94 protein-coding genes (2 of these 94 only partly in view) are annotated in these 115343 nt (G+C 71.9%); 39 read left to right on the forward strand and 55 right to left on the reverse strand.

Translation table 11 applies throughout. The features are described from left to right. Nucleotides 1-195, forward strand: the end of a protein-coding gene (locus BJ982_RS14680) for an acetate--CoA ligase family protein (protein ID WP_184880456.1). The gene continues 1908 nt to the left of window position 1, outside the view; the window shows 195 of its 2103 coding nt (coding positions 1909-2103); its start codon lies beyond the left edge, outside the window; the stop codon is at nt 193-195. Next, nucleotides 176-1873, forward strand: a complete 1698-nt coding sequence (locus tag BJ982_RS14685; RefSeq protein WP_184880457.1) for a (2,3-dihydroxybenzoyl)adenylate synthase — start codon at nt 176-178, stop codon at nt 1871-1873. Before BJ982_RS14680 ends, BJ982_RS14685 begins: the two co-directional genes overlap by 20 nt. Nucleotides 1874-2039: 166 nt before the next feature. Here the strand turns inward: BJ982_RS14685 and BJ982_RS14690 are convergent, their stop codons facing one another. From BJ982_RS14690 to BJ982_RS14750, 13 genes are all read right to left on the reverse strand, one after another. Next, the gene (locus BJ982_RS14690; RefSeq protein WP_184880458.1) at nt 2040-3017 is read right to left on the reverse strand and encodes a flavin reductase; all 978 of its coding nucleotides are present in this window, start codon (nt 3015-3017) and stop codon (nt 2040-2042) included. Beyond that, complete coding sequence (locus tag BJ982_RS14695) at nt 3014-3625, reverse strand: 4-carboxy-4-hydroxy-2-oxoadipate aldolase/oxaloacetate decarboxylase (RefSeq protein WP_184880459.1); 612 nt, start codon at nt 3623-3625, stop codon at nt 3014-3016. Before BJ982_RS14695 ends, BJ982_RS14690 begins: the two co-directional genes overlap by 4 nt. Further along, nucleotides 3622-4272, reverse strand: a complete 651-nt coding sequence (locus BJ982_RS14700) for an RraA family protein (protein ID WP_184880460.1) — start codon at nt 4270-4272, stop codon at nt 3622-3624. The genes BJ982_RS14695 and BJ982_RS14700 overlap by 4 nt, the downstream gene beginning before the upstream one ends. Then, nucleotides 4269-4931, reverse strand: a complete 663-nt coding sequence (locus tag BJ982_RS14705) for an RraA family protein (protein WP_184880461.1) — start codon at nt 4929-4931, stop codon at nt 4269-4271. Before BJ982_RS14705 ends, BJ982_RS14700 begins: the two co-directional genes overlap by 4 nt. Then, nucleotides 4928-5944, reverse strand: a complete 1017-nt coding sequence (locus BJ982_RS14710) for a DODA-type extradiol aromatic ring-opening family dioxygenase (RefSeq protein WP_184880462.1) — start codon at nt 5942-5944, stop codon at nt 4928-4930. The genes BJ982_RS14705 and BJ982_RS14710 overlap by 4 nt, the downstream gene beginning before the upstream one ends. A 13-nt stretch (nt 5945-5957) precedes the next feature. Then, nucleotides 5958-6962 carry an amidohydrolase family protein gene (locus tag BJ982_RS14715; protein ID WP_184880463.1) on the reverse strand — a complete coding sequence of 335 codons (1005 nt, stop codon included), beginning with the start codon at nt 6960-6962 and terminating at the stop codon, nt 5958-5960. A 14-nt stretch (nt 6963-6976) separates the two neighbouring features. Beyond that, nucleotides 6977-8434, reverse strand: coding sequence for a 4-hydroxyphenylacetate 3-hydroxylase family protein (locus tag BJ982_RS14720; protein WP_184880464.1), 1458 nt, complete (start codon nt 8432-8434; stop codon nt 6977-6979). A 30-nt stretch (nt 8435-8464) separates the two neighbouring features. Then, a complete protein-coding gene (locus tag BJ982_RS14725; protein WP_184880465.1) occupies nt 8465-9697 on the reverse strand; it encodes a flavin-dependent oxidoreductase in 1233 nt (410 codons plus the stop codon). Between the two features lie 109 nt (nt 9698-9806). Next, nucleotides 9807-10850 carry an alcohol dehydrogenase catalytic domain-containing protein gene (locus BJ982_RS14730; protein ID WP_184880466.1) on the reverse strand — a complete coding sequence of 348 codons (1044 nt, stop codon included), beginning with the start codon at nt 10848-10850 and terminating at the stop codon, nt 9807-9809. Between the two features lie 13 nt (nt 10851-10863). After that, on the reverse strand, nt 10864-12045 hold the full coding sequence (locus BJ982_RS14735; RefSeq protein WP_184880467.1) for a cytochrome P450: 1182 nt from the start codon (nt 12043-12045) through the stop codon (nt 10864-10866). Next, the gene (locus tag BJ982_RS14740) at nt 12042-13196 is read right to left on the reverse strand and encodes an NAD(P)/FAD-dependent oxidoreductase (RefSeq protein WP_184888847.1); all 1155 of its coding nucleotides are present in this window, start codon (nt 13194-13196) and stop codon (nt 12042-12044) included. Before BJ982_RS14740 ends, BJ982_RS14735 begins: the two co-directional genes overlap by 4 nt. After that, on the reverse strand, nt 13196-13387 hold the full coding sequence (locus tag BJ982_RS14745; RefSeq protein WP_184880468.1) for a ferredoxin: 192 nt from the start codon (nt 13385-13387) through the stop codon (nt 13196-13198). Before BJ982_RS14745 ends, BJ982_RS14740 begins: the two co-directional genes overlap by 1 nt. Before the next feature lie 34 nt (nt 13388-13421). Beyond that, nucleotides 13422-14900 (reverse strand): aldehyde dehydrogenase family protein, encoded by a 1479-nt coding sequence (locus BJ982_RS14750; RefSeq protein ID WP_184880469.1) that lies wholly within the window; start codon nt 14898-14900, stop codon nt 13422-13424. Nucleotides 14901-15165: 265 nt separating this feature from the next. Here BJ982_RS14750 and BJ982_RS14755 point away from each other — a divergent pair, with 265 nt between their 5' ends. The 5 genes from BJ982_RS14755 to BJ982_RS14775 all read left to right on the forward strand — a co-directional run bounded on the left by BJ982_RS14755 (nt 15166) and on the right by BJ982_RS14775 (nt 20975). Further along, nucleotides 15166-16434 carry a PucR family transcriptional regulator gene (locus BJ982_RS14755; RefSeq protein ID WP_184880470.1) on the forward strand — a complete coding sequence of 423 codons (1269 nt, stop codon included), beginning with the start codon at nt 15166-15168 and terminating at the stop codon, nt 16432-16434. A 429-nt stretch (nt 16435-16863) separates the two neighbouring features. Further along, on the forward strand, nt 16864-17862 hold the full coding sequence (locus tag BJ982_RS14760; protein WP_184880471.1) for an ABC transporter substrate-binding protein: 999 nt from the start codon (nt 16864-16866) through the stop codon (nt 17860-17862). Between the two features lie 8 nt (nt 17863-17870). Continuing rightward, the gene (locus tag BJ982_RS14765) at nt 17871-18683 is read left to right on the forward strand and encodes an ABC transporter ATP-binding protein (protein WP_184888849.1); all 813 of its coding nucleotides are present in this window, start codon (nt 17871-17873) and stop codon (nt 18681-18683) included. Then, nucleotides 18676-19611 carry an ABC transporter permease gene (locus BJ982_RS14770; protein ID WP_239123045.1) on the forward strand — a complete coding sequence of 312 codons (936 nt, stop codon included), beginning with the start codon at nt 18676-18678 and terminating at the stop codon, nt 19609-19611. Before BJ982_RS14765 ends, BJ982_RS14770 begins: the two co-directional genes overlap by 8 nt. Next, nucleotides 19611-20975, forward strand: a complete 1365-nt coding sequence (locus BJ982_RS14775) for an LLM class flavin-dependent oxidoreductase (protein WP_184880472.1) — start codon at nt 19611-19613, stop codon at nt 20973-20975. The genes BJ982_RS14770 and BJ982_RS14775 overlap by 1 nt, the downstream gene beginning before the upstream one ends. A 50-nt stretch (nt 20976-21025) precedes the next feature. Here the strand turns inward: BJ982_RS14775 and BJ982_RS14780 are convergent, their stop codons facing one another. Next, on the reverse strand, nt 21026-23308 hold the full coding sequence (locus BJ982_RS14780; RefSeq protein WP_184880474.1) for an arylsulfatase: 2283 nt from the start codon (nt 23306-23308) through the stop codon (nt 21026-21028). Between the two features lie 63 nt (nt 23309-23371). Next, nucleotides 23372-24283, reverse strand: coding sequence for a TauD/TfdA dioxygenase family protein (locus tag BJ982_RS14785; protein WP_184880477.1), 912 nt, complete (start codon nt 24281-24283; stop codon nt 23372-23374). A gap of 1162 nt (nt 24284-25445) precedes the next feature. Here BJ982_RS14785 and BJ982_RS14790 point away from each other — a divergent pair. Then, nucleotides 25446-33680: a LamG-like jellyroll fold domain-containing protein gene (locus BJ982_RS14790; RefSeq protein ID WP_184880479.1), complete on the forward strand. Its 8235-nt coding sequence runs from the start codon at nt 25446-25448 to the stop codon at nt 33678-33680. 7 nt (nt 33681-33687) lie between these two features. Continuing rightward, complete coding sequence (locus tag BJ982_RS14795) at nt 33688-34200, forward strand: hypothetical protein (RefSeq protein ID WP_184880481.1); 513 nt, start codon at nt 33688-33690, stop codon at nt 34198-34200. 357 nt (nt 34201-34557) lie between these two features. On the opposite strand, the gene BJ982_RS14800 is transcribed toward BJ982_RS14795, so the two are convergent. Continuing rightward, nucleotides 34558-35472 (reverse strand): 1,4-dihydroxy-2-naphthoyl-CoA synthase, encoded by a 915-nt coding sequence (locus tag BJ982_RS14800; protein WP_445009397.1) that lies wholly within the window; start codon nt 35470-35472, stop codon nt 34558-34560. A gap of 233 nt (nt 35473-35705) precedes the next feature. On the opposite strand from BJ982_RS14800, the gene BJ982_RS14805 reads away from it, so the two are divergent. The 4 genes from BJ982_RS14805 (at nt 35706) to BJ982_RS14820 (ending at nt 44447) form a co-directional block, all read left to right on the forward strand. Beyond that, complete coding sequence (locus BJ982_RS14805; RefSeq protein ID WP_239123046.1) at nt 35706-37196, forward strand: TIGR02677 family protein; 1491 nt, start codon at nt 35706-35708, stop codon at nt 37194-37196. After that, the gene (locus BJ982_RS14810) at nt 37193-38593 is read left to right on the forward strand and encodes a DUF2398 family protein (protein WP_184880488.1); all 1401 of its coding nucleotides are present in this window, start codon (nt 37193-37195) and stop codon (nt 38591-38593) included. The genes BJ982_RS14805 and BJ982_RS14810 overlap by 4 nt, the downstream gene beginning before the upstream one ends. Beyond that, a complete protein-coding gene (locus BJ982_RS14815; RefSeq protein ID WP_184880490.1) occupies nt 38590-43077 on the forward strand; it encodes an SbcC/MukB-like Walker B domain-containing protein in 4488 nt (1495 codons plus the stop codon). The genes BJ982_RS14810 and BJ982_RS14815 overlap by 4 nt, the downstream gene beginning before the upstream one ends. Nucleotides 43078-43169: 92 nt before the next feature. Then, complete coding sequence (locus tag BJ982_RS14820; RefSeq protein WP_184880492.1) at nt 43170-44447, forward strand: TIGR02679 family protein; 1278 nt, start codon at nt 43170-43172, stop codon at nt 44445-44447. 34 nt (nt 44448-44481) lie between these two features. Here the strand turns inward: BJ982_RS14820 and BJ982_RS14825 are convergent, their stop codons facing one another. Beyond that, nucleotides 44482-45246 (reverse strand): ABC transporter permease, encoded by a 765-nt coding sequence (locus BJ982_RS14825; RefSeq protein ID WP_184880494.1) that lies wholly within the window; start codon nt 45244-45246, stop codon nt 44482-44484. Next, complete coding sequence (locus BJ982_RS14830; RefSeq protein WP_184880496.1) at nt 45236-46144, reverse strand: ABC transporter ATP-binding protein; 909 nt, start codon at nt 46142-46144, stop codon at nt 45236-45238. The genes BJ982_RS14825 and BJ982_RS14830 overlap by 11 nt, the downstream gene beginning before the upstream one ends. A gap of 183 nt (nt 46145-46327) precedes the next feature. Here BJ982_RS14830 and BJ982_RS14835 point away from each other — a divergent pair, with 183 nt between their 5' ends. Next, the gene (locus BJ982_RS14835) at nt 46328-46645 is read left to right on the forward strand and encodes a hypothetical protein (RefSeq protein ID WP_203959137.1); all 318 of its coding nucleotides are present in this window, start codon (nt 46328-46330) and stop codon (nt 46643-46645) included. Between the two features lie 58 nt (nt 46646-46703). Here the strand turns inward: BJ982_RS14835 and BJ982_RS14840 are convergent, their stop codons facing one another. Continuing rightward, entirely contained in the window at nt 46704-47243 is a 540-nt protein-coding gene (locus BJ982_RS14840; protein ID WP_184880498.1) for a TetR/AcrR family transcriptional regulator, read from the reverse strand. Between the two features lie 73 nt (nt 47244-47316). On the opposite strand from BJ982_RS14840, the gene BJ982_RS14845 reads away from it, so the two are divergent. After that, nucleotides 47317-48549: an FAD-dependent monooxygenase gene (locus BJ982_RS14845; RefSeq protein ID WP_184880500.1), complete on the forward strand. Its 1233-nt coding sequence runs from the start codon at nt 47317-47319 to the stop codon at nt 48547-48549. 490 nt (nt 48550-49039) lie between these two features. Here the strand turns inward: BJ982_RS14845 and BJ982_RS14850 are convergent, their stop codons facing one another. After that, entirely contained in the window at nt 49040-49783 is a 744-nt protein-coding gene (locus BJ982_RS14850; RefSeq protein WP_184880502.1) for a sulfotransferase-like domain-containing protein, read from the reverse strand. Between the two features lie 1777 nt (nt 49784-51560). Between BJ982_RS14850 and BJ982_RS14855 the strand changes: the two genes are divergently transcribed. Both BJ982_RS14855 and BJ982_RS14860 read left to right on the forward strand, forming a co-directional pair. Beyond that, the gene (locus BJ982_RS14855; RefSeq protein WP_184880504.1) at nt 51561-51920 is read left to right on the forward strand and encodes a VOC family protein; all 360 of its coding nucleotides are present in this window, start codon (nt 51561-51563) and stop codon (nt 51918-51920) included. Between the two features lie 396 nt (nt 51921-52316). Then, nucleotides 52317-53015 (forward strand): response regulator, encoded by a 699-nt coding sequence (locus BJ982_RS14860; protein ID WP_184880506.1) that lies wholly within the window; start codon nt 52317-52319, stop codon nt 53013-53015. A gap of 64 nt (nt 53016-53079) precedes the next feature. On the opposite strand, the gene BJ982_RS14865 is transcribed toward BJ982_RS14860, so the two are convergent. From BJ982_RS14865 to BJ982_RS14925, 13 genes are all read right to left on the reverse strand, one after another. Then, nucleotides 53080-53967: a thioesterase domain-containing protein gene (locus tag BJ982_RS14865; protein WP_184880508.1), complete on the reverse strand. Its 888-nt coding sequence runs from the start codon at nt 53965-53967 to the stop codon at nt 53080-53082. Continuing rightward, nucleotides 53964-57272 (reverse strand): non-ribosomal peptide synthetase, encoded by a 3309-nt coding sequence (locus BJ982_RS14870; RefSeq protein ID WP_184880510.1) that lies wholly within the window; start codon nt 57270-57272, stop codon nt 53964-53966. The genes BJ982_RS14865 and BJ982_RS14870 overlap by 4 nt, the downstream gene beginning before the upstream one ends. Next, the gene (locus BJ982_RS14875; protein ID WP_184880512.1) at nt 57269-58417 is read right to left on the reverse strand and encodes a M20/M25/M40 family metallo-hydrolase; all 1149 of its coding nucleotides are present in this window, start codon (nt 58415-58417) and stop codon (nt 57269-57271) included. Before BJ982_RS14875 ends, BJ982_RS14870 begins: the two co-directional genes overlap by 4 nt. Further along, nucleotides 58417-59268, reverse strand: a complete 852-nt coding sequence (locus BJ982_RS14880) for a [LysW]-aminoadipate kinase (RefSeq protein WP_184880514.1) — start codon at nt 59266-59268, stop codon at nt 58417-58419. Before BJ982_RS14880 ends, BJ982_RS14875 begins: the two co-directional genes overlap by 1 nt. A gap of 15 nt (nt 59269-59283) precedes the next feature. Beyond that, nucleotides 59284-60309 (reverse strand): N-acetyl-gamma-glutamyl-phosphate reductase, encoded by a 1026-nt coding sequence (gene argC, locus BJ982_RS14885; protein ID WP_184880516.1) that lies wholly within the window; start codon nt 60307-60309, stop codon nt 59284-59286. Further along, nucleotides 60297-61166, reverse strand: a complete 870-nt coding sequence (gene lysX / locus BJ982_RS14890; RefSeq protein WP_184880518.1) for a lysine biosynthesis protein LysX — start codon at nt 61164-61166, stop codon at nt 60297-60299. Before lysX ends, argC begins: the two co-directional genes overlap by 13 nt. Beyond that, nucleotides 61163-61327, reverse strand: coding sequence for a lysine biosynthesis protein LysW (gene lysW / locus BJ982_RS14895; RefSeq protein ID WP_184880520.1), 165 nt, complete (start codon nt 61325-61327; stop codon nt 61163-61165). The genes lysX and lysW overlap by 4 nt, the downstream gene beginning before the upstream one ends. Before the next feature lie 28 nt (nt 61328-61355). Beyond that, complete coding sequence (locus BJ982_RS40410; protein ID WP_203959138.1) at nt 61356-62300, reverse strand: transketolase family protein; 945 nt, start codon at nt 62298-62300, stop codon at nt 61356-61358. Continuing rightward, nucleotides 62297-63127, reverse strand: a complete 831-nt coding sequence (locus tag BJ982_RS14905) for a transketolase (protein WP_239123047.1) — start codon at nt 63125-63127, stop codon at nt 62297-62299. The genes BJ982_RS40410 and BJ982_RS14905 overlap by 4 nt, the downstream gene beginning before the upstream one ends. Continuing rightward, nucleotides 63124-64455: a DegT/DnrJ/EryC1/StrS family aminotransferase gene (locus tag BJ982_RS14910; RefSeq protein ID WP_203959139.1), complete on the reverse strand. Its 1332-nt coding sequence runs from the start codon at nt 64453-64455 to the stop codon at nt 63124-63126. The genes BJ982_RS14905 and BJ982_RS14910 overlap by 4 nt, the downstream gene beginning before the upstream one ends. Nucleotides 64456-64477: 22 nt before the next feature. Beyond that, nucleotides 64478-65497 carry a BtrH N-terminal domain-containing protein gene (locus BJ982_RS14915; RefSeq protein WP_184880522.1) on the reverse strand — a complete coding sequence of 340 codons (1020 nt, stop codon included), beginning with the start codon at nt 65495-65497 and terminating at the stop codon, nt 64478-64480. Further along, complete coding sequence (locus BJ982_RS14920; protein ID WP_203959140.1) at nt 65494-66078, reverse strand: beta-sandwich domain-containing protein; 585 nt, start codon at nt 66076-66078, stop codon at nt 65494-65496. Before BJ982_RS14920 ends, BJ982_RS14915 begins: the two co-directional genes overlap by 4 nt. Nucleotides 66079-66331: 253 nt before the next feature. Continuing rightward, nucleotides 66332-68662: a non-ribosomal peptide synthetase gene (locus BJ982_RS14925; RefSeq protein ID WP_184880524.1), complete on the reverse strand. Its 2331-nt coding sequence runs from the start codon at nt 68660-68662 to the stop codon at nt 66332-66334. Between the two features lie 300 nt (nt 68663-68962). On the opposite strand from BJ982_RS14925, the gene BJ982_RS14930 reads away from it, so the two are divergent. The 5 genes from BJ982_RS14930 (at nt 68963) to BJ982_RS14950 (ending at nt 76316) form a co-directional block, all read left to right on the forward strand. After that, complete coding sequence (locus BJ982_RS14930; RefSeq protein WP_184880526.1) at nt 68963-72298, forward strand: non-ribosomal peptide synthetase; 3336 nt, start codon at nt 68963-68965, stop codon at nt 72296-72298. Continuing rightward, nucleotides 72295-73476 (forward strand): acyl-CoA dehydrogenase family protein, encoded by a 1182-nt coding sequence (locus BJ982_RS14935; RefSeq protein ID WP_184880528.1) that lies wholly within the window; start codon nt 72295-72297, stop codon nt 73474-73476. Before BJ982_RS14930 ends, BJ982_RS14935 begins: the two co-directional genes overlap by 4 nt. Continuing rightward, nucleotides 73460-74566, forward strand: coding sequence for an acyl-CoA dehydrogenase family protein (locus BJ982_RS14940; protein WP_184880530.1), 1107 nt, complete (start codon nt 73460-73462; stop codon nt 74564-74566). Before BJ982_RS14935 ends, BJ982_RS14940 begins: the two co-directional genes overlap by 17 nt. Continuing rightward, on the forward strand, nt 74567-75808 hold the full coding sequence (locus BJ982_RS14945; protein WP_184880532.1) for a cytochrome P450: 1242 nt from the start codon (nt 74567-74569) through the stop codon (nt 75806-75808). Between the two features lie 124 nt (nt 75809-75932). Further along, on the forward strand, nt 75933-76316 hold the full coding sequence (locus tag BJ982_RS14950; protein WP_184612570.1) for a RidA family protein: 384 nt from the start codon (nt 75933-75935) through the stop codon (nt 76314-76316). A gap of 64 nt (nt 76317-76380) precedes the next feature. On the opposite strand, the gene BJ982_RS14955 is transcribed toward BJ982_RS14950, so the two are convergent. The 4 genes from BJ982_RS14955 to BJ982_RS14970 all read right to left on the reverse strand — a co-directional run bounded on the left by BJ982_RS14955 (nt 76381) and on the right by BJ982_RS14970 (nt 80846). Continuing rightward, the gene (locus BJ982_RS14955) at nt 76381-77301 is read right to left on the reverse strand and encodes a methionyl-tRNA formyltransferase (protein ID WP_184880534.1); all 921 of its coding nucleotides are present in this window, start codon (nt 77299-77301) and stop codon (nt 76381-76383) included. Beyond that, on the reverse strand, nt 77298-78527 hold the full coding sequence (locus tag BJ982_RS14960) for an argininosuccinate synthase (protein ID WP_184880536.1): 1230 nt from the start codon (nt 78525-78527) through the stop codon (nt 77298-77300). The genes BJ982_RS14955 and BJ982_RS14960 overlap by 4 nt, the downstream gene beginning before the upstream one ends. After that, nucleotides 78524-79288 carry a HalD/BesD family halogenase gene (locus BJ982_RS14965; RefSeq protein WP_184880538.1) on the reverse strand — a complete coding sequence of 255 codons (765 nt, stop codon included), beginning with the start codon at nt 79286-79288 and terminating at the stop codon, nt 78524-78526. Before BJ982_RS14965 ends, BJ982_RS14960 begins: the two co-directional genes overlap by 4 nt. A 235-nt stretch (nt 79289-79523) precedes the next feature. Next, a complete protein-coding gene (locus tag BJ982_RS14970) occupies nt 79524-80846 on the reverse strand; it encodes an MFS transporter (RefSeq protein ID WP_203959142.1) in 1323 nt (440 codons plus the stop codon). Between the two features lie 787 nt (nt 80847-81633). Between BJ982_RS14970 and BJ982_RS14975 the strand changes: the two genes are divergently transcribed. Both BJ982_RS14975 and BJ982_RS14980 read left to right on the forward strand, forming a co-directional pair. Then, entirely contained in the window at nt 81634-81777 is a 144-nt protein-coding gene (locus tag BJ982_RS14975; RefSeq protein ID WP_184612575.1) for a hypothetical protein, read from the forward strand. 170 nt (nt 81778-81947) lie between these two features. Continuing rightward, nucleotides 81948-83018 (forward strand): alkaline phosphatase family protein, encoded by a 1071-nt coding sequence (locus BJ982_RS14980; RefSeq protein WP_184880540.1) that lies wholly within the window; start codon nt 81948-81950, stop codon nt 83016-83018. Between the two features lie 9 nt (nt 83019-83027). On the opposite strand, the gene BJ982_RS14985 is transcribed toward BJ982_RS14980, so the two are convergent. Genes BJ982_RS14985 through BJ982_RS15000 form a run of 4 tightly spaced genes read right to left on the reverse strand, consistent with a single transcriptional unit; the run spans nt 83028 to nt 89086 of the window. After that, nucleotides 83028-84281: an MFS transporter gene (locus tag BJ982_RS14985; protein WP_184880542.1), complete on the reverse strand. Its 1254-nt coding sequence runs from the start codon at nt 84279-84281 to the stop codon at nt 83028-83030. Beyond that, nucleotides 84262-86145, reverse strand: coding sequence for a DUF4910 domain-containing protein (locus tag BJ982_RS14990; RefSeq protein WP_184880544.1), 1884 nt, complete (start codon nt 86143-86145; stop codon nt 84262-84264). The genes BJ982_RS14985 and BJ982_RS14990 overlap by 20 nt, the downstream gene beginning before the upstream one ends. After that, on the reverse strand, nt 86142-87998 hold the full coding sequence (locus BJ982_RS14995) for an aminotransferase class I/II-fold pyridoxal phosphate-dependent enzyme (RefSeq protein WP_184880546.1): 1857 nt from the start codon (nt 87996-87998) through the stop codon (nt 86142-86144). Before BJ982_RS14995 ends, BJ982_RS14990 begins: the two co-directional genes overlap by 4 nt. Then, nucleotides 87995-89086: a tRNA lysidine(34) synthetase gene (locus tag BJ982_RS15000; protein ID WP_184880548.1), complete on the reverse strand. Its 1092-nt coding sequence runs from the start codon at nt 89084-89086 to the stop codon at nt 87995-87997. The genes BJ982_RS14995 and BJ982_RS15000 overlap by 4 nt, the downstream gene beginning before the upstream one ends. Nucleotides 89087-89397: 311 nt before the next feature. On the opposite strand from BJ982_RS15000, the gene BJ982_RS15005 reads away from it, so the two are divergent. Both BJ982_RS15005 and BJ982_RS15010 read left to right on the forward strand, forming a co-directional pair. Next, complete coding sequence (locus BJ982_RS15005) at nt 89398-90309, forward strand: GNAT family N-acetyltransferase (RefSeq protein ID WP_184880550.1); 912 nt, start codon at nt 89398-89400, stop codon at nt 90307-90309. Beyond that, on the forward strand, nt 90309-91424 hold the full coding sequence (locus BJ982_RS15010) for a GNAT family N-acetyltransferase (RefSeq protein ID WP_184880552.1): 1116 nt from the start codon (nt 90309-90311) through the stop codon (nt 91422-91424). Before BJ982_RS15005 ends, BJ982_RS15010 begins: the two co-directional genes overlap by 1 nt. A 3-nt stretch (nt 91425-91427) precedes the next feature. On the opposite strand, the gene BJ982_RS15015 is transcribed toward BJ982_RS15010, so the two are convergent. The 3 genes from BJ982_RS15015 to BJ982_RS15025 all read right to left on the reverse strand — a co-directional run bounded on the left by BJ982_RS15015 (nt 91428) and on the right by BJ982_RS15025 (nt 95212). Beyond that, nucleotides 91428-92288: a nucleoside-diphosphate kinase gene (locus tag BJ982_RS15015; RefSeq protein ID WP_184880555.1), complete on the reverse strand. Its 861-nt coding sequence runs from the start codon at nt 92286-92288 to the stop codon at nt 91428-91430. Nucleotides 92289-92777: 489 nt separating this feature from the next. Then, complete coding sequence (locus tag BJ982_RS15020; RefSeq protein ID WP_184880556.1) at nt 92778-94001, reverse strand: M16 family metallopeptidase; 1224 nt, start codon at nt 93999-94001, stop codon at nt 92778-92780. Then, nucleotides 93998-95212 (reverse strand): nucleotidyltransferase family protein, encoded by a 1215-nt coding sequence (locus BJ982_RS15025; protein WP_184880558.1) that lies wholly within the window; start codon nt 95210-95212, stop codon nt 93998-94000. The genes BJ982_RS15020 and BJ982_RS15025 overlap by 4 nt, the downstream gene beginning before the upstream one ends. A 368-nt stretch (nt 95213-95580) precedes the next feature. On the opposite strand from BJ982_RS15025, the gene BJ982_RS15030 reads away from it, so the two are divergent. From BJ982_RS15030 to BJ982_RS15045, 4 genes are all read left to right on the forward strand, one after another. Beyond that, nucleotides 95581-96315: a lytic polysaccharide monooxygenase gene (locus BJ982_RS15030; protein ID WP_184880560.1), complete on the forward strand. Its 735-nt coding sequence runs from the start codon at nt 95581-95583 to the stop codon at nt 96313-96315. 174 nt (nt 96316-96489) lie between these two features. Continuing rightward, complete coding sequence (locus BJ982_RS15035) at nt 96490-97098, forward strand: DUF305 domain-containing protein (RefSeq protein ID WP_184880562.1); 609 nt, start codon at nt 96490-96492, stop codon at nt 97096-97098. 32 nt (nt 97099-97130) lie between these two features. After that, nucleotides 97131-98177, forward strand: a complete 1047-nt coding sequence (locus BJ982_RS15040) for a TRM11 family SAM-dependent methyltransferase (RefSeq protein WP_203959143.1) — start codon at nt 97131-97133, stop codon at nt 98175-98177. 98 nt (nt 98178-98275) lie between these two features. Continuing rightward, nucleotides 98276-99316 carry an alpha/beta hydrolase gene (locus BJ982_RS15045; RefSeq protein ID WP_184880564.1) on the forward strand — a complete coding sequence of 347 codons (1041 nt, stop codon included), beginning with the start codon at nt 98276-98278 and terminating at the stop codon, nt 99314-99316. Here the strand turns inward: BJ982_RS15045 and BJ982_RS15050 are convergent. From BJ982_RS15050 to BJ982_RS15065, 4 genes are all read right to left on the reverse strand, one after another. Then, on the reverse strand, nt 99294-99632 hold the full coding sequence (locus tag BJ982_RS15050) for a hypothetical protein (protein WP_184880566.1): 339 nt from the start codon (nt 99630-99632) through the stop codon (nt 99294-99296). The two genes, BJ982_RS15045 and BJ982_RS15050, sit on opposite strands and share 23 nt — an antisense overlap. Nucleotides 99633-99690: 58 nt before the next feature. Continuing rightward, nucleotides 99691-100032: a putative quinol monooxygenase gene (locus BJ982_RS15055; protein WP_184880568.1), complete on the reverse strand. Its 342-nt coding sequence runs from the start codon at nt 100030-100032 to the stop codon at nt 99691-99693. 82 nt (nt 100033-100114) lie between these two features. Then, nucleotides 100115-100837, reverse strand: coding sequence for a 4'-phosphopantetheinyl transferase family protein (locus BJ982_RS15060; protein WP_184880570.1), 723 nt, complete (start codon nt 100835-100837; stop codon nt 100115-100117). Next, the gene (locus BJ982_RS15065; protein ID WP_373869649.1) at nt 100834-101688 is read right to left on the reverse strand and encodes a metallophosphoesterase family protein; all 855 of its coding nucleotides are present in this window, start codon (nt 101686-101688) and stop codon (nt 100834-100836) included. The genes BJ982_RS15060 and BJ982_RS15065 overlap by 4 nt, the downstream gene beginning before the upstream one ends. A gap of 74 nt (nt 101689-101762) precedes the next feature. On the opposite strand from BJ982_RS15065, the gene BJ982_RS15070 reads away from it, so the two are divergent. The 4 genes from BJ982_RS15070 (at nt 101763) to BJ982_RS15085 (ending at nt 105580) form a co-directional block, all read left to right on the forward strand. Continuing rightward, nucleotides 101763-103412 (forward strand): ABC-F family ATP-binding cassette domain-containing protein, encoded by a 1650-nt coding sequence (locus BJ982_RS15070; protein WP_184880572.1) that lies wholly within the window; start codon nt 101763-101765, stop codon nt 103410-103412. 195 nt (nt 103413-103607) lie between these two features. Then, entirely contained in the window at nt 103608-104039 is a 432-nt protein-coding gene (locus tag BJ982_RS15075) for an ester cyclase (RefSeq protein WP_184880574.1), read from the forward strand. A 9-nt stretch (nt 104040-104048) separates the two neighbouring features. Beyond that, nucleotides 104049-105323: a PP2C family protein-serine/threonine phosphatase gene (locus BJ982_RS15080; RefSeq protein WP_239123048.1), complete on the forward strand. Its 1275-nt coding sequence runs from the start codon at nt 104049-104051 to the stop codon at nt 105321-105323. A 44-nt stretch (nt 105324-105367) separates the two neighbouring features. Continuing rightward, entirely contained in the window at nt 105368-105580 is a 213-nt protein-coding gene (locus tag BJ982_RS15085; protein ID WP_184880576.1) for a hypothetical protein, read from the forward strand. A gap of 3 nt (nt 105581-105583) precedes the next feature. On the opposite strand, the gene BJ982_RS15090 is transcribed toward BJ982_RS15085, so the two are convergent. Further along, entirely contained in the window at nt 105584-106030 is a 447-nt protein-coding gene (locus BJ982_RS15090) for a hypothetical protein (protein ID WP_184880578.1), read from the reverse strand. Nucleotides 106031-106333: 303 nt separating this feature from the next. On the opposite strand from BJ982_RS15090, the gene BJ982_RS15095 reads away from it, so the two are divergent. Then, complete coding sequence (locus BJ982_RS15095) at nt 106334-106624, forward strand: YiaA/YiaB family inner membrane protein (protein WP_184612596.1); 291 nt, start codon at nt 106334-106336, stop codon at nt 106622-106624. A 6-nt stretch (nt 106625-106630) separates the two neighbouring features. Here BJ982_RS15095 and BJ982_RS15100 read toward each other — a convergent pair whose 3' ends face one another. The 6 genes from BJ982_RS15100 to BJ982_RS15125 all read right to left on the reverse strand — a co-directional run bounded on the left by BJ982_RS15100 (nt 106631) and on the right by BJ982_RS15125 (nt 111453). Then, entirely contained in the window at nt 106631-107263 is a 633-nt protein-coding gene (locus BJ982_RS15100; protein ID WP_184888870.1) for a response regulator, read from the reverse strand. Between the two features lie 73 nt (nt 107264-107336). Next, nucleotides 107337-108464, reverse strand: a complete 1128-nt coding sequence (gene macS, locus BJ982_RS15105) for a MacS family sensor histidine kinase (protein ID WP_184880580.1) — start codon at nt 108462-108464, stop codon at nt 107337-107339. Between the two features lie 44 nt (nt 108465-108508). Continuing rightward, complete coding sequence (locus BJ982_RS15110) at nt 108509-108814, reverse strand: branched-chain amino acid transport AzlD family protein (RefSeq protein WP_184880582.1); 306 nt, start codon at nt 108812-108814, stop codon at nt 108509-108511. Next, nucleotides 108811-109482: an AzlC family ABC transporter permease gene (locus tag BJ982_RS15115; protein WP_239123064.1), complete on the reverse strand. Its 672-nt coding sequence runs from the start codon at nt 109480-109482 to the stop codon at nt 108811-108813. The genes BJ982_RS15110 and BJ982_RS15115 overlap by 4 nt, the downstream gene beginning before the upstream one ends. Before the next feature lie 267 nt (nt 109483-109749). Further along, nucleotides 109750-110313, reverse strand: a complete 564-nt coding sequence (locus tag BJ982_RS15120; RefSeq protein ID WP_184880584.1) for a GNAT family N-acetyltransferase — start codon at nt 110311-110313, stop codon at nt 109750-109752. Between the two features lie 69 nt (nt 110314-110382). Then, nucleotides 110383-111453, reverse strand: coding sequence for a T6SS phospholipase effector Tle1-like catalytic domain-containing protein (locus BJ982_RS15125; protein WP_184880586.1), 1071 nt, complete (start codon nt 111451-111453; stop codon nt 110383-110385). Nucleotides 111454-112670: 1217 nt separating this feature from the next. On the opposite strand from BJ982_RS15125, the gene BJ982_RS15130 reads away from it, so the two are divergent. The 4 genes from BJ982_RS15130 to BJ982_RS15145 form a co-directional block, all read left to right on the forward strand. Then, nucleotides 112671-113183 (forward strand): RICIN domain-containing protein, encoded by a 513-nt coding sequence (locus tag BJ982_RS15130; RefSeq protein WP_184880588.1) that lies wholly within the window; start codon nt 112671-112673, stop codon nt 113181-113183. Nucleotides 113184-113614: 431 nt separating this feature from the next. Next, a complete protein-coding gene (locus BJ982_RS15135) occupies nt 113615-114436 on the forward strand; it encodes a hypothetical protein (RefSeq protein WP_184880590.1) in 822 nt (273 codons plus the stop codon). Nucleotides 114437-114603: 167 nt separating this feature from the next. Further along, a complete protein-coding gene (locus BJ982_RS15140) occupies nt 114604-114894 on the forward strand; it encodes a DUF6458 family protein (RefSeq protein ID WP_184880592.1) in 291 nt (96 codons plus the stop codon). Nucleotides 114895-115097: 203 nt separating this feature from the next. After that, nucleotides 115098-115343, forward strand: partial view of a ChaB family protein gene (locus BJ982_RS15145; RefSeq protein WP_184880594.1) — the 5' portion only. 147 nt of this gene lie beyond the right edge of the window; the window shows 246 of its 393 coding nt (coding positions 1-246); the start codon lies at nt 115098-115100; the stop codon falls past the right edge of the window.

The raw sequence follows: 115343 nt of genomic DNA on the forward strand, positions 1-115343 counted from the left end.
GGATGGCGCGGCGGCCCGGTCCTGGCGCCCCGCGCGCTCGGCGAGATCGTGGCCTCCCTCGGCGGCCTGCTCGCCGCCAACCCGCTCATCGACGAGATCGAGATCAACCCCTTGCGGCTGACGCACTCGGGTCTGATCGCGCTCGACGCCGTCATCCTCACGAGAAAGGCCGGCGATGCCCACCCCGATCGCTGAGCACACCGTCCCGTGGCCCGACGCGGAGGTGGCACGATTCGCCGCGGCGGGATATTGGGCGGGCATCCCGCTCGGCACGCTGCTGCGCGCCGCCGCCGACCGCGCCCCGCACGCCCCGGCCCTGATCGACCCGCTCGCCTGTCAGGGGACGGGCCTGCGACTCACTCACGCCGAACTCGCCGACCGGGCCGACGTCGCCGCCGCGCGCCTGCTGGACCTCGGGTTCGCCCCCGGGGACCGGATCGTCGTGCAACTGGGCAACTCCTGGGAGTTCGTGCTCCTCACGCTGGCGTTGCTGCGCGCGGGCATCGTGCCGGTGATGGCGCTGCCCGCGCACCGCCGGGCCGAGCTCACCTACCTGGCCGTGCACGCCGAAGCGGTGGCGATCGCCGTACCGGACCGCATCGGGGACTTCGACCACCAGACCCTCGCCCACGACCTGGCCGCCGACGTGCGGGCCGCGACCGGTGCGGCGTGGCACGTCCTGGTGGCCGGGGACCACGTCGCCCCCGGCGGCATCGACCTGCGTGCCCTGTTCGCCCCGTCCGGCGACGCGGCGGCCGCCCGGTCCCGCCTCGACACGATCGCCCCCTCGCCACGGGACACGGCCGTGTTCCTCCTGTCCGGCGGCACCACCGGCCTGCCCAAGCTGATCGCCCGCACCCACGACGACTACGCCTACAACGCGCGCGCCAGCGCGGAGGTCGCCGGGGTGACATCCGGCTCGGTCTACCTGGTGAGCCTCCCGGCCGGGCACAACTTCCCCCTGGCCTGCCCCGGCATCCTGGGCGCGCTCCTCGCCGGCGCCCGGGTCGTCATGCTGCCCTCGCCGGAGCCCGTACGGGCGTTCGCCACGATCGCGGCCGAGGGCGTCACCCACACGGCGGTGGTCCCCGCCGTGGCGAACCGCTGGCTGCACCATGCCACCGACCACGGCGCGGACGCGCTGCGCAGCCTCCGGGTGATCCAGGTGGGCGGCGCCCGGCTGGCCGACGAGTTGGCGTACCGCGTGGAGCCCGTCCTCGGGGCGCGGCTGCAACAGGTGTTCGGCATGGCCGAGGGACTGTTGAACTTCACCCGGCTGGACGACCCCCAGGACGTCATCTGCACCACCCAGGGCCGCCCGCTGTCCGCCGCCGACGAGGTGCGCCTCGTCGACGAGAACGACGACGACGTACCGGAAGGCGAGCAGGGAAGCCTCCTGACGAGAGGCCCCTACACGCCCCGCGGCTATTACCGGGCCGCCGAACAGAACACCCGCGCCTTCACCTTCGACGGCTGGTACCGCTCGGGCGACATCTGCCGCCGGACCCCCGAGGGCAACCTGGTGGTGGAGGGCCGCGACAAGGACATGATCAACCGGGGCGGCGAGAAGATCTCCGCCGAAGAAGTGGAGAACCTCGCCTACCAGTCCGCCGCCGTCCGGCAGGTGGCGGCCGTGGCCATGCCCGACCCTGTTCTCGGCGAACGCGTCTGCCTCTACGTGGTCCCTCACTCCGCCGCGACGGTCACCCTGGAAGAGATCCGGACCATGATGGAGTCGGCCGGGGTGGCCCGCTTCAAGCTTCCCGAACACCTGGTGGTCGTCGCGGAACTCCCCGCCACGAAAGTCGGCAAGATCGACAAGAAGGCCCTCCGCGCCGACATCGCGGCGCGCCTGGCCACAGCCCCCCACTGACCCGGGCCGCTCGCCCGGCACGGGGTCGCGGCACCGCCCGCGAGCGGGAGCTCGCGGGCACCAGGTCGCCGATATCGGTCCACCGCGACTACGAGGAGCTGCTCCTCGTAGTCGCGGTGGAGCGCGGCCGGCTCGGGCCCGGCCTACGTGGCGTCGACGCGCACGCTCATCCGGGCCCTTCGCCGGGTTCCTCGCAGCACAGCCGGCTGCCCACGACGGCCAGGTGCGCGGCCATCGCCTCGCGCGCCCGCACCGCCTCGCCCGCGGCGATGGCGTCGTAGATCTCCTGGTGGGCGGCGAGGGTGCGGCGGGTGGCGGTGGGGTTGGTCCCCGTCGCGTAGTGCTCGTGCCGGGACCGGGCCAGGGCCTGGAGCGAGGCGGCGATGGCCGGGTTGCCGCTGGCGGTGCCGAGCGCGGCGTGGAAGCGCACCGACCTCTCGGTGAAGCGCTCGGCGGAGGCGACCGCTTCGCGTGAGGCGTCGAGCGCCTCCTTCAGCGCGCCGAGCCCCTCCGGCGAACGGCGGAACGCGGCCAGCTCGGCCGCGGCGGGCTCCAGCGCGTGCTGGGCCTCGATGAGCTGGTGCGGGGTCAGCCCGTCGGCGTGCAGGCGGGCCGACAGGGCGTCGGCGAAGGTCTCGACCCGGGCGGGGGTGCCCTCGTCGGCCGGGTCCAGCCGCCGGTAGCCGCCGGACCAGTACAGCAGCGGCGTGGCCGTCCCGGAACCGGCCGCCACCACCTCGCCGATGAGGATCTGGTGGTCGCCGCCGGGCAGGATCGCGTGCAGGCGGGTGTCGAACCAGCTCAGGCAGTCGGCGACGATCGGCGCCCCGGTGGTCTCGGTGACCGTGGCCACTCCGGGGAAGGCGCCCGCGGCCCGGCCCCGGCCGCGGGTGGAGAAGTACTGGGACACCTCGCGCTGGTCGCCGGCGAGCACGCTGACGGCGAAGCACCCGGTCGCGGCCACCTCGTTGAGGAAGGGGCTGTAGCCGTTGATCGAGACGGTGACCAGCAGCGGGTTCAGCGACAGGGAGACGAACGAGGTCGCCGTGATGCCGTACAGGTGCTCGCCGTCGCTGGTGGTCACCACGGTGACGCCCGAGGCGAAGCTCCCCGCGGCGCGGCGGAAGGCGTCGGGGAGGCTCATGGCAGGTCCGGCAGGTCGCGCATGCCGTACAGGTCGAGGGTGAGCTCACCCTCGCGCAGCCGGGCCATGAACGCCTCCTCCTTGGCCACCCGCTCGCGCGCGGCGGCCAGCACACCGGGGACGACGGCCTGCGGCAGCACGACGATGCCGTCCTCGTCGGCCACCACCAGGTCGCCGGTGCGCACCGGGAGGCCGCGCATCACGACGGGCGCGCCGACGGTGCCCCGCCAGCGCTTGCCGGTGCCGCGGATGGCGATGTGGGTGCTGAAGGTGGGGAAGCCCAGCTCGCGCAGCCGCGCGGTGTCGCGGACGCCGCCGTCGATGACCAGCCCGGCCACGCCGCGCGCCTGGGCGGCGACGGCGAGCACCTCGCCCCAGTACCCGAACCGCGCGCCGCCGGCGTCCACGACCAGCACGTCGCCCGGCTCGGCCTCCTCAAGCGCCCAGTGCAGCGGCAGGTTGTCGCCCTCGGCGGCCTGCACGGTCAGGGCCCGGCCCGCCACGCGGGCGCCGGGCCAGACGGGCCGGAGGCTCGGGTCGAGGTCGCAGGGGAGGCCGGAGGCCTCGAACAGGGTGGCCGTCCCCAGCTCCAGCAGCTCGGCGGTCATGACGTCTCCTTGCGCTGGAGGTTGTGGTAGCCGTGCGCCGCGCGGGCCTCGGCGATGGTCGCGCCGTCCAGGGCCATGCGCAGGATGGCGTCCTCGCGGGCGGCGATCTGCTCCGCGATCTCCAGTACCCGCTCCTCGCAGTCGCGCGGCACGGCGAGCACACCGTCCTGGTCACCGAGGATCAGGTCGCCCGGCCGCACCTGCACGCCGCCGATCGTGACCGGCCCCTGCACCTCGGCGACCTCGACGCGGTCCTTGCCGGTGCGCATGAACCGGCCCCGGCTGTAGACGGGATAGCCCAGGCCGAGCGCCCGGTGCACATCGCGGCAGACGCCGTCGATGACGGTCCCCGCCACGCCGCGCGCGTGCGCGACGGCGGTGAGGATGTCGCCCCAGACCGTGCAGTCGGTGCGGCCGGAGTTGTCGAGCACGACGACCCCGCCGGGGGGCACGTCGTCGAGGTAGTCGCCGACCGTGCCCGGCGGGTCGCCCGCCGGGACGTAGCGCACGGTGTAGGCGCGGCCGGCCAGCGACTGGCCGGGGCCGAGCGGGGCGATGCCCAGCAGGCTGCCCGGCCGTCCCAGCTTGTCCAGCGCGTCGGAGACGGTCGCGGTGGACAGCGCGGCGAAGCGCTCCTCCAGGGTCATGAGGTCACCTCCGGGGTGATCGTGGGGAACTGGGAGTCGTGCATGACCTCGACGACGCCGCGGCCGGAGCGCACGGCCTCGGCCATGGCGGCCTCGCGCGCGGCGATCCGCCCGGCCAGGTCCAGCACGCGCCCGAGGTCGGCCGCGGGCACGAAGACGACGCCGTTGCGGTCGGCGATCACGTAGTCGCCGCCGCACACCCGCACTCCGCCGATCTGCACGGGGACGTCCATGTCCTCCTGCACGATGCGGCCCCTGGCGCTGACGGTCACCGCCGCGCGGGCGAACAGCGGCAGGTCCAGGGCCTCGCAGTCCTGGACGTCGCGGCAGGCGCCGTCGACGATCACCCCGGCCACGCCGCGCTGCCCGGCGGCCTCGGCCAGCAGGCCGCCCCAGCAGGAGACGTCCGTGCGGCCGTGGTTGTCGATGACGACCACGTCGCCGGGCTCGGCGATCGCGACCAAGGGAGTGGCGATGTGTGTGGCGGGACCGGCGCCGGACTTGGGCGCGGCCTTGACGGTGCGCACCCGGCCGGCCATGACGCGGCCGGCCGGCCACATCGGGGCCAGGCCGGTGACCGCGCCGGGCAGGCCGAGGGTGTCCAGGGCGTCGGAGACGGCGCACGCGTCGAGGGCGCGCAGCCGGTCGAGGTCGCTCATCGGGTGCTCTCCCAGGTCACGAAGCCCATGGCGTTGCCGGTGCCGGCCTCGGTGCGGTAGCAGGGCTGGTAGTCGACGCCGGAGACGCGCAGGCCGGTCTCGGCGGCGATCCCGGCCACGACGATCCAGTTGCGCAGCTCCGAGGTGCCCGAGCGCATCTGGTCGGCGGGCAGCCCGGCGAGGAACGCCTCGTCGCCGTTCTCCAGGGCCTTGAGGAACGCCTGGTCGAGCTCCTCGTCGATCACGAAGTGAGACAGTCCGCCGGAGGCGACGACGCCGACGCGCAGGTCGCCGGGGAAGGTGACCAGGGCGCGGCCGAGCGCCTTGCCGAACTGAAGGCAGCGCCGGGCGGACGGCGGGTTCGGCTCGTAGAAGGTGTTGACGAACACCGGCACCATCGGCACGGCCGAGGACTCGCCGAGGACGCGCTGGTAGATGAAGCCGTAGCCGTGCGGGACGCCGTGGTTGCCGTAGCGTCCCGCGGGCAGCGCGCGCGAGGCGGCCACGTCGAAGCCGTCGTCCACGGCGCGCTCGATCAGGTGCCGGGCCAGCGCGGGGTGGCAGGGCCGGGTGATCGTCCGGTCCGGCACGTCGCCGAGCGCCGCCTCGGCCAGGCCCGGCTGCATGGCGTCGAGCTGCTCGGCGGTGAAGGGCACGTGCGCGACGTCGTCTCCCCAGTAGACGGCGAAGCCGGGCAGCAGCGCGTCGTCGTAGATCTCTTTGTGGTCGCTGCTGACGATCACGACCACGTCGGCCTCGGCGGCGGCGACGTGCGCGCCGAGCCGGTCCATCGCCGCCTGGCTCGCGGCCCAGCGCCGTTCCTGGGCCTCGGGCGCGCACTCGGCGGCGAAGTCGGGCCGCGCGGCGCGCAGCTCGTCGAAGGTGTAGCGGCGGCCCCGGAACTCCAGGGCGGAGCTGCGGCGGTCGGCGACCCCGCGCTCGGCCCAGCGCGCGGGCGGCGTCTTGAGCTGGGGGCCGTGCGAGCTGCCGATCGCGGTGACAACGGTTGCCATGAGCGTGCCCCTCTCAGAGCCGGAACAGCGCGGCGGCGTTCTTGTGGAAGATCGCCTCCCGGTCGTCCTCGGTGAACCAGTCGATGTCGCGGACCAGCAGGTGGATGTCGTCGAACCAGCGGCCGTTCTCCTGGTTGCGCTGCGACCCGGTGCCGGGCTTCTCGGTGCCGAACAGGCAGCGTTCCACTCCGACGACCTTGACCAGCAGCTCGATGGCCTCCTGGGTGTAGAGGCAGGTGTCGAACCACAGGCGGCGCAGCTTGTCGAGGTACGGCGTGCCGCCCGCGCGCACCCCGGAGGGCAGGAAGCGGCCCACCTGGTAGGGGACGGCCCCGCCGCCGTGCGAGACGACGATCTTCAGGTCGGGGAAGTCCTTGAGCACGTCGGAGGACAGCAGGCTCCAGATCGCGACCGTCTCCTCCTGGATGAAGTGCAGGCTGTACGGCTCGCGCGCGGGCGGGCGGCAGCCGGCCGCGTGGATGAGGGCCGGCACGTCCAGCTCGCACAGCGCCTCGTAGACCGGATACCAGTACCGGTCGCCCAGGGCGGGCGGCACGGCCGCGCCCTCGTGCGGGTCGGGGTTGAGCAGCGCGCCCACGAACCCCAGCTCGGTGACGGTGCGGCGGAGCTCGCCCACCCACTCCTCCGGCTTGAGGTCCGGCGACTGCGGCAGGCCGGCGACGCCGCGGAAGCGGCCGTCGAACAGCTCGCCGGTGCGGTGGATGATGTTGTTGGTCTCCTCGGTGAACCAGCGCACGATCTTGGCGGGCTGCTCGCTGTGCATCATCTGGTACGGGCGCGGGGAGATGAGCTGCACGTCCACCCCGGCGCCGTCGATGTGGTCGAGGTGCGAGACGTTGCCGAAGCTCGGGTGCGGCTCGTGGTGGACCTCGCGGATGCGGTCGTCGCTGATGGCCGGCGCCTTGCCGCCGTGCGCGCCGCGGTGCGAGAGAAGGTTGGCCTTCCAGGCGTACAGCTCGTTGGGCGCGGTCACGTGACCGTGCACGTCGATGATCATGATGTCCTCTCGGGTCAGGCGTGCAGCGGGGCGGAGATCAGCTCGGTCAGGCGGGCGTCCACCTCGGAGCGGTCATAGGTGCGCAGCAGGCGGGTGCGGCCCGCGCCCGGGTCGCCCCGGTGCAGGTACTCGTAGAGCTCCTGGCGGCTGCCGAAGCCGTCGCCGACCAGCTCCCACGCCACCCGGAACAGCCGGGCCTTGCGGTCCACGTCGATGTCGTGGCCGCGCATGTACTTCTCCAGGAACGGCCGCAGCTCGGGGGAGGCCAGGTCGGCCTCGGTGGGCTGCATGATGAGCCCCGACGCGCCGATGCGGCGCACCAGCTCCACCACCCGGGCCGAGACGTCGGCCGACCAGAAGCCCAGGCCGTAGCTCGGCGCCGGGGCCAGCAGCCCGCCCGGGGTGGTCACGGCCGACGCCTCGGCGCCGGCGATGCCGAGCCGCAGCGTCTCGGCGTAGGAGATCAGCTCGCCGACGTTCTCCTGGATGCCGCGGAAGGCGTTGACGCCGATGCTCTCGGCCAGCATGGCGGCCACGGAGACGAACAGCTTGAGCCGCTCGTGGAAGCGGATGTGCGTGCTCTGCATGCTCCAGGCGTTGAGGCGGCTCAGCCCCTTGACGGCCAGCAGGTTGTTCTCCAGCAGGAACAGCCGCTCCCAGGGGATCTCCACGTCGTCGAAGAACAGCATGGCGTCCTGCTCGTCGTAGCGGAGGCCGAGCGGGTGGCTGTGCCCGTTGCCGCGCTCGCCCAGCGGCTCGCGGCAGAGGATCTTCAGGCCCTTGGCGTTCATCGGCAGCGCGAACCACAGCACGAACTCCTCCGCGCCGCGCATCGCGGTGACCGCGTTGAGGTAGACGAGCACCTCGTGCGAGAACGGGGCCAGGGTGGCGAGCTGCTTGGCGCCGCGGATCACCACGCCGCGCTCGTTCTTCTCCACCACGCGCAGCGCCAGGTCCGGGTCGTCGAGGGGGCTGGCGCTCCGGTCGATCTGGGGGTCGCCGAGCGCGTGGGTGAGCACCAGGTCGTGCTCCATGGCGTAGCGGTGGTAGTTGACGGCGTTGGCGCCGAACCCCTCGCGCTCCCGCTCCAGTTCCTCGTGGTAGTCGTACAGGCCGACCACGACGTTGGCCATGAAGTCGGGGGAGCGGCCCAGCTGGCCGAAGCTCTCCCGCATCCACCACTCCGAGGCGGCGAACTTGGCCCGCAGCTCCTCGCGGGTGCGCGGCAGCGCGTAGGAGCGGCTGACGAGGTTGCCGGTCTCCGGCGAGACGAAGGTGTTGGTCTCGCGGTTGGCCTCCCCTTCGACGCGCAGGTCGAAGAGGCGGGCGAACTCGTCCACCACGCCGCGGAAGGCGGGGTGCTCGGCGACGTTCGCCACCCGCTCCCCGGCCAGCCAGACCTCGCGCCCGTCGTTCAGGCTCGCGCGGTAGCGGTCGCCGGTCATCACGCCGAGCGCGTTGCTGATGTCCATGTGGTCCCCCTTGTGGAACGGTGTCGTCGGTCAGGTAAGTGCGGTGCGGGAGTATCCGGCGACGGCCTGGTAGCCCTCGCCGATGCGCCTGATCTCCTCCGGCGTGATCACGTCCTCGATCCGCGCGAACGGACGGTCGCCGGTGCGCTCGTAGACCTCGCGCAGCAGCGCGTCGGGCGGGTTGGCCCGGTTGGTCAGCACGACCTGGGAGGTGGCGGGCACCCGCTCGGCCTCGTAGGCGCGCAGCGCGCGGCACGGGTCCCCCGCGGCCAGGCGCTCGGCCAGCACCCGGGCGTCGAGGATGGCCTGGGCGGCGCCGTTGGAGCCGCGCGGCACCATCGGGTGTGCCGCGTCGCCGAGCAGCGTGACCCGGCCCTCGCCCCAGTGCGGCAGCGGGTCCTGGTCCACCATCGGGTACTCCAGCACCTCGTCGGCCGCCCGGATCATGGCGGGCACGTCGAGCCAGTCGAAGCGCCAGTCCTCGAACGGCGCGATGAAGTCCTCGACCAGGCCGGGACGGTTCCAGTCGCGGACGTCGCGGATCGGGCCCTCGACCTCGGCCACCCAGTTGACGAGCTGGTCGCCGCGCGCGTTCACCCGGTCGCGGATCGGGTAGATCACCATCTTCCCGGTGGCCAGCCAGCCGGCCCGCACCATGCTGGCCCCGGTGAGGAAACGCGGCCACACGGTGGTGCCACGCCACATCATGTAGCCCGTGTAGCGCGGGGCGGCGCCGGAGTGGAACTGCGCGCGCACGACCGAGTGGACGCCGTCCGCGCCCACGACCACGTCGCCGCGCACCGTGGAGGACGAGCCGTCGGGGTGCCGGACGTGCGCGGTGGCCGAGCGGTCGTCCTGGGTGACGTGGGTGGCCCGGTGGCCGAGCAGCACCGCGTCCGGGCCGAGCCGCTCGTGGACGGCGGCCAGCAGCACCTGCTGCAGGTCGCCGCGGTGGATGGAGAACTGCGGCCAGTCGTAGCCGGCGTGGCGGCCGGCGGGCTCGCGGGCGATGAGCTGGCCGAAGCGGTTGAAGAAGGCCGACTCGCGCGTGGTGACGGCGACCTCGGCCAGCGCCGGTTCCAGGCCGAGCCTGGCCAGGTTGCGCGTGGCGTGCGGCAGCAGGTTGATGCCCACGCCGAGCGCGGCCAGGCTCGGCGCGGCCTCCAGGACGACGCACTCGATCCCGGCCCGGTGCAGTTCGAGCGCCAGGGTCAGCCCTCCGATGCCTGCGCCGAGCACCACGGCCCTGGTCTTGGTCGCCATCTGCGGCTCCTTCCTGTCTGGTGGCCATGCGGCGGGAATCGCCCTGTTTCCGGGCAGCACCGCATGGCCCGGCGGCGCGGGGTGCCCGCGGGAAGTGGTGGTGGGATGCTCAGGCGGTCCTGAGCACCGCCTTGAGCGCGGTGCCGCCGTCCATCGCGGCGTAGCCGTCGGCCACGTCGTCCAGGTCGAGCACCAGGTCGACGAGCGGCGACGGGTCCAGGCGGCCCGCCGCGACGTCGTCGATGAAGCCGGGCAGGTAGTGCCGGGCCGGGGCGACGCCACCGGCCAGGCGGAGCTGCTTGCCGAACAGCCGCATCGGGGCGATCTCCCGCACGCCGTGCGGCACGCCGACGAAGCCGACAGATGCGGCCGGCCCGGCGATGGCGAGCGCGGTGTCGAAGGCGGCCTGCATGCCGACGCACTCCACCACGCGCTGCGGAGCCCGGCCGCCGAGGGCGTCGCGCACCCGCTCGGCCACGTCGTCCTCGTCCCGCGAGACGTGCAGCGTGGCGGCGCCGGCCGCCTCGGCCACCTTGAGCCGCTTCGGCTGCTCGCCGATGAGCAGCACCTCGGCGGCTCCGGCGCGGCGGGCCGCCATCGCCGCGGAGATGCCCACCGCGCCGTCGCCGATCACCGCCACCAGGTCGCCGGGCTCGACCCCGGCCAGCGTGACACCGTGCGTGCCGGTCGCGAACACGTCGCACAGCGGGATCAGCCGCCGCGCCAGCTCGTCGTCCAGCTCCCCGGCTCCGTACGGCAGGGGGACGAGGGTGGCGTCCGCGTAGGGCACGCGGATGCTCTGCGCCTGGGCGCCCGCCCAGTCCTTGCCCCAGATGCCGGCCCGCTCGCACAGCGGTTGCAGGCCGCGCCGGCACTCGGCGCACTCGCCTTCGGCGAAGAGGAAGGGCGCGATGACGGCGTCCCCGGCCCGCAGGCCGGTGACCCCGTCGCCGGCCTCCCGCACCACGCCCAGGAACTCGTGCCCGATGCCGCCCTCGGCGTGGGGCACGAGCCCCCGGAAGCTCCACAGGTCGGAGCCGCAGATCCCGGCGTAGACGATGTCCACGATCGCGTCACCCGGGCCGGCCAGGCCGGGCTCGTCCACCTCCCGGACGCCCATGCCGCCCGGTCCGCTCAACCATGCTGTCCGCATGCCCGCCGTCCTCTCAGCCCGCGTGCACGGTGGTCGGCAGCGCGTCGAGGCCGCGGATGAGCTGGTTCAGGCGCCGCTGCGGCGCGCCGACCTCGAAGCGGGCCACCCGCCGGGCGAGGGCGCCGAGGATGGAGTGCCCTTCCAGGCGGGCGAGGCCCTGGCCCGCGCAGCCGTGCATGCCGTACCCGAAGGTGAGGTGGTCCACGGGGTTGCGCCGGACGTCGAAGCGCTCGGGGTCTTCCCATTTGCGCTCGTCGTGGTTGGCCGAGGCGTAGAGCATCATGACCCGGGAGCCCTCGGCCAGCGTCTGGCCGTCCAGCTCGACGTCGCGGGTGGCGACGCGGCAGAAGAACTGCACCGGGGCCTCGATGCGCAGCACCTCGTTGAAGGCGGCCGGGATCAGCGACGGGTCCTGGCGCACCATGTCCCACTGGTCGGGGTGCTGGGCGAAGTACCAGACCGAGTTGCTGATCGCGTTGATCGTGGTGTCGAGGCCGGCGGTGACGTAGGCCGACATCAGCGGCACGCACGACTCCGGCTTGATCAGCCCGTCCGCGGCGGCGTCGTAGATGGCGCGGCCCATGCTGCCGGGGGTCAGCTGGTCCGGCTCGATGCCCGACAGGTAGGCGAGCTGGTCCTGGAGCAGCGGGAAGGCGGCGTCGGTGCGGGGTCCGGGCGGGCCGCTGGCGGAGAAGGCGGCGTCCGCCCAGCCGAGCACCTTGTCACGACCGTCCTGCGGCAGGCCGATCAGGTCGAGCACGATCGAGATCGGGAAGGCGCGGGCCAGGTCGGTCACGGCGTCGAAGGAGCCGCGCTCGACCAGCGGCGCGACCAGCTCGTCCGCGCGGCGCTCGATGTCGGCCCTGAGGTCCCTGATGGCCTTGGGCGACAGCCGCGCGGCCAGCACGTTGCGCAGCTTGTCGTGCTCGGGCGGGTCGGTGGCGATGATCATGCCCTGGGTGGCGGCGTTGGCCAGGTCGTTCAGGCCGATGCCCCGGGCGGAGCTGAAGGACTCCCAGTCGCCGAGCGCGCCGCGCACGTCGGCGTAGCGGCCCATCGCCCAGGCACCGTAACGGGGGAGGTAGACGGCGGGCGCGGTGTCGCGGATCTGCTTGTAGAGGGGGAACGGGTCGGTGAGCGCGGCGTCGCTGAACAGGTCGAGGTCGAGGGCGGGGCCCTCCGCGAGGCTGGTCATCCTGTGGTCCTTTCGGGGACGGGGGCGGCCGCGAGCTTGCGCAGCTTGACCACGGGCATGCGGTGGTTGACGGTGGCGGCGGCGACGGTGGCGCCGTCGCGGGTCCACTGGAGCAGGGCGCTGCCCTCCTCCATCGAGCCGGTGACGACGTGGGTCTCGCAGCCGGGGAGGATCCGGCCGCAGATCTTGATGTCGAGGCCCCACTGCTCGGTCCAGTAGTAGGGCGAGGGACGGTACTCGGGGGCCTCGTCCCCCTTGAGCAGGGCCTGCGCGGCGGCCCTCGCCTGGTCGATGGCGCTGCCCCAGTGCGGCGAGCGGCGCGGCAGGCCGGTGTGGTCGGCGACACGGGCGACGACGTCGCCGGCGGCGACGACGCCCGGGGCCACGCGGCAGCGCTCGTCGACCAGCAGACCGCCGGGGTCGCCGACGCCGGAGCCGGCCAGCCACTCCACGTTCGGCAGGTCGCCGGCCGCCGTGACGATCACGTCCGCCTCCAGCGGGGCGCCCTCGCCCGTGAGGACGGCGGTGGCGGGCGTACCCGCGAGCCGCACGCCCTCGGGGGCGCGGACCAGCCGCACGCCGGCGGCGAGCGCCGCCCGCGTCATGTGCCCGGCCAGGAAGGCGCCGAACTGGCGGACCAGGGGAGGGTCACGGTCCACGACCGTGACGTCCAGGCCGAGGCCCCGGGCGGTGGAGGCGATCTCCATGCCGAGGAAGCCGCCGCCGACGATCACGACGGAGCGCGCGGTGGCGAAGATCTCGCGCAGGCGCAGCGCGTCGTCCAGGTCGCGCACCACCAGCTCGCCCGCCTCGGGCGGGCCCAGGCGGCGGGCGCGGGCGCCGGAGGCCACCACCAGGCCGTCGTAGGGCAGCTCCTCGCCGCCCTCCAGCAGCACCCGGCGGCGGCCGAGGTCCAGGCCGCGCGCCCGCGTCTTCGGGCGGAAGTCCAGGTCGGCGCGCAGCGGCGCCATGAACACCGAGTCGACGCTCTCGGTGCCCTTGAGCATCCCCTTGGACAGGGGCGGGCGGACGTACGGGGCGTGCCGCTCGTCGCTCACGATGGTGATCGGGCCGTCGTGGCCCTGCTGCCGCAGCGCGTCGGCGGCGGTGACGGCGGCGATGGAGCCGCCGACGATGACGACCTCGCGCATCACGGCGCCAGTTTGAGCGCGGCCACCGGGCACACCCGCACGGCGGCCTCGGCGTTGGCGCGCTCGTCCTCGGGGACCTGCTCCGCCAGGACCGTCAGCTCGCCCTCGTCGTCCAGCTCCAGCAGGTGGGGGGCGGCCTCGGCGCAGAACCCGTAACCTTCGCAGCGGGCCTCGTCGACGATGATCCTCATGTCAGCACCTCTCTTCGGCGTTGGCGTTCGACGGTCAGACGGGGTAGGCGGGCGGCGTGGACCGCGTGGTCACCCACTGCCAGTAGGTGAACTCGTCCAGGTTCCAGTGGCCGCCGTAGCGGCCCCCGTTGCCCGAGGCCCCCATGCCGCCCATGGGGACGTGCGCGGCGTCGTTGATGGTCTGGCCGTTGACGTGCACCATCCCGGTGCGCAGCCGGTCGGCCAGCGCGAGCCCGCGCGCCAGGTCCCGGGTGTGGACGGCCGCGGACAGCCCGTAGGAGGTGCGGTTCGCCAGCTCGGCGGCCTCCTCGTCGGAGCCGAACCGGGTCACCGGGATGACCGGGCCGAAGATCTCCTCGGTGAAGGCGGGCGAGCCGGGGTCGACCCGGTCCAGCACGGTGGGCCGGTAGAACGGCCCCTCCTGCGTGCCGCCCGCGCCCACCACGGCGCCCGCCTCGACGGCGGCGGTGACGATCGCGTGCACGCGCCCGGCCTGGCGGGCGTCGATCAGCGGGCCCACCCGCACCTCGGGCCGCTTCGGGTCGCCCATGACCAGCGAGCGGGCGTGCTCGGTCAGGCGCGCGACGTACTCGTCGGCGATCCGCTCGTGCACGAGGTGGCGGCCGGTCGCCATGCAGATCTGGCCCTGGTGCAGCAGCGACCCCCAGGCCGCGTTGTTCACCGCGGCGTCCAGGTCGGCGTCGTCGAGCACGATGAACGCGTTGTTGCCGCCGAGCTCTAGCACCACCCGCTTGAGCAGGCCGCCCGCGAGTTCGCCGACCCGCCGGCCGGTCGCGGACGAGCCGGTGAAGGAGATCACCGAGGTGTGCGGGGAGCGCACGACGGCCTCGCCGGTCGCGGGGCCGCCCGGCAGGACGTGCAGCAGGCCGTCGGGGAGCCCGGCCGCCTCGAAGACGCGGGCCAGCGCGACGCCGCCGCTCAGCGCGGTCTTCACGTCCGGCTTCAGCAGGACGGCGTTGCCCAGCACCAGCGCGGGGGCGACCGAGCGGATGGCCAGCATCAGCGGCGCGTTCCACGGCGCGATCACGCCCACCACGCCGACCGGCACGCGCCTGGCCATGCTCAGCACGGCCGGGTCGTCGTGCGGGAGCAACTGGCCGTAGGGCTGGTCGGCCAGCTCGGCGGCGGCGCGCAGCTCGTCCTGGGCCTTGGTGATCTCCTGCTCGGCCTTGGCGCGGATGCAGCCGGTCTCGCGGATCATCATCGCGACGATGTCCGCCCGCATGCCCTCCAGGGCCTGACCGGCCCGCGCCATGACGGCCGAGCGCTCCCGGAAGGAGGCGCGGGCCCACGCCCGCTGGGCCTCGGCCGCGGCCGCGCCGGCCCGTTCGACGTCGGCCTCGTCGGCCAGCGCGATCTCACCGATGCGCTCGCCGGTCGCGACCTCCAGCACGGGGGCGGTTCCGCCGCCGCCGGGACGCCATCCGCCGGAGTAGAGCAGGCCGGAGGCGGACGCGAAATCGCAGCCGCTCGCAGGGACGCCTTGGCTCACAGAAACGCTCCAATCACGCGGATCTTCCCACGTCAAAACCGGATTAACGATGCGTTTCCCGGAGGTTAAGCGGTGGCTCGTCACCACCGCATCGCTACAGGTGGACTAATCTCCAGGACAGGTTTCAGACACCGTGTCGGAAAGGGGTCAACCGTGCCCATCGACCACCTCCCTCCACCACCCGGTCCCCGGCCCGCCACGTCCGGCCTCGGGCGCCGGGTGTGAGCGCGGATATCGGCCTCCGCCGAGCGTGCCGGAGGCGGACATGAGCATCGACGACCTGGTCCAGACGCTGGCGGAGCAGCTCGGCGGCCCGGTGGTGCTCTACGACGACGATCTCGGCCTGGTCGCCTTCAGCGTGCACGGCGACGAGGTGGACGCCGCCCGGCGCTCGGTGATCCTCTCCCGCCGGGCCAGCGCCCGCGCCCGCGAGATGATCGCCGCCCACGAGGTGCGGCGGGCGCACGCCCCGGTACGGCTCCCTCCGCACGACGGCACGCCCGCCCGGGTGGTCTACCCGATCCGGCTCGGACGCCACGTGGTGGGATACGCGTCCTACATCGACCACCACCCGGACGGAGAGCTGCCCGCCCACCACGCCGGCGCGCTGCGCGAGGCCGAGCCCGAGCTCGCCGCCCTGCTGGAGCTGCGCGGCCTGGAGCGCCGCCGGGACTCCGACGAGTCGCGGCGGCTGCTGGCCGAGCTGCTCTCGACCGACGCGGCGGCGCGCGAGCGGGCCGGCGACGAGCTGATCGCCCACGGCCTGCTCAGCTCCGCGGCCCGCTACGCCGTGATGGTCTTCCGCTCGGTGCCGTCCGCCCGTCCGGCCGCGGGTGCCGCCGGGAACGCGCGCGCCGGGAGCGGTGTGCCGGCCGGGCGTCTGGCCGGGGTGCCGGTTCCCGCGCAGGACGCGGCGCGGCCGGGCGGGGGGACACGGCTGGCGATCGAGCAGGCCATGGCGGTGATCGTGCGCTCGACCTCGCTCAAGGGCTGCGGCGCCGTCCTCGGCGAGGAGGGGGTGCTCGTCATCCCCCGCCCGGTCAACAGGGAGCGGCTGGCGAGCCTGCTCGCCCATCCCGGGCTGGAGGCCGTGCGCGGCGGCGGGGGCGGTCCCCGTGACGAGCCGGCACAGGTGCACGAGTCGTACCGGGAGGCGGTCATGGCCTGCCGTGTCGCGATGGCCGACCCCGCGCGCCACGGCACCTCGGCCCACTGGGACGATCTGGGCCTGGACCGGCTGCTGATCCAGCTTCCGCTGGCCGGCCTGACGCCGGGCGACCTGCCGCCGACGGTGCGCCGGCTGCTGGAGGCGCCCTCGGGCGGCAAGCTGGCCGACACCCTGGAGGCGTACCTCGACAGCGGCGCCGACGCCCAGGCGACCGCCCGCGCCCTGCTCATCCACCGCAGCACGCTGTACTACCGTCTCGGCCGCATCCACGACCTCACGCGGGCGGACCTGTCCGACGGCCGGGTGCGCACCGAACTCCACACCGCCCTCCGCGTGGCGACCCTGTCCGGCCTCCGCCCGTCCTGAGACCCCTGCCGCGAGGGGCCCGGCGGCGGAGAAGGCTCCGCCGGGACGGGGCGGCGGGCGAGTGCCAGGGGTGTCCCGTAATTTCAGGTAAATCTAGTAGGGAATGTTGACTTTATGGGCGAGGGCGTCTTAGGTTTTGGGTTATGAGCCAGGGCCTTTGCCTGACGCGGCGTCAGCATGTGGACTGCTGCCACGTCGCCAGCGCGCAGTGTCGTTGACCGTGGACCGTTAGCTCCCTCTTCCCGCGCCCGGGAGGGCCCGCGAGCCGTCGCGTTCCGTCCCCTCCCTTCATCATCGCGTGCCGGTGGCCACCACGCCCCGCGCATCCGCCGCCCACGCCCCTGTGAACAAGCCCTCCTCCGGCATGCCCGCGCCACGACATGGCGTCGCGCCGGCATGCCCGTTCTCACCGTGAGGACCGATCCCGTGATGAGAATCAGACACATCGTGCTGTCCGTCCTGCTGGCGGGCTCCCTGGCCGCCTGCGGCCGGGCCTCCGGCTCCTCGGGAGCCGACGAGGCCGTCGAGCTGCGCTACCAGGGCAGCGTCGGCGCCGTCACGCCCGCCGAGCTGGCCGCCGACCTCGGCTATCTCGGCCCGCTCAAGCTCACATGGGTGGGCAACACCATCAGCGGCCCCCAGGACATCCAGTCGGTCGCCACCGACCAGACCGACTTCGGCGGCGCGTTCAACGGCGCGGTGTCCAAGCTCGTCGCAAGCGGCGCGCCGATCAAGGCGGTGATCAGCTATTACGGCTCCGACGAGCACACCGCGCAGAACTACTACGTGCTGGACGGCAGCCCGATCAAGGGGCCGCGCGACCTGATCGGCAAGAAGGTGGGCGTCAACACGCTCGGCGCGCACATGGAGGCCGTGCTCAAGGAGTACCTCAAGCGGGGCGGGCTCACCCCCGCGGAGATCAAACAGGTCGAGCTGCTCGTGGTGCCGCCCGTCAACGCCGAGCAGTCGCTGCGGGCCCGGCAGATCGACGTGGCCGTGCTCGCCACCATCCTGCGCGACAAGGCGCTGGAGCGCGGCGGCATCCACCCGCTGTTCAAGGACATCGACCTGTTCGGCGAGTTCAACGCCGGCTCCTACGTGTTCCGCGAGCGGTTCGTCGCCGAGCACCCCGCCGCCGTGCGGACCTTCGTACAGGGCGTCGGCAAGGCGATCGACTGGTCGCGTGACACCCCGCGCGCGCAGGTGGTGGCGCGGCTCAAGGCGATCATCGCCAAGCGGGGCCGCAACGAGGACAACAACACGATCGGCTACTGGAAGAGCTACGGCGTCTCCTCCAAGGGAGGGCGGATCGCCGAACGGGAGTTCCAGACCTGGATCGACTGGCTGGTGGCGGAGGGCGAGCTCAAGGCCGGCCAGGTGAAACCCGGGGACGCCTACACCAACGAGTACAACGGGAGCGCCTCGTGACCGCCGCCGTGGAGACGGGGACCCGCGCCAAGATCGGGCTCCGGGACGTGGGCAAGGTCTTCCGGGTGCGGGGAGCCGACCGGCCGTTCACCGCGATCTCCGGTGTGGACCTGGACATCCGTGAAGGAGAGTTCCTCACCCTGGTCGGCCCGAGCGGGTGCGGCAAGTCGACGCTGCTCGACCTCATCGGCGGCCTCACCTCGCCCACCTCGGGACAGGTCCTCCTGGACGGCGCCCCGGTCGGCGGGCCGGGGCTGGACCGGGGCATCGTCTTCCAGCAGTACGCGCTGTTCCCGTGGCGCACCGCGCTCGCCAACATCGCGTTCGGGCTGGAGGCCAAGGGAGTGCCGCGCCGGGAACGCGCGGACCGGGCGCGGCACTACCTGGACCTGGTGGGCCTGGACGGCTTCGGGGACCGCTACCCGCACGAGCTGTCGGGCGGGATGCGCCAGCGGGTCGCCATCGCGCGCAGCCTCGCGTTCGACCCCGACGTGCTGCTGATGGACGAGCCGTTCGCCGCGCTGGACGCCCAGACCCGCGAGTCCCTCCAGGAAGAGCTGCTGCACATCTGGGAGAAGACCCGCAAGACGGTCGTCTTCATCACGCACGGCATCGACGAGGCCGTCTACCTGGGCCAGCGCGTGGCCGTCATGACCGCGCGGCCCGGGCGCATCAAGCAGATCATCGACATCGAGTTCGACTCGCGGGCGGGCGACCTGCGCGCCGACCCGCGGTTCGGCGAGTACCGGCACCGGATCTGGACGCTGCTGCGCGACGAGGTCGCCGCCGCCCAGCGCGAGGAGAGGAACTCCGTTGACTGACCTCGACTCCGTGGCCGCGAGCCTCGGCACCCGGCCCCCCGCGGCCCGCAGGAACGCCAAGGGAATGGACGTCCCCACGCCCGCCACCGCCGCGCCGCCGGAGCCCGGCGCCCGGGAGGCGTCCGAGGCCCGGAGAACGGCGCGGGCCGCCGCGTCACGGTGGGCCGGGACGCGTGCTCGCCTCGGGTCCGCGGCCAAGCGGTCTGCGGCGCTCGTCGTCCTGGTGGCGCTGTGGGAGTTCCTGCCCCGCAGCGGCCTGGTGGACCGGGTGTTCGTGCCGCCGCTGTCGGAAGACCTGGCCGCCGGGTACGAACTGCTGCGCAACGGGCAGCTCGCCGAGCACCTGCGGGCGTCCCTGATCCGCTCGCTGGCGGGCTTCGGCCTGGCGATCGCGCTAGCGATCCCCCTGGGCCTGGCCATCGGCTGGTACCGCCCGGTCGCCGAGCTGCTCAACCCGGTGCTGGAACTGTTCCGCAACACCTCGCCGGTCGCGCTGCTGCCGGTGTTCGCGCTGATCCTCGGCATCGGCGAGACCAACAAGATCGTGTTCGTGCTGTACGCCTGCTCGTGGCCGATCCTGCTCAACACCATCGGCGGGGTCAGGACGGTCGAGCCGCTGCTGATCAAGTCCGCCCGGTCGATGGGCCTCGGACCGCTGCGCCTGTTCCAGAAGGTGATCCTGCCGGCCGCCGTGCCGACCATCTTCACGGGCGTGCGGCTCGCCGGGGCGTACTCGATCCTCGTGCTGCTGTTCGCCGAGATGGTGGGGGCCAAGGCGGGCCTCGGCTACCTCATCCAGGCGTCGCAGTCCAACTTCCGCATCACCGACATGTACGCAGGCATCATCACCATCTCCGCGCTCGGCCTGGCGTTCAACCAGGTTCTCGTCGTGGTCGAGCGCCGTTTCTCCACCTGGAGGACCACCTGATGTCCACGCTGTCCCCGCTGCCTTCGCGCAGACTGCACCTGAACGCGTTCCTCATGGGCGTCGGCCATCACGAGGCCGCCTGGCGGCACCCGCGCGCCGACCCGTCCCGTATCACGGACGTCCGGCACTACCAGAACCTCGCGCGGATCGCCGAGCGCGGCAGGCTGGACTCGGTGTTCTTCGCCGACGGCCTGGCCCTGTGGGGGAACGTCCGCTACAACGCCCTGGGCACTCCCGAGCCGCTGACGCTGCTGGCGGCGATCGCCGCCGTCACCGAGCACATCGGCCTGATCGCGACGGTGTCCACCACCTACAACGAGCCGTTCCACGTGGCGCGCAAGTTCGCCTCCCTGGACCACATCAGCAGGGGCCGCGCGGGCTGGAACATCGTCACCTCCGCCGGGGAGGCCGAGGCGCGCAACTTCGGCGTCGAGCGGCCCGCGCACGCCGACCGCTACGCCAGGGCCACCGAGTTCCTCGACGTGGTGACCAAGCTGTGGGACAGCTGGGAGGACGACGCGATCCTCGCCGACCGCGGCACGGGCGCCTACGCCGACACCGCGAAGATCCATCCCGTCGAGCACGCGGGGGAGCACTTCCTGGTGCGCGGCCCGCTGAACGTCTCCCGCCCGCCGCAGGGCCGCCCCCTGCTGGTACAGGCCGGGTCCTCCGAGGACGGCAAGGAGTTCGCCGCGCGCCACGCCGAGGCCGTGTTCACCGCGCAGCAGACCCTGCGCGAGGGCCAGGAGTTCTACGCCGACCTCAAGGGCCGCCTCGCCCGGTACGGCAGGGCCCCCGGCGACCTGCTGATCCTGCCCGGGATCTCGCCGATCATCGGCGCCACCGAGCGGGAGGCGCTGGCGCTGGAGAAGGAACTGGAGGACCTGACCAACCCCGAGTACGGCCTCGCGCAGCTCTCCAACATCCTCGGCGTGGACCTGTCCGGCCATCCGCTGGACGGCCCGCTGCCCGAGATCCCCGAGACCACCGAGGGCCAGCAGAGCCGCCAGCGGCTGGTGCTCGACCTGGCCCGCCGCGAGGGCCTCACGATCCGGCAGGTGCTCGGACGCCTGGCCGGCGGGCGCGGCCACCGCGTCGTCGCCGGGACGCCCGAGCAGATCGCCGGCCAGATCGAGGAGTGGTTCCGCGACGGCGCCGCGGACGGCTTCAACATCATGCCGCCGATCCTGCCGGGCGGCCTGGAGGACTTCGTCGACCACGTCGTGCCGATCCTGCGGGCCAGGGGCCTGTTCCGCACCGAGTACGAGGGCCGTACCCTCCGCGAGAACTACGGGCTGGCCAGGCCCGCCTCGCGCTACGCCGCGGGCCGGGCCGAGACCCTCGACGCGGCCGTGGCCTCCTGAGAACCGGACGGTGATCGTGGCCGCGCGCCGCGGCCACGATCACCCCGCGTTCAGTCGTAGGACTCGGCCGCGGCGCGCAGGGCGGCCAGCACCTCTCTGGGGTCGTAACCGGCCGGCGCGCCCGGCGTGTAGGTCACCGAGATCAGGTCGCCGCCGTAGGGGAAGGCCCCGTGGCGCTCGTACAGCGGCCAGGAGACCGGGGAGCGGCGGTCGATGCCGACGTCGATGCCCTCCACGGGCGCCAGGCCGAGGAGCATCCGCACCGCGCCGAGCCGCCCGGCCGGGGCGCCGTCCAGCTCCAGGGCCAGGTCCCAGCGGTATCCGGGCAGCGCGGCGGCCAGCAGCGACACCGTGTGCGCGCCGGGCGGCAGGGCGTGCCCGGCGAGCGTGCTCAGCTCGCCGTACTCGTTGTAGGCCAGGTGGAGGTGGCCGTCCTCGACGTAGAGCACGTAGCCGCCGCCCTGGTCGCCGTGCGCGACCAGCACGCCCTGGTCACCGGGCCCCTGGGTGAGCCGCACGTCCACCCGGAAGTCCCGGAAGGTGATGAGCTGGGCGGCGCGGTACCGCTCCAGGGTCGGGGTGCCGGCCAGCAGCGTGACCGGTTCCTGGAAGGAGCGCTCCGACGGCGGCCGGGCGGTCCACAGGTAGCCGGTGCCGTCGTCGAGCGGGAACACCTTGTTCTCCAGCGCGGCCCGCTCCCACGCGTGGGCCAGCTCGGCGACCAGCTCGGGCTTGCCGGCGGCGAGGTCGTAAGTCTCGGTCGGGTCGGTGCGCAGGTCGTACAGCTCCCAAGGGTCCTCCTCGTGCGGGCGGCCGTGGCGGTGCAGGGTGACCAGCTTCCAGCCGTCGCGGTAGAAGGCGCGGTTCCCGGTCATCTCCGCGTACTGCTCCGGGTGCGTGCTGGGCGCGGCGGGGTCGTCCAGCGCGTCGGCGAACGAGGCGCCGTCCAGCGCGGCGGCGGGCGCGCCCCGCACGGTCTCGGGCCGGGCGACCCCGGCCAGGTCCAGCAGCGTCGGCAGCAGGTCGGTCACGTACTGGTAGCGGTCCCGCACCCCGGCGGCGGCGATCCGCGCCGGCCAGGACAGCAGGAACGGCACGCGCACGCCGCCGGCGTGGGTGCTGCCCTTGTAGAGCCGGAACGGGGTGTTGGAGGCCATGCCCCAGCCGCGGGGGTAGTGGACCATCGTCCGGGGGCCGCCGATCAGGTCCAGGTCGCGCGGCACGTCGGGGCCCCAGTCGCCGGGCAGGTCCACGTTGTGCACGAACTGCTTGAAGTAGGAGCGGGTGCCGCGCACGCCGCCCTCGCCGCTGCCGCCGTTGTCGGAGGTGAAGATCACGATGGTGTCGTCGAGCTCGCCGTACTGCTCGATCACGGCGAGCAGGCGGCCCAGGTTCTGGTCCACGCTGTCCACCATGGCGGCGTAGACCTCCTGGTAGCGGGCGAAGAGCAGCCGCTCGTCCTCCGGCAGCGCGTCCCAGGCGGTGACGTCGAGGAACTGCTCGGAGTTGCGCGGGGGCAGCGCGGTCCCCTCGGGGAACAGCCCGGCCGCCACCTGGCGGGCGAAGCGCTCCTCGCGCAAGGCGTCCCACCCCTTGGCGTACTTTCCGCGATATTTCGCGATATCGGCGGGTTTCGCCATCAGCGGCCCGTGGACGGCGAGATGGGCCAGGTAGAGGAAGTACGGCTTGCGCGCGTCGTGCGCGCGCAGCGACTTGATCATCGAGATGGCCTGGTCGGTCAGGTCGTCCGTCAGGTAGTAGCCCTCGGGATAGGCGTCCACGTCGACGACCGAGTTGTCGCGGATCAGGCGGTGCGGGTGGTGCAGGCTGGTCAGGCCCTCCAGGATGCCGTAGAACCGGTCGAACCCCTTCTGCGTGGGCCACGACGACCGCGCCGCGCCGTCGTTCATCGTCGCGTCCTTGGTCAGATGCCACTTGCCCACCGCGAAGGTGGCGTAGCCCGCGCCGCGCAGGGTCTCCGGCAGGGTGGGCACGTCGTCGGCGATCTCGAAGGTGTAGCCGGGGAACCCGGGGTCGGCGTTGGCGACGAAGGCGTACCCGGCCCGGTGGTGGTTCAGGCCGGTCAGCAGGGACGCGCGGGACGGTGAGCACAGCGGCGTCGTGTGGTAGTTCGTGAACCGCAGGCCGCGGGCGGCCAGGCGGTCCAGCGTGGGCGTCTCGATCTCCGAGCCGAACGGCCCGATGTCGGCGAAGCCCATGTCGTCCAGGAGCACGACCACGATGTTCGGCGCGCCCCCCGGCGGCCGGACCGGCGTGGGCCACCACGGGGTGGAGTCGGCGACCGTACGGCCGATATATCCAGAAACGCTCACATATGTCTCCTCTCACGCGAACCGCCCCGGCCGCGTGACGGCCGGGGCGGTGTGGTGCGGTCGTCAGGCGGCGAGGCGCGAGTAGGACGAGGCGTCGCCGGTCAGGACGGCGCTCGGCCGGCTGTCCACCCCGACGGGGACGTCCCCGGCGATCGTCACCCGGTGCAGGCGGCGGGGCAAGTCGCCGAAGTCGTGCACCACGCGGTGCTGGGTGGCCCGGTTGTCCCAGATCGCCACGTCACCCGGGGCCCAGTGCCAGCGCACCGTGTTCTCGACCTGGGTGACGTGGTCCTGGATGAGCCGGATGATCGCCGCCGAGGTCTCGCCCGACAGGCCCACCACCCTCTTGGCGAAGTCGCCGAGCAGGATCGAGCGCTCCCCGGTCTCCGGGTGCACCCGCACCACGGGATGCTCGGTCTCGAAGGCGACGGCGGAGAACACCTCCGCGTACTTCTTCGCCACATCCGGATTGTCGGACGTGGCGACGCGCGCGTAGTCGAACTGGTTGGTGTGGATCGCGCGCAGCCGGTCGACGAGGTCGCGCAGTTCGACCGGCAGGTGCTCGTAGGCGGCCACCGTGTTGGCCCACAGCGTGTCCCCGCCCGCGGGCGGCACCACGACGGCCCGCAGCACCGAGGCCAGCGGCGGGCGGTCGACGAAGGTCACGTCGGTGTGCCAGCGGTCGACCTTCTGGCCGTGGCTGTAGTCCAGGTCGAGGATGTGGGGGTTCCGGTCGAGGGAGGGAACGGTCGGGTGCGCGGTGGTCGGCTCCCCGAGCAGCCGCGCGAAGGCGACCTGGCTCTCCTCGTCCAGGTGGTCCTGGCCGCGCAGGAAGACGACCTTGTGGCGGAGCAGCGCCGCGCGGACCTCCGCGACGACGTCCGGCTCCAGGTCACCGCCGAGGCGGACACCGGAGATCTCGGCGCCTATCCGGCCCGCGACCGGGGTGATGGTGATGGATGACCCAAATGACATGGTTCGGCTCCTTCCGAAAGGGATGTGGTCGAAGGTCGGAAGGAACGACAGAGCGCACTGGCCACGCGGCAGAAATCCACGTGACCCCGGATGATCAGAACCGTGGCCGTCACGTACTCCAAGGTAGGAGAGCCGAGCCCAATTATCAATACAACCGGTAGGGAATTAGGGTTTTTCTTGCTCGGCCGCCGTGCGGGGCGCTGCGCGGTGTCCCACAAGGTGCCCGGCAGGCCTGGACGGAGGGCGCTGCGCCCCTGCGCCCCTGCGAAGCGCTGTGGGAGGCCATGTCTGAGTCCACCGGTTCGACTGTCCGGCGGCATGCGGACTCCGCGCGGCCCTCACCGGGGCGAGGGGGGCATCGGCAGGACCGGCGTCCAACCTGCCCGCGTGGCATGGCGGCGGGGACGGCGGCGTCACCTACGGTTCGCTCGGTCGCGTGGAAATCCCGGAGCATGGCGAGAAGTCCACCCGCAGGCTTGGGCATTCCGCCGTTGCGACTGTCAATGTCGACAAGACGCGATACCGCCTATTGATCGATGGACCCGACGCCTCGAATCCGAGTCGGCCGGGAGGGGTGTTCTAAGACGCCGCCGGATCTCGTTGGAATAACGATATTCGTCCCCTCTGGAGCTTTGCGGCTCTGTGAGTTACTGACAATGACTCCACGCTTGCGGCAGAGGTGGCCTGGATTCTGTCGCCTGTCAGGTCGATATTCACTGGAAAAGTTCCCTCGGATGCTCTTGTAGTGGACCCCTTGACGGTGTACGGAGACCTTCCGTGCCGGCGTGAACTCACGCTTGTACCGCTCGGGGTGGGCGGAGACGTCTGACTGCTTGTGACGGCCGCATATCCATATGTGATGTGACCGAGGTCACCATTGAATTGACTGTGCGCGTTGCATACGTTCCATGGGGCCTCTGAAATTCATCAACATTGAGCTGAGTGATGGCCGTTGTCGGGGCGAAGCGGCTCTGATCTGGTCCGCGAATCGAGCGAGGAGCCGTGAATGCGTCGTTCGTTGTCACGCCGACGACTGTGTGTGTTGAGTAGTTATTTAACTGTTCTGACGGTATTGGTTTCGGGGGTCGGCGTGCCGGAAGGGCTGATGCCGCGCGCCTGGTCCAGTTCCGGCCAAACTTCGAATGTTGAATCGGCCGCCGATGTGGACACGCCCGTCCAGCAGACGGGTTCGGCGGCGGGACGGCCGCACCTGGTGCCGGCCGAGGCGACGCGGGCCGAGGTCAAGGGTGCCAAGTCCGGTAAGGGCACCGGGTCGGTGAAGCCGCCGAAGGGTGCTTTGCCGTTGGAGGTGCGGCACAAGGCGTCGAAGGAGCCGGCCAAGGGGGGGAACAAACCCTCCGCGTCGCCGCGGAGCCTCCGCACCATGGTCGCGGGTGACTGCTACTACCCCCGGTGGGCGCCAGGCGTCAACTACTCGTCCGGGACGACCGTCTCGTACTTCAACACCACGCAGGGGATGACGGAGGCGCACGATTTCTGGGCGCAGTCAGCCCCGGGCGGTCTGCCGCCGCTGACCACCAGCGCCTGGGTGGATCTTGGACCGTGCTACGTGCCGCCGGCGCCAGAGCCGCCGTCTTTCATGGAGTTCTGGCCTGACGACGACGCTCAGGTGGGGACGCTGAAGCCGACGCTGGGCGCATGGGCGGCCGCGCAGACCGGTTCGGTCAATTACTGGTTCCAACTGTGCTCCGGGAACGGTCCCTCCAGCGCCTGGGACTGGTGCGTCAACAGCTCCTGGAACACCACCGGGACCTGGGATGTGAACTCTTCCCAGGTGAAGTGGGGTAAGAAGTACTGGTGGTCGGTGATCGCCGAGGACTCGGTGAACGGGCTGCAGGAAACCTCGCCATGGATGACGCTGACCGCCGAACCCGAGCAGCCCTCCAGCAACTCGCTGCTGGGCGCCGGGTCGGATGGACATGAGTTCGACCCGGCGGCGGGCAACTACACCCAGGCATCGGTGGACGCCTCGGTGGCCACGGTGGGGCCGCCGCTGACCACCACGCGTACCTACAACAGCCTGGACCCCCGTACCGACGGCATGTTCGGCGCCGGGTGGAGCACCCGGTGGGACATGCGCCTGGTCGAGGAGCCGCAGACCCAGACCGTACTGGTCACCTACCCCGATGGGCGGCAGTCGCGGTTCGGGTCATCGGGCAACGGTACCTACGTACCGCCGCAGGGCAGCTTCGCCACCCTGGCCACTGTCAGCGGTGGCGGCTGGCGGTTGATGGACAAATCAGCCACTTCCTACCTGTTCGACGCCCAGGGCCGGGTGACCAAGGTCACCGACAACCGCGGGCGCGCGCAGGATCTGACGTACGGCACCGACGGCAAGCTGACCACCGTGACGGCCACCGGCGGCCGGTCGCTGCACTTCACCTGGACCGGCGCCCACGCCACCTCGGTATCCACCGATCCGATCAATGGGACAGCGCAAAGCTGGAACTACACCTACGACGGGGACAAGCTGGTCAAGGTGTGCAGTCCGGGGTCGGCCACCGCGTGCACCACCTACAACTACGGTGACGCCTCCCGGTACAGCACCGGCATCGTGAACTCGATGCCGACCGGCTACTGGCGGCTCAACGAGGCCACCGGTTCGGCCGGCTCCACGGTCGCCGACGCGGTGGGCTGGAACCTGGGTGGCGAGGACGCCGAGTTCAGCGGCGGCACCTACAACGCCACCGTCGGCGTGGCCGGAGCACTGGGCGGGACCACCGACACCGCGATCAGGTTCAGCGGCACCTCGGCGAACAGTTCCTACGTGCAGCTCCCGCAGTCGGCGATCAGCGGCCGGGGCTCGCACCTGACGGTGGAGGCGTGGTTCAAGACGACCAACTCCGGTGTGGTGATCGGGCAGAGCGACACCGACACCGGCACACCGTCCGACTTCACCCCGGTGGTGTACGTGGGCACCGACGGCAAGTTGCGCGGCCGGTACTGGGCCGCCGGCGCGGCTGGACCGATCACCACCTCCGGCACGGTGAACGACGGCCAGTGGCACCATGTGGCGTTGTCGGGCGACGGCAGCACCCAGACGCTGTACCTGGACGGGCAGGCGGTCGGCACCCGCAGCGGCGCCATCGACCACCGCGACCAGGCGTACACGCGTGTCGGCTCGGGCTACACCTCCTCCAGCTGGCCGTCCTCCACCGGCTCCACCCAGGTGTTCCCGTTCAAGGGTGACATCGACGAGGTGGCCGTGTTCGGCCGGTCACTGCCTGCGGCCGAGATCAAGGCGCACTACCAGGCGGGCGTGGCCGGCGCGCAGATGACCAAGGCCACCCTGGCCTCGGGCCGGGTCTGGGCGGAGAACACCTACAACGCCAACGGCGGGCGCCTGCTGACCAACACCGACTCCGACGGCGGCCTGTGGAAGATCGGCGCCGTCCAGTACAGCGGGACCGGCGAGGGCGATTCGCTGGCCACGGTGACCGTGACCGACCCGCACAACGGCCTCGTGAGGTCGGTGTACGAGCCCATGCGAGGCATGCGGATCGTCAGCTACGCCGACCAGGTGTCCACGGCCCAGCCCCCCAACCAGGCCAAGAAGACGACCTACGAGTACGACACCGGCGGCTTCCCCTCCAAGATCACCGACCCGAACGGCAACACCACCCAGGTCACCCACGATGAGCGTGGCAACGATCTGAGCGTGACCACGTGCAGGTCCGCGGGAAACTGCCAGACCTCCTACACGTCCTACCACCTCAACACCTCCGACCCGTTCGACCCGCGCAACGACCAGGTGACCGCTTCCCGGGACGCGCGGTCGACCAGCTCCACGAGCAACACCTACGCCACCAAGTTCGAGTACACGGCGTTCGGTGAGAAGTCCAAGGAGACCACCCCGGCCACCACGGACTTCCCGAACGGCCGGTCGACCACCTACGCCTACACCGACGGCACTGAGCCGGCGGTCGGCGGCGGGACCACACCGGCCGGTCTCCTGAAGAGCGAGACCGATCCCAAGGGCAACGTGCGCGAGTTCGCCTACACCCTCGCTGGTGATCTGGCGAAGGTGACCGAGCCGACCGGGCTGGTCACCGAGCACACCTACGACGCCATCGGCCGCAGGACCTCCACCAGCCAGATCTCCGGAGGTGAGGAAGACCCGCCGGCGGCGTCCACGCTGTCGGACGACGGGCTGGTGGCGTCCTACGGGTTCAACGCCGGCAGTGGCACGGCGATCGCCGACGACTCCGGGCACTCCCAGGCCGGCACAGCCACCGACACCACCTGGTCCAATTCCGGCAAGTTCGGCAAGGCGCTGTCGTTCAACGGCACCTCCTCCTGGGTCACCGTGCCCGACTCCCCGTCGCTGCGGCTGTCGGACGGCATGACCGTGATGGCGTGGGTCAACCCGACCGTGCTGGACAACTGGCGCCAGGTGCTGATGAAGGAGTTCAACGGCGGCCTGTCGTATGCGTTGTACGCCTCCAACGGGTCCCAGCCCAACGGGTGGGCGGTCAACACCGGTGGCACCGAGGGCAGCGTCGACTCCAGCCAGAACATCCCCACGGGGACATGGTCGCACCTGGCGCTGACCTACGACGGCTCCAAGCTGGCGTTCTACCTCAACGGCACCAAGACCGGCGAGGCCAACCTCACCGGAGCGCTGCGTGCCGACGGCGGGCCGCTGCGGATCGGCGGCAACAGCGCCTGGGGCGAGTACTTCTCCGGCCTGATCGACGAGGTGCGCGTCTACAACCGGGCCCTGTCGGCGTCGGAGATCCAGAACGACAAGGACACCGCCGTCACCGCACCGGACCCGGACCCCGATCCCGACCCGACCGACCCGCCACCCCCGACCGGCGCCACCACCAACACCACGACCTTCGCCTACGACGCCTACAGCCGCGTGTCCAAGCAGACCGGCACCGGGGTGAAGAACGAGGTCAGCGGCGTCACACACACCGCCGAGGCCCGGTTCACCTACGACGACGACGGCAACAAGCTCACCGAGTCCGTGGTCGACCTGACCGGCGGCGACCCGACCCGCACCACCAGCTATGAGTACGACGGCTACGGCCGCATCGAGAAGGTCATCGACCCGGAGGGCGGGACGAAGCTGGCGGCCTTCGACCACAAGGGCCAGGTCGTCAGCACCACCGACGCCGCGGGGGCGACCCTCAACTACGCCTACACGCCGCGTGGTCAGGCCGCCTCGGTCACGCTGAAGAACTGGACCGGCAGCCCGACCGCCCCCCAGCCGGCCCAGGACGTGGTCATGCGGTCGTACGCCTACGACGACGCCGGGCGGCTGGCCTCCGAGACCGACGCTGTCGGGCGCACGATCCGCCACACCTACTTCGACGACGACACCGAGGCCGAGGTGATAGGCAGCCAGGTCAAGCTGAACGCCTCCACCACCCCGGTGGACGTGGTGCTGAGCTCTTCGACCTATGACGCCGCCAGGAACCTGACCCGGAGGGTCACCGGCGGGGGCAAGACTCGCGTCGACTATGTCTTCGACGCTGCTCGGCGGCTCACCTCCTCCACGTTGGACCCGGCGGGGTTGGCCAGGAAGACCACCTACTCCTACGACGCCAACACCAATGTCACCCAGAGGAGCCAGACGGCGGCCGGCACTACGCGCACGGAGGTCACCTCCCTCGGGTACGACGCGGGTGACCAGGTGATCGAGCAGGTCGTGGAGAACGGCGCCACGGACCTGAAGACGTCCTGGACGGTGGACGACCGCGGCCTGATCACCGAGATCACCACTCCGCGGGGCAACGCCTCCGGCGCGACCCGGATGGACCACACCACGCTCATCGGTTACGACCTTCTCGGCAGGCCTGACAAGGTCGAGGCGCCTGCGGTCGGTGTCGAGCGCGGCGGTGCTGCGGCGGTCACCGAGCGGCCCGTCTCGCGGATCGGGTACAACGTCGCGGGTGAGCGGACGCATCAGACCCGGCCGGAGAGCCGGGTCACCTTGACGGCCTATGACAGGGCCGGACGTATCACCTCCGTCACCGGCACACCGTACACGCCGCCCGGCGGGACCCCTGTCACGCCGCAGACGACCTACGGCCACGACGCCGCCGGCCGGGTCACCTCGGTGACCGACCCGCGTGGCAACGTCTCAAACATGACCTATGACGTGCTGGGACGGGTCGTCCGCGTCACCAACCCGGCCGCCGCGTCAGGGGCGCCGCGCGGTACCACCGACAACACCTACACCCTCACCGGGGAACTGTTGTCCTCGACGGGCCCGACCGGGGCGCGGATCGAGGCCACCTACGACGGCCTGGGACGCCAGGTCACCGCGACGCAGATCGAACGCGTGCCCACCGCGGCCGCGTACACCACGGCGGCCGAGTACGACACCGCAGGAAACCTGATCGCGGCCAAGAAGCCCGGTGGGGAGCGTAGCCAGCGGACGCTCAACGCCGCCGGAGAGGCCGTCACGGAGACCGACCCGCTCGGCCATGCCGAGACGATGGAGTACGACCTGACCGGCCGGGTTACCAAGGTCACCAACGCGCTCGGCAACAGCACGACGGCCGAGTACGACCTGGCAGGCCGCAAGATCGTCGCCAAGTCGCTCAACTCCACCGGGACCGTGCTGCGCACCTACGGCTTCGCCTACGACGCCGACGGCAACCCCACCGGTCAGACCAGCCCGGAGGGTCATGTCACCAGCCGGGCCTTCGACGCGGGCGGCCGGCTGACCCAGCTGGTGGAGACGGTGTCGGCGGCCAAGAGCATCACCACGACCTTCGGCTACAACGCCGCCGGTGAGCGCACCCGTACGACCGATGGGCGCGGCAACTCCACTATCGCCACCTTCAACACCCTGGGCCTGGTGGAGTCCCGTATCGAGCCGGCCACCCAGGCCCACCCCAACCTGGCCGACCGCACCTGGACGACGAGCTACGACGTGGCCGGCAATCCGGTCAGCGTGTCACAGCCGGGCAACGTCCGCGCCACGAGCAGCTACGACAACCTCAACCGGCTGATCAACGAGCAGGGCACAGGGGCCGAAGCCGCCACCCAGACCAACACCTTCGCCTACGACCTGAGCGGTCGGCTCACCGGCGCCGGGGACCTGTCCTTCGCCTACAACGACCGTGACCTGCTGGTCAGCACGGCCAAGACGGGTACGCCGGGCAACCTGTCGTCCTTCGGCTACGACGGTAACAACCGCCTGACCCAGCGGACCGACGCCGCTGGCACCACCTCCTTCACCTGGGACACGGCCGACCGGCTCAAGACCCTCACCGACCCGGTCACCTCGGCCACGCTCACTTACGGCTACGACAACGCCGACCGGCTCACCGGCGTCGACTACGGCGCTGGCGGCCCGAAACGGACCTATGCCTACGACCCGATGGACCGCCTGACCGGCGACACGCTGAAGACCCCCGCCGGTGCGGGCATCGCCTCCATCACCTACGGCTATGACCTCGACGACAACATGACCACGAAGACCACCACCGGAACCGCCGGGGCCGGGACCAACACCTACACCTACGACTGGAGCAACCGGCTGACCTCCTGGACTGCCCCGGGCGGAGCGGTCACCGCCTACGAGTGGGACGACTCGGGCAACCGCACCAAGGCCGGAGCGCAGACCTTCGCCTACGATGAGCGCAACCGGCTGATCTCCGGCGGAGGATCGACGTACACCTACACCGCGCGCGGCACCATCGCCAGCCAAACCACCGGCAGCGTCACCAAGATGCTCCAGTTCGACGCCTTCGACCGCATGATCACCGACGGGGACGCCGTCTACACCTACGACGCCCTGAACCGCGTGACCAGCCGTACCCAGGGCATCGGCGTCAGCAAATACCTCTACGACGCCCTGTCCAACGACATCATCGCGACCACCGACGGGTCTGGCACCAGGCTCGCCACCTACAGCCGCGGCATCGACGGTGGGGTGATCGGCGCCTCCGACGGCACCGGACCGCGCTTCGCTCTCACCGACCAGCGAGGCGACCTGGTAGGCACCTTCGCCGCCACCGCCACCGCCCTGAACGACTCGGTCGCCTACACCCCCTTCGGCGAAGAGATCACAAGGAACGGTGCCCGGCATGACCTCGGATACCAGAGTGGACTGACCGACCCGGCCACCGGCAAGGTCAACATGCTCTCCCGCTGGTACCAGCCTGGCACCGGCACCTTCGCCAGCCGCGACACCGCCACCCTCGATCCCGGAAGCTCCTCCATCCGGGCCAACCGTTACACCTACGCCGACGCCGCGCCCCTCACCAACATCGACCCCAGCGGCCACTCCAGCATGGCGATCTACTGCAGCAACTGCCCCGCCGCCCCCGTCGCGAACATGCCCGGGTACATGTGCACCAACGGCATCTGTGTCCGGCCGGACGTCACGGAGAGATGGTGGAACGACCTCCTCAACTCGCCGGGATACGAGTACTACAACAACCCCCGGCTCTCCGAGGAGGAGATCAAGAGGCTGGGATACAAGTACATGCCCAACGGCCGGCCCGTCGACCAGCCGAACTTCTGGTTCGCCGACGAAGACGTGCAGAACGCCTACATGGAAATGTGGTCTCCCCAGTTGAGCGCCAGAGAGCTGGCCTTCAACTGGATGGCAGTCGGTGGATTCGACAGCATGGACGAGTTCTTCGACGCGGTCGAGAAGAGCAGAGGAGGGCGCGGAGGTGGAAAACAGGACATCAGCTCCAAGTCGAAGCGAAGCTCTAATCCCAAGATTCCTTCCTGTGTGCAAAGATATTATACTCAACAGAGCTGCCCCGACTTCCCGTCCCTCTATGCATACAAAAACCTGCTCAAGTATTATAAGGACATCCAGAAGTCTGCTGCGAAGTGGCACGTCGATGTGAGAGCGCTCACGGCCCTTATTATCTATGAGAACCTGGGGGCGGAGACGGCGCTGGGCAAGCCGTACGCGTGGTCGAACTACTGGGGGCAGAAGGCCATCGGGCAAGGCGAGAAGGCCAGTCTCGGCATCAGTCAACTGGAGGTCTACAAGGCGCGTAAAATGCTGGAGTTGAGGGGTGAGAAGGGGCTGAGCGATGACGATATCGCCAAGATTCTCATCGACGACCCAGTAAAATCCATCGATCTTGCCGCGCAGTACCTGAGCTATCTCAAGGAGAATATAAAAATCCGCGGCCGGTCTGGTGGTGGTAATATCACTGACTGGGAGGCGGTTCTCGCTTACTGTGGATGCTCAGGTGTGGGCTGGGATCCCAAGACTGGTAAATTAAGGTCCACGAAGTTCAGGGCCTGGCTCGAAGGCATTGGCGATATGCCCCCTGGGCTGCGGAAGCGGGTGGATGCGCTGGGGGGTCCGGTGCGTAAGTACGTAGAGGACTACTGGAAGTGCGTCAAAGCGCATTGCTATTGGCTAAAGAGAGACGGAGTGTATTAGTCGCGTCATGACTGCCTCTTACGAACCGGACGGTCGAAGGAACCGGGCGACCGCGGTCATCGGCTGGACGGCCGCCCTCACCGCCATGCTCCTTATCTCAGGTTGCGATCCCGCCCTGTTTCAGCGCGAGTCCCGGGTGGATTCCATCGCCGTCAGCGACGTGAGCAGCATTGGGAAGGTGTTGGCGCGGACCACGACCGAGGACTACGGGGATGGCCTCACCACCATCAACGAAGTCCTGGTGCTCGATGTCGGGAGCTCGAATGCCGCAGAGGCTCTCGACGCGGCGAGCGTGAGCTTACGGAAGCTGGGATGGAGGGTCGCCATCCCACGTCCGCCCGAGTCGGTGTACCTGGAGTCGAGTAGGTGGAAGGGCGTCCGGCTGTTTCTTTATGGCCTGGACTTCTACGAGTCATGGGCGGAGCCCGGGCCGCAGGAGGAGAAGGCGATAAGCGAGGCTCGCGCCCTGACCAAATCCCCTGCGCCATTAGTGGTGGAGATGTACAAAGACGAAAGCTGAACCAGACTACTTACTCTTGAAGTGGTCGGCGCTTGATCATGGCTCGATCTGTTGACGGGATCGAGCCATGGAGGGCCTCCTCTTTAGCCGTCCTGCCGAGCGTTGCGGACGTGCCGCGCATGTGGTCGCGCGGGGCCGACCTCACCCCCGCCCCTCCACAACGTCAGCCGGCTCGCCCGCACGGTGAAGAACCGCTCGGCGTAAAGCGCCGCCAGGTGATCGGCACTGTAGAGGCCCGGCCGGCGGCCTGGACGTGCTCGGCCAGGCTCACGGCAGTGTCCTTGGGGAGCGACCGCAGAAGGAAACTACCCCAGCGCCTCAACACCCAACGACGCGCAGCCCTAACAAGCACTACTACTAGTAGTAGTACGGGAACGGCTCCCAGTTCGGGGGGCGCTTCTCCAGGAAAGCGTCGCGGCCCTCTACGGCCTCGTCGGTCATGTACGCCAGGCGGGTGGCCTCGCCGGCGAAGACCTGTTGGCCGACCAGGCCGTCGTCGACCAGGTTGAAGGCGAACTTCAGCATGCGCTGGGCCTGGGGGGACTTGCCGATGATCTTCCAGGCCCATTCCAGGGCGGTCGGCTCCAGGTCGGCGTGCGGGACGACGCGGTTGACGGCGCCCATCGCGTGCATCTCGGCCGCCGTGTAGTCCTCGCCGAGGAAGAAGATCTCGCGGGCGAACTTCTGGCCGGTCATGCGGGCCAGGTACGCCGAGCCGTACCCGGCGTCGAAGGAGCCCACGTCGGCGTCGGTCTGCTTGAACCGGGCGTGCTCCGCCGAGGCCAGCGTCAGATCGCACACCACGTGCAGCGAATGCCCGCCGCCCGCCGCCCACCCGGGCACGACCGCGATGACCACCTTCGGCATCATGCGGATCAGCCGCTGCACCTCCAGGATGTGCAGGCGGCCCGCCCGCGCCGGGTCGATGGTGTCGGAGGTCTCCCCGCTCGCGTACTGGTAGCCCGACCGCCCGCGGATCCGCTGGTCGCCGCCGGAGCAGAACGCCCAGCCGCCGTCCTTGGGCGAGGGCCCGTTGCCGGTGAGCAGCACACACCCGACGTCGGAGCTCATGCGCGCGTGGTCCAGCGCCCGGTACAACTCGTCCACCGTGTGCGGCCGGAAGGCGTTGCGCACCTCCGGCCTGTCGAACGCCACCCGCACGACACGCTTCCCCGAGCGCGCCTCCGCCGACCGGTGGTAGGTGATGTCGGTGAAGCCGAACCCCTCGACCTCGCGCCACGCGGACGGGTCGAACAACTCGGACACGTTGATGTCAGCCACGTCCGCAGGGTAGCGGGTCCCCTCCACCTCTGCCCGAGCCCGGCGGTCCTCGGCGGCCTCCGCCACCAGGGACAATCAATGGGGCGTCTGCGACTGTCGGTGCCGTCGAATACCGTCTTGGGCGGTGGGCGTCGCGGCCGTGGTGCGGTCGCCTTCGGGTTCGACGGATCGGCGGGGGGAGCCGGGTGGCCGGGTATCGGGCGTTCAGCCTTGATTCGCTTGTGGTGAGCGACAGGTTGAGGCTCTTCAACTTCACCCGTCGGGACGATCATGTCGCGTACCTGTGGGTGTTGCGGGCCATGGATCGGCTGCGCGAGGTCCACCAGGTGCAGGTCGACAGCGAGCAGGTCGGGGCGGCGCTGGCCGAGCTGGCCCGGCTGCACGAGGAGCTTCCGTTCCCGGCGGACGTCCGCCTGCGGGACCGGCTCGACGCCCTCCACGAGGACGGCGTGGTGCACCGCTTCGACGACGCCTCCCGCGCCGGCACCCTGGTGCGCTACCGCAACCGCCAGTCGGTGTACCAGTTCAGCGAGCTCGGGTACTGGGCGTACACCGCGGTCGAGGGCCTGCTGGCCACGCGCATCCAGGACGCCAACCTGTCCCGCCTGGTGTTCTCCGACATCCTCGAAGACCTGCGCGAGCTGGCGGTCGCCAACCGGACGGGGGAGCCCGAGCAGGTCTACCGCAGGCTGTCCCGCCTGGACTCGGTCATGGAGGACATGGGGCGTCGCTCCGCGCACTTCCACGTCACGCTGGGCGAGATCATGCGGTCCACCGACACCTCACCGGACACCTTCCTGCGGCACAAGAACGCGCTGCTCGCCCACATGTCCGACTTCATGTCCGAGCTGGACCGCTACCTGCCGCGCCTGGACCGCGCCGTGCGCGAGGTCGAGGCCACCGGGCTCATGACGCTGCTGTCGCGCGCCGCCGACGCCGACGAGCGCCCGTTCATGACCTTCCCCGACCGTCTGGAGGACTGGCGGCGGCGCTGGACGGCGCTGCGGGCGTGGTTCACCGCGGACGGCGGCGAGACCTCGCGCGCGGGCGAGCTGCGGCACGCCACGCGCACGGCCGTCTCCGGAGTGATCGCGCTGCTGCGGCAGATCACCGAGGCGCAGCGCGGCGGCGTCAACCGGGCCACCCAGCTCAGGCACCTGGCCGAATGGGTGCACAACGTGTCCGACGAGGGCGCCGCGCACGCGCTGATGGGCGCCGCCTTCAACATGCGCTCGGCACGCCACGCCGGAGGCGCCCATGACGACGACGAGCAGATCTCACCCCGCGCCACCTGGTGGGACGCGCCCGGCGTCGAGATCTCGGTGACGCTGTTCCGCACCGGCAGGGCGCCCACTCCGGGAGTGCCGCAGCCGGTCCGCGCCAACAGGGGAGCACGCGCCGCCCTGCGCCACGGCCAGGCCGCCGCACGCGCCGCCGAACGCGAGGCCGCCTCCGGGCTGGCGCGCCTCGGTGCCTACGGGCGCGTCCTGGACGAGACCGAGACCCGCGTCCTGCTCAAGCTGCTGACCCGCGCCCTCGAAAGCAGGACCGTGGTGAAGGGGCTGGTGCGGGGCGCCTCGGGCTCGGGCGACGCCATGGCGATCCACCTGGTCCCCTCCGACACCGGGAGCACGATCGCCACCTCCCAAGGTCTGCTGCACATCCCCGGCTTCCGCGTCGAACTCGCGGGCCGCTTCCGAGGAGGCGGGCGATGACGCCGGCGCGGGCGGCACGGGATGTCCAGCCCGCCGACCTCGGGTCCTACCAGCAGGCGGTGCGGCGGGTCATGACCTGTGACCTGATAACCGCCGCGCGCCCGCGCGCCGGCGTGCTCGACAACGTGCTGCGCTGGGCCGACGAGATGGCCCGCGACTTCCGCGAGCTGTTCGGCTACACGCTGATCGCCACGACCCACCAGGTACGGCTCGTGCGCAGGCTGGACACGCTCGACCCCACCCAGCGGTCCGTCTTCGCCAGGAAGGGCAGGCCGTTCGACCGCCGCAGGCTGGCCTACCTGTGCCTGGTGCTCGCCTCCTTCCAGCGCTCCCGCATCGAGATCAGCCTGGCCGATCTCGTCCGGGCCTTCACCCCCTCCGCCAACGCCATCGACGGTCTCGGGTTCGACCCCACGGTCGGCGCGCACAAAGCCGCCGTCGTGGACGTCCTGGACTGGCTGGTCGACCGCGGCGCGCTTCGTCTGTCCGACGGCTCCCTGGAGTCCTGGGTACGCGACACCGAGAACGGCGACGCGCTCTACGACATCGACCACGAGGTGTGCGGGGTGCTGTTCCGTCCGGCGCGGCCGCCGCAACACCTCACCAGCGTGGCCGGCCTGCTCACCGAGCCGCCCGCGCCGGACATGTCCCGGACGGCGGCCGCGCGCCGCGCCCGGCGGCTGCTGCTGGAACACCCCGTCGTCTACTACGCCGACCTCACCCCCGAGGTCGCCGCCGCGCTGCGCGAGCCGGGCCTCGCCGAGGACGTCGCGCGCTTCACCGGGCTGGTCGTCGAGCGGCGCGCGGAGGGCGTCATGCTGGCGGACACCGCCGGGGTCTTCACCGACCGCCCGTTCCCCGGACGGGGCGGCGCCGTGAACCGCACCGCGGGACTGTTGCTCGCGAAGATCGCCGACCTGCTCGAAGACCCCGCGCACACCCCGGTACTCCTCCCGGTCCCGTCGCCCGCCGACGAGCACGCCGCGCTCCTGGGGCGGGTGGACGCCGGGCTTCCCCGGCACGGCGTCGTCGCCGAGCTGGCCTGGGCCCCCGACCCCGGCCCCGCACGTGACGAGGGCCCGGCCGCCGAGGCGCCGCTGGTGGAGCTCAGCGTGCTCGACGTGATGATGGACGAGCTGTTCGACGAGTTCGGGGCCGCCTCGTTCAGCGGCGTCTGGCAGCACGACCCCCGCGGCCTGCTGTCGGCCGCCCTGGCCTTCCTCGCCGACCTGTCGCTGGTCCGCCCGGTCCCCGGCGGCGTCCTGGTGCTGCCGGCCGCGTACCGGTACCGCAACATCAGGGCGGCCCTGCCGGAGCGGCCGCAGGACGACCGGCTTCCGCTGGAACTGCCCGGCATGACCGACACATCCGTGAGCGACGAGGAGCCCCGGCCATGACCGACCGGTTCAAGCCCACCCGCGCCGGGGTGATCAACGTCTGGGACTACGTGGACGAGGAGTTCGTCTTCGCCGACGGCCGCCTCGTGCTGCGCGGGCACAACGGCTCCGGCAAGACCAAGGCGCTGGAGGTGCTGTTCCCCTTCATCCTGGACGGCGTCGCCGACGCCCGGCGCCTCGACCCGTTCAGCGGCGAGAACCGCACGATGAAGTCCAACCTGCTGTACCGCGGTCAGGAAGCCGAGTACGGCTACGTCTGGATGGAGTTCGCCCGCGTCCCGGGCGAGACCCGCCGGCCCGCCGAGAGCACCGGGACCGGGGGGAACGCCGGGTCTTCCGGCACCGCGGAAACCGTCACGCTGATCATCGGGCTGCGCGCGCACCGCAACCGCGACGGCGTGCGCAGCTCGTTCTTCGTCACCGGCCAACGGCTCGGCGTCGACTTCGGCCTGCTGGCGCCGGACGGCCGGCCGCTCACGGAGAACCAGCTCAAGGCGATCCTCGAACCGGGCGCGTTCTCCGCCACCGCCACCGAATACCGCGCCGCCGTGGACTCGCGGCTGTTCGGGCTCGGCCGCGAGCGCTACGGCCAGCTCCTGGACCTGCTGCTGGCCCTGCGCCGCCCGCTGCTGGCCAAGGATCTCGACCCCGGCAAGGTCTCCGACACGCTCACCTCCGGGCTGAGCCCCGTGGACGACATCCTCGTCGACCAGGCGGCCCGCGACTTCGAGAACCTCGCCGCCGTGCAGAGGCAGTTCGACGACTTCGCCATCGCCGACACGGCCGTGCGCGCCTTCCTCGCCGACTACACCGAATACCTGCGCACCCACGCCACCTACCGGCTCGGGCGCATCACCGCGGCGAGCGGCGTCGCCGTCGAGCACGCCCGCGCCGTTGCCCTGGCCGCCGCCGAGCTGCGCCGCGCGGGCGACGCCCACGAGCGGGCCGCCCGCGCCCGCGAGCTGGCCGAGACCGAACGGCAGGGACTGGAGGCCCGGGAGGCCGCGCTGCGCGCGCACGACGCCTACCGGGCGCAGAGCCGGCTGGAACTCCAGCGCCGGCAGATCGCCAGAGGCCGCGACGAGATCGCCGCCGAACGCCGCCGCCTCTCCGGAGCCGCCGGCGACCTGGAGGAGCTGGCGCGCGAGGCCGGCGAGATCGCCGACCGGCTCGAACGCGCCACCGTCACCACGGCCCGACTGTCCACCGAGCTGACCGAGGCGGCCGAACGCGCGGGCATCGCCTTCGACGGTGACGGCACCGCGGACACCGGCGACGATCTCCCGGTCACGGCCAAGGCACGCGCCGCGGCCCGCCGCGACGACGTCGGAGAGGCGCGCCACCGGCTCCGCCTCGCCGAGGAGGCCGACCTGCGGCGCCGCCGCGCCGACGAGGAACTGGCCGACGCCGCGACGGCGGTCACGGACGGCGAAGTCCAGTGCGCGGAGGCCGAGACCCGCCTCGGCGAGGCCCGCGCCGCCACTCGCGAGGCGCTGCGGCGCTGGGCCGGCCAGTGGCCCGACGGCCGGACGGCCGAACCTCCGGCGGCGACGGCGGCCGTCGACGCCGGGACCATCGCGGCGGCGCTGGAGGACGGCTTCGGTACCGCCGTGTCGCGGGACGGTGTCGCGGTTTCCACGGTGGCCGGTCCCGGGGATGTGGAGGCGTTGAGTGAGGCCGTCGAGCGGCTCGGCGAGCCGGGCGCGCCGACGTTGCTGGAGGTTTTCGCGGCGCGGACGGACGGGCGGCGGTTGGAGTGCGCCGCTCACGTCGAACGGCTCCGGGCTCAGATCATCAGCCTGGACGCCGAGCTGGAGCGTCTGAGCGGGGAGCGCGCCGAGATCGAGGCCGAGCGCGACGACGCCCCGCCCTCCGGCGACCTGCGCACCGCGGCGCGCGAGGGCCGGCCCGGTGCGCCCCTGTGGCGGCTGGCGAGGTTCGCGGAGTCGGTCGAGGCCCGCCGGGCGGCGGGCGTCGAGGGCGCTTTGTACGGGGCGGGCATGCTGACGGCCTGGGTGCACCCCGATCCCGAGCTCACCACCGCCGCGGTAATGGCCGCGGAGTCCGACGGCTATCTCGTGCCGCTACCACCGGAGCACCGCCCGGACGGTCCCACCCTCGCCGACGTCCTCGTGCCGGACGATCAGGACCTGGTACCCGCCGAGGTGATCACGGCAGTGCTGCGTTCGGTCGCCCTGACCGACGAACTGACCGGGCTTCCCGCGGGCGTCGCGTCTGTGGTCACGGCGGGGGCGCAGTTCGGCCACGGCGTGCTCGTCGGGGCGCGGCCCAAGGAGGCCCCCGAGTACATCGGCGCGACCAATCGGGCCAACCGGAGGCGTGAACGCCTCGCCGAGTACGACGCGCTCATCGCCGGTCACAGGAAGGAGCGCGAGGTCACGGCGGGAGAGCTGGCGCGGGCGGGCGCGGCGCTGGAGGACTTTCGCCGCGCCCGGGACACACTGCCCGCCATCGAGCCGATCAGCCGGGCCGTGCGCGGGCTCGCGCACCAGTCCACCTTGCTGGCCGCCGCGCGTACGACGTGGGAGCGGCGCCGTAAGGCTCTGGACTCGGCGGTCGCCGAGGTGGACGCCCAGCGCCGCCGCCTGCGCCAGGTGGCCGCCGAGCGTGGCACCCCGACTGAGGCGGACGCCATCGACGCGGTCGCGCGGGCGGTAGACGACTTCGAGCGCGTCGCGCACGCCCTGCACGCCGAACGCCGGCAGGCGGTGACCGTCGAGCGGGACCTCGCCGCGCGCCAGGCGTCGGTCGCGCGGCAGCGGGAACGGCATGCCACCGAGACCGCGGCGCTTCAGGTCAAGGAGAACGAGCACAACGTGGCCGTGGAGGAGCTCGCGGCGTACGAGGAGGCGCTCGACGCCCCGCTCAAAGAGGTGATCGCCCAGCTCGACGAGGTGGAGCGGCTGCTGAAGGAGGTCCGGGCGCGGGAGTCCGAGGCCGTGGCGGAGGTGTCCCGCGAGCACGACGCGGTGATCAGGGCCGAGAACGACCTCAAGCACGGGAGTACGTCTCTCGCCGAGTCCTTTGACCACCTGTTCGAGCACACGACGTCGTTCGCCCCGTACGCCCATGACGGCCTGCGCCTGATGCTGGGCGTCTCCGCCACCACCCCCTGGCCCGCCGACGCCGACCGCTTCGACCCGATCAGAGCCGCCGAGTCCGTCGTCACCACCCTCGCCCGCACTCCTGCCGCGGCCCCGCCGCCCTCCGGCGATTCGCCCGATACCGGGGCGGGCCGGGTGGATGAGGTGGTGTGGGCGGCGCTGCCGGGTGGGGTGGCTGGGTTGCTGGACGAATTCCGGGGGGCGCTCGGCGGAGGGCGGGCCGTTTCCGAGGGCGCGCTGAAGCAGGCGTCCAGCCGGATGTCGGCCGCGTTGCGGGTGTTCCAGGAGGCGCTCGACTCGTGCGGTGAGGACTACCGGCTCGACCACGACCCGGGCGCGGCCGGGGTCGTCATGGTGTACGTGAACGACGAGGGCGGGCGCAACCCCGTCGCCGCCTTCGCGCGGCGCATCGCCGACCGCGTCGGGGAGCAGGGGGTGCTGCTGGAGGAGCGCGAGCGCACCGTCCTGGAGAACGAGCTGCTCGCCGGCCTCGCCCAGCAGATCCATGACCGCGTCCTGGCCGCCAGGGACCTCGTCGTCGGCATGAACGACGACCTGCGGTCCCGCCGGATGTCCTCGGGGACGGGCATCGGCATCCGCTGGAGCCGCTCTGACAAGATCACCGACCGGCAGCGCGCCGCCGCGCGGCTCCTGGAACGCGACGCGCAGGGGCTCGGCCCGACGGGGCTGGCCGAGCTGCGCGCCCTGCTGCGCGAGATGATCCGCGAATACCGCGCCGCCCATCCCCGCGCCACCTACCGGCAGGCGCTGGCGGAGGTCCTGGACTACCGCGCCTGGTACACCTTCGAGCTGCGGCTCGTGGTGCCCGGCGAGGAGGAGGTGCGGCTGACCAAGGCCAAACACGAGCAGATGTCCGGCGGCGAGAAGTCGGCGGCCATCCATCTCCCGCTGTTCGCGGCGGCGAACGCCCTGTACTCCTCGGCCAAGCCGACCTGCCCGCGGACGATCGCGCTGGACGAGGCGTTCGCCGGCATCGACGACCGCTACAAGCCCGAGCTTCTCGGCCTGACCGTCACATTCGGCCTCGACCTCTTCATGACCGGCCACGACCTCTGGGTGCACTTCGACACCGTGCCCATGGCCGCCCACTACGACATGCACCACGACAAGGGCGCCCACACGGTCTCGGCCATGCTGATGGTCTGGGACGGCACGCACACGATCGACGCCGACGCCGCCTTCTCCGGCAACGACGACCTGGCCACGACCCTCCTCGGCATCCGCCCGAGCCGCCTCACCCCCACCTCCGCGGCCAACCCCTTGCTCGCCGCACTGGAGTCATTGAGCGTCCCTGACTCCCCCGGCGATGAGGACCACGTCCGCGGCGGTGATGTATGAGATCTTTCCGGTGGTCAGCGCGGTGTCGTGTAGCGAGAACGGCGATCCTGTGATTCTTGAGGTCGCGAGGCCAAGGGTGAGGAGAGCACCGGATGAGCGTGGGATACGGAATCGAGGGGTTGGCCGGGGATGCCTACAAGCGGCTCTTCGGCAACGCGCGCAAGGCGCTCGAACGAAACGGCGGAGACCTCGGCGGCACGACCAGCGTGCCCGATCCGACCGATGAGGAGCGCAACAAGATCCATGGTCTGCTGGGCGGTCCCCATCCTCGCCCGGGAGCGCGGCGTATCGTCATCCCGCTCGCCAAGCTCGATACCGCCGTTCGGGTCTCGACCGGACTCGGTTTGATCGATTTCCTGGAGCATGCGGGGGATGGCCTGCGTGACCGTCCGGCGGAGATCGCGGCGTCGGCGGCCGCCCGCGCCGCGGCTCTGCGCGAGGCCCGGAGCAGCTCGCTGTATGAGTCCCGCGCGTGGTACGCCGCCTGGCTGGAGGCGCTTGCACGAGATGGCACACTGACCCGGCTGCTGCGGGGTTCCGGCGCGGCTCCCGTTCTCATCCAGGCCATCCGCGTCCTGGAACGCCTGGAGGACCGCCAAGGCGTGGACACGCCGATCACGCCCAGCGATCTCGCCGCCGAGGTCACCCGGGACCCCCACGCGCTCGACCACGGCGGGACGCTGCCTACGCTGGTCCTGTGCGCGCTCGCCCTGCGCGAGGACGTTCAGAAGCCTCGTACGGCCGAGGAGCGGCGCGAACTGTGGGAAGCCGCCGGCGTCGTTCTGGACGATCTCGCGAGTCGGGTCCTGGTGCTCAATCTTCCCGCTCGAGGTGAGGGACTCGGCGAGTGGCTGACCGGCGCGGCCCAGTACGGCACGCCGTTCCAGGTCACCCTGCACCAGCTCACCACCCTGCCGATCACGGTGTCCGTACCGGTTGTCCATGTATGCGAGAACCCGGCCGTGCTGCGGCGCGCCGCCGCCGAGCTGGGCGACGGCGCGTCCCCGCTGATCTGCACCGAGGGTCGTCCTTCGACGGCCTTCCACCGCCTCGCCAGGGCCGTCGTCGCCGGGGGAGGAGTCCTGCGATATCACGGCGATTTCGACTGGCCCGGCGTCGCCATCGCCGCGTCCGTGATGGAACGCCACGGGGCGCGCCCCTGGCGCATGTCCGCGGCGGATTATCTCGCCGGTCTCCGGCACGAGGGGGACGAGGTGCCGCTGACCGGCCGTCGCCGCGACACGCCATGGGATCCGGCGCTGGCCGAGGCGATGGAGCGCCACGGCCGCGCCGTCTACGAGGAATCGGTGGCCGAGAATCTGATCGCCGATCTGGCACGGAGACCGCCGGGCGCCGCATCCACTGTCTGACGGAAGCCGCGCCGATTCCCGTCCGAACCCGGCACTACCTTTCCTGCCAGCTCACCCTGCGGGTGACCAGCCACAGGCTGAGCAGGGTGAGCGTGGTGAGTACCGCGACGTCCAGCATGAGCCGCCCGGATACGGGGCCGAAGGTGACCTGGCGGATCGCGGAGGCGGCGTAGCCGGTGGGGCTGACGTGGCTGAGGGTCAGCAGCCAGCCTGGGAGGGTGGCGGGGGGCAGGATCACCGGGCCCATGAAGAGCAGAACGATCGTCACCAGGAGGCTGGCGGAGCCTGCCTCCTCGGGGGTGCGGGTGAGGATGCCGATGAGCGCGCCGATGCCGGCCATCGGCAGCACGCACAGCGGGACGACGAGGAGGGCCAGCGGGCTGACGTGCAGCGGCACGCCGAGGAACAGGGCCCCGAAGACGACCGTCACGAGCAGCGAGGGGATGGAGAGGAGGAAGAACGCCAGCACGGTCGCGACGACGACGAGGGCGCGGTACACGGGCAGGGTCGCGAAGAAGTCCAGCGTGCCCATGGCCTTCATGAAGGCGAAGTTTCCGGCCACGTTGTTCTGGTTCTGGAACATCAGGGACAGCACGACGCTGCCGGTCAGCACGTAGACGAGATTCTCCGGCGCGCCCTGCCGGGCGAGCAGTCCCAGTCCGATGGTGCTCATCATCGGCGCGAAGACGCCGGTGACGATCATTCCGCGCCACGACCACCGGTAGTTCGAGAGCTGGACGAGCAGCAGGTCGAGAAGCTGGACGTGCGGGGGCTGGGGCTTTCTGAGGTCAGGAGGCATAGTGGAGGTACAGGTCCTCTAGGGTGGCCGAGTGCAGGCGGATGTCCGTGACCTTGGCGAAGTCGAGTCCCGCCAGCAGTTCCGGCGTGTCGGCGTGGTCCACCATCAGTGACAGGAAGTCGGTTCCCTCACGCCAGGGCACCATTCCGGCGGGCAGGCCGGGTGGGTCCCCGGGCTCGAACGACAGCTCCACGCGCACCTGGAGCGCGATGGCCTTCTTCAGCTCGCGCGGCGTGCCGAGCGCGGTGAACCGGCCCCGCTGCACGATGCCCACCCGCTGGATGACCTTCTCGGCCTCCATGGCGTCGTGCGTGATCAGCACGATCGTGGTGCCGTGCTCGGCGTTCCACCGCCGCAGCACGTCCCAGACGTGCTTCCTGTTGACCGGATCGAGGTCGTTGGTGGGCTCGTCCAGGATCAGCACCGGCGGGTGCCCGGCCATCGCGACGCCGAGCTGCAGCAGCCGGCGCTGGCCGCCGGACAGCCGCGCGCTGGACTTGTGGCGGATGGGCCCGATGCGCAGCTCCTCCAGCAGCAGGTCGCGCTCGCGCGCGGCCGCCCTCCTGGCGAGCCCGCGCAGGTGGCCGGTGACGTACATCGCCTCGCCGACGGTGAGCCTGTTGAGCGCGGCGCTGCTCTGCGGCATGTAGCCGACCAGGGCCGGCACATGGCGCGGGTCCTCGCGGATGTCGCGGCCGAAGAGCGCGATGCTGCCCGAAGTCGGGCGCAGGAGGTTCACCATCTGGCGGACCAGCGTGGTCTTCCCCGCGCCGTTGTCGCCGAGCAGCCCGAATATCTCGCCCTCGTCTATCCGGAAGGTGACGTCGTCGACGGCGGGGCCGGGCTGTTTCGGGTAGACCTTCACCAGGTTGCGCACGTCGTAGGCGATGTCGGCCATCGGCCCCTCTCGTCGCGGTACGCGGCCCGCTGTCCGCGGCTTGTGTCCGATTTGTTATCTGGTCCACCGAACACTACAGGCGGCGCCGGGCCGGGATCCGGAGGTTCGCGGATCCGCCGCCGGGCGGTGGGCGGCGATCCCGGCGCGGGGTGAACCGTACGCGCCGGCGCGGCGTCGAATCGGGTGACGGAGGCGACGCGCGAGGGGGCTCGGGTGGACGTGGACGGCCGGTGGGCGGTGCTCATCGAGGAGCAGGGCGGCAGCGGCGAGGGGCGTGACTGGCGGCTGACCGAGGTGCGCGACGTAGGGCACGACCGGGACGGCGCGGTACGGCTGGCCGAGACGCTGGCCCGGGAGTACGCCCCGAAACATCCCTGGTCTCCCCGTAGCCGCGCCGTGTACCGCGCGGGGGAGGGGGTCTGGCTGGTCGTGGTGGAGGGCGCGACCCGGAACTTCCACTTCCGGGTGACGGTCGCCGAGCACGTCGCGACCATCGGCTAAGCCCTTCTGGCCGGGTCCAGGGCCGGTTGTTTCCCGCCGGCAGCGCGCCGTGCGGGAGTCAGGGGCGGAGGCCGAGGGCCGCGCAGGCGGCGTCCACCGAGGCGCGTCGTAACTCGTCGGCGGGCGCGTCGGGGAACTGGATCGTGCAGTCCTGCAGGCCGCCGAGCGCCACGACCGCACGGGTGGCCTCGGCCAGGGTGGGCTCGGGTCCTTGGAGCAGGATGATGATCCGCTCGCGCCACTTCAGCACCATGTCGAACAGCCCCAGGTCGGCGAGTGTGGTGGCCTCGGCGAAGATGAGCACGATGACGTCGCGGTGCCGCAGGTTGAAGTCGAAGTAATCCTCCAGCAGCGCGCGTGGTTCGATCGCGCCGAGGGCCTCCTGCCGGGTGAGGAACGCCTCGCCGTCGTCGACGAGGGGCTGCACGATGCTGCGCACCAGTTCCTCACGTGAGGAGAAGTGGTAGTACAGCGCGGGCTTGGTGATGCCCAGCCGGTTCGCGATCTCTTGCAGGCTCGTCTTCTGCACGCCTTGGCGGGCGAACAGCTCACGGGCGGCGGCCTGGATGCGCCGTTTTGTGTCGGTGGGCTTGGGCACACGCCCAGAATATCTGACTTAACGATAGGTAAGTGCGCTACCATGCTTACCTATCGTTAAGTAAGGAGACTTCATGCGCGTGTTAGTGTCCGGCGCCAGCGTCGCCGGTCCCGTCCTCGCCTACTGGCTCACCCGGTACGGCTTCGACGTCACCGTGGTCGAGCGGGCTCCCACGCTGCGCAAGACGGGCGGCCACGCGGTCGACCTGTTCCGCCCCGCCCTGGCCATCACCGAGAGGATGGGCGTGCTGCCCCGCGTCCAGGAGCTGGCCACCGGCACCACCCGGATGACGGTCCTGCGCGAGGGCGCGCGCCGCCCGGTCGGCATCGACCTCACCAAGATCTTCAGCGCCGCCTCCGACCGGCACGTCGAGATCATGCGCGACGACCTGAGCGAGATCTATTACGACGCGACCCGTGAGGACGTCGAGTACCTCTTCGGCGACTCCATCGCCGCCATCGGCCCGGAGGGCGAGGTGGAGTTCGACGGCGGGCCGCCGCGCCGCTTCGACCTGGTGGTCGGCGCGGACGGGCTCCATTCCAACGTCCGCCGGCTGGTCTTCGGCCCCGAGTCCCGCTACAGCGCGTTCATCGGCGCCTACCTCGCCGTCCTCACGATGCCGGGGGACGCCGCCGACGGGCCGGCACGCGGCGAGTACGCCAGCCACCTCGGCGCCGGCCGCACGGCCGGGGTCTACCGGGCCCGCAGCACCGGCGACGCGCGGGCGGTGTTCCTGTTCAGGAGCGAACGCGAGCTGGAGTACCACTACCGGGACGTGCCCCGGCAGAAGGAACTGCTGCGCGAGGCGTTCCAGGGCATGCACCCCGACGTGGACGGCTGGCTCGGCGAGCTGGACCGTACCCCGGCGTTCTACTTCGACTCCATCACCCAGCTCCGCATGGACACCTGGTCGTCCGGCCGCGTGACGCTCGTGGGCGACGCGGCCTACTGCCCGGGCCCCGCCGTCGGCGGCAGCACCAGCCTGGCCGTGCTCGGCGCCTACGTCTTGGCCGGCGAGCTGGCCGAGGCCGGCGGCGACCACACGCGGGCCTTCGCCGCCTACGAGCGCGAGATGGCGGAGCCGGTGCGGGGCAGCCGCGCGTTCGCGCTGGGCGCGGCGCGCACCCTCATCCCGCGTTCCCGCCTCGGGGTCACGGGCCTTCTCGCCGGAGGACGTCTCGTCTCCGTGCTCCCGGCCGCCGCCGGCCGGGCCCTCGGGCTGCTCAACTCCTCAGGCATTCGCCTTCACGACTCGATGACCGTCAAGCATTACGCCGGCCCGGTGTACGGAAAACACGGCGGGTGACGAGAGGGGAGCGCCGCGGGAAGACCTGGAAGGTCCGGGGAATACGGCGGCGCGGCGCTCATATCGGCTCCGCGGAAAGCCCGCCACGTGCGGTCCGGGACGCGCGGCGGGGCCGCCGGATATGCCACGACGTGGACACGCTGGTGTTTCCGCAGGACGAAGGTCTACAAGGAGGTCCACCGCCGGTCATCGCGGGAGTCATGGCCGGGGTCGTGGCGCTGACTTTTCGGTCCGGCGCGGCGCGGGCCGGTGGCCGGGCGGACGACGGGCGATCAGGCGGAAAAGCGAATGCGAGGGATGTACGGGAGATTCGGTCCAGGCAATGGACGAGGGTGCGGAAACAGAAGCGGATTCGGTCATTGATCGCCATACCGCGTGCCGGAACGTGTCCCGGGAGCGGGGAGGGATATTTCGGAACGCTCCCGGGACCGGTGGCGCTTCCTCCGGCCCGGCGTCCCGGGAAGTCACGCCCGTTGTGATCTTTCCGCGGTCACGCCGCCGGCACGCGCATCCGGGCGGCGTGCAGCCGTTCGTAGTGCGGCAGGTGGTAGTCGAGGTACTCGGCCAGCCTGGCGTCGTTCCTGACGAAGCCGGTGTCGGAGCCCGAGGTGCGCACGAACCCGTCGGTCCTGCTCGTCGACTCGTGCCAGCGCTGGGTCTTGCGCCAGTCGTCGCGCACCCCGGGTTCCCAGGTCAGCGCCTCGGGGATGAACGGGATCGACACCCGCGCGCAGTACTCCCGCACGGTGGCCTCGGGGCTCTCGATCAGGTCGTCGGAGTCGACGACGACCGGCGGCGCCGCCGACCGGGCCGCGACCGCGTCGTAGATCTCGGCCAGCCAGGCGAAACCGATCTCGTCGCGCCTCAGCTCGGTGTTGAGCGCGAAATGGGAGGCGATGGCCTGTTCGGGGTGCCGGATGATGAAGGTGTGGGTGGCCTCGGCGAGGAAGGCGTCGTCGGCGAGCAGGCCGGGGTAGTGGAAGTCCGTGGTGTCCTTGAAAAAGACGGGACCACGCGTGGCCAGCTCACGCAGTGTAGCGATCAGTTCGGTTTCGGTCCGCGCCGTGAAGGGGCCGACCTGCGTCTCGCCGAAATCGGCCACATGCGAGAACGGTTCGTGCACCACGGTGTGGTCGCCGCGGGCGGCCATCATTCTCAGGAACGCGGTCGAGCGGGAACGCGGCGCGCTCCACAACGCCAAAATCCGCGGCGCCTGTCCGGCCTCGATGCTCATTGCCGTTCCTCCATCTGTTTCACGGTCGTGCGGAAAGGATATGCCGGTCCGGACCCGTCGTCCGTGTTCTCGCGGCGATTTCACGCGGGTGCCGCGGGCGTTCACGAGAACCGGGATCACGGTCGCCATGACGGCTCTGACCAGGGGAAACGTGTCGCCGGCCCCGGTCGGACGGGCGGGCCGCGGCGCGCGCGTTGCGGAAATGCGCCTCGATTTCAACGATTCTTGCAGGGAGTCGTGAATTCACCGTTGACCTGCGGCGCGCGTCTTGTCACGGTGCCCGGCGCACACATGTGCCGATCGGTGTCCTGACCCCCGGGCGCGGCTTTGCGCGGGCCGGGACGCCAAGCCGGATACGCCGCCGTCCCGCCGTGGGATTTCCGTGCCGGCGCGTCTCTCGCCGGATGCGGTGGGCCGGGCGCGGCGGCGTTCTCCTGGACGGCCGGCGCCGCGTGCCCGAAGGCGCGTCGTTCCCCGCCGGGAGTGATTCCTGGCCGCCGCCGATCGCCCCTGGGTGGTTCGGCGGCGGGCTTTCCTGGTGCTTCCCGGCCTTTCGCGCTACGTGTCCTCATGTATCCGTCCGGTTATCAAAGGCCATTCCCGGGTGCTCTCGCGGGGCGGCTCACATGAATCGGAAGAGGGTTCGGCCGGCATGCCCCTGGAATCCGGGCCACGCCTGGCGTGATTCAGACGAAAAGGGCCGGGGCGCGTCCGCCGTGGGACGCGCGGGCGGCGTGCCGGAAACGGCGGTCCGGCGCGGTCCCGGATCCTCCCCTGGATTCGGCGGCGGACGTTCCGTAGAACACGGAAAAGGAACATGGAAGACGGCTTTCCCGATGCCGCTTCCCGCCGGCGCCATCTTTCCGCCTTTCCCGGGAGCGTGGCCCGCGCATTGTCAGGAAGATTTTCAGGATGCCCGTGCGGGCGCCTCCGATACCATTTCACGGTCGATTCGAACGGCGCCCGGGAACGGCGTCCGCCGATGTCCGGAATCCCGGTATTCCCGCTATCTCCGACATTCGATCGTGCGTAATGGCGATCCGAATCCCGGAGATCGCGACCCTGAGGTCCGGATCCGGACCGCGCCCTTACAAGGGGTGTGGGAAATGCCGTCCAGAGAACCGGCGACGCCCGGTCCGTGCCGCGGGAGAAACCGCCGGCGCGGTGGTCGCGGGTGTGTGCATTTTTACGTGGTGCGATCGCGCCGCAGGTAGTGGGATGGGCGCGGAAGCTCAGGGGGTCGGCGGCGGATCGCTGGGGTGGTGGGATGTTCCGCAGGGGGCGAGCACCGGAGCCGTGGTCCGATACCGCGGGCCGGGGACGGGCTGGGGCGGCGGGGCGGCCGGGAGTCGCTGGTAGGAGCCGTCCAGGGGCCGTCCGGGGCGGCCGAACATATTGGCACATGTCGCCAAGGTCGGGTGATCGATTCCGTACCCGCGCGCCGCCGGGGTCCAGAGGGCGCCGCGCCCACGGCCTTGGGGCGGGAAACGGCGGCCCACCTGCCCGGTCCTCCTACAGACGATCGTGAACACGGCGGGCGCGCCGCCGCGCGGCGGGATCGTGATCGCCACCTCGCATGACGCGGCGCGCGCCGCCGGCCGGAGGCGCGCCCGGCCGGTCGCGCGGCGGTCCGAACGGCCCAGGACCCAGTTTTCGGACACCCCCTATTCGGATTAAGTTGAACGGTCCGATCCCGGCTTAGCGCTGTCCGTATCCCGTAAATTCGGTCATCCTGCCAAGATTGACATGCGACGTCCACCGCCGGGATAATCTCCGGGTGCCATCCGTTTTGCAGAATGTGACCTTCGACTGCGCGGTTCCGGTCAAGTTGGCCCGGTTCTGGAGCGAGGTCACCGGGCAGCCCGTAGACGATTACGATTCCTTCTACGCGACGGTGACCCTGCCGAATGACACGGTCCTCTACTTCGCGCGGGTCCCCGAGTCGAAGACGGTCAAGAATCGGGTGCACCTGTGTCTGCGTCCCGATGTCACGCGCGACGCCGAGGTAAGCCGTCTGATCGGAATCGGCGCGCGTTTGGTGGCCGACCACAGGCGACCAAACGGTCATGGGTGGGTGGTGCTGGCCGATCCGGAGGGGAACGAATTCTGTGTTCTACGCGGCACCCCGGACCGATGACGATTACATAGCGTTTATGCTTGCTTACGTACCGCAATTAGGCGGGCGTCGCGGGACAATCTAAAGAAACAGGCTTGACAGAGTTCGGCCGCAGATGCAAGCTTCTCGTTAGGGCGGGCATGGAGATCCCTTTTGCGGGGGGTTTGTTCGAACTTGGGCGAGATCGTGCGACGTCATTGTTCTCATCGTGACGGGTATTCCGCGCAAGTTATGTCGGGGGACACCGCGCACGGGATTGTCGCCGATGGCTGAACGGCTCTCGAAAAGGAACTTGCGCGAAAAGGAATTAGTGAGGTTCGCTTTGCTGCGAGTACCCGGGAAGCGAGAGAGACCGACCGAGGTCGCCGTCAGGCCGGCCGCCGTCAGGCAGACCAGTTCAGGGCAGGTGTTATAGCCGTGCAGTTTCGCGTCCTGATCTGCGATGAGACCACCCTCGTGAGGGACGGTCTGCGTACCCTGTTGGACGCCGAGTCCGACATCAACGTGGTCGACACCACGGACAACGGCCACCGCGCGGTCATGCTGGTCCGCACGTACCGGCCGCATGTCGTGGTCACCGGTCTCACCCTGCAGGGAATGCTCGGCATCGAGCTGATCCGACGGCTGCTACGGGAGGATCTCGATCCCGTGCCCAGGGTCGTGGTGTTCGCCACCAACGAGCACGACGACACGCTCACCCACGACACGCTCACCAACGTGCTGCACGCGGGGGCCAGCGGCCTGCTGACCCGCGAGACCAGCCGTGACGACCTGGTCGCCGCGATCAGGACCGTCGCGAGCGGCCAGGCCATGCTGACGCCGCGCATGACCCAGCGCCTGCTGGACTGGTTCCGCCAGCACAAGACCGAGCCCGACGACATGCTGCAGCCGTACGCGGCGGCGCTGACGGAGCGGGAGCGCGAGGTCCTGCTGCTCACCGCGCGCGGCATGTCCACCGAGGACATCGGGGTCACGCTGTCCATCTCCGTGGCCACGGTCCGCACGCACATCTACCGGTTGCGCAACAAGCTCCAGCTCAGGGACAGGGCCCAGCTGGTCTCGTTCGCCTACCGGGCCGGCATGATGCAGGCCGAGTTCGACCTGGCCAACAACTGAAACGTTTCATGCCTTTGGATCCGACGGTGCCCCCCACCCCACCAAGTGAGGGGCACCGCGGCTCTCAGACCCGGTCCAGCGCCTCCTCCACCATGTGCGCGACGCGCGGCAGGTTCCGCTCGTCGAACACGCTGTAGTGGTCGCCGGACAGGGCCACGTGGTGGAACTCGCCGGTGGACTTGCGCCGCCACGCCTCGGTGCTGACCTGGTGCGCCCCGGCGATCAGCGCGTACACCGGGCCGTCGTACGACGCGGGCGGGTGGTAGCGGTACAGCGCCTCGGCGGCGCCGGCGAAGATGTGGTACCGGTCCCGCAGCTCGTCGGCCGACAGGTCCAGTGACACGCCCGTCCTCGCCAGCATGTCCGGGATCGGGGTGAGCGCGTCCAGGGGCTTGAGCAGCCAGGCCAGCTCGCCCGGCGGCACGCCCTGCAGCCGGGACACGTCGTAGACGAACTGCCGGCGCAGCTCCTCCTCGTCGGGCACCGGGACGCTCAGGTCCACGGCGTACTCGGCGTCGAACAGCACGACCGGCTGCCGCGCGCCGCTGCGCTCGGCGTGCTGGCGCGCCACCTCGAAGGCGAGGCACGCGCCGAACGACCACCCGGCGAACACGCACGTGGACAGGTCCATCTCGGCGCCCAGTTCGTCGAGGATGCGCGTGCCGACCTCGACGAGCCTGCCCTCCACGGGCCTGGCCCGGTCGCCGGGCCTGCTGAGGCAGCCGTACACGCCGTACCCCTCGCGCAGCGCCCGGGTGAGCGGCACGTAGCAGAACAGCGCGCCGCCGCTCGGGTTCATCAGCACCAGGTTGCGCGGTTCGGCGCCCGCGCGCATCACGACGGCCTGCGTCTCGCGCGCCACCGTGGTCTGCGCGCGGCGCGCGAGCATCTGCTCGTACAGCTTCCTGCGCTCGGGGGACAGCTTGGCGAGCTTGTCTTCGGGGACGCTCATCGGTTCTCATCCTCCAGCCGGGCGCTCGCCGCGCTGACCTCCTCCTCCGACATGGACTCCAGCATGGCGAGCAGCTCGTCCTCGCTCATGGAGTCCATGCGCTGGGCGTCGACGATCCCGGCGATGTGCGCCGGGGTCGGGGACAGGAAGAAGTCGGCCAGCGAGATGCGCACCTTGAACCGCCGGTTGATGGACGAGATGAGCTGCGCGGCCTGCAGGCTGTTCCCGCCGAGCTGGAAGAAGTCGTCGCCGACGCCGATGCGCTCGTTGCGCAGCAGCGGCCCCATGATCTCCTGGACGAGCACGCGTTCGGTCTCGGTCCTCGGCTGCGCCACGGGCCCGCCGGCCGACAGCGGCTCCGGGTCCGGCAGCGCGCGGCGGTTCACCTTCCCGCTGCTGTTCAGCGGCAGCTCGGGCAGGTGCACGAAGTAGGACGGGATCATGTACGCGGGCAGCCGCTCCGCCAGGTGCTCGCGCAGCGCGTCCACGCCGAACGGGGCGGCGCCGGTGGAGACGTACCCCACCAGGTGCCGCTCGCCGGCCTCGTCCGCCCACGGCTCCACCGCCACCTGGGCGACGCCGGGGAACGCGGCGATGCCGGCCTCCACCTCGCCCAGCTCGATCCGCAGGCCGCGGATCTTCACCTGCTGGTCGATGCGGCCGATGAAGACGATACGGCCGTCCGACAGCCGCTTGACCAGGTCGCCGGTGCGGTACAGCCGCCCGCCCGGCGCGGTGCCGAACGGGTCGGGGACGAACTTCTCCTCGGTCAGCTCGGGCCGGTTCAGGTACCCCTTGGCCAGGCCCGCGCCGCCGATGACCAGCTCGCCCGGCACGCCGCACGGCACCGGGTTCAGGTGGCGGTCCAGGACGTGCGCGACGTGGTTGGTCATCGGCAGGCCGATCGGCGGGGTGTTCTCCCAGGTCCCCGGGCACTCCTCGACGATCATGGTGACCGTGCACTCGGTGGGGCCGTAGCCGTTGAACAGGCGCCGGCCCGGGTTCCACCGGTTGACGAGCTCGGCCGAGAACGCCTCGCCGCCGACGAACACGATGCGCAGCGCGTCGAACCGCTCGGGTTCGAGCAGGTTCATCACCGCGGGCGGCAGGTCGATCACGGTGATCGCCGACCGCTCCATCAACGCCTGCAGGCGCTCGATGGACAGCCGCTCCTCGTCCACGGCCAGGTACAGCCGCGCGCCGGTGAGCAGCGCGGCGAAGAGCTCGAACACCGACACGTCGAAGTTCAGCGAGGCGAAGCCGAGCACGCGGTCCTCGGGGGTCAGCTCGAACAGCTCCCGGACCGTGTCGGCGAAGTTGACGACGCTGCGCTGCTCGATCAGCACGCCCTTCGGCCGTCCCGTGCTGCCGGAGGTGTAGATGATGTAGGCGACGTCGTCGGGACCGGCCGTCTGATGCGGGTCCTCCTCCGGGGCCGAGGCCAGCGTGTCGCCGATCTCGTCCAGGACGACGAGCTGACGGCCCGCCCCGGTGAGCCGGTCGGTGAGCGAGGAGTCGGTCAGCACGGCCAGCGCGTCGGCGTCCGCGACGATCTGCGCGATCCTGGCGGCGGGGTTGGTCGGGTCCAGCGGCAGGTAGGCCGCGCCGGACTTCAGCACGGCGAGCACCGCTACCACCATGTCGGCCGAGCGCGGCAGCGCGAGCGCCACGACCTGGCCGGGCTTGGCACCGAGGTCGATGAGGTGGTGCGCGAGCCGGTTGGCCCTGCGGTTCAGCTCGGCGTAGCTCACCGGCGTCTCGGACACCACCAGCGCGGTCTCCTCGCCCCTGGCCCTGACCTGGGCCTCGAACTCGGCGACGATCGTGCCGGCGCGCACCTCGCGCTTGGGGCCGTCGCCGAAGGACAGGACGCGCTCGTACTCCCGCTCGTCCAGCGCCTCGATGTACGACAGCGGGGTCTGCGGCGAGGCGCAGGCGTTGATGAGGAACCGCCCGTAGTTGGCGGCGAACCGCTCGACGGTCTCCTCGTCGAACAGGTCGGTGTTGTACTCGCACTCGATCGTGCTGAGGTCGCCGTTCCTGGTGATGCCCCACGCCATGTCGAACCGCGAGGTCCCGGTGTGCGTGGACGCGAGGCTGACCTCGATGCCGTCGAGCTGGATCGGCGGCGCGAAGTCGGCGAGCGCGAACGCGATCTGGAACAGCGGCTGCCGCGACGGGTCGCGCGGCGGCCGGACGGCCTCGATGAGCTTGCCGAACGGGATGTCGCCCTGGGAGAAGGTGTCCTGGACGACGGTCCGCGTGCGGTCCACGATCTCGCGGAAGGTCGGGTCGCCCGACAGGTCGAAGCGCAGGACGAGCTGGTTGATGAAGAACCCGGTGACGGTCTCCAGCGAGCTGAAGCGGCGGTTGGCGTTCGGCGAGCCGATCACCACGTCGTCCTGGCCGCTGTAGCGCTGCATCATCGCCGCGAACCCGGCCGTGAAGATGTTGAACGGCGTGACGCCGATCTTGCGGGCCAGCCCGTCCACCGCGCGGTCCAGCTCGGGCGGCAGCGCCACCTGCACCCCGGCGCCGTTGAAGGTCACCTGGGTGGGACGCGGCCGGTCGGTGGGGAACTCCAGCGTCGGCGCGTCGGCGAGCCGCTCGCGCCACCAGGCGCTCAGGTCCTCCAGGCGCTTGCCCGCCAGCCAGTCCCGCTGCCACACCGCGTAGTCGGCGTACTGCACCGGCAGGTCGGCGAGCTCCGGCTCGACGCCGTTCTTCAGGGCCCGGTACAGCTCGGCCAGGTCGCGGGCGAGCACCGTCTGCGACCAGCCGTCGAAGACCATGTGGTGGACGTTGAACAGCAGGTAGTGGTCGTCGGGCGCCAGCCGGTACAGGCGGATGCGCCACAGCGGCGGCGTCTCGATCGCGAAGGGGATGCGCGCCTCGATCCTGAGCAGCGCCTCCACCTCCTGCTCGCTGGACGCCTCCACGATCAGCATCTCGACGGGCAGCTCGGGCGCGATCACCTGCACCGGGGTGTTGTTCTGCTCGGTCACGCTGGTGCGCAGGGACTCGTGCCGCGCCACCAGCGCGGTGAGCGCCCCGCCCAGCGCCTCGGTGTCCAGATCGCCGCGCAGCCGGTAGCAGAACGGCATGCTGTAGGTCGGCTCGTCGGGGGAGAGCCGATGGTGGGTCCACAAGGGTTCCTGGTTGAACGACAGCGGCACGGGCCCGGTGGTCTGCCGCGCCACGGGACCGAGATTGGCGGCGGGTTCCGCTCCCGCCCGCAACTGCGCGAGCAGCCGCGCACGCTTGTCCTCGGGCAGCCTGGCCAGGCGTTTGAGCAGTTCGGTCATGGATTCCTCCGTGTCCGCACGGGAACGTTGCCGGTCGGGCCGGTCAGGGTGGATCTCCGCGCTTCGTGGTGTGGTAGGTCGGAGAGGTCGGTGAGGGCGCTGGAGAGGACCGCGATGCCGCGGAGGTAGTCGGCCAGCACGATGTGCTCGTCCTCGGAGTGGTCGAGCGAGCTGTCGCCGGGGCCGTAGGTGGCCATCGGCACGTCCCAGACCTCGGCGAGGGTGTTCATGTCCGAGGTGGCGGTCTTCAGCTTGGCCGTGGCGCGGCCCTGCTGCGTGGCGATGCCGGCGAACAGCGCGCGGACGACGGGGTCGCGGCGCGTGGTGCGGCAGGCGGCGACCGAGTTGACGACGGTCAGCTCGCCGGCGCCGCCGAGGAGGGCGCGCAGGTCGCGGACCAGGGCGGGCGCGTCGAAGCCCGGCGAGGTGCGCACGCTCATCTCCATCTCGGCGGCGGAGAGCCCGCCGTTGAGCGAGACGAGCGTGGCGGTGGGCTGGTCGAAGACGGCGTGGCCCGGCTGCGGCGGCAGCAGCGACACCAGGGAGTTCCAGCAGTGGACGGCCAGCTCGGACGCCTTCGGGACCGGGTTGCTCGGGTGCGTGGGCGGCACCGTCACCTGGTAGCGCAGGTCCAGCTTGCCCTTGTAGCCGAGCACGACGCTCGACCAGCCGCTGGGCTCGCCGATGATGAGCGCGTCGGGCGGGCTGTGGGTGTTGCGGATCGCCATCGCCCCGCGCGAGCACGGCGTCTCCTCCTCGACGACGCCGATGACCACGACCCGGCCGCGGAACCCGGGCGTCCCGGCGGCGGCGCAGATCATCGCGGCGAGCGGCCCCTTGGCGTCGACGGCGCCCCGGCCGTACAGGCTGCCGTTGACCGAGCGGACGGGCAGGGTGCCGGGCACGGTGTCCATGTGGCCGAGCAGCATCACGGTCGGCCCGTCGCCCCGGACGATCTCGCCGACGGCGTTGCCGGTCTCGTCGACGTAGGCGCTGAAGCCGAGCTCGCGCATCGCGGTGACGAGGGCGCGGGCGAGCGCGGCCTCGTGGTGGGAGGGGGAGTCGATCTCCAGCATCCGGCGGAGCAGCCCGATCGCGACGGTCTCGCCGACCGGGCCGGTGTCCGCGCTGGGCCAATCATTCATCAGGGGCTCGTCTCCATGGTGTCGAGGCGGTCGCGTCCCCCCAGGACGACCGTGGTCGCGGCGCCGTCCAGCGCGGCCGTCACCGGCCGGGGGCGGCGTCCGTCCGCGATGAGCGTCTCGGGCACCCCGGCCGCGAGCGCCTCACGGGCGGCGATCAGTTTCAGTCCCATCCCGCCGGACCGGTGGGCGGGGGGCTCGTCCGGCGAGAGCTCCACCACGGGCAGCACCGAGTCCGGGTCGTCCACGTCGGCGAGGACCCCCGGGGCGCCGGTCAGCATCACCAGGCGCCTGGCGCCGAGCGCGGCGGCCACGGCGGCGGCGGCCCGGTCGGCGTTGATGTTCACCGGCCGGCCGTCCTCGGCCAGGGCCGGAGGTGAGACGACCGGCACCAGGCCCGCGGCGAGCAGCCCGCGCAGCAGCCCGGTGTCCACGCTGGTGATCGTCCCGACCTGGTTGTCGCGCACGATCACGCGCACGCCGTCCACGACGGCGCGGTGCGCCGCCTTCCTGCGGGCGCGCAGCAGGCCCGCGTCCAGGCCGGTGAGCCCGACCGCGCGGACCCCGGCCGCGGCGAGCGAGGCGAGCAGGCGCGGCTTGGCCATGCCGGCCAGGGCCAGCGTGACGACCTCCAGCATGGCCGGGTCGGTGTAGCGGGCGGGCACGCCGTCCGGGGCGACGAGCCGCCTGCTCGGCACGCCGAGCCGCGCGGCCAGCCGCTCGATGTCGGCCGAGCCGCCGTGCACCAGCACGACCTCGGCGCCCCGCTCGCGCAGAGTGGCCACGTCGGCGCACACCTCGTCCACCTCGACGGCGGCGTTGCCTCCGCACTTGACCACCGTGATGTCAGTCATGCCCGCCTTTCCTGGTCAGTTCGGGTGGAGTCCGGGGAAGGTCAGGCCGGCGCGCTCCGGCCAGCCGTACCGGACGTTCATGCACTGCACGGCGTTGCCCGCGCCGCCCTTGACGAGGTTGTCCAGGGCGGCGACCAGGACCAGGGCCCGCTCGTCGCCGTCGGTGGCGAAGCCGACGTCGCAGAAGTTCGACCCGCTGAGGATCTTGGGTTCTGGCAGCCGGTACAGCCCGCGCTTCTGCGCCACCACGCGCACGAACGGCTCGGCCGCGTAGGCGGCGCGGTAGGCCGCGCGCACGGCCCGCTCGTCGGCGCCCGGCGCGAGCCGCGCCCGGCACAGCACCTGGATGCCGCGCACCGCTTCGACGCCGGTGGCGCTCATCCGCACCGACAGGCCGGTCTCCTGGCCGATCTCGGCCTCGTGCCGGTGCCGGGTCGGCGCGAACACCCGCATCGCGCCGCTGCGCTCGGCGTGCAGGTTCTCCGGCCCCGCCGTGGCGCCGGACCCGCTGGAGCCGGTGCGCGCGTCGATCGTCACCTCCGGCTCGATCAGCCCGGCGGCGGCGGCCGGGCGCAGGGCGAGGATCCCCGCGGTGGCCATGCAGCCGGGCACGGCGACCCTGTCGGCGGAGCGCAGCCGGTCGCGGTGCAGCTCGGGCAGTCCGAGGACGAACTCCGGCAGCAGGTCCACGGCCTCGTGCGGCAGGCCGTAGTAGCGGCGGAAGACCTCGGGGTCGCGCAGCCGGAAGTCGGCCGACAGGTCGAAGATCGTCGGGGCGATCTTCGCGTAGCCGGCCATCCGGCCCATGGTCTCGGTGTGCGGGGTCGCCAGGAACAGCGCGTCGTACTCCCGCAGGTCGCCGGGGTCCACGAAGGTGAGGTCGGTGAGGCCGCGCAGGTTCGGGTGCGCGCCGTCCACCCGGCGCCCGGCCAGCCGGGTCGAGGTGACCGCCGCCACCTCGGCCTCGGGGTGGCCGAGCAGCAGCCGCAGCAGCTCGCCGCCGATGTACCCCGACCCTCCGACGATCGCTACCCGCGCCACGTGTGCACCCCGTTCAGCACGTGGTCCACGATCCGGTCCGCCACGTTCACCCGGTCTCCCATCGCGTGCTGGAACCCGGAGAACTCGACGATGTCGTTGACCTCCAGGACCAGCAGCCTGCCGTCCTCGTCCTCGACCAGGTCCACGCCCGCGACGTCGGCCTCGGTGGCCCGGGCCGCCGCGTACACGAGCTTGGCCAGGTCGTCGGTCACCTCGCACGGCTCGGTGACCGCGCCGCGCGCCACGTTCGTGCGCCATTCCTCGCTGCGCCGGTAGACCGCGCCCAGCACCTCGCCGCCGACGACCAGGGCCCGGATGTCGCGGCCCGGCTTGTCCACGTACTCCTGGACGTACACGACGTGCGACTGCGGCGAGGGGAGGGCGGCGATGTACTCCAGCACCGTCTCGGCGACCCGCCGGTCCGGCACGTAGGTCACCAGCCGCCCCCACGAGCCCACCAGCGGCTTCAGCACCGCCGGGTAGCCGATCTCCTCGATCGCCGGCAGCGCCGCCGTCGGGGTGAGGGCCAGCGCGGTCCGCGGGGCGGGCAGCCCGGCGGACCGCAGCGCCATCGAGGTGCGCCACTTGTCGCCGCACACCTCGGTGGCGCGGGCGCTGTTCACGACGAGCGTGCCGAGCGCCTCCAGGCTGTGCGCCGCGTACGCCGCCCGGACGTGGCCGATCTCCCGGTTCAGCGCGCGGTCCCACGGCAGCGGCGCGAGGTCCGCCGAGCTCCACAGCGTCCTGCTGTCCACGTGGACGTAGGGCGCGGCCCGGCGGTCGAGCGCGTCGAAGATCCGTTTCTCGTCGGCGCGGATCCGGGAGGCGACCACGGCGAGAGTGCCAGGAGAGGTCACTCGCCCCAGTCCTCTTCCACTTCGGGCGCGAGCCCGACGAGCGTCGGCTCCAGGGAGAGCACTTCCAGCTCGGCGTGGCAGTCACCGCATTCCAGGATCTCGTTGAGGCGGGGCGCGTCGGGCAGGTCGACCGTGGCCTCGCACTCGGGGCAGGCGATCATAGGGTTCTCCTCTTGTCTCGTCGTGGACTCAGGGCAGGTCTGTGGCGGTCAGCCGCGCGCGCACCCGGGCCGCGACGCCGGCGGGGGTGATGCCGTGCTCGGCGACGATGTGCTCCTGGCCGCCGACGGTGTCGACGAACCGGTCGGGCATGGCGATGCGCAGCAGCGGGCGCGGGGCGCGCTCGGCGAGCTCCTCGGCCACCGCGGACCCGAGCCCGCCGGCCGGCCAGTGCTCCTCGACCGTGACCACCAGGCGGGCGTGCCCGGTGGCGGCCACGAGCGTCTCGGCGTCGAACGGCTTGAGCGTGTGGGCGTGCAGCACGCCCGCGTCCAGGCCGTCCTCGGCGAGGGCCTCGGCCGCGCCGAGCGCGGCGAGCACCGGCAGCGGGCCCGCGGCGACCAGCACGATCTCTTCGCCCGCGCGCAGCCGCTGGATCGTCCCGAGCACCGGGGGAGGCGTGCCGTCCGGCAGGGACGGGGTGGGCTTGCGGCCGAGCCGCACGTACGCCGGGCCCGGCAGCTCGGCGACCTGGGCGAGCAGCGCGACGGTCGAGTCGGCGTCGGCGGGGACCACCACGGTCATGTTCGGCAGCGTCCGCATCACGGCCACGTCCTCCAGGGCGTGGTGGGTCGGGCCGAGGTGGCCCGCCGATACCCCGGCGTGGGTGGCCATGACGCGGACGGGCAGCGCGTTGTAGGCGATGTCGATCTTGACGGCCTCCAGGGCGCGTGCGCCCGCGAACGCGGCCATCGTGTTGACGTACGGACGCCACCCGGAGGCGGCCATGCCCGCCGCGACGCCCATGAGGGTGTGCTCGGCGATGCCCAGGTTGAGGTAGCGGGCCGCGGCGTCGCCGAAGTCCACGCCGGAGAACAGCCCGGTGTCGGTGTCCAGGCACACGGCGGCGGGGTCGAGGGCCATCCGCGCGACCAGCGCGTCCCGGTACGCCGTCCGGGTCGCCGTGGCGCTCACCGGTCACCCGCCTGGAGCGCGCGCGCCAGACGGGCGTGCATCCGGTCGGACAGCGTCGCGTAGTGGCTGTTCGGCTTGCCCGCCACCATCGCCAGACCCTGCCCCTTGACCGTGCGGGCGACCAGCGCGCTCGGGCGGCCTGGCTCCCACGGCGCCGAGGCCAGCGCCTCGCGCAGCGCCTCGTGGTCGTGCCCGTCCACCTCCCTGACCGCCCAGTTGAAGGCGCGCCAGCGGTCGGCCAGCGGCTCCAGCGGGGCGATCTGCTCGGTGTGGCCGGTGAGCTGCAGGCCGTTCCTGTCGATCACGGCCACGAGGTTGTCGGCGCGCTGGGCGGCGGCGGCGATGGCCGCCTCCCAGCAGGAGCCCTCCTGCAGTTCACCGTCGCCCATCAGCACGAACGACCGGTTCGCGCGCCCGGCCAGCCGGGCCGACAGCGCGAAGCCGAGGCCGAGGGCCAGGCCGTGCCCGAGCGAGCCGGTGGGCATCTCCACGCCGGGCACCGCGCGCACCGGGTGGCCCATCAGGCGGCTGCCCGGCCTGGCGTAGGTGGCCAGCTCCTCGACGGGGAAGTAGCCGCGCTCGGCGAGCGTGGCGTACAGGCCGATCGCGCCGTGGCCCTTGCTGAGCAGGAACACGTCCCTGCCGGGGTCGGCGGGCGCGCCGGGGTCGACGTTCATGACGGAGAAGTACAGGACGGCGAGGATGTCGGCGCTGGACAGCGAGCCGCCGAGGTGCCCGCCCTCCGGCCCCGCGCACATGTCGACGATGTGGCGGCGGATCCGGAGCGCGGTCTCCTGCAGGCTCTCCGCGCCCACGAGGGCGGTCACCGGGCCGACTTCGCGATCGCGGCCACCATGTCCAGGTTCTCCCAGACCTTCTCGAACCCGTCGGCGTACCGCTGCAACGCGGGCCCGGCGCCGGGGTTGAGGTGGCGCTTCTGCAGGGTCAGCGAGTCGGCGATCACCTGCGTCGCCACCGGGTGCCCGGCGTCCGGCGGCGGCTCGGCGGCCGTCCACGGGTAGCCGGAGCCGTAGCCGGCCCGGTCGGTGAAGACCTTCTGCTCGGGGAGCGGCATGAGCTGGTACCGCGACACCGGCACCCCCTCGGCGCGCAGCAACCGGTGCAGCGCCGCGCGGAACGCCTCCGGGCGCACGCCGTCCAGGCCCGCGGCGGCCGGGTCGAGGCGGAAGCGCAGGATGTGCCAGGCGTGCGTGACGTCCCCGACGCGGGTGGGCACGACGAGGCCCGGCAGCCCGGCGAGCCGGTCCAGCAGCGCGGTCACGTTCGCGCGGCGCGCGTCGTCGTAGGCGTCGAAGCGTTCGAGCTGCGACAGGGTGAACGCCGCCTGCACGGCGCTCAGCTTGTGGTTCCAGCCGAGCAGGTAGGAGATGTAGTCGCGGTCCCTGCCCGCCTCGATGACCTCGCCGAACTGGCGGGTCATGCGCGCGGTCGCGGCGACCTTGTCGTCCTGGAGGGTGACGAGGCCGCCCTCCCCGCACGTCGGCAGGTTCTTGGTCACCTGGAGGCTGAACGCGGCGGCGTCGCCGAGCGAGCCGACGGGACGGCCGTTGTAGGACGCGCCGTGCGCCTGCGCGGCGTCCTCCACCACGACCAGGCCGTGCCGGCGGGCGATCGCGGTGAGCGCGTCCATGTCGGCGGGGTGGCCGTGCAGGTGCACCGGCATGATCGCGGCGGTGCGCGGGGTGACCAGCGCCTCGACCGCCGCCGGGTCCATGCAGAACGTCACGGGGTCCACGTCGGCGAAGACGGGGACCGCCATCTGGTGCACGGGGGCGAGCCCGCTGGCGATGAAGCTCAGCGACGGCACGATCACCTCGTCGCCCGGGCCGACGCCGAGCGCGGCCAGCGCGAGCTGGAGCGCGGTGGTGCCGTTGGAGGTGCCGACGCAGTGCGCCGCGCCGGTCCGTTCGGCCCAGCGCCGCTCCAGCACCGACACCGCCGTCTCGCCGTCGGTGTCCGACACCAGCGCCGCCCCGTCCAGCACGCCGAGCACGGCGGCCCGGTCCTCCTCGGTGATCACCGGCCAGGGCGGGTTGCGCAGGTCCTTGGGCACGGCGGGGCGGCCGCCGAACGCGGCCAGCCGCCGGTCCCGCCCGGTCGCCTCCGCGCCGGTCATGGTCTCTGGGGTGGTCAAGGTGTCCCCTCCTCGAAGGCGGTCACGGTAAGGAGGCCGCGCCGGAGCCTGCCGCCTCGCGCAGTCCCGCGACGGCGGTCTCGTAGGCGGCGACGAGGCGCCTCCCATGCCGGGCCAGGTCGCGCGCAGCCGCGACGGGGGCGCGCCTGCCGTGCGCGGCGGTGATCCGCACGCCGGTCCAGGCGTGCGCGACGTCCTCCACCAGGCGGCCCGCCTCGCGCAGCACGGGCTCCTTCCAGCGCGTCCCGCAGGAGCGCAGGAACTCCGCGTGCAGCGCGGCCTGGGCCTGCATGCCCCAGCCGAACGGGTACGCCTCCTCCAGCGCGTGGGCGTCGCCGCCGGCGGCCCGCTCGACCAGGCCGCCGACGAAGGCGCGCACCCCGGCCAGGCCGCCCCACCCGGCCTCGTCGCGCGCCGCCTCGAACCCGGCGATGTTGGCCGCGAGCACCCGGCCGACGAAGGCGGGGTCGGTCTCGGGGACGTCCGCGACGCTCACGGTCAGGTAGCGCCCGCCGATGGCGGAGTCGCTGAAGAAGGCGTCCTGCACGTCCTTGGGGTTGGCCGAGGTCCAGGCGTCCAGCAGGGCGGGCACCGGGATCGGGCCCGCGTGCGCGGGCGGCATCGCGTCGCCGACGTACGCCCGCTCCTCGTCCAGGCCGTACACGGTGATCAGGTGGGCGGCGTGGACGTCCCGGTAGGCGGGGCGGAACGGCAGGTGGAAGTTGTCGACCGCGATGATCGGCCACCGGCCGTCCGCGAGCGCGCGCCGCAGGTCCTCCAGCGGGTCGGCGGGGTCGGCGGGGCGGTGCCAGCGGGTGGTGAGGCCGTGGTGCGGGGCCAGGCTGCGGCCGAGGTCGCCGGGGTGGCGGCAGGGGTAGTAGAACTCCTCCGAGGTGACGTCGCCCGGCTTGAACAGGAACTCCCAGTGCGCGCCGAGCACGTCCAGCGGCTCGTGCCCCTCGCGCAGCAGCGCGGTGGCCAGCGTCGACTGCAGGCAGCTGATGAGGTCGCGGTACCAGAGGACCGGCGTCGTCGCGGTCATGCCGGGTCCCCGGCGGGCTCGCCGGCCGCCTGCAGCGTGAGCGCGAACACGTGGACGGCGATGTTGCGCGGCAGGCGCAGCCCGGTCAGCGGCGCGCGCCGGGTCACCGGCACCCGCTGGCTCCACATCAGCGCCTCCACCCGGGGCTGCGTGTGGTGCGGGTAGTGCATGACCGGGGTCTCGTACGCCTTCTCCTCGCCGAACGCCGCGTGCGCCTGGGCCCAGAAGTCCGAGACCCGCAGCGACTCGAAGTCCACCTCGCCGCCGGAGAAGTGCAGGGCCACGGTGTCCTCGGTGCGGCGCTCGGCGGCGGTCAGCAGGTGGATCCAGTCGTAGCGGCCCTCCGGAAGTTCCACATATTGGCCCGCGCACCTGACGTTGTCCCCCGCGGCGGAGGGACCGCCGAAACGGAATGGCACGCCCGCCACCTCCACCCGCGCGCCGCGCGGCGGCAGGTATTCGGCGGGAAAGGAATTACGCCACACGTTGAAACCACCCGACCCGCGGTCGTCCGCGGCCGAGATCCCGCGATTGTTCCAATGCGCGGCCAGGTCGACGGGCAGCAGTGTCGTCCTGGTCACGACGGATAACGGCGGGCTCCCGGTTTTCATCTCTGAATCGACGTCCACGTGACCTCCGTCAGCGATTCAAGCGCGCGGAGATAAAACTCTCCACTCGCCGTGAATCTACAAGTCGGGCGCCGCTCCCCACATCCACGGGACCGGGATCCCCGCCGACGAGGCCCGTTGATGCCGTGCGCCGCCGATGGCACGCCGCGATGAGATTCCACGGCCCGGATAAACGCCGTGATGACAACGCGGTCCCCGCGGGTCGTCACGCGTCACGCGCGGCCACCCGCGCCGCCTCGACGAGCGCGATCGCCAGCCGCTCCACCGTCGGCTCGGCGTACACCACGCGCATCGGCAGGTCGATGCCGAAGCTCCTGCGCAGCCGCGCGGTGAGCCGGGCGGCGAGCAGGGAGTGCCCGCCGAGGTCGAAGAAGCTGTTCTTGATGCCGATCGGGCCGCTGCGCCCCAGCACCTGGCCGAACAGGTCGGCGAGCAGCTTCTCCACGTCGTCCCTGGGCGCGACGAACTCCTCCGCGGCGGCGCCCTGTCCGGCGGGCTTGGGCAGCGCGCCGCGGTCCACCTTGCCGTTGGAGGACAGCGGGAGCTCCTCCAGCGCCACGTACGTCGCCGGCAGCATGTACTCGGGCAGCCGCTCGGCCAGCGCCGCGCGCAGCCGCGCGGGGGGCTCGGGCTCGCCCCGGTGCACCAGGTACGCCACCAGCGCGGGCTCGCCCCTGTCGTCCTCGCCGAGCACCACCACGGCCTGGGCGACGCCGGACAGGTCCAGCAGGGCCGCCTCCACCTCGCCGAGCTCGATCCTGGACCCGTTCACCTTGACCTGGTGGTCCAGGCGGCCGAGGTACTCGATCACGCCGTCGTCGCGCCAGCGCGCCAGGTCGCCGGTCGCGTACAGGCGCGCGGCGGGGTCGGCGGGGTCGGGCTTGAACCGCTCGGCGGTCAGCTCGGGCCGGTTCAGGTAGCCGCGGGCGAGCTGAACCCCGCCGAGGTGCAGCTCACCGGCCATGCCGACGGGCATCCGGTTGCCGCGGGCGTCCAGCACGTGCACGGTCGTGTTCGCGATCGGGGCGCCGATCGGCACGATCGCGTCCTGCGGGCCGCAGGCCCAGCGGGTGACGTCGATCGCCGCCTCGGTCGGCCCGTACAGGTTGTCCAGGCCCGCGGTGAGCCCGGAGGCGAAGAACCTGCGGGTCAGCTCGACGGGAAGCGCCTCGCCGCTGCACACCACCTGGCGGATCGCGCCGCACCGGGACAGGTCCGCGTACTCCAGGAACAGCGCCAGCATGGGCGGCACGAAGTGCAGGAACGTCACGCCCTCCGCCTCGGCCTGCTCGGCCAGGTACTCCATGTCCTTGTGCCCGTCCGGCTTGATCACCGCCAGCCGGGCGCCGGTCATGAGCGGCCAGAAGAACTCCCACACCGACACGTCGAACCCGAAGGGCGTCTTCTGCATCACCACGTCGGACGGGCCGAGCCGGTAGGTCTCCTGCATCCACAGCAGCCGGTTGAGCAGGCCCGCGTGGGTGTTCATCACGCCCTTGGGCGTGCCGGTCGAACCGGAGGTGTAGATGACGTACGCCAGGTCGTCCAGGCCCGGGACCTCGGCCGGGGCCTCGTCCGGCAGCGCGTCCAAGCCCTCGCCGGGGTCGTCCAGGCGCACCGCGGGCACGCCCGGCACGGTCAGCCGCCCGGCCAGGGACAGCCGCGTGAGCAGGGCCACGGCCCCGGCGTCCTCGGCCATGTAGGCGAGCCGCGCCCGCGGGTACTGCGGGTCGAGCGGCAGGTACGCCGCGCCCGCCTTCAGCGTGGCCAGCAGGGCGACCACCAGCTCGACCGAGCGCTCCAGGTGCACCGCGACCACGCGGTCGGGGCCCGCGCCGAGCGCGCGCAGGCGGTGGGCGAGCCGGTTGGCCCGCCGGTCCAGCTCCCCGTAGGTCACCGACGCGCCGGCGAACCTGACCGCGACCGCCTCCGGCGTCTCGCGGGCGCGCAGGCCGATCAGCTCGGGCACGGTGTGCGCGGTCGGGTAGTCGGTCGCGGTGGCGTTCCAGGCCGCGATCCGCTCCTCCTCGGCCGGGGTGAGCAGCGGGAGCCGGGACAGTGGCAGGTCGGGCTTGTCCGCGGCGGCCCTGAGCAGCGTCGTCAGGTGCCCGGCCAGCCGGCGCGCGGTGCTCGCGTGGTGGAGCGCGCCGTCGTAGCCGGCCAGCACGCGCGGTGCGGCGCCGTCCGTCTCCAGCGTGATCGCCAGCGCGTCGGCCGTGAAGGCCGCCTTCCCGTGGACGGGCCCGACCCGGCCGAGCAGGTCGGCGAAGCCCGGGTCGCCGGACACGTCCACCCGGACGGCGCCGGACCCCGCGACCTCCACGGGGACGGCGTCGCGCCCGGTGTAGCGGTGCAGGACCGCGGCGAACCCCGCCAGCGCGACCGTCTCGGCGCTCGTCGCGCCGCGGCGGGCGAGCTCGCGCACCGCCTCGGCGTCCCCGTCGTCGAGGACCAGCTCGACCGCGTCGTCCACGACCGGCCCTCCGGCCCGCCTGGGCAGGTCCGTCCACAACTGGAAGTGATCGGTGTCTGGCATGACTGGTGACCTTCCCCCGCGCGGCCATCGGTGAGCGGTGTCGCGAACGCGTCCGACGTGCTTTCGGAACCGTCACCGTACGCCATGGGCACGGCGGCCGGAATACGTGATCCATTGGTATCGACGCAGCCTTGTTCCGCCTCTCACCGGGTGCCGTTGCAAGTTTCTTGGCCCGCCCCGATGTTCGGTTAAGCGCACCGTTTCTTTCAACTTCACGCGCTCACGGATGCCGGTTCTCGTAATGGATCCCTACTGTGGAACGCGGAACCCTGGAAAAGTCGGTGCGGAAATGGATGGGGCATGAGCGAGCTACGTGACGATTTTGCGCGGCAACCCGGAGACCATCGGACGGAACTGCTGAATCGGCTGAAGTCCGAGAAGCAGCGAAGCGTCGCCGTCATGCAGCCGCGGCCGGACCGGGATACCGCGCCGCTGTCTTTTTCCCAGGAATCGCTGTGGTTCCTGGACCAGTTCGCGCCGGGCCAGTCCACCTACAACGTGCCGAGCGCGTTCCGCATCCGCGGCGCCCTGGACGTCGAGGCGCTGCGCGGGGCGTTCGCCGACGTCGTGGCCCGGCACGAGTCGATGCGCACGAGCCTCCACGACCGCGGCGGCGAGGGCCTCCAGCGCGTGCACCCCCAGGTGGAGGTGAACGTGCGGCTGGTCGATCCGGCCGGGGCCACCCCCGAGGAGCGGCTCGCCACGGCAAGGAAGCTCGCCACCGACGTCGCCCGCGAGCCCTTCGACCTGTCGTCCGCGCCGCTGTGGCGGGTTCTGCTCTACCGGATCGGCGAGGAGGAGCACCTGCTGCTGCTCGTCGTCCACCACGTCGTCTGGGACGGCTGGTCGATGGGCGTGTTCTACCAGGAGCTCGCCGCCTTCTACGGCGTCAGGACCGGCGTCGAGGGCGTCGAGATCCCCGAGCCGCCCACGCTCCAGTACGCCGACTACGCGACCTGGCAGCGCGAATGGCTCCAGGGCAAGGTGCTGGAGGACCTGAACCAGTACTGGCGCGAGCGGCTGACCGGCGCCCCGGTGGTCGAGCTGCCCACCGACAGGCCCCGCCCCTCCGAGCCGACCTTCGACGGCGCGACCCTGCACCACACCACGCCCGCCGACCTCATGGAGGACCTGCACGGCCTGGCCAGGGAGACCGGGGCCAGCCCGTTCGCCGTGTACCTCACCGCGTTCCTGATCGTGCTGCACCGCCACACCGGCCAGGACGACCTCACCATCGGCTCGGCCGCGGCCAACCGCAGCCGCACCGAGGTCGAGCGGATGATCGGCTACTTCATCAACATCCTGGTGCTGCGCACCGACCTGTCCGGCGACCCGACGGTCCGCCAGCTCCTGTCCCGCGTCCACGACGTCGTCCAGGGCGCGATGGCGCACGGCGAGCTGCCCTTCGACCGGGTCGTGGACGTCGTCCGGCCGCCGCGCGACCCCTCACGGACGCCGCTGTTCCAGATCGGCTTCGGCCTCCAGCACCTGGCCGACCCGCCGCAGCTCCCCGGCCTCGACGTCGTCACCGAGTCGCCCGACCTGGACACCGCCCGGTTCGACATGACCTGGGGCCTGGTGGAGACCGTCGAGGGCCTGACCTGGACCATCGAGTACAACACCAACCTGTTCGACGCCGAGACGATGAACGCGCTCGCCGGGCACTACAAGCAGGTGCTGCGCGCGCTCGTCCCGTTCCTCAACACGCCGATCTCGCGGGTGCCCGTGCTCACCCCCGCCGAGCGCGAGGAACTGCTCGGCAAGTGGAACGGCCCCGCCCGGCCGCTGCCCAGCACCACGCTGACGCAGGAGTTCGAGCTCCAGGTGGAGAAGAACCCCGACGCGGTGGCCGTGTGGTCCGGCGGCGTGGCGATGACGTACGGCGAGCTGAACCGGCGGGCCAACCGGCTGGCCAGGCTGCTCGAAGAGCACGGCGTGACCCGGGGGAGCCGCGTGGCGCTGGCCATGCCCCGCGACCACGACCTGATCGCGTCGATGTTCGCCACGCTGAAGGCCGGGGCCGCGTACGTCCCCGTCGACTCCTCCCACCCGCAGGCGCGCGTGGCGGGCATGCTGAACGACGCCGCCCCGACCGTCGTGCTGTCGCACAGCTCCGTCGCCGGCAACCTGCCCGACGGCGGCCCGAAGGTCCTGGCGCTGGACGAGCTGGCCGACACGCTGGCCGGGTACGACGACACGAACCTGGACCACGGGCCCGAGCTGAAGGACCCCGCCTACGTCCTGTTCACCTCGGGCACCACGGGCAGGCCCAAGGGTGTGATCATCGAGCACCACTCGGTGGTCGCGTTCGTCGAGGCCGTCACCGAGATGTTCGACATCGTGCCGAGCGACCGCTTCGTCGCGTTCGCCTCGCTGACCTTCGACGTCTCGGTGTTCGAGATCTTCACCTCGCTGTGCCGCGGCGCCGGGCTCGCGCTCGTCCGGGACGAGGAGCGCCTCGACATGCGGGAGCTGCAGAGGATCATCGAGGAGCACCGCGTCACGATCATCGACCTGCCGCCGCCGGTCATGGCCCTGCTCACCCCCGAGCGGTTCACCGCGGCCCGCGTCGCGCTGGTCGGCGGCGAGATCTTCAACGGCGAACTGGTGAACCGGTGGAACCGGCGCCGCCGCCTGTGGAACGGCTACGGGCCCACCGAGTGCACGGTCGCGATGGTCTACTACGAGTGCGTCGGCCACTTCGAGTCCGGCCCGCCCATCGGCCTGCCGTACGCCAACCACGTCGCGCACGTCGTCGACCAGCACATGGAGCTGCTGCCCTACGGCGTGGCGGGCGAGCTGGTCATCGGCGGCATCGGCCTGACGCCGGGGTACCTCAACGACCCGTTCCTCACCCAGGCCAAGATCGTGAACGACCCGTTCGGCACCGCGCCCGGCGGCCGGCTCTACCACACGGGCGACCTGGTCAAGCGGCTGCGCAACGGCAACCTGCTGTGCCTCGGCCGCGTCGACTCGCAGGTGAAGATCCGCGGCCAGCGCATCGAGCTCGGCGAGATCGAGACCGTCCTCGCCTCGCACCCGGACGTCGGCCAGGTGTCGGTGCAGGCGTGGACCGACGACGTGGGGGAGAAGCACCTGGTCGCCTACGTCAGCGCCGCCTCCGGCACCACGCCCGAGGTCTCGCTGCTGCGCTCCTACGTCGCCGAGCACCTGCCCCGGCACATGGTGCCCGCCTACGTGGTGCTGCTGGAGCAGCTCCCGCTGACCATCGCCGGCAAGGTGGACGCCCGCAGGCTGCCCGCCCCCGACGACAGCGCCAGGGCCGGCGGCGGCGTGGTCGAGCCCACCAACGAGACCGAGCGCGTGCTCGCCGAGGAGATCTTCGCGCCGCTGCTGCGCCTGAACAAGGTCGGCATCCACGACAACTTCTTCGAGGTCGGCGGCAACAGCCTGCAGGCCACGCAGCTCGTGTCCCGGATCCGCGACCGGTTCGGCGTGGACCTCGGCCTCGCGGAGTTCTTCCGCTCGCCGACCGTCGCCCACCTCGGCGGCGTGATCGACGCCCAGCGCCAGGAGACGCTGTCGGACGAGGAGCTGCTGGCGATGCTGGAGCAGATGCCCGAGGACGAGGTGAGCAAGCTGCTCGGCGACCAGGACGGCGACGGCGCGGCATGAACTTCGGAGAAAGCGACGCCGAGCGCGGGCTGCGCGCGGAGGTCCGCGAGGTCCTCCGCACGCCGCCCGTGCGGGGCGCGCTCGACGAGCTGGCCCGCGCGATGGCCGCCGGCGAGCGCGAGCCCGACGTCCGCCCGCTGTACCGGGCGATCGCCGCGCACCGGCTGTTCGCGGCGAGCTGGCCCGAGGAGTACGGCGGGCGCGGCGTCAGCCACCTGGAGGCCGCCGCCGTCATCGAGGAGCTGGTCCGCGGCGGCATGCCCGACATGCTCCAGGTGCTCAGCGTGCAGATCGTCGGCCTGTTCCTGCTGGAGGCGGGCTCGCCCGCGCAGAAGGCCCGCTACCTGCCCGCCCTGGCGAGCGGCGAGATGTTCGCCACCGTCCTCTACACCGAGCCGGAGGTCGGCTCCGACCTGGCCTCGCTGCGCGCCACCGCCGTCCGCGACGGCGAGGGCTACCGGCTGTCGGGCACCAAGGTGTTCGGGCTGAAGAGCGGCATGAGCGACATCGGCCTGTGCGCGGTCCGCACCGGAACGGGCACCACCAAGTACGAGGGCATCAGCCTGTTCCTCGTCGACCTGCACGCCGACGGGGTGACCCGCGGCAACATCGCCAGCCTGGCCGACGAGCAGTACGACCGGGTGGAGCTGGACGGGGTGTGGGTCGGCGCGGACACCCTGCTGGGCGCGGAGGGCGAGGGCTGGTCCCTGCTCACGCGCTGCCTGGCCATCGAGCGGACCGGCCTGGACTACTCGCTCAAGGCCGCCCGCTGGTACGACGCCACGCTGAGCGGCCTGACCGCCGGGACCGCGGACGACGCGCTGCTGGAGGAGGCCGGCAGGTACGGCGCGGCCGTCGACGCCGCCCGCCTGCTCGCGTGGAACTCCATCAGCCAGCTCGGCCGGGGACCGCTGGACCCGACCTCGGCGGCGATCGCCAAGTACCACACCAGCGAGACCGCGCAGCAGGTCGCGTACTGGGCGGCGCTGGTGCACGGCCACGGGTACGGGCTGCGCGGGCTCGCCCCCGGCAAGGCCGCCGTTCTGGAGGCCGGGTACCGCGAGGGCCCGGGGCTGACGCTGTCGGCGGGGACCTCGGAAATGATGCTGGAGCTGGTCGCGAGCTCGTTCGACCGGCCCGACGTGATCGGGGGTGCCGGCGATGGATCTCGCGTCTGACCCGGTCCTGGAACGGATCGCCGGAACCGTCCGCGACGGCCTGAGCGCGGCCGCGGCCGGGCCGGACGGCTCGGCGACGCTGGCCGCGCTGGCCGACCTGGACGGCTTCGCCTTCGCCGCTTCCATGGAGCTCGGCGGCTTCGACCTCGGCCTGTCCTGCGGCGTCACCATCGCCGTGGAGCTCGGCCGCCGCGCGCTGCCCGACGTCTACACCGGCGGCATGCTCGTCGCCGACGCGCTACCCGAGGCGGGAGACGAGGCGCCGGGAGCCGACGTGGCCGCCGCCGTCGTGGCCGGCAAGCAGGTCGTGGTCGCGGCCGGGCTGGACCGCGCCACCGCGGGCGACGCCGCCCCGGCCGAGCCGTCGCCCGGCGGGTGGCGGCTGCCGGAGGTCCTGACCGTGGACGACGTCCACCCCGACGCGGCGGTCTGCGCGGCCTTCCGCGCCGGGGACGGCGAGGTCCTGCTCGCGGTGCTGCCCGCCACGCTCTGGCGGCCCCTGGCGCGGCCCGCCTTCCCCTGGAGCGGCCACGCGCCGAGCCCGGCCGCGGTCGCGCCGGGGGAGATCGCGAGCGGCCAGGTGATCGGCTCGCTCGGCGCGGGACGCCCGCTCACCGACCCCGCCGGGCTGCTGGCCCGGCACCGCGTGCGTCAGGCGGGCTACCTGCTCGGCCTCGGCCTCGGCGCGCACGCCCTGGCCGTCGCGCACGCGGCGGGCCGGCGCCAGTTCGACCGGTACGTCCTGGACAACCAGGCCGTGGCCTTCCCCCTCGCCAAGGCGAAGATCGACCTGGAGGCGGCGCGCCTGCTCGTGTACCGGGCCGCCTGGCTGGCCGACGCGGGCGAGCCGTTCGCCAGAGAGGCGGCCGAGGCGCTGGCCTGGACCGCCGAGGTGACGCTGCGCACGGTGCGGACGTCCGTCCAGGCGCACGGCGCGCGGGGCCTCACCGTGGCCGCGCCGGTGCACCGCTTCTTCGAGGTGGTCAGAGCCGCGGCCACCCGCCTCGGGCCGCCGGGGGCGCTGTGGCGGGAGTCCGCCCTGCGCCGGCTGGCAGAGGACCACACGGCTGTAGCGGAAAGGCAGAGCTAGATGCGCTTGACCGACGCGGGCGCGGCACCCGTCTCGCTCGACGAGATCGACCTGTACGGCACCGAGATGTACCGCTCGGGCGACCCGCACGCCGCCTGGCGGACGCTGCGCGAGAAGGCCCCGGTCTGGCGCCAGGAGGCGCCCGACGGGACGCCGTTCTGGTCGGTGACCCGGTACCGCGACGTGGTGGACGTGCTGCGCGACACCCGCAGGTTCAGCTCCGAGCACAGCACCATGCTCAGCGTGCTGGAACGGGACACCGCGGCCGGGCGGGCCATCCACCTGATGGACCCGCCGCGGCACTCCCAGGTGCGCGGCGCCACCATCAGCGCCCTGTCCGTGCGCGTCATGCGCCGGCACGAGCCGGCGATCCGCGAGCGGGTCGCCAAGCTCGTGGCCGGGGCCATCGCCGAGGGGCAGGCCGACATGGCCAGGCTCGTCACGATGCTGCCCATGCTGGTCGCCGGCGAGCTGATGGGCATCCCCCAGGAGAAGTGGACCGAGGCCGCGCACTGGACGGTGGCCAGCATGGCCCCCGAGGACCCGGCGTTCTCGATCGGCGACGAGGCGGCGACGCTGCGGGCCGCGCACGTGTTCCTGTTCTCGATGTTCATCGAGCTGATCCAGGACCGCAGGGAGGAGCCGGGCACCGAGGACCTGATCTCGCTGCTGCTCGGCATGGAGATCGACGGGCGCCCGGCCACCGACGAGGAGGTCCTCGTCAACTGCTACGCGTTCATCATGGGCGCCAACCCGACGATCCCGCAGGCGTCCTCGCACCTGGTGCTCACCATGGCCGAGAACCCGGACCTGTGGCGGCGGATCCGCGAGGGGGACCGGTCCCGGCTGGGGCTCACGCTGGAGGAGACGCTGCGCTGGTCCAGCCCGGTCAACCACCTGCTGCGCAGGACCACCGAGGAGATCGAGCTCGGCGGGCACGTCATCCCCGAGGGAGGGCTGGTCGCGGCCTGGGTCGGCTCGGCCAACAGGGACGAGGAGGTCTTCCCCGACGCCTACGTCTTCGACCCGTGGCGCACCCCGAACCAGCACATCACGTTCGGCTTCGGCTCGCACCGGTGCATCGGCAACTCGCCCGCGCAGACCGGTGTCCAGCTCCTGCTGGAGGAGCTGGTCGAGCAGGTGGAGTCGTTCGAGCTCGCCGGCGAGGTCCGCCACCTGGGCTCGAACTTCCTCAACGGCATCACCCACATGCCGGTGATTCTGCGGCCGAGCGGCTCCTGAGGGCCCGGGACGGCGGGCGCGGGACGGCGGGTCCCGCGCCCGCCGTCCCGCGTTGCCGGAACGTTTGCCGGGGCGGGAGCGGCGCGCGGTTCGGGCACCGCGCGTTTGTGTCACACTCGTGGCCATGGAGATGCGGACGATCACCTCCCCCGAGACCCCTGACACCGGGCCCCACTACGGAGACGCCAAAGAACTCACCGGGGTCTCGCGCCTTCTCTTCATCAGCGGACAGATTCCCGAGACCGCCGACGGCCACGTGCCACCCGGCTTCGAAGACCAGGCCAGGCTGGTGTTCAGCCACATCAGGTCGCTGCTGAAGGCGGCGGACATGGACGTGCAGAACCTGGTCAAGCTGACCATCTACCTGAGCGACCGGCAGTACCGCGCGCCGCTGGCCCGGGTGCGCAACGAGGCGTTCGCCGGTCACCAGTTCGCGATGACGATCATCATCGCCGGCATCTACGACCCCGTGTGGCTCCTGGAGGTCGAGGCGGTCGCCGCGGCCTGACCCGCGGGAACGTCAGAGGCGGCCGGCCCCGGCGCGGGGCGGCCGCCTCTCGCGGCTCAGCCGGTCATTCCAGGTAGCCGCCCATCTTGGTGAAGTAGTCCACCGCCCGCACGGGCGGCCCGTCCTCCGTCGCGACCTGCAGCAGGATCAGCCCCCGCGCGTCGGGGTCCCCGCGCCGGCCGCACGCGACCGCGACGCCGCCCTCCGCCGCCCTGACGACACGGCCCGGCGTGCCGCAGTAGCCGCGCTCCGGGGGCCGCGCGACCTTCACGTACAGGCGGCCGCCGTTGTGGGTCGTCCAGGCGTTGAGGAACGGGTCGCTCTGGCCGCGCACCAAGTTGTAGACCTGCGTGGTGCCGTCGCGCCAGTCGATGCGGGTGTCCTCGACGCCGATCCGGTGATAGAACGTTCCGCCGGTCGCCGGCTGCCGCTCGCCCCGGTGCCCGCTCTCGACCAGCTCCAGCGCCCGCAGCGTCACGGGCACGTACTCGTCCAGCAGCTTGCTCAGCACCGCGCCCGCGGTGTCGTGCGGGCCGATGGGCACCAGGGCCCTGGTCACCACGGGGCCGGTGTCCAGCTCCGCGTCCATGAAGTGCACGGTCAGCCCGATCTCGGTGCGCCCGTCCCTGATCGACCAGTTCACCGAGCCGAACCCGGCGTACTCCGGCAGCAGGGCGTCGTGCACGTTGAGCGAGCCCAGGCGCGGGATCCTCAGCAGCTCGATCGGGGCGCGGGTGCGCCAGTTCGTGGACACGATCACGTCCGGCGCGAGTTCCTCGGCCCGCCTCCACAGGTCCGGCTCGGCGGCCGTGGCGGAGAAGACCAGGGGGATGCCCAGCTTGCCGGCGAGCTGTTCCACGTCCGGCTCGCCGAGCCCGCCGAACTCGGCCACGTGGGTGAGCACCGTCACCACCTCGTGGCGCTTGACGAGGCCGCCGAGCATGTTCGCGCCCAGCTCCCCGTACCCCATGAAGAGGATCCTCACGTGGCAGCCCCGCCGGCGGCGGACCGCCCCGCGCGGAAGCGGACGGTGTTCACCTTCATGTACCCGGCCGCGTCGCGCTGCTCGAACACGTCGTCGGCCTCGAAGGTGGCGAACGCGATGTCGTACCTGCTGTGCGGGGACGTCCGGCCCACCACCTGCACGTTGCCGCGGTACAGCATCAGGCTGGCCTCGCCGGTGACGACGTCCTGGCTCCAGTCGATCGCGTGCTGGAGCATCAGGCGCTCGGGCGCGAACCACAGGCCCCGGTAGACCATGCTCGCGTAGCGCGGCATCAGCTCGTCCTTGAGGTGCAGCACCTCGGGGTCCAGTACCAGCGACTGCACGGCCCGGTGGGCGTGCCACAGGATCGTGCCCGACGGCGCCTCGTAGACGTTGCGGGTCTTCATGCCGAAGATGCGGTTCTCGACGATGTCGAGCCGGCCCACGCCGTGCCGGGCGCCGATCTCGCCGAGCTCGCGCAGCACCCCGGCGGGGGAGAGCGCCTGGCCGTTGACGGCCACGGGGTTGCCCTTCTCGAAGGACACCCGCACGACCTCGGGCTCCGGCTCGGCCTCCAGCAGGTCCTTGACCCGGTAGAGCAGGCCCGCGGGCACCGGCAGGGCCGGGTCCTCCAGCGCCACGCCCTCGTAGGAGGTGTGCAGCAGGTTGGTGTCGATCGAGTACGGCCGCTCGCCGCTGGACAGGTCCACCTCGATGTTGTTCTTGCTCGCGTACGCCAGCAGGTCGTTGCGCGAGGAGAACTCCCAGTCCCGCCAGGGGGCGATGACCTTGATGTCCGGGCGCAGCGCTCCGTAGGTGTACTCGAAGCGGACCTGGTCGTTGCCCTTGCCGGTGGCGCCGTGCGCGACCGCGTCCGCGCCGATCTCCTCGGCGACGCGGATCTGCGCGGCGGCGATCAGCGGCCGGCCGATGGAGGAGCCCATCAGGTACTGGCCCTCGTACATCGCGTCCGCGCGGTACATCGGGAACGCGTAGTCCCGGGCGAACTCCTCGCGCAGGTCGACGATCTTCACGTCGACGGCGCCGAGGTCGAGGGCCTTGCGGCGGGCCGTCTCCAGCTCCTCGCCCTGCCCGAGGTCGGCGACGAACGCCGTGATCGGGCACTTGTAGCGTTCCTGGAGCCAGACCAGCACCACCGAGGTGTCCAGCCCGCCGGAGAAGGCGAGGACGATGTGCTCGGGCGCTTTACCGGTGTTGCTGGTCACCTCGACACCTCCAGGGTTTCCGGGTCCGCCCACAGACCGTCCATGGTCTCGTGGGAGAGTTCCATCGTCAGGTTGCGCGTGGACGCGTAACCCATGTTGATGATCTTGCGTGTGCCGTTGACCACCGGGTACACGCGGTGCAGCGTCGTGTCGGTGCGCATCAGGTACAGGTCGCCGGAGAACAGCTCGACCGAGTAGATCGGGTGCCGCGTCAGCGTCCTGTTGATCTGCGGGTCCGCCTTGTTCCACACCGTCCCCGGCACGCACTGCACGAACCCGCCGTCGGCGATCGGCGGGGTCTCGATGACCCACACGACCGCGAAGCTGTAGTCGTCCCAGTGCCAGCCGTGCGTGTCGCCGTCCTTCTCCAGGCACGTGATCACGAACTGCTCGGGCTCATAAGGGCAGGGATGGACCGGCTCGCCCGCGATCTGCCCGAGGCTCTGGAGCATCCGTGCCGAGTTGTAGACCCCGGGGATGACGGTGCCGAACTCGACGATCTCCTTGCGCCGCACGTTGCGCATCCGGCGCGGGCTGTGGTCGGTCTCCGCGAAGCTGACGTCGCGGCGCACGCTGCCGACCTCCAGCAGCCGGTTCACCTCGTCGGCGACGGCCTTCTTCACCGAGTCCGGGACCAGAAAGGGAATCTTGGCGTGGCCGAGGTAGGAGAAATCACGTCGCGCCCGCGCAATGGATTCCTCGCTGACGTTGGTGGCGAGATGCGTTTCCAGATCGAGTAGCAGCGCGCCGACATCCGACATGGCCGCCTCCTTGGAGTATCGCTGTGGTTGACTCATGTTTTTATCGATAGGGACTGTTTCCCGATGGCGGGCGGCCGCATCCGGAGTGCAGCATAAGCCGAGCTCCGTTCAGGATGGCAATACTCATAGTTATGAAACGGACTGTGGAAATCTCGTACGTGCGGGCGGGGCCGGGGGACGGGGCCGGGCGGGGGCGCCGGGGCCCGCGCGTCCCGCCGGCCGGTTCGCGCTCCGCTCAGGCCGTGCCGCGCTGGGCCGCGGCGAACTCCAGGGCCTCTTCAGGGGATTCGGGAAGCTTGGGCAGCCGGGGGATGATCGACAGGAAGAGCGGCACGGTGGAGACGGTCGAGGCGATGGCCCCGATCCAGATGGCCTCGCGCAGGCCGAGGCTCGCGCCGACGAACCCGCCGGCCAGCGCGCCGAGCGTGCCGAGCCCGGACAGCAGCGTGCGCATGCCGGCCGTCATGCGGGCCATCATGTGCTGGGGGGTGACGGCCTGCCGCAGGCTGAGCGCCACCACGTTGGCCACCGAGAGGCCGAAGCGCGTGAAGACGAAGCCGCCGCCGATCACCGCCGCGGCCAGCCACGTCGGCCCGGTCACCAGCGGCACCAGCAGCGAGCCCGAGTATCCGATGACGACGGCGACCACGTAGATCCGGCCGTAGGGGAAGCGCTTGATGAACCTGCTCGCGGCCAGCGAGCCCAGCAGGCCGCCGACCGAGCTCAGGCTGAACACCAGGCCGATCGTGAAGGGGGTGAAACCCAGGATCTTCACGCAGTACAGCACGAAGATGCCGTCGATGAACATGTAGCAGAAGTTGTAGGCCGACCCGATGGTGGCGATGACCCGCAGGAACGGGTTCTTCGTCACGAGCAGGATGCCCTCTCTGATCTCCCTGCCGAGATGGCGTTCGGCGCCGGGCGTCGGCTCGGGCTCGGGCCGCTTGATCGACGTCAGCGTGAACACCGAGACCAGGTAGGAGAACGCGTCGATGAGCAGCGCGTACGGTGCGGTGAATATCTGGACGATCAGGCCGGAGATGCCGGGACCCGCCAGGTCGGCCACCGAGAAGCTGGAGTTGACCTTGCCGTTCGCCTCGACCAGGTGTTCCTTCTGGACGAGCGTCGGCACGTACGACATCCAGCACACGTCGAACAGGACCGTGCACACCCCGATGCCGAGCGCCAGCGCGTACAGCCCGGCCATGCTGAGCGCGTCCATCCACGCCAGCACGGGCACGAGGGCGATGAGCACGCACCTGACGACGTTCGCGGTGATCATCAGGGGGCGCTTCCTGCGCCGGTCGGCCCAGACGCCGAACAGCAGCGACAGGAACAGGAACGGGATGAACTGCACGAACCGCAGCGCGCCGGTCTGCTCCGCGCCCGCGTGCAGCGAGATCACGGCGGTCAGCGGCAGAGCGAGCGCGGTGACTTGCACGCCCATCAGAGAAATGGTCTCGCCGACCCAGAACTTCGTGAAGTCGTGGTTGGCCCAGAGTCCCCGGTCTCGTGGTGCGGCCGGCGCGTCGGAGTCGGACTGACTCTCCGTGGACAACGGATCCTCCGTGGGTCGATAGGCGTGGCTAATCGTCCGTTATTCTGACCACAGCCCCGCGACGGGCGTCAATTGCCGCTGTGTTTCACATTTTTCCGGCCCGATAATCCTTACGTTTACATCGGGCACGCGGCCCGTGGACGTTCACGGGGTTCCCCGCGTCACGTGATCGGGCACGTCAAAGGGCGGTCCGGGCCCGCGCCGGGGCGCGGGCCGCACAAAAGTGTCGCGCGGGGCGGGGTGGACGCCAAGAGGTCCGCGCGCCGCCGCCTCCGGCGAAACCATTTCCCGTCGCCTTCCCATCGTCCCGGCGCATGCCCGCCTGCGCGGTTCTTGACAGGCGCCGCCAGGCGTGGACCATGGTGATCACCTCGGCGTGCGCGCCCCGGCTCCCCGCGGGCCGCGCCGGGCGGCGCGGGCGGTCCCGGACGTCGCCGGGCGCCCCGATGATTCGGTCCTGCCGGAGGCGGGGATGCGGTCACCCGGACGACGGCGCGCGGCCTCCCGCGTCGCGGGGCCGGGTAATGAATGATCATTTTCGGGAGGGTGAGAGTTTCCGCGCCCGGGATCGGCGGCAGGGGCGCCTATTCACCCCGGTCGGCAGCCGGGGTGCGAGAACGCGGAACCGCGACGGGCGCTCTGTCCTGCGAGGACGCGCGCCCCGCCGCCGGCGCGGCATTATGTGGTTGTTTACCGTACATTCCGCTGTTGACAGCTATCCGAGCGTATTTTACGCTGCATTAGCCCGACATTATGGGCAGCCGTCAATTTCCCGCAGGAGGTAGGGATGACGCCCGAGCTCGTTCAGAAGACGACCGAAACCCCCGTTATGCTCACGCCGGAATTAGTGCAGAAGATGCTCTCCGCCCGTCAGGCCGAGGCAGCCATCAAGTTCCGCACGACCTGCACCGACTGCGTCCCGAACTACTGATCCGCCGCCGGTTCGGCTGAGCGGCCACCCCTGATCGCCCGCACGCCGGTCGATCGAACCAGGAGGAGACCGCTCTATTGCCGAGCGATATCGCACTGATCAATGAATTCATGACGGGGGACGGTGTGATCCCGCACCCCCGCCGATCGCTGAGTGCGATACCCGGGCGGATGCTGGACGAACTCGACCGTGCCGCCCGGGGAATCGTGGTGCTCGCCGTCGACGGACTGTCGTGGCGCACCGCGCGCGAGTCGTGGCGCGACGCCGCGCTCGAAACCCTCACCTCCACCTTCCCCAGCACCTCCGCGACGGCGTGGATGACCGCCGTCACCGGTGTGCCCCTGACCGGGCACCTGGTCGCGGGCGCGGCCTGCCGGTCGCCCGCCGACGACGCCCTGGTGGACCTCATCCACGGCACCGTGCTCGCCGGCCCGCGTGACGCCCCCGAGCCCGTCGCCCCGGGCCGTCCCGCCTCGCCGGACGTCCTCGTCCGGCACCCCACCGTCTTCGAGACCGCCGCCTCCCGCGCCCGCGCCGCCGTCCTGGCCCGCGAGGTGGGCGCCCTCGGCGGCCCCTGGGCCGACGCGCTGCTCCAGGGGGCGGAGCGCATCCCCGGCCCCGGCCCGCGCGCCCTCGCCGCCGACGCGGCCGACCCCGTGCGCATGGCCGAGGCCGTGGCCGGCGACGTCGAGGCCGCCCTGACCGCGCACCGCGCCGACGTCCCCCTCCTGCTCTGGACGTACGTCAACCTGGACGAGCACGTGCACCGGCACGGCTACGACGCCCGCGCCCGCCGCGCCGTCGAGCAACTGGAGCGGCACGCGCGGTCCTGGGCGCGGCGCGGCTGGACCGTGCTCGCCCACGCCGACCACGGCCAGACGCCCTGCGCGCCCGACCCGGAGCTGGAGGCGGCCTGGGCGCGCGTCGACACCCCGGAGCTGTGCCGCCTGCCCGCCGGGGGCGCGGGACGGGTCCGCTGGCTCTACCCTCGCGAGGGCCGCACGGGCGAGGTCAGGGAGAGGCTCGCCGCCGCCCTGGACGGCCACGCGCTGGTCGTCCCCGTCGACGACCTGCCCGGCCTCGGGCTCACCGGCCTCACCCCCGCGCTGCGCGAGCGGATCGGCGGCGTCGTCGCCCTCGCCACCTCGCCGGGCTTCCCGCTCCCGGTCGCCGGCGTGGCCTGGGAGCACGGGGCGCTCAGCCCCGACGAGATGCTCGTGCCGCTGGCCGTCTGGCGCTGAGCGCGGCGCTCAGGACGCCGGCGACTCCGACGGCGCGGCCTCGGCGCCGGGTCCCTCGGCGGCCTCGGGACGCTCGGGTGTGCCGCCGCGCCGGGAGATCAGCACGTACAGGGCGAGCACCAGGAACGCCGTCGCGGAGAACGCGTAGATGAGGCGGAACGGCACGAACCTGATCACGACGGTGCCCGCCGCCAGCGCGGCGATGTAGGGCAGGTCGATCAGCGCCTCCATCGCGGTCAGCGCCCGCCCCTGGAGCTCTCCCTCGGTGCGGCGCTGCACGAGCGTGGTGGTCGCCACCAGGAACACCGGGATCGAGATGCCCACCAGCACCCCGCCCGCGCACATGCCCGCCTCGGTGGTCGGGATGATCAGGGCCAGGCCGACGGCCCCCAGCAGGAAGCCGATGGCCGCGGTGCGCGCCTCGCCGTACCGCCGGATCAGCGTGCCGACCGCGACGCCGCCCGCGATCGACCCCGCCCCCTGGAACGCGGCCAGGACGCCGATGAACGCGGTCGGGCGCCCCAGGCCGTCCTCCACGGCGGCGAACATCGCCGTGTTGATCAGCGCGCCCGCGCCCAGTGAGAGGCCGACGGCGATGATGACGTTCCGCATCTCGCGGTCCCGCAGGACGTGCCGGACGCCCGCCGTGAGGTCGGACGCGAGCCGCCCCGACGGCCGGGAGCGGTCGCGTACCAGGTCAGGGGTGCTCTGGAGCAGCAGCAGGATGACGACGGACAGCACGAACGTGCCCGCGTCCAGCAGCGCCACCCCGCCGAGCCCGGCCGCGACGAAGATCGCGGTGCCGAGCAGCGGGCCGATGATGCGAAGGCCCTGGCCGAGCGAGCTGAACAGGCCGTTGGCGTCGCCGAGCAGGTCCTTCGGCACCATGGAGTGGACCAGCCCGCCCCGCGCGGCGTTGAAGATCTGGTTGGAGACGCCGTAGCCCAGCGTCACCGCGTACACGATCCACAGGTCGCCCTCGTCCCTCACCAGCAGCAGGCACAGGACCAGGACGGCGGCGGCCAGGTCGTTGACGATGAGCGTGGCCCGGCGGGGGAACCGGTCCACGAGCAGGCCGGTCAGCGGCGCGAGCACCGCCGGCAGCGCCAGCAGCACGAACGTCACGCCGGCCAGCGAGTCCGAGCCGGTCAGCTCCTTCACCCAGATGGCGAGCACGACCAGCAGCGCGCGGTCGCCGAACATGTTGATCGCCTGTCCGGCGAAGAGCAGGACGAACTTGGGGTCACGCATGAGCCGGCGCATCGGCACCTCCATCCGGGATGGTCCGCTCGGCCGCCCATCCCGCCTCCAGCAGGATGTCCAGGAAGCGCCGCGCGAAATCCTCGTCCACGGGGAGCTCGGTGGCGGCTTCCGCGTACCGCCGCACGGCCTCCCGGTCCCGCGCCCCGTCGATGCCGTGCGCCAGGGCGACCATCAGCGCGTATCCGCGTGCCCGGTCCGCGGTCAGCCGCGCCCCGATCCACTCCTCGCCGTCCCGATCCGCGTCCTCCGCGAGCCCCCGCAGGTTGAACGGCCCGTCCCACCGGCGCACCGGCACCCGCCCGCCCGCGGGCGCGGGCGTGTCGTCCGGCAGCAGCGCGGCCACGTGCCCGGCGAGGCCCTCCACCCACCGGCGGGGTCCGTCCCCTCCCTGGTCTCCGCAGATGACATCGACCCACTCGACGGCCGCCACCGCGACCCGCGTACGGTGCCGCACCCCGTCCTCGCCGGGTGTGGACGGGCCGCCGGGGAGGCGGTCGAGGAGGCGGGCGGCGGCCCAGCGGAGGGCGATGGACTCCAGTTCCGGGCGGTCGGCGGGGGTGGCGGTGGCGAGGGTCGCGGCGATGGCCGCGGCCAGGGTCGTCGTGCGCCGCAGCTCGGCCGGGTCCACCTTGTCGAGGGTGTCGGCCGAGCTGTGGTTGAAGCGGTCGGGCCAGTGGCCGAGCGCGACGGCCGGGCAGGCGATCGAGCGGTCGGCCAGCAGGGCGTGGTCGGAGGCCCCGACGAACGGCGTGGCGCGCCAGGCCCACGTATCGCAGGCCACCGCGCCGGTGTAGGAGCGCGCGGCCTGCGGGAGCAGCGCGGCGGCGTGCTCGGCGAGCGCGCTGACGAAGCCGGGCAGGTGGTCGGGGGCGCGCTCCACGATGAGCGGGCCGCCGCAGAGCCGCTGGTCCTCGCCCGCCATGTCCACGTTCACCGCCGCCATGGGGACGACGCGGGCGACGTCGTGGAGGTAGGCGGCCATGCCGGTGAACTCCGGTGCCCAGACGAACCGCACGCCCCGGCGCGGACGGGTCCCGGCCAGCATCCGGGCGGCGGCCAGCAGCGCGGCGACCCCGGTCGCGTTGTCGTTGGCGCTCGGCATGGGGTGACACAGGTGCGCGTACAGCAGCACCTCGTCCGCTTCCTCGCCCGGGATGAGCCCGGTGACCAGCGGCATGGAGGCGTCCTCGCGCACGTCCACCGTGACGCGGGCCCGTCCGGCCGCGACCAGCACCGCCGCGCGTCCCCGCGGGAGGCTGAACGCGAACAGCGGCGCCCCGCCGCGCAGCTCGACGCGTCCGACGCCGCCGTTCGCGGACACCTGGTCGGTGACGAGCCCGGTCGCGCCCTCCCGCTGGGCCAGTTCCAGCGCGAGAGGCAACGGGACGGACGGGTCGTCGTGCACGGCGAGCGCGCCGCGCAAGGGCCCGGCCCCGATCCGGACGACCGGCAACTCCACCCCGTCCGGGCCGGTCGCCGCGGAGTGCGCGGCCAGGACGAACGGCTCGTCGGGGTAGCGCGCCAGAGGGAACCACCCGCCCGGGAGAGAGAACCCCTCCGAGGCGTGGAGAGGGCCCTCGCTCCGGACGAGAGAGGACGGGCCGGAGAGTTCGGCGCGGACCGGGGTCCAGGAGGCGGGGGCGCGGAAGGTCCACCAGCGGCGGGCGCCGTCGGCGGGGAAGTGGTGCAGGCGCACCTCGCGCAGCCCGGCCTCCTCGGCGCGGGCGGCGACGTGCCCGGCCGCCGCCACGATGCCCGAGGACGCCTGGTAGCGGTCGGACGCGCACACCGCGGCGACGTCGGCCATGGCCGCGGCGGTGTCGAACAGGGAGTGCAGGCGTGCGATGGTGGTGGCGACGCTCACCGGCCCACCACGGCGCGGAACGCGTCCCTCCTGGCCCGCGACAGCGGCACGCTGATCCTCGTCAGCGGCGCGGCGAACAGCGGGCGCACGGGCTTGCCGAGGATGCCGGGCGGGCACGGCCGCGAGGTCGTCACCCACGGCAGCGCCGGATGCCCCGGCTCCACGGTCACGCCGAGGGACCGCAGCCCGTCGATCAGCTCCGGCTTGGCCTCCGCGACGGCGGCGCGCAGCGGGGCCAGCGCGTCGCCGCGGTCGAGCAGCCGCAGCGCCACCTCCATGGGCAGCGCGGAGGCCGCGAGCGGCGGCGCCACCCGGCGCAGGTCCGCGCCCACCCCCGCCGAGGTGATCGCGAACCCGGTGCGCAGGCCGCCGCAGCAGTACCCCTTGGACACGCTGCGCAGCACGACGAGGCCGTCCACCCGCGAGGTGAGCGGCACGGCGCTGGCCTGCGGGCCCGCGTAGGTGGCGCCGGCCTCGTCCACCACGAGCAGCGCCCCCACCGCCGCGGCGGCCTCGGCCAGCGCGCGGATACGGTCGAGCGGCGGCAGGACGCCGAGGACGCCCGGCCGCTCGACGAGCACGAGCGAGGGCCGCGTGCGGGCGATCAGCTCCGGCGCGTCGTCGGCGGACGGGTCGAAGGGGCGCAGGGCGACGCCGAGCGCGGACGCCCAGGCGGGCAGGTCGGGGTGGGCGTAGGGCGTGCAGAGCAGGGTGCCGGGCGCGGCGAGCAGGCTCAGCGCGTGCAGCAGCCCGGTCGTGCCCGCGCCCGCGACCACGCGGTCCGGGGTGATGTCGGCGCCGAAGTGCCGCGCGAGCACGGGCGCCGCGCGCCCGCCGCCGTAGGGATCGTCCACGGCCAGCCCTCGCGCCACCTCGCCGAAGCCCGCCCCGGGACCGCCGGCGGCTTCCGCACGGTACTCGCCCCGCGTCCCGTTCCGGTGGTGTGCTCCGTTCGCGGCGCCGTCGGCGGACGCCGACGCGTGGGCCTCGGCCCAGGCGGCTTCGATGGCGTCGCGGGCGTACTCGACCTCGTCGGGGGCCCAGCGCAGGTCCAGGGTGCCCGGGGCGGGCGTCGCGCGGGCGTAGTCGAGGACGGCGGGCTCGGGCCGGCGCGGGACCCGGGCGACGAACTGGACGTAGCGGGTGTCCACCTGGACCGGGGACCCGGCGGCGAAGTCGGCGTCGGCGCGCACGATCTCGTACCCGGAGTCGCGGAGCATGGCGGCGACCTCGGGCGGCTGGTAGAGCCGGAGGTCGTCGCGCAGCCGGGCGACCGCGCCGTCGGGCCGGGTGACGCGCAGCTCGCCGCGGCTGCGCCCGCTCATCGCGTCGTAGGAGCGGGCGAACTCGTAGACGGTCCCCTCGGCCTCGAACCGGTCGGAGGCGCGGTAGCGGGCGAGGATGCCGGTCACGCTGGAGTGGTCCAGGATCAGCAGCCCGCCGGGGACGAGCCGGTCGCGCACCCGGCGCAGCAGCCTCCGCTGCTCCTCGTCCTCGCCCCAGCCGAAGCTCTGCAGGCAGACGGCGGCGTCCGCCTCGGGCAACGGGGCCCGCTCCAGCAGGTCGGCGCACACCACGCTCAGCGGGACCCCGGCCCGCCGCGCGGCCTCCTCGGCGCGGTCCAGCGCCCACCTGCTGACGTCGACGCCGACGACCTCGAAGCCGTGCTCGGCCAGCGGGACCGCGTGCCGTCCGAGACCGCAGCCGAGGTCGAGCACGCGCCGTCCGGGCGCGTGCTCCTCCAGCGTCTTGACCAGGTAGGCGACCTCGCCCGCCGTGCGCGCGGCGGTGTACTCGTGGCGGACGAGGCTCCAGAAGTCGGGGGAGAAGTAGCCGGTGTACCACCGGCTCATGAGAAGCCCTGGGCGCCGAAGAACTCGCACACGTCGCACAGGTCGGGCGGGTTCTGCACCCCTTCCTGCAGGATGTAGACGCCTTCGCAGACGCGGCACTTCTGCTCGACGAACGGGAACATGTAGCGCTGCATGTTCGCGAACGACTCGAACAGGTAGTAGTCGACGCCGGGCCACAGGCCGTACAGGTGGTCGGCCATGGCGTAGGCCATCGAGCGGTCCTGGGGGCCGGTGGTGAACCGGCCGGGGGCGCCCTGGCGGTTGAGCTCGGGGGCGACGAGCTCCAGGTAGAGCATCAGCTCCTTCTTGGTGATGCGGTAGAGCGGGAAGATGTAGCGCATCCCGCCGATCTCCCGCACCGGGATGCCGCCCATGCGGTAGCCGGACATGATCCAGGTCACCATGCTGGCGACGAGGTCGTCGCCGTTGAAGCCGAACGCGACGGTCTGCGCGCCGGTCTCGACGGCGTGGTTCTCCAGCATGCGGCGCAGCACCTGGTGGCCGACGACCATGTTGAGGTGGCGGTTCTCCCCGGAGACCACGGAGTTCATGGCCTCCACGAAGGGCCTGCGCATCTTGAAGACCCGCTCGATGTCGGAGGCGGTGACGATGGCCTGGTCGATGCCGAGCTCCGCCGCCGAGGCGCGGGCCGCCGCGAACGTCGCCGGCTCCTCCCAGTCGGGCAGGCCGGTGATCGTGACCGAGGTCATGGGCACGTGCGGGATCCGGTCGCGGGTGCGCTCCATGAGCTTGAGCAGGGCCACGCTGTCCCTGCCGCCGGACAGCCCGATCACGACCGGCTCGCCGGCCCGCAGGACGCCGCCTCCGACGACGCTCTGGACGAACGCCTCCTCGACGTACCGGATGAATCCCTCGGCGTCGAAGTGCTCGACCCGGTGCTCCAACTGCCCGTTGACGTCGAACATCACGGTCTTGACGTAGACGGGGTCGGGGGTGGCGTAGACGGTGCGCGCCGGCTTGCGGATCACGTCCATGTCGTAGTGGCGCACCTGACGGATCTCGATCACGTCGTCGGGGCCGACGGTGGTGGTCTCTTCTGGAACGATTTTCCCGTTACGAGTGGTCAAGACGGCGTTGACGGGAATGCCGTGGGCCGTCAGGATTTCAGTCAGCGGCCGACCGGGGGTGGCGCTCAGCGTCTCCGAGCCACCGACTTTGTCATGGAAGACGACGTGTGCCACGACTTTCTCCCTCACTGCTGTGATGTGCGCCTAGTATGGGGTCATTTTGGTCATTGGCGTCAAGGGTTCGGGTCCATGGACCAGGTAGCCATGTCAGGGGGGTCATGAGCTCGTCTTTGACCGTCGAAGTACATAAGTCGGTCGATACCGTTGACGAAGCCGAATGGGATGATGTTGTATCTAGGGCGGGCGCGCCGGTGTTTTATCGCCTGGGCTATTTGCGCGCCTACGAGCGTTTTCCGCTGACCGACGTCGAGGCGTTCTTCTATTTCGTCGTACGCGACGCCGGGCGGGCCGTCACCGTTCTGCCCGTCTCGCTGCTGCGCGGCGTCGACCCCCTCGGCCACCTCCGTCCCCGCTACCCCGTCGCGGCGGCCGACCGCGGCCTGCTCAGCCACGTCTGGCACTGCTACGACGCGTGGCTGCCGGGCGAGCCGCACACCGGCGTGGTCGTCGCGGCGATGCGCGACCTCGCCGCCGAGCTCGGCGCCGACTGGTACGGCTTCATCAACGTGCCGAGCGGCTCGGCGCTCGGCGCCGCCCTGGTCGCCGAGGGCTTCCCCGCCGAGCACATCGAGGACCGCTTCCGCGTGGACCTGCGCGGCATGACCGACGTCGAGGGGTACATCGCGGCGGCCAGGCCCCGGGGCCGGGCGAACCTGCGCCGCAACGGCCGCAGGGCGGCCGAGGCCGGGGTGACCGTCCGCGCCATGGAGACCGCCGACGGGGACCTGATGGAGGTGGCCGCGCTGTGCGCCGCCACCTCCGACCGGCACGGCACCGGCGCCTTCTACCCGCCCGAGCTGTTCGCCGGCTTCGTCACCGCGCTCGGCGGCAACGCCTGCCTGATCGAGGTGCGGGAGCGCGACAGGCTGGTCGCCGCGGGCGTCTGCCTACGCGACGAGACCCGCTTCCACGCCTGGGCCTGCGGGGTGGACTACGAGATCGGCGGCAACTACAGCCCCTACCCGGTCCTGTTCGCGGCGACGGCCGAGCAGGCGCTGCGCCAGGGCCGCCAGGTGATGGAGGGCGGCCGGGGCAACCACGCCTTCAAGCTCAAGCACGGGCTCACGCCCGTTCCCCTCGACGCCTGCCTGCGCGCCGTCTGATGCGGGCGTTCGCGGCGGTCCCCGGCCGCGTCGCGGACTGGGACCGGCTGAGCGCCGGCGGGCCGATGTTCGCGACCCCCGAATGGCTGGACGCGATGCGCGGCCGCGTCCCCGGCGCGGCCTACACCTTCGCGCTGCGCGAGGCGGGGGAGACGCGCCTGGCCCTCTACGGCACCGTCCTGGACCGCGAGGCGACCGGCGAGATCTTCGACCTGCCGTACATCCTGGCGGGCGACCCGCGCGTGTTCCCGCTGAGCGAGGCGTCGCGCGCCGCCCGCGCCACCTGGCGGGTGCCGCCCGCGCAGAGCTGGTACCCCAACCTGGTCGTGATGCTGCCCGGCTACGAGTGCCACGCGCTCGGCCCGCTGGCCGCCGACACCGGCGCGCTGTCGGAGCTGGTCGGCGCCATCGTCGCCTGGGCGAAGGAGCGCGACCTGCGCGCCGTCGCGTTCCTGTACACGCCGCCGGGCGCGGCGGCGCTCCGGCGAGCCCTGCCCGGGCACGGCTTCACCCGCGTCCCGCTCAGCTACTCCTGCGAGCTGCCCCTGCCCGGCGCCGGGTTCGACGACTACCTGGCCGCCCTGCCGCGCAAGCAGCGCACCGAGACCCGCAGGGAGCTGCGCGTGCTGGCCGCCGCGGGCGTGCGGGTGCGCGCGGTGCCGGTGGCGGACGTCCCCGAGGACGTCGTGACGCTCAAGTGCGCCCACTCGGCCAAGTACAACGGCAGGCCCGCCGACCGGGCCAAGGTGCGCGCCCGCCTGGAAGGGCTGTGCGCCCTGCGCGACCCCCTGCTGTTCCGCGCCGAGTTGGATGGCACGCTGGTCGGCTACGGGCTCTTCGCCCGGTACGGCGACGTCTGGTACTGCGTGAGCACCGGCATGGACTACGCCCGCGCGGAGTCGCGCAACGCCTACTTCGCGACCGTCTTCTACGAGCCCGTCCGCCTGGCCCCCGAGGCGGGGGTGCGGCGCGTCCACTACGGGCAGGCCACCTGGCGCGCCAAGATGTCGCGCGGGTGCGAGGCCGTCGAGATGCCCGGCTGGGTGCGCGCCGAGGACCCGGCGCTGGCCCGGGTGGTGGCCGACAGCGCCGGGACGACCGTACCGGCGTTTTGAGTCTCAGGAGCCCCGGCGCAGCGGCGGGAAGGTCATGGACGTCTTGAGCACCGCGTGCTCCCAGGGGTCCAGGGTCAGGCCGTAGGGGGCCATGCGCTTCGCCGCGCGGGCCAGGTCCACCTGCGGGTGGCCGGGCAGGTACTCGCAGGAGAGCAGCTCCGCCAGCGGGTGGCCGGCGGGGAGCAGCGCGGCAAGCTCGGCCCCCGCGCCGGCGTGCGTGGCGCGGGCCAGCTCGGGCGCGGCCTTGCGGCCGTCGGCGGTCAGCTCGGTCCAGACGGCGGCGACCACGCGGGACCGCAGCCCGGTCACCACGTCGTCGTACTCCCTGGTCTCCGCCGGAGCGCCGGACTCCAGGAGCGCGACGAGCCCCCGCAGCTCGGCGGGGTCGTCCACCGCCGTCCCGAGGCCGGGCCCGAAGAACACCGACGCCTCCCGCAGGGAGTCCTCGGGGCTGTCGGAGGTGTGGACGACGCCGAGCATGGCGTTGACGGCGCGCAGGTCCCGCCGGATCGTGCCCGGGGCGGCCTCGGACGGGTGGCTCGCGCCCTTGATCTCGCGCAGCCGCGCGTGCGCCGACCCGGGCGCGCGGTCGTCGTGCGGCCGTTCCTCTACCAGCAGGGCGAGGGTGGGACCGAGGTCGAACACCAGGTCGACCTGCCGGTAGAAGTAGGCCTTCCATACGGAAGTGATGTTGCGTTCGTGAAAGGCGTCCTGACCGGGGGGACGGTGCCAGAGCACTTCGTACCGTACGGGCGCGAACCCGTGCCGCTCCAGCGTGTCCAGAACCGGGGAGCACAGGTGACGTTCGAGCGCGTCGGGTGGAAGGAGAACGAGAACGGTCCGCTGCCAATCGATCGCTGTCACCCATCACTCCGTTTCAGGTCGTCCTGTGGGGATTCTTTCTAGCGACGGCTAGCGCGGCGTGGTGACGCGCGGCCGGCGGGCGAGCTTGCGGCGACGGTCCATGGGTCAGCCTTTCTTCGGCGAGAGCCTGGGCCGGCGCAGCGTGTACTGGTGACGGTCCACGACTACCTCTTCTTGGGCTTGGTGATCTTGGGGCGGCGTGCCTGGAGAGCCATGTTTCATCCCTTCTTGCTCGGCGGGACGGTGGTGCGGAGCGGCGTCATGGACCGGTGGTCCGCGACGTCAGCCCTTCTTGACTCGGGGGCGGCGCGCCTGGTGGTGCCGACGGTCCATGTCAGCCCTTTCGCGAGGGCTTCGGGCGACGAAGTGCCAATCTGCGGCGATCCATACCGTTCTCCTTAACTTGTCCGGATACCGGTGGAATGCGACTTTTCCGTGCACTCCTAGCGAACAATCGCTATAAAGCAGAGTTTTCGGTCCGACCCGGATCTAGTCAATACCGGCGACCGTGATCACCAAAGGTTTCAGCGCCGTCCGCAGGCTCTCCAGGACGTCTTCGGCCGTCACGGCGCGGATGGCCTCGATGTGACCGGCCAGCGTCCAGGGATGGCCGGGGATCAGCCCGTAGCGGCCGTAGAGCAACGCCTCCTCCAGCGACTGCTCGGTCTCCAGCTGCAGGAGGCCCGCCGCGCGCCGCGTGGCCGGCTCGACCTCGCCGGCCGTCCAGCCGTCCTCCGCCCGCCGGGTCAGCAGGGTGGTCGCGGTCTCCACGACCTCCTCCACGTGCTCGGGCGCGGTGGCGACGAAGGCGCGCCACACGCCGGTGTCGCGGTAGGCGTTGGTGAAGGCCCACATGTCGTAGGCGAGCCCGCGCCGGTTCCTGATCTCCTCGAACAGCAGCGCCGAGCTGGCGCCGCCGATCAGGTCCATGAGCACCTGCCAGGCCGGCAGCAGCCGGTGGCCGTAGGGCACGGCCGGCCCGCCCAGCACGACCCCGGCCGACTCGTTGTTCAGCGGCAGGTGGCGCCGCCCGCCGCCGACGATCGGGCTGCCGTCGTCGCGGGGGACGCCCCCGGCCGGCAGCGCGGACACCGGCCCGGACTCCAGGACCTCCAGCACGGCCTCGGGGGAGAGGTCGCCGCAGACGATCACGCCGGCCGAGGCGCCGCGCACCCACCGCGAATGGAAGCCGTGCAGGTCGTCCAGGGTCACCCGGCCCACGCTCTCCGCGGTGCCGCCCACCGGCCGGGCCAGGGGGTGCCGGCCGAACGCGACGTCGTAGAAGACGTCGTGGACGACGTCGAACGGGTCGCCCGCGGCGAGCCGCAGCTCCTCCTGCACGACCTTGCGCTCGGACTCCAGGACCTCCTCGGTCAGGCCGGGCCGGGCGAGCGCGCGGGCGAGGATCCCGAGCGCGGTCCGCGCCTCGGGCGAGGGCACCCGGCCGTACAGGACGAGGTGGTCGCGGCTGGTGATCGCGTTGCCCTCGCCGCCGAGGCCCTCCAGCAGGTCGATCGGGCGGCCGGAGCCGTCGGCCAGGGGCGCCTGCATGAGGATGTGCTCCAGCAGGTGGGTGCCGCCCGCGACGGACTCCTGCTCGTACCGGGAGCCGGTGAGCAGCCACAGCGTCACGGTGGTCGCGGTCGCGCCCGGCCGGTGCAGCACCAGCACGGGGACGCCGTTGGCCAGGGTCGTGCGCACGGGCGCCCTCACGCGTCCTCCTCCTCGCCGCCGTCGTCGCGGCTCTCGCCGATGACTTCCCATCCGCCGAGGCCGCCGACGGCCTGCGCGCCCTCCAGCGCCGCCTCGTCGATCTCCTCGCCGTGCACGAGCACGAACCCTCCGGCCGGGGTGTCGGCCCACAGCGTGCCGCCGCGCTCGCGCAGGGTCGCCCGCTCGGCGTAGTGGTCGCCGGCGACGGGCAGCGCGAACAGCACCAGTCCGGCGTCCAGCGCCGTCCTGCTGCTCACCTTGCTCTCGGTGAGCCGCCACGCGCGGCGGCCGATCGGCCCCGAGCGTCCGGCCATCATGCGGTTCTGCAGTTCGAGCAGCGCGAAACTCATCGGCCGCCGCAGGCCGCGCGCCGCCGTCGCGCGCCGCCGGGCCCGCCCGGCCCGGGTGAGCGCGCGCAGGTCGCCGGGCAGGCGGGGGACGTCGAGGGAGGCGGCGTCCAGCAGCGCGGCCAGCTCGGCGTACTCGGGCCACAGGCCGATCTCGTGGACCGCGAGCGCGCAGGAGTTCAGCACGTGGCGCGGCGCCGCGTCGAGCTGCACGGCGGCGTCCACCAGGTCGCGGGCCCGGAACGGCTGCTCGAAGCGTTCGAGCAGCAGCGCCACCAGGTTCTTGGCGATCGGCTCCTCGCACGGCGGGGGGAGCGCGCGCCGGGCGGGGACGCCGGCCGGGCCGGGGAGCATGGCCATCGTGCTCAGCTCGACGGCGTACGGCAGCCCGTACGGGTCGTCGGCGTGCCTGCGCATGCTGACCAGGAACTGGAGGCGTCCCTCGAACTTGAGGAAGGTGGCGCTGTGCAGGGCCCAGCCCTCCTCGACCAGCCAGGAGACGATCGGCCAGACCCGGTCCTCGTCGGGGATCCAGTAGTCGAGGTCGTTCATGGTCCGCACCAGGGGCTCGGGGTAGCGCGCGGCCACCTCCAGGCCCTTGAAGGTGACGGGATCGCCGAAGCGGGCGGCGATGCGCTTCTGGAGGTCGCGGTAGAAGGCCATCCGCGCCCGGAACCGGGACAGCTCGTGGGAGAGGCCGGGGCCGAGATCGCGCCCGTCCCGCTCCCAGGCGCTCAACAGCGTGGCGAGGAAGGAGGGCTGTGCGGTGCGGGTGACGTGGAGCACCTCCCCGGGCGTCTCCATGTCCTGGCCCGTCACCGTGGCCAGGATCTCTTCAAGCTCGCCCGACGTCAGCCCGATCACGTGGTTCCGTCCTTCTGGCCCGGTCGTTCCAGGGGGAGATCTTCCCGACGACTCTGACAGATGACACTGTCCCCGACAAGACGTCCCCAGGCGGCGTCGTGGGCGGAAAACTACCGTGCGTAGCCGATTTCCGAGCGAACCGATCCTTATAGAAGGTGGGCCTGCGAATTCCGTGGATCGTTCCTTACAGGTACGTGAGCGCTGCTCGCGTCAAGGCGTGATCAAGGTGGGGATCGGGCCGCGGTGGCGGTGCGTGGCCGTCACGTGAATATGGTCTTGACGGTGTGATCGCAGGTGAAGGACCGCTATTTACTCTTAGGAAACTTTCCTTTATATTCCTGGGCATCCCCCCAGGAAAGGAGCGTGGTATGCGGAAGATCATGTATGGAGCGACCGCGCTGGTCGCCGCCGGCATCTCGGTGCTCTCCGCCACCCCCGCCTCGGCCCACGGTTACATCTCCCAGCCGCCGAGCCGTCAGGCGTTCTGCGCCCAGCGCGTGGTGCCGAACTGCGGTGACATCGTCTACGAGCCGCAGAGCGTCGAGGCCCCCAAGGGCTCGCGCGCGTGCAACGGCGGCGGCACCCGCTTCGCCGTCCTCAACGACGACAGCAAGGCGTGGCCCGCCACGAACGTCGGCAACTCGGTGACGTTCAACTGGATCCTCACGGCCCGGCACGCCACCAGCACGTGGGAATACTACATCGGCAACACCCGCGTGGCCGTCTTCAACGACGGTGGCAAGCAGCCCGGCGCGACCGTGCAGCACACGGTGAACCTGTCCGGCTTCAGCGGCAGGCAGAAGCTGCTCGCCGTCTGGAACATCGCCGACACGATCAACGCGTTCTACAACTGCGTCGACCTCCAGATCGGCGGCGGCGGCCCCAGCACGCCGACCCCGACCCCGACCGTCACCCCGACGCGGACCCCGACCCCCACCCCGACGCCCACCACCACCGCGAGTGGCACCTGGGCCGCGGGCAAGGCCTACAAGACCGGTGACGTGGTCACCTACAACGGTGTCACCTACCGTTGCCAGCAGCCGCACACCGCGATCCAGGGCTGGGAGCCCCCGAACGTCCCCGCCCTGTGGGCGACGGCCTGATCCGATCCCTGCGGGTCCCGCCTCCGTGACCGGCGGATCGCCGGCGGAGGCGGGCCCGGACGAGTGACGCGGGAGCGAGGCCGCCCCCGCCCCGGCCAGGTACGGCCCGGCCGGGGCGGGGGGCCCGCTCCCGTACGTGTCCCCGCACACCGTCGACAAGAGAAGCCGGTCACCATGAAACGCGCCGCCCTCGCCCTCGCCGCCGCAGCGAGCCTGATGGTGCTCCCCGCCTGTGGCGCCGCCGGGGCCTCCCCCTCCTCGACCGCGTACCCCACACCCGCGTCGCTGCCGCCGTTCCCCCCGGCGCCAGGAGCGAAGAACGACGCCGACGTGCGGTTCCTGCAGATGATGATCCCGCACCACAAGCAGGCCGTCCAGATGGCCGAGATGGCCAGGGCCAAGGCCGTCCACCAGGACGTCAGGGACCTCGCGAACGCCATCGCGATCACCCAGACCTACGAGGTGCGCACCATGACCACGTGGCTGCTGGACTGGAAGAAGCCGCTCAAGCTCGACGGCCGCGGCAAGACCGAGCACGAGGAGCACTCCGAGACCAGGCAGTCGGACATCGCCGACCTCGGACGCATGGAGGGGGCCAAGTTCGAGACCACCTTCCTCGCCATGCTGATCGGCCACCAGCACAACGCCATCGAGATGGCGCGCGACGAGTACGCCAAGGGCAAGAACGTCGAGGTCCGCAACCTGGCGCACCGGATCGACCTGTCGCGCACGGCGCAGGTGCAGGAGATGCTCAAGGCGATGAACCGGCCCTCCGGCACGTGAATCGCGAAGGCCGCCGTCCGTAGAATTGGCCGGTGACGACACGCCGCTACGGGATCCTCATCATGCCGGCCGCCAACCGGGTCTACGCCGAGGCGTCGGTCGAGCTCATGGAGGCCGAGATCGAGGTCTTCGCCGCCGCCGTCCTGGGCGGCGGCCTGGGCCGGATCACCGCGGAGCCGATCGGCGGCGTCCCGTACATCACGTTCGACGCCCCGGAGCTGTCGGAGCGCGAGGTCGCGTACCTGTCCAACCTGTCGTCCCTCTACGCGCTGTTCGCGGTCGACCCGGACGGCACGCTCACACCGGTCCCGCTGCGCCGGCTGGACCGCTTCGACGACGACCTGATCACCATCCAGAAGTACGCGGGCAAGACCAACGAGCACTTCACCAAGATGCTGCTGAACGCCACGATCCTGGCGTCCGACTTCGCCCGCGAGATGATCGACAGGCCGCTCGCCGTCCTGGACCCGCTGTGCGGCCGGGGCACCACCCTCAACCAGGCCCTGATGTACGGCTACGACGCGGCCGGGGTGGACGTCGACGGCAAGGACTTCGAGGCGTACGCGGCGTTCATCCGCACCTACCTCAAGCGCAAACGCCTGAAGCACTCCGCCGAGGTGGTGCCGGTGCGGCGCGAGCGCAGGCTGGTCGCCCGCAGGCTGGAGGTCTCGATCGGGCTGTCCAAGGAGGAGTACAAGGCCGGGGACAAGCGCAGGCTCACCGTCGTCAACGCCGACACCACCACCGCCGGCGGGTTCTTCCCCCGCGCGTCCTTCGACGTGATCGTCGCCGACGCGCCGTACGGCGTCCAGCACGGCAGCCGTGACCGGCAGAGCGCCCTCAGCAGGCGTCCGCTGGACCTGCTGAGCGCGGCGGTGCCGGAGTGGACGGGCCTGCTGCGGCCCGGCGGGGCGATCGGCCTGTCCTGGAACACCTACGTCGCCCCCCGCGACGACGTGGCCGCGATCTTCGCCGAGAACGGTCTGGAGGTGCGGGACGACGGCCCCTACCGCCGGTTCCGGCACCGGGTCGACCAGGCGATCATCAGGGACGTCGTCGTCGCCCGCAAACCGTCCTGATCGGGCGCGGTGCGGAAGAGCCGGGCACCTCTTTCGGCGCGCATGGGCGGCGCGGGACGCCGGATCGTGATACGGAGGGGGAGGCGAAGGAGGATCTCATGCTGCCCTGGCAGGCCGATCTCGAAGGTCGCGTCGACGAGCACGTCATCGACAGCGAAGCGCTGCGCGGCAATCCCTTGAACGACCCGCACCGCCGCCCGCTGTGGGTCTACGTGCCCCCGGGGTACGACGACGACCCCGGCCGCGCCTACCCGGCCATCTACGTGATCCAGGGGTACACCGGCCACATCGGCATGTGGCGCAACCGCACCCCGTTCCGGCAGCCGTTCGTCGAGACCGCCGACCAGGTGTTCGCGCGGGGCGAGGCGCCGCCGGCGATCGTCGTGTACGTGGACGCCTGGACGGCCTACGGGGGCAGCCAGTTCGTGGACTCGCCCGGCACCGGCCGGTACCACACCTACCTCTGCGACGAGGTGGTCCCCTGGGTGGACGCCCACTACCGCACGCTCGCCGACCGCGACCACCGGGCCATCGCCGGCAAGTCCAGCGGCGGTTTCGGGGCGATGATCACGCCCATGCTGCGTCCCGACCTGTTCGGCGCGCTCGCCACCCACGCGGGCGACAGCCTGTACGAGCACTGCTACCTGCCCGGGTTCGCCCAGGCGGTGCGCCATCTGCGCGCCTACGACGGCGACATCCTGCGCTGGTGGAAGGAGTTCCAGTCCCGCCCCGCCTTCACCGACCCCGCCGACGACGTGCTGCTCGTCGCGCTCGGCTGCTCCGCCGCGTTCTCCGCCCGGCCGGACGGCACTCCGGAGCTGCCCGTCGACCCGCGCACCGGCGAGTTGCGGCCGGAACTCTGGCGGCGGTGGCTCGACTGGGATCCCGTCCGCATGGTGCCGGAGCACGCCGACGCCATGCGGACCATGCGCGCGATCTGGATCGACGCGGGGACCAGGGACGAGTACTACCTCGATCTGGGCGCCGAGGCCTTCCGCCGTTCGCTGCTGGACAACGGGGTCTCGCCCGGCGTCATCCACTTCGAGCTGTTCGACGCGGGCCACGGCGCCATCGACCATCGCTATCCGCTGTCGCTGGCCTGGCTGGCCACGCGGCTCACTGAACGTACGTGCAGATGAGGGACTGGCTCACTCCCTGCCGGTAGGCGGTGACGACGGAGCGGGTGAAGAATTCGCAGGCCTGCCAGGGGTTGCCGCTGCCGACGTAGACAAGGTTGCCGCTGGTGCCGCGCTGGTAGCAGGAAAGGTTTCCCTGGTAGAAGCCGATCATGGAGTTGGAGTAGACCTTCGCGGCGCAGTAGTCGCCGAGACTGAGCGGGCTCATCACGATGTCGGCGGTGGCGAGGGTTCGGGCCTGGGCGGGTGCGGTGGTGGCGATCGCCCCCGCGCCCGCGAGGAAGAGGCCGGCGAAGAGGATGGCGGAGCGTCGCAGCATGTGGTCTCCTTTTGAACGCTGCCCTGCTAGACGCAGTATCCATTAGGAAACTTTCTTGTCAATAGCCAAGATCTCCGAGGTGGGAGAGCCGTTCTCCCGCCTCGGGCAGCTTCGCGCTGAGCACGTCCACCCGCTCGATCGTCGGCGGCCGGGTGAACAGCTCGTCCGACCGGTCGAGCAGGGCGGTGGTGAGCCTGCCCGTCAGGTGCGCCCGCCGGTCCTCCTCGGCGGCGAACGCCACGAAGGCGCCGAACGTCGTGCAGTTCACGCGCAACGCGATCCAGGCCGCCGTGCCCGCCTCGTCCTCGACCAGGGCGCACCCCTCGCGCAGGAAGCCCTCGACGTCGTGCTCCCTGCCGGGCCGGGCGTGCACGCGTATCAGCAGGCCGCAGCCGATCATCGCCGATCCCCCCCCCGGCCGCGCGAGCCATCAACATGCCCTACCCGCCGGCCGGCCCGCGTGAACGCGCGGGGAGGCGAACTTACGCCGTCTTGGCGCCGGGAAGGGAAAGGTCCGCCGCGCCGGGCGCGGGCAGGTCCGCGACGCCGGGCGAGGGGACCACGATGGCGGTGAGGATCAGGCCGTTCTCCACCAGCAGGCGGCCGGAGAACCCCTGGAGCCGCGCGCCGCCCACCGTGGGGCCCGGCACCAGCAGCCGGGCCGCGAACGTGCCGCGCGCCGGGTCGATCTCGACCGACGCCTCCTCGAAGTCCAGCCACAGCCCGGTCAGCGGGAACCACGCCTTGTAGACCGTCTCCTTGGCGCAGAAGAGCAGCCGCTCCCAGCGGACCGAGGCGTCCCGCCGGGAGAGCTCGGCCAGGTGGACGCGCTCCTCCGGCAGGGAGATCACCTCAAGGACCCCCTCGGGCAGCGGCCCGTTCGGCTCCGCGTCGATGCCGATGGCCGCGACCTGCGACGACCTGGCCAGCGCGGCGCCGCGGTAGCCCTCGCAGTGGGTGATGCTGCCGACGACGCCGCCCGGCCAGCCCGGCTCGCCGCGCGGGCCGGGCACCACCGGCGCGGGCGGCAGCCCCAGCACGCCGAGGGCCCGCCGCACGCACGCCCGCGCCGAGGTGAACTCCCTGCGGCGCTTGTCCACCGCCTGGGCGAGGGCCTCTTCCTCCTCCGGGAACAGCTCGACGTCCGACGGGTCCTCGAAGAGGTCGGCGCAGGCCACGGATGTGGGGACGATGCGCTCGATCACGGGGCGTCCTCGGGGAAGACCTCGCGCAGCGGCTCCCGGCCCTCCCTGTCGTACATGCGCCGCTCGCGCGGGTAGCCCAGCGAGACCTCCTCGAAGCGCACGCCGTCGTACCAGGTGGTGCGCGGGATGTGCAGGTGGCCGTAGATCACGGCGGCGGCGTTGTACTTCAGGTGCCAGTCGGCGGTCTCGACCGTGCCGCACCACTGCGCGAACTGCGGGTAGCGCAGGATCTGGGTCGGCTCGCGGGTCAGCGGGAAGTGGTTGACCAGCACCGTCGGGAGCGAGGGGTCGCGCTCGGCGAGGCGGACCACGGTCTCGCGCAGCCGCGCCCGGCACCAGGCGTCCCTGCTCGGATACGGGTCAGGGTGCAGCAGGAACTCGTCGGTGCACACCACCCCGGCGTCGTGCGCCCACGCCAGGGCCTCCTCCTTGGTGGTGCCGGGCGGCCGGAACGTGTAGTCGTACAGCAGGAACAGCGGCACGATCGTCACCGGCCCGCCCGGGCCCGTCCACACCGGGTAAGGGTCCTCCGGGGTGAGGACGCCGAGGCGGCGGCAGACCTCGACCAGGTAGCGGTAGCGCGCCTCGCCGCGCAGCCGCACCGGATCGTCCTTGGGCGTCCACAGCTCGTGGTTGCCCGGCGCCCACACGACGGTGGCGAAACGCTCCTTGAGCAGGTCGAGCGCCCACTCGATGTCGGCGGCCACCTCGCCGACGTCGCCGGCCACGATCAGCCAGTCGGCGTCCGACCTCGGCCGCAGCTTCTCGACGATCTCACGGTTCTCCGGATAGGCGACGTGGATGTCGCTGATCGCCAGGAGCCTGCCGCCGGCCTTGCCGCTCACCGTCACATGGTGATCGTAACCGGCCTCGCCGGGTGCCCGCGGTCGCGCCCGTTCGCTCCGGGGGCGGATAGCGTTTGCGCATGACCGCAACGATCGTCGCCAAGGACCTCGCCGCCGGGCACGGGGAGCGCGTGCTGTTCTCCGGGCTGGACCTCGTCGTCGCGCCCGAGGACGTCATCGGCCTGGTCGGCGTGAACGGCGCGGGCAAGTCGACCCTGCTGCGCATCCTCGCCGGCCTGGTCCCCGCCGAGCGGGGCGCGGTCCAGGCGAGCCCGCCCACGGCCGCCGTCGGCTACCTCCCGCAGGAGCCCGAGCGCAGGCCCGGCGAGACCGTCGCCGATTTCCTGGCCAGGCGCACCGGCGTCGCCGCCGCCCAGCGTGCCCTGGACTCCGCGACCGAGGGCCTGGTCGAGGGCCGCCCCGGCGCCGACGACGCCTATTCGGCCGCCCTGGAGCGCTGGCTCGCCCTCGGCGGCGCCGACCTGGCCGAGCGCGCCGAGGAGGTCGCCGCCGACCTCGGCCTGGCCGTCGAGCTCGGACGGCACATGACCGCGCTGTCGGGCGGCCAGGCCGCCCGCGCCGGGCTGGCGTCCCTGCTGCTCAGCCGCTACGACGTGTTCCTGCTCGACGAGCCGACCAACGACCTGGACCTGGACGGCCTCGACCGCCTGGAGCGCTTCGTCGCCGGCCTGCGCGCCGGCACGGTCGTGGTCAGCCACGACCGCGAGTTCCTCGCCAGGACCGTCACCAAGGTCGTCGAGCTGGACCTCGCCCAGCAGCAGGTCAACACCTACGGCGGCGGCTACGAGGCGTACCTGGCCGAGCGCGAGGTCGCCCGCCGCCACGCCCGCGACCGGTACGAGGAGTACGCCGACACGCGGGCCTCCCTGGAGACCAGGGCCAGGACCCAGCGGGCCTGGATGGAGAAGGGCGTCAAGAACGCCCGGCGCAAGGCCCCCGACAACGACAAGATCGGCCGCAAGTTCCGCAGCGAGGCCACCGAGAAGCAGGCGGCCAAGGCCCGCCAGACCGAGCGGCTGATCGAGCGCATGGAGGTCGTGGAGGAGCCCCGCAAGGAGTGGGAGCTGCGCATGGAGATCGCGGCCGCCCCGCGGGCCGGGGCCGTGGTCGCCACCCTGCGCGGGGCGGTGGTCCGGCGCGGCGCGTTCGTCCTCGGCCCGGTGGACCTGCAGATCGGCTGGGCCGAGCGGGTGGCGATCACCGGGCCGAACGGGTCGGGCAAGACCACGCTGCTGTCGGCCGTCCTCGGCCGGGTCCCCCTGGACGAGGGCCACGCGGCGCTCGGCCCCGGGGTCGTGGTCGGCGAGGTCGATCAGGCGCGGGGCCTCTTCCTCGGCGACGAGCCGCTGCTGGAGGCGTTCGGCGCCGCCGTCCCCGCCCTCGCCCCCGCCGACGCGCGCACCCTGCTGGCCAAGTTCGGGCTCAGGGCGGCCCACGTGCTGCGCCCCGCCGCCACGCTCTCGCCGGGCGAGCGGACGCGGGCGGCGCTCGCCCTGCTGCAGGGGCGTGGCGTGAACCTGCTCGTGCTGGACGAGCCGACCAACCATCTCGATCTTCCGGCGATCGAGCAGCTGGAGTCGGCGCTGGCGTCCTATCCGGGCACGCTGCTGCTCGTCACCCACGACCGGCGCATGCTCAAGGCCGTCGACACGACCCGCCACCTCGGCGTGCTGCGCGGCGAGGTCCGCGAGATCGTCCCGGGCGCCTGACCCTGCCCACGAGTGCGTCCCCCGGCCTCGCGGACGTGCCGCGGCGGTGAAGGCGCTGGTCAGGGGGTGCTCCCGTTTGGAGAAGCACGTCGTGCTTCGCGCATACTGGACACGAGGGAGCCGGTGGGCCGCCGTACGGCGAACTCCCTCGCGCCGGGAGCCGTGGGGACCCGGTCATGCACGAAAGGGCGCCCGATGTCCCACTCCGATTTCACGGACCGCTTCGTCGAGGCCTGGAACGCTCATGACATCGCCGCGCTGGTCAGAATGTTCCATCCGGACGGCGTCATGGTCACCCCCGGCGGGGTTGGCGAGGATCATGAACAGATCGCCTCGATGCTCGAACAGTTCATGACCGCGTTCCCCGATATCAAGCTGACCCTGTGGACGGCCCTGCCCAGCGGGGAGAGCACGGCGCTGGAGATGGTCCTGTCCGGCACCCATCTGGGTTCTTTCCTGTTGCCCGGAGGCGGCGCGCTGGAGCCCACCGGCCGCCCAATCGCGGTGCGGACCTGCACGTTCACCACGCTGGAGGGGGGACGCATCATCAGCCACCGTGTCTTCTTCGACCAGTTCGAGCTGGCGACGCAGCTCGGCTGCACGCTGCAGCCCCCTGAGGAAGGCTAGGTGGGCCCTATGGGCGAGTGCCGTGGTACGGAGCGCATGCTGACCGCCCTGCTCGACGCCAGCCACATGGCGGGGTTCGAGCAGGTGCCGTTCCTGGTCGCCGAGCACGCCGCCCGTGCCGGGCTGCGCGACGTGGTGATCTTCCTCGCCGACCTGCAGCAGGAGGTCCTGCGCCCCGTCGTGGACACCGGGCCGTCCGCCTCCGGACGCACCGCCGCGGAGCTCAGCGAACTGAAGATCGACGCGACGCTGGCCGGCCGCGCCTTCCAGGAGGTGCGGTTCCTGCGCGGCTCCGGCGGCGAGGGGGGTCCCCTCTGCTGGTGGGTGCCGCTGCTGGACGGCACCGAGCGGCTCGGCGTGCTGCGCGTCACCACCGACACCGACGACCCGGCGTGCCAGGAGGCGATGCGGGCCCTGTCCGCCCTGGTCGCCATGCTGGTCGTCTGCACCCGGTGGTACAGCGACTCCTACGCGCGCCTGGTCCGGACCCGCCCGATGAACGTGGCCGCGGAGATGCGCTGGAACGTCATGCCCCCGCTCAGCTTCGCCAACGCCGACCTGATGATCGCCGGGGCGCTGGAGCCCGCGTACGAGGTCGGCGGGGACGCCTTCGACTACTCCATCGAGGGCGACGTCGCGCACCTGGCGATCTACGACGCCATGGGGCACGACGTCCCCGCGGGCATGACCGCGAACCTGGCCCTCGCGGTCTGCCGCAACCGCCGCCGCGAGGGCGACGACCTCGTCGCGACCAGCGTGGCGGCCGAGCGGACGCTGATCGCCGAGTTCGGCGACGAGACCCGCTTCGTCACCGCGATCCTCGCCGACCTCGACATCGCGACCGGCAGGCTCACCTGGATCAACCGCGGGCACCACCCGCCCGTGCTGATCCGCGGCGGCCGTCACCCCGGGCTGCTGCGCTGCCCGCCCTCCCACCCCCTCGGCCTGGACCTCGGCGTGCCGGTCACCGTGTGCGAGGAGCACCTGGAGCCCGGCGACCGCGTGCTGCTCTACACCGACGGCATCACCGAGGCCCGGAGCAGGCACGGCCAGGAGTTCGGCCTGGACAGGTTCGTGGACTTCATCATCCGCCACAGCGCCGACGGCCTGCCGATCAACGAGACGCTGCGCCGGCTGGTCCACGGCGTGCTGGAGTACCACGAGGGGCGGCTCCAGGACGACGCCACCGTGCTCGTCGCGGAGTGGCACGGCTCGGCGCGGTCGATGCTGGGAGAGTTCGGGGACGCCGCCGGCACGAGCACGGCCGTGTCCGGCGCCCGTTGACCGCGCCCGCGGTTCGTCCCGTCCCACGGGGTAGGGCATGGGACATGAGACGACGCTACAACGTCCGTGTGATCGGGGCCGCCGCCGGGCTGATCGTCTTCCTGGCCGCCGCCCTGTACGGGGGCATCTCGCAGAACTGGTTCCTGTTCTTCGCCGGCCTGCTGGTGGCGATCTTCTGCATGGCGTACGTGATGATCACCGGCGAGAACTGGAAGACGGAGCGCGAGGACGACACCGCCAAGGTGCGGCGCGGTTGACGGCTACGGTTCGACGGCCGTCCTGCGCACGCGCACGCGTAACGCGTGGCCGTGGGTGGCGAACGGGCCCTCGCCCTCGGGGACGCCCGTGACCACGTCCACCACCAGCGTGCCCTCGTGGTCGTGCTCGCGCACCGAGGTCGCCGGCTCGGCGATGGAGCCGAGCAGCGCCCACAGGCGGCGGCGGACGTCCCGGTGCGTGGTGTGGGCGCCGACGACCGCCTCGACGTTGAGGACGCCGTCGTCGCCGATGTTCCAGCCCTCGACGGCCAGGCCGGGCACCCCGGCCGCCATCAGGTGCGGCACCAGGTGGACCTCGGGCTCTTCCGCCACCCAGGCGTCCCGGCGGGCCAGCGCCGCCAGTTCTTCCATCTCGGGGGCGAACACGGCGGCGTTCCCCGCCCCGAAGCCCCGCTCGTCGGTGTCCCAGCGTCGCTGCGACGGATTCACGCTGCTCACTCCTCGCCGAGGGTCGTGGCGACCGGGATCGACCCGATCACCTGACCAACTGAACAACTGATCAGCATTGATCAACGCGGAAGGCCCACGTTAGTCCCGGGAGGGAAAACTTGTGGCCGGAAGAGAAAACCGGCGCGCCGAAGCCGGGAAGGAACGCGGCGGGACGCGGTTCCCGGACGCCGGCGCCGGCCACGCGCGCCTCAGGCCGGCGTTCCGCGGGTGCGTGAAAGTACTCAGGCGCGGCCGGGCACGCGTACTCAGGCGGCGCGCGGCGCGGTCCGGGAGCATCGAGGCATGACCAAGCCGATTCACCCCACCCTGACCACCGCCTACTACGCCCAGTGCGTCCTGTCGTTCGGGGTGGCGCTCGGCGGGCTCGCGATCGGGATCGCCTACCTTCCGGTCGACCCCTGGGTGCGCGCGTTCCTCGCCGTCGCCACGCTGTACGCGGTCACCTCGGCCTTCGTGCTCGCCAAGTGCGTGCGCGACCGCCACGAGGTCGGGGCCGTCACCACGCGGGTCGACCAGGCGCGGCTGGACAAGCTGCTCGCCGAGCACGACCCGTACAAGGTCGAGAGCCTGTGAGGCGGGTCAGCCCTCGTCCAGGCCCCGCTCGATGGCGTACCTGACCAGCTCGACGCGGTTGTGGAGCTGGAGCTTGCTCAGCACGTTCTGGACGTGGTTCTGCACGGTGCGGTGCGACAGGACGAGCCGCTCGGCGATCTGCTTGTACGACAGGCCCTTGGCCACCAGGCGCAGCACCTCGGTCTCGCGCTCGGTCAGGCGCGGGCCGCCGTCGTCCGCGCCCGGCCGGGCGGCCAGGCGCCGGTACTCGCCGAGCACCAGCCCCGCCAGGCCGGGCGTGAAGACCGGCTCGCCCTCGGCGGTGCGCGCGACGGCCTCCAGGAAGTCCTGCCTGCTCGCCGACTTGAGCAGGTACCCCGAGGCGCCGGCCTTGACCGCCTCCAGGACGTCCTCCTGCTCGCCGCTCGCCGACAGCACCAGCACGCGCGGGGGAGGCGCGCAGGTGGCCAGCCCCCTGGCGACCTCGACCCCTGGCAGGTCGGGCAGCCGCAGGTCGAGGACGACCACGTCGGGGCGTACGGCGGCGGCGACGCGCAGCGCCTGACGCCCTTCGCCGGTGGCCGCCACCACCTCGTACCCGGCCTCGCCGAGGTCGCGGGCGACCGCGTCGCGCCACATCGGGTGGTCGTCCACCACCATGACCCGGAGCCGCTTCACGACCGCTACTGTACGGCGACCGGCGGGGGCCGGCCGGGGTACACGGTCACGAGCGTCAGGGGCGGGCGGGCGCCGGGATGGTCATCTCGACCTCGGTGCCCTGGCCGGGCACCGAGACGAACGCGACCCGCCCGCCCAGCCCGGCCACCCGGCCGCGGATCGACTGGGCGACGCCGAGCCGTCCCTCGGCCTCGGCCTCCGCCAGGCGCCCGGCCGGGATGCCGGGGCCATCGTCGCGCACGGTCACGGTGACGCGGCCGTCGTCGGCCTCGGCGAACACCCACGCCCGCGCCCCGTCGCCGCAGTGCAGCCGGACGTTGTCCAGCGCCGCGCCCACGGCCGCCGCCACCTCGCGGGCCCGCGCCGAGGGAAGCAGGAGCGGCGTGGCGGGCGCGGACACCGTGACCGACGCCGACCCGTACCGGCGCAGCAGGGCCGAGACGTCGGCGAGCCCGGCGCCGTCCACCCGCTCCGTGGGCTCCCGGGGCTCGGCGCGGACCAGCTCGCGCAGCACCGCCTCCTGCTCGCCTGCGAGGCGTCCCAGCTCGGCGGCCTCCCCGCCGATCTCCAGCCCGCGGCGGCGCACCAGGGCGAGCACCTGCAGGACCGAGTCGTGGATGCCCCGGGCCAGCCGGTCCCGCTCCCGGCCCGCGGCCTCCATCTCGGCCGCCCGCTGGAGACGTTCCTCGGCCTGCTTGGTCAGCCGCGCCGTGTGGCCCACCACGACCCCGGTCAGGACCAGCAGGACGGCCCCGTTGACGGGGACGCCCGGGTTCGCGCCCGGCGCGCCGCGCAGCCACAGGTCGGCGGCGGCCAGGACGATCGCCGCCACCGCGCCCGCCCGCCGCCCGGCGTACACCGCCCAGGCCAGCACGGGGCCGCCGATCCAGGTGCCGGTGATCGGCATGACGCCCGCCGGTCCCGCGTCGGCGCCCTGGACGTAGGGGGAGGACAGCAGGAAGCCGAGGGTGACGAGCACGTCGGCGACCAGGAGAGGACGGGACCTGGCGCGGGCGTAGGCGAGCGTGGTGACCGCCGTCCACACCGCCATCAGGCCGATGACCGGCCACCCGAGGACGGGACGCGCGTAGCCGCCCGCGCCGGCGAGCAGCAGCGCCGCGTGGCCGAGGGAGGCGGCGCGGTAGACCGCGATGGCGCGCCAGAACTGCCGCTCGATCTCCACCGATCACCCCTCCGGCACGGCGCCGACACCGGAGACTGTAGACCTCACAGCACCAGGCGGAGCAGCGCCGTGGTGGCGACCGCCGCCCCGACGACGATCAGGAACGGCGCCCGGAGCAGGATCGCGATCACAGCCACGCCGAGGCCCGCGGCGCGCGGGTCCAGCGTGAGACGGTGGTCGGCGGAGACGAACGTCTGGGTGGCGATCAGCGCGGCCAGCAGGCCCACCGGGAGCAGCGCGGCGATCAGCCGCGTGCGGGGGTCGCTCAGGATCCGCTCGGGCACCGACAGCCCGGCCAGCTTGAACAGGTAGCAGCCCACGGCGGCGGCGATCACGGCGTACCAGATCATCGGCTCTCCTCGGCGGACGGCGCGGCGGCGCGCCGCAGGAACAGGGCGAGCACGGCCACGGCGGCGCCCGCGAGGAGAACGGGGACGCCGGCGGGCAGCAGCGGCGTGGCGATCAGCGCCGTCCCCGACGCCAGCACCGCCGCCGCCCACGGGGTCCCGCCGCGCATGCGCGGGGCCAGCAGGGCCAGGAAGGCGGCGGGCGCGGCGACGTCCATGCCGAGCACCTCCGGCTCGGGCAGCACCTGGGCGCCGAGCGCGCCGAGCAGGTTCCCGAGCCCCCACATGACGAACAGGGCGAAGCCGGTCGCCCAGAAGCCGAGCCGCCCGGCCCGCTCGTCCTCGCGGACGACGGCCATCGCGGTGGTCTCGTCGATCACCAGGTGCGCGGCCAGCGCCTTGCGCGCCCCCCTGACCCGCAGCAGGGACGCGAGGCGCAGGCCGTACAGGGCGTTGCGCCCGCCGAGCAGCACGGCGACGACGGCCCCGGCGAGCGGGGCGCCGCCGGAGCCGATCACACCCGCGATGGCGAACTGCGACGCGCCGGTGAACATCAGCAGGGACAGCGCCATGGTCTGCGGGACGGTGAGCCCGGCGGCCGTGCAGATCGCGCCGCAGGAGACGGCGTAGGCCCCGCTGGTCAGGGCGATCCCGGCGGCGTCGCGGAGGATCGCGGCCCGGGTGGCGGGCCACTCGTCGCCGGGTGCGGGGCCGGCCGCGTCGCGCGGGCCGGGGGTTTCGGTGTTCAGGGGAGTTCCTCGCTGCCTGGTGCCTGGGGGAGGGCACGGGGACGTCCGTGGGGGGCCGTGCGTGCCGGGGTCGACCGCTCCGCGTGAGTCAACACGACCGGCCGCGCTGCGGGCAAAATACGGTTTTTGTCGGTATTGCGGAGTTCGGATGGCCGGCCGTCCGGCCCGTCCCCCGCGCGGGGAGCCCGCTCAGTGCGGCGGACGGCCCCGATGGGCCTTCCAGTCCGGCGCGAGGACGGACATGACGATCGCGTCGTGCCACGCGCCGTCCCAGCGGAGCGCGTCCCGCAGCACACCCTCCCGGACGAAGCCGACCTTCTCGTAGACGCGGCGGGCCCGCGCGTTGAACGCGAAGACCTCAAGGCTCACCCGGTGCAGCCCCACCTCCTCGAAGGCGTGGGCGAGCGTGAGGCGGAGGGCCTCGGTGCCGTACCCCTTGCCGTAGGCGCGCGGGCCGACCAGGGCGATCCGCAGGTTGCACGCCAGGTTCTCCGGGTCGAGCTCGTTGAGTACGACCTCGCCGACGTAGGCGCCGTCCTCGGCGTCGCAGATGGCGAGGTCGAGCCGGTCGACGTGGGCGCGGCGGCTCGCGTACCACCGGGCCACCGCCCCGCGGTCGGCCGGCGCGTGCGAGCCGGTGAGACGCCGGGTCTCGGGGTCGCTCACGAGCTCCCACAGGCCGTCGACGTGCTCGGGTCCCACCGGGCACAGCGCGACCCGCTCGCCGGTCAGAGTGGGTTTGTCGCTGAACATCACGGGTCCAGTGGCTACCACCCGCACCCGTGCCCGGGCAACGCAATAACGGCCGCGCCGGGTCTCAGATCAGCCCGGGATCGTCGCGCGGACCGTGAGCCAGTCGTCGTCGACCCACACCACGTCCGGCGGGACGCGCCGCGCGTACCCGGAGTCGCACGCCGTCCTGGCGCGCACGCTGTCGTGGACCCGGGCGCGCGGCGGCACCCGCCTGCGCCGGTAGGTGAGCAGGGTCCAGGCCCAGCCCAGCCGGTGGATCTTCCCCAGCGCGTCGGCGCGGGTGAGCGTCAGCGTCTTGACGTAGACCCTCGGCTTGACCAGCAGCCCCGAGTCCACCGCGCCGTCCACGATCCATTTCAGCGCGATCGTCGAGAGCGCGGCGTCGTCCTCGAACGTTCCCCCCACGTCCGAGTGGACGCCGGCGAACCACGCCTCCTCCACGACGCGGGGGACACGGCTCTCGCACTCCGGCGGCGTGGTGATCAGATACTCGGCGAAGGGCCCGCGCCACTCGTCGATCGAGACCGCGTGCCGCACCCTGCGGACGTTCGGGATCTGCCGGGTGTAGAGCCAGCGCATGTCCCACCGCAGGACGCCCGCCGCCTTGACCGAGTCCCACAGGCCCATGTACGTGACGGGGATGCCGTAGCGGCCGTCCACCGGCTCGCTGAACGCCCGGGCGAAGCGGTGGAGCTGGGCCCAGTCGTCCGGGGACCACGTCCGGTTCTTGGTGTAGACCCGCACGGCGTACGGCACCAGGTTCTCGGCGCCGGGGCGCAGCAGGCCCGCGGCCTTGAGCAGGCCGGCGAGCGCGCGGGCGGTGTACGCCCCCCGGCTGAAGCCGAACAGGAAGACGCGGTCACCCGGCTCGTAGTGCCGCATGAGGTAGGTGTACGCCTCGGCGAGGTTGTCCTTCAGCCCCACCCCGAACGCCAGCCCGAACAGCCGCGAGAGCCTGCGCGCCAGGGGAGTCCACGCGCCGGGGGCGGCGATGGTGCCGACGCCGGGGTCGTAGTAGGCGATCTGCCGCGCGGGATCGCCGAGGTCGAGCATCTCGTAGAGCAGGACGACGTTGCTGCTCCCTCGTGCGGTGAGCTGAAGACCCGTCCCGTCGAAGCAGAGGACTATGTTCCGTGCCACACCATCTCCACCGTCGCGGCCGATGAGCGTTGCTCTGCGCGCGCCTCAAAACTACAGCTCGCGGGCCTCGCCGACGGGGAGAAGCGGCGCCCGTGTCCAGCAAAGGCCGCGCGAAAGTCGTGAAACTCCCCGCGCCCGCGCGCGTTGAGGCGTCCCGAAAGTCCCGAAATTTCCCCGCGCATGCGAGCGCGCGAGTGCCTCATGAAACCCACGAAACCCTCCCCGTCCTGGCGCGCTCCACCACCCTCCAAGGCCGAGGTTTCGCCAGTTTCGCCAGGAGACCAACGCGCGCGTGCGCGCGGGCCGACTGCCCGGTCAAGGGGTCCTGGTCAAGGGAAAGCCCCTCGCACGCGCGCGCGTAGGCGTGTCGGAAAACCCCCCGCGCGTCCACCTGAACGGGCGCCTATGCAGCTAGGTAGTTGCATAGGCAAACACCTAGGTAGCTGCCTAGGCAGATACCCGGGTGGCCACCCGTCCGCGCGGATCACCAGGCGGGCAACTGCTGCGGTGCCGGGCCGGGTCCGGGGACGTCGAATAGGTCGAGCTGCCCGGGGCCGGGAGCGCGAGCGCGCCGCCGCTGGCCGGGGCGCTGGCGGGCCGGTGGACGGCGGTCGGGATGATCTCGGTCACACCGTCGAGGATCTGCTCGCCCGGAACGCCTGGACTGCCCTTGCTTCGGGGGCTATGCCAGTTGAGTTCCTCAGAGATAGCGAGGCGGCCACGTGAGAACTTGCAGGCCCGGCGGCGGGAGTGCGAGGGCCGATCGTCGCAGGGTGGTCAGGGATCCGCCGGTTCTGGTGAGGGAGTCGGTAATGGGAGCGGGGTTCGGTCTGGTCGGGCGATCCAGCGCAGGAGCCGTAAGGCACGTCACCGAGCCCCGCGCTCGTATGGCTCCAGCGCGTTGACGCGCATGGAAAGGATCGACAGGCGCAGCCTGTCGGACTTACACCGATCCGTTGTTGATCGCAGGCCCCGTTCCCGGCTTTATTGAGATCACGGGCACTTTCACGAGGGGGGCGCGATGCGCAGCGGTCCGCGCTCATTTCGATGGGGGCGATTCTCGCATCGACCGCCTCATGGCCACGCCGGCGGCTTGCTATCGGGCGGGCCGGTGTCGTCGGTGATAAGTGCCCGCAGTGCCGTCGCCGGGTACATCGCGTCCGCCCCTTACTCGGCCGCGGTCGTGCCTCGACCAGACTCTAAGAGAAGGAGATGCCATGCCTACGGCAGGCAAGTCATCCCGCGCGCGACGTGCGATGCGCGCTGGTCTGCGCCTTGTTCCGATGGGGGCGATTCTCGCATCGACCGCCATCATCGCCACGCCGGCCCACGCGGAAACCGTGTCCATTCTCCGCAGTTGGGAGACGGGGCTGTGTCTGGACAGCAACTTCGCCGGGGAGGTCTACACCCTGGCCTGCAGCGTGCCCCAGAACAACAACCACCAAAAGTGGCGCACGAACTATCCGTTTGGGGGTCCTACCCGGTTCCAGAACGTCGCCACGGGACGGTGCCTGGCAGGCACCACCGACGACCTGGGCTTCGGCTACGCCTACACCACGCCTTGCGGTCAGGGATTCCTGGGATGGAATATCAACGGGTCGCAGTCAAACGTCTGGACAGTGGGCCACAGCGGGTCGGGGTCTGTGCTGGAGAGCGACCGGTCCGGTCACGTCTCCATCGCACCAATCGGCTCTGGAGGTGTGTACCACAACTGGAAGTTCGGCTACTGAGTTCCCTTTCGGCGATGCCTTCCCGCTGATCATCCCCTGATTTAGCGGCTCTCTGCACGATCGATCCCCCGGCTCGTGAGGGCCGGGGGATCCGCTTTTTCCAAACAACCACATCCCCGATCTGGAAGAGCTACGGGCCGCACCCCACGCTCCCGCTTTGAATGCCTGACCCAGGAGGTTCTGTAAGTCTCCAGCTCAGGCACCGTCCGACACGTGTTCGCAGAACCTCAACGCTCCTACGTGCGGAAACGGGATCGTGAGGTACATGCGAACGGAAAGTCACGCTAAGTCGTTCACCGTTGCTCTACTAACGGGACTTTTCGTTCGGATGCTCGCCATGCCCCGTGTCGTCGCACTGGAAGGCGGATAGCTGGAGCCCTGGGGAGCGATCACGGCGGCGGCCCGCCACTCGGGGTGATTACGGTGCGCTCGTGGACAGCCTCGCCAAGCTCGCCCGGTCGGTCGCCGAGTTCGCCGATACCGCCTCGCTCACGCTGGTGCCCGCCGTTCCTGGGCATGCCCTCGGGGCGGAGGTGTGCCTGGCCCCGGACGTGCTGGATCTGCCCGGGTTCCTGGCTCTGGCGCGCAAGCTCGGCGGCGGGGTGCTCTACCTGAAGGCCGCACCGTTCGACCCCGGCGATGACGAGTACGAGGTCGACGATCCGCCCGAGCACCTGCTCAAGCGCAAAGGGCAGATCGGTCAGCTCAGCGTCGCGTTCGCCACGAACGGCATCGTGCACTTCTGGAAGCATCGCGCCGGCTGGTACGCCGAGTGGCAGCAGCTCGCCGAGGACGAGGAGTCGCCGGACGACGCCGAGGACGAAGACGGCCGGCTCACCGAGGAGGAGCGCGAGCGGCTCACCACCGAACTCGTCGAGGCGCTGCTGGCCAACCCGGAGTTCCGGGCCGCCAAGGCAGGAGCCCGGCACCGGACCGGCAGCCTGGCGATCCCGCCGGACACCCCGCGGGGAGTCGAATGGGAAGCGCTCCGCATCGCCTACGACCGGGCCGAGGAACTGGCCAAAGCGGCGTATGCCCAGATCGGCGATGACCGCCTCGATGAGCTGGCTGCCGAGCTGCTGGCCACGCCCGAATACCAGCGGGCCAGCGCGCCGGCGACCCGCAAGCAAATCACCGAGCGGTTCCTCACCCGTCACGCGGACGGATTCAGCCCGCCGGCCCCCATACGCGATGAGCTGTACGCGCGGGCCCAGAAGTTCGCCAAGGCCGGCAAGACTCAGGGGCTGTTCTAGCCGCCGGCCGAACCGGGCTGGCGCGTCGGACCCGCCCGACAGGGTCGCAGCGCTTCATGGGGCTCACCTCGGATCGCGGGCACGCGCGGGGGCGGCGGCCGGGCACCCCGACGTTTGAGATTCGCACGGAGGAAAGTAGGGGGGCTTGAGGAGCGAAGGAGGCATCCATGACCATCGCCGGAAGCATCTTCCTGATCATGCTCGGCGCCATCCTCACGTGGGCCGTCGAGTTCGACCTCGCCGGGGTCGACATCAACGTCGTCGGTGTGATCCTCATGCTCGGCGGCATCGTGGGACTGATCTTCGGCATCTGGCGCCTGAACAGCGTGCGCCGGACCGCCGTCACGCGCACGACCCCGGTGACCCCTGTCGGCACGGCCGGCCCGGTGACCCCGGTGGACACCGCGCGGACCACCCACGTCTACGAGGAGCGCCGTTACGACGACCCCATCGTCTGACCGGAGCGCCGCGCGGTGCGGTGCGTCATGGGCAACTGTCATGCGATGTCATGACACGGTCGGCTGGACGGCCGGTTTCTCCCAAGGATTCGGCGGCCCGCGACGGCGGGCCGCCGCCGAGGGAATGAAGACGTAGGTCATCCGCCATGCCCGCGGCGGCACCCGCCCGGCACACCCGGCGCGGTTTCGAGGAGGGACACCACATGCCCGGAAAGCAGGAACTCCCGTCCACGCTCGAGCGGTCGCCCAAGAAGGCGCAGGAGACGTGGATCAAGGCCCACGACTCGGCCGTGAAGACCTACGGCGAGGGGCAGCGCGCGCACAGGACCGCCTTCGCCGCGCTGAAGCACTCGTTCGAGAAGGTCGGCGACCACTGGGAGCCGAAGGGCCGGAAGGGCCCCTCGGACGCCCAGGCCGCGCGCAGCACGCCGGAACCCGGGCACACCGCC

The sequence above is a fragment of the Sphaerisporangium siamense genome, from assembly GCF_014205275.1.
In the GTDB taxonomy this organism is placed as follows: domain Bacteria; phylum Actinomycetota; class Actinomycetes; order Streptosporangiales; family Streptosporangiaceae; genus Sphaerisporangium; species Sphaerisporangium siamense.

Bases quoted from the DNA above. Each gene is read 5' to 3' on its own strand.
- BJ982_RS15085 (WP_184880576.1), top strand. From the start codon at position 105,368: ATGAGACGACGCTACAACGTCCGTGTGATCGGGGCCGCCGCCGGGCTG.
- BJ982_RS14725 (WP_184880465.1), bottom strand. From the start codon at position 9,697: ATGGCGACCAAGACCAGGGCCGTGGTGCTCGGCGCAGGCATCGGAGGG.
- BJ982_RS14760 (WP_184880471.1), top strand. From the start codon at position 16,864: ATGAGAATCAGACACATCGTGCTGTCCGTCCTGCTGGCGGGCTCCCTG.
- BJ982_RS15075 (WP_184880574.1), top strand. From the start codon at position 103,608: ATGTCCCACTCCGATTTCACGGACCGCTTCGTCGAGGCCTGGAACGCT.
- BJ982_RS14950 (WP_184612570.1), top strand. From the start codon at position 75,933: ATGGAGATGCGGACGATCACCTCCCCCGAGACCCCTGACACCGGGCCC.
- BJ982_RS14875 (WP_184880512.1), bottom strand. From the start codon at position 58,417: ATGAATGATTGGCCCAGCGCGGACACCGGCCCGGTCGGCGAGACCGTC.
- BJ982_RS14730 (WP_184880466.1), bottom strand. From the start codon at position 10,850: ATGCGGACAGCATGGTTGAGCGGACCGGGCGGCATGGGCGTCCGGGAG.
- BJ982_RS14995 (WP_184880546.1), bottom strand. From the start codon at position 87,998: ATGAGCCGGTGGTACACCGGCTACTTCTCCCCCGACTTCTGGAGCCTC.
- BJ982_RS15030 (WP_184880560.1), top strand. From the start codon at position 95,581: ATGCGGAAGATCATGTATGGAGCGACCGCGCTGGTCGCCGCCGGCATC.
- BJ982_RS14925 (WP_184880524.1), bottom strand. From the start codon at position 68,662: ATGCCAGACACCGATCACTTCCAGTTGTGGACGGACCTGCCCAGGCGG.
- BJ982_RS15035 (WP_184880562.1), top strand. From the start codon at position 96,490: ATGAAACGCGCCGCCCTCGCCCTCGCCGCCGCAGCGAGCCTGATGGTG.
- BJ982_RS14740 (WP_184888847.1), bottom strand. From the start codon at position 13,196: ATGCGCGAGGTCGTCATCGTCGGCGGCTCCATCGCCGCCGTCACCGCC.
- BJ982_RS14845 (WP_184880500.1), top strand. From the start codon at position 47,317: ATGCGCGTGTTAGTGTCCGGCGCCAGCGTCGCCGGTCCCGTCCTCGCC.
- BJ982_RS15050 (WP_184880566.1), bottom strand. From the start codon at position 99,632: ATGCTGCGACGCTCCGCCATCCTCTTCGCCGGCCTCTTCCTCGCGGGC.
- BJ982_RS15055 (WP_184880568.1), bottom strand. From the start codon at position 100,032: ATGATCGGCTGCGGCCTGCTGATACGCGTGCACGCCCGGCCCGGCAGG.
- BJ982_RS15045 (WP_184880564.1), top strand. From the start codon at position 98,276: ATGCTGCCCTGGCAGGCCGATCTCGAAGGTCGCGTCGACGAGCACGTC.
- BJ982_RS14815 (WP_184880490.1), top strand. From the start codon at position 38,590: ATGACCGACCGGTTCAAGCCCACCCGCGCCGGGGTGATCAACGTCTGG.
- BJ982_RS15110 (WP_184880582.1), bottom strand. From the start codon at position 108,814: ATGATCTGGTACGCCGTGATCGCCGCCGCCGTGGGCTGCTACCTGTTC.
- BJ982_RS14930 (WP_184880526.1), top strand. From the start codon at position 68,963: ATGAGCGAGCTACGTGACGATTTTGCGCGGCAACCCGGAGACCATCGG.
- BJ982_RS14745 (WP_184880468.1), bottom strand. From the start codon at position 13,387: ATGAGGATCATCGTCGACGAGGCCCGCTGCGAAGGTTACGGGTTCTGC.
- BJ982_RS14735 (WP_184880467.1), bottom strand. From the start codon at position 12,045: ATGACCAGCCTCGCGGAGGGCCCCGCCCTCGACCTCGACCTGTTCAGC.
- BJ982_RS14980 (WP_184880540.1), top strand. From the start codon at position 81,948: ATGCTGGACGAACTCGACCGTGCCGCCCGGGGAATCGTGGTGCTCGCC.
- BJ982_RS14720 (WP_184880464.1), bottom strand. From the start codon at position 8,434: ATGGACATCAGCAACGCGCTCGGCGTGATGACCGGCGACCGCTACCGC.
- BJ982_RS14870 (WP_184880510.1), bottom strand. From the start codon at position 57,272: ATGACCGAACTGCTCAAACGCCTGGCCAGGCTGCCCGAGGACAAGCGT.
- BJ982_RS15130 (WP_184880588.1), top strand. From the start codon at position 112,671: ATGCCTACGGCAGGCAAGTCATCCCGCGCGCGACGTGCGATGCGCGCT.
- BJ982_RS14690 (WP_184880458.1), bottom strand. From the start codon at position 3,017: ATGAGCCTCCCCGACGCCTTCCGCCGCGCCGCGGGGAGCTTCGCCTCG.
- BJ982_RS14850 (WP_184880502.1), bottom strand. From the start codon at position 49,783: ATGAGCATCGAGGCCGGACAGGCGCCGCGGATTTTGGCGTTGTGGAGC.
- BJ982_RS14810 (WP_184880488.1), top strand. From the start codon at position 37,193: ATGACGCCGGCGCGGGCGGCACGGGATGTCCAGCCCGCCGACCTCGGG.
- BJ982_RS14975 (WP_184612575.1), top strand. From the start codon at position 81,634: ATGACGCCCGAGCTCGTTCAGAAGACGACCGAAACCCCCGTTATGCTC.
- BJ982_RS14685 (WP_184880457.1), top strand. From the start codon at position 176: ATGCCCACCCCGATCGCTGAGCACACCGTCCCGTGGCCCGACGCGGAG.
- BJ982_RS14705 (WP_184880461.1), bottom strand. From the start codon at position 4,931: ATGAGCGACCTCGACCGGCTGCGCGCCCTCGACGCGTGCGCCGTCTCC.
- BJ982_RS14820 (WP_184880492.1), top strand. From the start codon at position 43,170: ATGAGCGTGGGATACGGAATCGAGGGGTTGGCCGGGGATGCCTACAAG.
- BJ982_RS14940 (WP_184880530.1), top strand. From the start codon at position 73,460: ATGGATCTCGCGTCTGACCCGGTCCTGGAACGGATCGCCGGAACCGTC.
- BJ982_RS14830 (WP_184880496.1), bottom strand. From the start codon at position 46,144: ATGGCCGACATCGCCTACGACGTGCGCAACCTGGTGAAGGTCTACCCG.
- BJ982_RS15095 (WP_184612596.1), top strand. From the start codon at position 106,334: ATGACCAAGCCGATTCACCCCACCCTGACCACCGCCTACTACGCCCAG.
- BJ982_RS14785 (WP_184880477.1), bottom strand. From the start codon at position 24,283: ATGTCATTTGGGTCATCCATCACCATCACCCCGGTCGCGGGCCGGATA.
- BJ982_RS15080 (WP_239123048.1), top strand. From the start codon at position 104,049: ATGGGCGAGTGCCGTGGTACGGAGCGCATGCTGACCGCCCTGCTCGAC.
- BJ982_RS14775 (WP_184880472.1), top strand. From the start codon at position 19,611: ATGTCCACGCTGTCCCCGCTGCCTTCGCGCAGACTGCACCTGAACGCG.
- BJ982_RS14880 (WP_184880514.1), bottom strand. From the start codon at position 59,268: ATGACTGACATCACGGTGGTCAAGTGCGGAGGCAACGCCGCCGTCGAG.
- BJ982_RS15120 (WP_184880584.1), bottom strand. From the start codon at position 110,313: ATGTTCAGCGACAAACCCACTCTGACCGGCGAGCGGGTCGCGCTGTGC.
- BJ982_RS14710 (WP_184880462.1), bottom strand. From the start codon at position 5,944: ATGGCAACCGTTGTCACCGCGATCGGCAGCTCGCACGGCCCCCAGCTC.
- BJ982_RS14945 (WP_184880532.1), top strand. From the start codon at position 74,567: ATGCGCTTGACCGACGCGGGCGCGGCACCCGTCTCGCTCGACGAGATC.
- BJ982_RS14755 (WP_184880470.1), top strand. From the start codon at position 15,166: ATGAGCATCGACGACCTGGTCCAGACGCTGGCGGAGCAGCTCGGCGGC.
- BJ982_RS14865 (WP_184880508.1), bottom strand. From the start codon at position 53,967: ATGAGCGTCCCCGAAGACAAGCTCGCCAAGCTGTCCCCCGAGCGCAGG.
- BJ982_RS14965 (WP_184880538.1), bottom strand. From the start codon at position 79,288: ATGTCGGATGTCGGCGCGCTGCTACTCGATCTGGAAACGCATCTCGCC.
- BJ982_RS14695 (WP_184880459.1), bottom strand. From the start codon at position 3,625: ATGACCGCCGAGCTGCTGGAGCTGGGGACGGCCACCCTGTTCGAGGCC.
- BJ982_RS14715 (WP_184880463.1), bottom strand. From the start codon at position 6,962: ATGATCATCGACGTGCACGGTCACGTGACCGCGCCCAACGAGCTGTAC.
- BJ982_RS14795 (WP_184880481.1), top strand. From the start codon at position 33,688: ATGACTGCCTCTTACGAACCGGACGGTCGAAGGAACCGGGCGACCGCG.
- lysW (WP_184880520.1), bottom strand. From the start codon at position 61,327: ATGATCGCCTGCCCCGAGTGCGAGGCCACGGTCGACCTGCCCGACGCG.
- BJ982_RS15010 (WP_184880552.1), top strand. From the start codon at position 90,309: ATGCGGGCGTTCGCGGCGGTCCCCGGCCGCGTCGCGGACTGGGACCGG.
- BJ982_RS14700 (WP_184880460.1), bottom strand. From the start codon at position 4,272: ATGACCCTGGAGGAGCGCTTCGCCGCGCTGTCCACCGCGACCGTCTCC.
- BJ982_RS14935 (WP_184880528.1), top strand. From the start codon at position 72,295: ATGAACTTCGGAGAAAGCGACGCCGAGCGCGGGCTGCGCGCGGAGGTC.
- BJ982_RS15070 (WP_184880572.1), top strand. From the start codon at position 101,763: ATGACCGCAACGATCGTCGCCAAGGACCTCGCCGCCGGGCACGGGGAG.
- BJ982_RS14985 (WP_184880542.1), bottom strand. From the start codon at position 84,281: ATGCGCCGGCTCATGCGTGACCCCAAGTTCGTCCTGCTCTTCGCCGGA.
- BJ982_RS14915 (WP_184880522.1), bottom strand. From the start codon at position 65,497: ATGACCGCGACGACGCCGGTCCTCTGGTACCGCGACCTCATCAGCTGC.
- BJ982_RS15100 (WP_184888870.1), bottom strand. From the start codon at position 107,263: ATGGTGGTGGACGACCACCCGATGTGGCGCGACGCGGTCGCCCGCGAC.
- BJ982_RS15140 (WP_184880592.1), top strand. From the start codon at position 114,604: ATGACCATCGCCGGAAGCATCTTCCTGATCATGCTCGGCGCCATCCTC.
- BJ982_RS14825 (WP_184880494.1), bottom strand. From the start codon at position 45,246: ATGCCTCCTGACCTCAGAAAGCCCCAGCCCCCGCACGTCCAGCTTCTC.